The 92,453-nt window shown below is 66.0% G+C and carries 81 protein-coding genes, 1 tRNA gene and 2 pseudogenes; 44 read left to right on the plus strand and 40 right to left on the minus strand.

What is annotated here, in order from left to right; translation table 11 throughout:
* The 3 genes from A5724_RS30575 to A5724_RS30585 all read left to right on the plus strand — a co-directional run.
* Positions 1-4,266 (plus strand): amino acid adenylation domain-containing protein (locus A5724_RS30575; RefSeq protein ID WP_156752523.1); only part of this gene is annotated, 4,266 nt, incomplete at its 5' end.
* A 1-nt stretch (position 4,267) separates the two neighbouring features.
* A complete protein-coding gene (locus A5724_RS30580) occupies positions 4,268-5,971 on the plus strand; it encodes an ABC transporter ATP-binding protein (protein WP_067811404.1) in 1,704 nt (567 codons plus the stop codon).
* 12 nt (positions 5,972-5,983) lie between these two features.
* Complete coding sequence (locus tag A5724_RS30585) at positions 5,984-8,185, plus strand: MMPL family transporter (RefSeq protein ID WP_067811408.1); 2,202 nt, start codon at positions 5,984-5,986, stop codon at positions 8,183-8,185.
* Between the two features lie 4 nt (positions 8,186-8,189).
* On the opposite strand, the gene A5724_RS30590 is transcribed toward A5724_RS30585, so the two are convergent.
* Positions 8,190-9,164, minus strand: coding sequence for an aldo/keto reductase (locus A5724_RS30590; protein ID WP_067811412.1), 975 nt, complete (start codon positions 9,162-9,164; stop codon positions 8,190-8,192).
* 138 nt (positions 9,165-9,302) lie between these two features.
* Here A5724_RS30590 and A5724_RS30595 point away from each other — a divergent pair, with 138 nt between their 5' ends.
* Positions 9,303-9,878, plus strand: coding sequence for a hypothetical protein (locus tag A5724_RS30595; protein WP_156752524.1), 576 nt, complete (start codon positions 9,303-9,305; stop codon positions 9,876-9,878).
* Positions 9,879-9,944: 66 nt separating this feature from the next.
* Here A5724_RS30595 and A5724_RS30600 read toward each other — a convergent pair whose 3' ends face one another.
* The gene (locus A5724_RS30600; RefSeq protein WP_067811419.1) at positions 9,945-10,565 is read right to left on the minus strand and encodes an isochorismatase family cysteine hydrolase; all 621 of its coding nucleotides are present in this window, start codon (positions 10,563-10,565) and stop codon (positions 9,945-9,947) included.
* Between the two features lie 66 nt (positions 10,566-10,631).
* Between A5724_RS30600 and A5724_RS30605 the strand changes: the two genes are divergently transcribed.
* Positions 10,632-11,042: a hypothetical protein gene (locus A5724_RS30605; protein ID WP_067811422.1), complete on the plus strand. Its 411-nt coding sequence runs from the start codon at positions 10,632-10,634 to the stop codon at positions 11,040-11,042.
* A gap of 6 nt (positions 11,043-11,048) precedes the next feature.
* On the opposite strand, the gene A5724_RS30610 is transcribed toward A5724_RS30605, so the two are convergent.
* Positions 11,049-11,384: a hypothetical protein gene (locus tag A5724_RS30610; protein WP_067811632.1), complete on the minus strand. Its 336-nt coding sequence runs from the start codon at positions 11,382-11,384 to the stop codon at positions 11,049-11,051.
* A 146-nt stretch (positions 11,385-11,530) separates the two neighbouring features.
* On the opposite strand from A5724_RS30610, the gene A5724_RS30615 reads away from it, so the two are divergent.
* Entirely contained in the window at positions 11,531-13,252 is a 1,722-nt protein-coding gene (locus tag A5724_RS30615) for a hypothetical protein (RefSeq protein ID WP_067811426.1), read from the plus strand.
* 56 nt (positions 13,253-13,308) lie between these two features.
* Here A5724_RS30615 and A5724_RS34300 read toward each other — a convergent pair whose 3' ends face one another.
* From A5724_RS34300 to A5724_RS30640, 6 genes are all read right to left on the minus strand, one after another.
* The gene (locus tag A5724_RS34300; protein ID WP_197518849.1) at positions 13,309-13,479 is read right to left on the minus strand and encodes a hypothetical protein; all 171 of its coding nucleotides are present in this window, start codon (positions 13,477-13,479) and stop codon (positions 13,309-13,311) included.
* A 174-nt stretch (positions 13,480-13,653) separates the two neighbouring features.
* On the minus strand, positions 13,654-14,394 hold the full coding sequence (locus A5724_RS30620) for an SDR family NAD(P)-dependent oxidoreductase (protein ID WP_067811430.1): 741 nt from the start codon (positions 14,392-14,394) through the stop codon (positions 13,654-13,656).
* Positions 14,395-14,423: 29 nt separating this feature from the next.
* Positions 14,424-16,031, minus strand: a complete 1,608-nt coding sequence (locus tag A5724_RS30625; RefSeq protein WP_067811433.1) for an ABC transporter ATP-binding protein — start codon at positions 16,029-16,031, stop codon at positions 14,424-14,426.
* Positions 16,028-16,900 (minus strand): ABC transporter permease, encoded by an 873-nt coding sequence (locus A5724_RS30630; RefSeq protein ID WP_067811437.1) that lies wholly within the window; start codon positions 16,898-16,900, stop codon positions 16,028-16,030. Before A5724_RS30630 ends, A5724_RS30625 begins: the two co-directional genes overlap by 4 nt.
* Entirely contained in the window at positions 16,897-17,865 is a 969-nt protein-coding gene (locus A5724_RS30635; RefSeq protein ID WP_255397317.1) for an ABC transporter permease, read from the minus strand. Before A5724_RS30635 ends, A5724_RS30630 begins: the two co-directional genes overlap by 4 nt.
* Entirely contained in the window at positions 17,862-19,352 is a 1,491-nt protein-coding gene (locus A5724_RS30640) for an ABC transporter substrate-binding protein (RefSeq protein ID WP_067811445.1), read from the minus strand. The genes A5724_RS30635 and A5724_RS30640 overlap by 4 nt, the downstream gene beginning before the upstream one ends.
* Before the next feature lie 127 nt (positions 19,353-19,479).
* On the opposite strand from A5724_RS30640, the gene A5724_RS30645 reads away from it, so the two are divergent.
* Both A5724_RS30645 and A5724_RS30650 read left to right on the plus strand, forming a co-directional pair.
* Entirely contained in the window at positions 19,480-20,004 is a 525-nt protein-coding gene (locus A5724_RS30645) for a hypothetical protein (RefSeq protein WP_067811634.1), read from the plus strand.
* The gene (locus A5724_RS30650) at positions 20,001-21,083 is read left to right on the plus strand and encodes a DUF4185 domain-containing protein (RefSeq protein WP_067811449.1); all 1,083 of its coding nucleotides are present in this window, start codon (positions 20,001-20,003) and stop codon (positions 21,081-21,083) included. Before A5724_RS30645 ends, A5724_RS30650 begins: the two co-directional genes overlap by 4 nt.
* A gap of 3 nt (positions 21,084-21,086) precedes the next feature.
* On the opposite strand, the gene A5724_RS30655 is transcribed toward A5724_RS30650, so the two are convergent.
* Positions 21,087-21,830, minus strand: a complete 744-nt coding sequence (locus A5724_RS30655) for a 3-oxoacyl-ACP reductase family protein (protein WP_067811452.1) — start codon at positions 21,828-21,830, stop codon at positions 21,087-21,089.
* Positions 21,831-21,889: 59 nt separating this feature from the next.
* Between A5724_RS30655 and A5724_RS30660 the strand changes: the two genes are divergently transcribed.
* From A5724_RS30660 to A5724_RS30675, 4 genes are all read left to right on the plus strand, one after another.
* On the plus strand, positions 21,890-22,642 hold the full coding sequence (locus A5724_RS30660; RefSeq protein ID WP_067811455.1) for a potassium channel family protein: 753 nt from the start codon (positions 21,890-21,892) through the stop codon (positions 22,640-22,642).
* A complete protein-coding gene (locus A5724_RS30665) occupies positions 22,617-23,714 on the plus strand; it encodes a dihydrodipicolinate reductase (protein ID WP_197518856.1) in 1,098 nt (365 codons plus the stop codon). The genes A5724_RS30660 and A5724_RS30665 overlap by 26 nt, the downstream gene beginning before the upstream one ends.
* Before the next feature lie 94 nt (positions 23,715-23,808).
* Positions 23,809-25,512, plus strand: a complete 1,704-nt coding sequence (locus tag A5724_RS30670; protein WP_067811463.1) for an Hsp70 family protein — start codon at positions 23,809-23,811, stop codon at positions 25,510-25,512.
* A gap of 324 nt (positions 25,513-25,836) precedes the next feature.
* Positions 25,837-27,585: an acyl-CoA dehydrogenase family protein gene (locus A5724_RS30675; RefSeq protein ID WP_067811468.1), complete on the plus strand. Its 1,749-nt coding sequence runs from the start codon at positions 25,837-25,839 to the stop codon at positions 27,583-27,585.
* Between the two features lie 10 nt (positions 27,586-27,595).
* Here the strand turns inward: A5724_RS30675 and A5724_RS30680 are convergent.
* The 6 genes and pseudogenes from A5724_RS30680 to A5724_RS30705 form a co-directional block, all read right to left on the minus strand.
* Positions 27,596-28,116, minus strand: a pseudogene (locus A5724_RS30680) (DJ-1/PfpI family protein).
* 80 nt (positions 28,117-28,196) lie between these two features.
* Positions 28,197-28,886, minus strand: coding sequence for an alpha/beta hydrolase (locus A5724_RS30685; protein WP_067811472.1), 690 nt, complete (start codon positions 28,884-28,886; stop codon positions 28,197-28,199).
* Entirely contained in the window at positions 28,883-30,121 is a 1,239-nt protein-coding gene (locus A5724_RS30690; protein ID WP_067811475.1) for a glycosyltransferase, read from the minus strand. The genes A5724_RS30685 and A5724_RS30690 overlap by 4 nt, the downstream gene beginning before the upstream one ends.
* A gap of 32 nt (positions 30,122-30,153) precedes the next feature.
* Positions 30,154-31,806 carry an AMP-binding protein gene (locus A5724_RS30695; RefSeq protein WP_082965362.1) on the minus strand — a complete coding sequence of 551 codons (1,653 nt, stop codon included), beginning with the start codon at positions 31,804-31,806 and terminating at the stop codon, positions 30,154-30,156.
* Between the two features lie 4 nt (positions 31,807-31,810).
* Positions 31,811-32,221: a cupin domain-containing protein gene (locus A5724_RS30700; protein ID WP_067811482.1), complete on the minus strand. Its 411-nt coding sequence runs from the start codon at positions 32,219-32,221 to the stop codon at positions 31,811-31,813.
* Between the two features lie 75 nt (positions 32,222-32,296).
* Positions 32,297-33,730, minus strand: coding sequence for a PLP-dependent aminotransferase family protein (locus A5724_RS30705; RefSeq protein ID WP_232005027.1), 1,434 nt, complete (start codon positions 33,728-33,730; stop codon positions 32,297-32,299).
* 67 nt (positions 33,731-33,797) lie between these two features.
* On the opposite strand from A5724_RS30705, the gene A5724_RS30710 reads away from it, so the two are divergent.
* Positions 33,798-35,495: an acetolactate synthase large subunit gene (locus A5724_RS30710; RefSeq protein WP_067811639.1), complete on the plus strand. Its 1,698-nt coding sequence runs from the start codon at positions 33,798-33,800 to the stop codon at positions 35,493-35,495.
* Positions 35,496-35,541: 46 nt separating this feature from the next.
* The gene (locus tag A5724_RS30715; protein ID WP_067811486.1) at positions 35,542-36,504 is read left to right on the plus strand and encodes a GlxA family transcriptional regulator; all 963 of its coding nucleotides are present in this window, start codon (positions 35,542-35,544) and stop codon (positions 36,502-36,504) included.
* On the opposite strand, the gene A5724_RS30720 is transcribed toward A5724_RS30715, so the two are convergent.
* Positions 36,501-37,589, minus strand: a complete 1,089-nt coding sequence (locus A5724_RS30720; protein ID WP_067811490.1) for an SAM-dependent methyltransferase — start codon at positions 37,587-37,589, stop codon at positions 36,501-36,503. The genes A5724_RS30715 and A5724_RS30720 overlap by 4 nt on opposite strands.
* Positions 37,590-37,741: 152 nt before the next feature.
* Between A5724_RS30720 and A5724_RS30725 the strand changes: the two genes are divergently transcribed.
* Positions 37,742-38,476, plus strand: coding sequence for an SHOCT domain-containing protein (locus tag A5724_RS30725; RefSeq protein ID WP_067811493.1), 735 nt, complete (start codon positions 37,742-37,744; stop codon positions 38,474-38,476).
* A gap of 115 nt (positions 38,477-38,591) precedes the next feature.
* Positions 38,592-38,885: a DUF732 domain-containing protein gene (locus A5724_RS30730; RefSeq protein ID WP_197518850.1), complete on the plus strand. Its 294-nt coding sequence runs from the start codon at positions 38,592-38,594 to the stop codon at positions 38,883-38,885.
* Here A5724_RS30730 and A5724_RS30735 read toward each other — a convergent pair.
* Positions 38,882-39,511 (minus strand): MBL fold metallo-hydrolase, encoded by a 630-nt coding sequence (locus tag A5724_RS30735; RefSeq protein ID WP_067811500.1) that lies wholly within the window; start codon positions 39,509-39,511, stop codon positions 38,882-38,884. The two genes, A5724_RS30730 and A5724_RS30735, sit on opposite strands and share 4 nt — an antisense overlap.
* Positions 39,508-40,596, minus strand: a complete 1,089-nt coding sequence (locus A5724_RS30740; protein ID WP_067811504.1) for an S-(hydroxymethyl)mycothiol dehydrogenase — start codon at positions 40,594-40,596, stop codon at positions 39,508-39,510. The genes A5724_RS30735 and A5724_RS30740 overlap by 4 nt, the downstream gene beginning before the upstream one ends.
* A 46-nt stretch (positions 40,597-40,642) precedes the next feature.
* Between A5724_RS30740 and A5724_RS30745 the strand changes: the two genes are divergently transcribed.
* Together A5724_RS30745 and A5724_RS30750 are read left to right on the plus strand one after the other, a co-directional pair.
* Positions 40,643-41,401: a dioxygenase gene (locus A5724_RS30745; protein ID WP_067811508.1), complete on the plus strand. Its 759-nt coding sequence runs from the start codon at positions 40,643-40,645 to the stop codon at positions 41,399-41,401.
* Positions 41,402-41,427: 26 nt separating this feature from the next.
* On the plus strand, positions 41,428-42,510 hold the full coding sequence (locus A5724_RS30750; RefSeq protein ID WP_067811511.1) for a class I SAM-dependent methyltransferase: 1,083 nt from the start codon (positions 41,428-41,430) through the stop codon (positions 42,508-42,510).
* Positions 42,511-42,514: 4 nt separating this feature from the next.
* Here the strand turns inward: A5724_RS30750 and A5724_RS34305 are convergent, their stop codons facing one another.
* Positions 42,515-42,946, minus strand: coding sequence for a hypothetical protein (locus tag A5724_RS34305; protein ID WP_197518852.1), 432 nt, complete (start codon positions 42,944-42,946; stop codon positions 42,515-42,517).
* Positions 42,947-43,145: 199 nt separating this feature from the next.
* On the opposite strand from A5724_RS34305, the gene A5724_RS34310 reads away from it, so the two are divergent.
* The 4 genes from A5724_RS34310 to A5724_RS30775 all read left to right on the plus strand — a co-directional run bounded on the left by A5724_RS34310 (position 43,146) and on the right by A5724_RS30775 (position 46,636).
* Positions 43,146-43,541 carry a nuclear transport factor 2 family protein gene (locus tag A5724_RS34310; protein ID WP_067811518.1) on the plus strand — a complete coding sequence of 132 codons (396 nt, stop codon included), beginning with the start codon at positions 43,146-43,148 and terminating at the stop codon, positions 43,539-43,541.
* A 37-nt stretch (positions 43,542-43,578) separates the two neighbouring features.
* Positions 43,579-45,171 (plus strand): LuxR C-terminal-related transcriptional regulator, encoded by a 1,593-nt coding sequence (locus A5724_RS30765; RefSeq protein WP_197518853.1) that lies wholly within the window; start codon positions 43,579-43,581, stop codon positions 45,169-45,171.
* A gap of 10 nt (positions 45,172-45,181) precedes the next feature.
* Positions 45,182-46,006 carry a serine hydrolase gene (locus A5724_RS30770; RefSeq protein WP_067811528.1) on the plus strand — a complete coding sequence of 275 codons (825 nt, stop codon included), beginning with the start codon at positions 45,182-45,184 and terminating at the stop codon, positions 46,004-46,006.
* A gap of 117 nt (positions 46,007-46,123) precedes the next feature.
* A complete protein-coding gene (locus A5724_RS30775) occupies positions 46,124-46,636 on the plus strand; it encodes a DUF3145 domain-containing protein (RefSeq protein ID WP_067811642.1) in 513 nt (170 codons plus the stop codon).
* Here A5724_RS30775 and A5724_RS30780 read toward each other — a convergent pair.
* The gene (locus A5724_RS30780; protein ID WP_067811645.1) at positions 46,633-47,298 is read right to left on the minus strand and encodes a Crp/Fnr family transcriptional regulator; all 666 of its coding nucleotides are present in this window, start codon (positions 47,296-47,298) and stop codon (positions 46,633-46,635) included. The genes A5724_RS30775 and A5724_RS30780 overlap by 4 nt on opposite strands.
* A 491-nt stretch (positions 47,299-47,789) precedes the next feature.
* Entirely contained in the window at positions 47,790-48,479 is a 690-nt protein-coding gene (locus tag A5724_RS30785) for an alpha/beta hydrolase (protein WP_067811531.1), read from the minus strand.
* 261 nt (positions 48,480-48,740) lie between these two features.
* Here A5724_RS30785 and A5724_RS30790 point away from each other — a divergent pair, with 261 nt between their 5' ends.
* From A5724_RS30790 to A5724_RS30810, 5 genes and pseudogenes are all read left to right on the plus strand, one after another.
* Positions 48,741-49,379, plus strand: coding sequence for an HD domain-containing protein (locus A5724_RS30790; RefSeq protein WP_067811535.1), 639 nt, complete (start codon positions 48,741-48,743; stop codon positions 49,377-49,379).
* Between the two features lie 708 nt (positions 49,380-50,087).
* A complete protein-coding gene (locus tag A5724_RS30795) occupies positions 50,088-51,413 on the plus strand; it encodes a PLP-dependent aminotransferase family protein (protein ID WP_232005028.1) in 1,326 nt (441 codons plus the stop codon).
* 484 nt (positions 51,414-51,897) lie between these two features.
* Positions 51,898-53,535, plus strand: coding sequence for an AMP-binding protein (locus tag A5724_RS30800; RefSeq protein ID WP_197518854.1), 1,638 nt, complete (start codon positions 51,898-51,900; stop codon positions 53,533-53,535).
* Positions 53,536-54,007: 472 nt separating this feature from the next.
* Positions 54,008-57,514: pseudogene (gene car / locus A5724_RS30805) on the plus strand (carboxylic acid reductase); the annotation flags it as partial.
* A gap of 145 nt (positions 57,515-57,659) precedes the next feature.
* On the plus strand, positions 57,660-58,826 hold the full coding sequence (locus A5724_RS30810) for a GAF domain-containing sensor histidine kinase (protein ID WP_067811545.1): 1,167 nt from the start codon (positions 57,660-57,662) through the stop codon (positions 58,824-58,826).
* Positions 58,827-58,849: 23 nt separating this feature from the next.
* Here the strand turns inward: A5724_RS30810 and A5724_RS30815 are convergent, their stop codons facing one another.
* Together A5724_RS30815 and A5724_RS30820 are read right to left on the minus strand one after the other, a co-directional pair.
* Positions 58,850-59,749 carry a diacylglycerol kinase gene (locus A5724_RS30815; protein ID WP_067811549.1) on the minus strand — a complete coding sequence of 300 codons (900 nt, stop codon included), beginning with the start codon at positions 59,747-59,749 and terminating at the stop codon, positions 58,850-58,852.
* Positions 59,746-61,326, minus strand: a complete 1,581-nt coding sequence (locus A5724_RS30820; RefSeq protein WP_197518857.1) for an FAD-binding oxidoreductase — start codon at positions 61,324-61,326, stop codon at positions 59,746-59,748. Before A5724_RS30820 ends, A5724_RS30815 begins: the two co-directional genes overlap by 4 nt.
* Positions 61,327-61,385: 59 nt before the next feature.
* Between A5724_RS30820 and A5724_RS30825 the strand changes: the two genes are divergently transcribed.
* From A5724_RS30825 to A5724_RS30835, 3 genes are read left to right on the plus strand one after another with little or no spacing between them, the layout of a single operon-like run.
* Positions 61,386-61,970: a TetR/AcrR family transcriptional regulator gene (locus A5724_RS30825; RefSeq protein WP_067811567.1), complete on the plus strand. Its 585-nt coding sequence runs from the start codon at positions 61,386-61,388 to the stop codon at positions 61,968-61,970.
* On the plus strand, positions 61,967-63,505 hold the full coding sequence (locus tag A5724_RS30830; protein WP_067811570.1) for a glycerol-3-phosphate dehydrogenase/oxidase: 1,539 nt from the start codon (positions 61,967-61,969) through the stop codon (positions 63,503-63,505). The genes A5724_RS30825 and A5724_RS30830 overlap by 4 nt, the downstream gene beginning before the upstream one ends.
* 39 nt (positions 63,506-63,544) lie before the next feature.
* Entirely contained in the window at positions 63,545-65,371 is a 1,827-nt protein-coding gene (locus tag A5724_RS30835) for an amino acid permease (RefSeq protein ID WP_067811573.1), read from the plus strand.
* On the opposite strand, the gene A5724_RS30840 is transcribed toward A5724_RS30835, so the two are convergent.
* From A5724_RS30840 to A5724_RS30870, 7 genes are all read right to left on the minus strand, one after another.
* A complete protein-coding gene (locus tag A5724_RS30840; protein ID WP_067811575.1) occupies positions 65,368-66,450 on the minus strand; it encodes a VIT1/CCC1 family protein in 1,083 nt (360 codons plus the stop codon). The two genes, A5724_RS30835 and A5724_RS30840, sit on opposite strands and share 4 nt — an antisense overlap.
* An 87-nt stretch (positions 66,451-66,537) precedes the next feature.
* Positions 66,538-67,959 (minus strand): acyl-CoA carboxylase subunit beta, encoded by a 1,422-nt coding sequence (locus A5724_RS30845; protein WP_067811578.1) that lies wholly within the window; start codon positions 67,957-67,959, stop codon positions 66,538-66,540.
* A 17-nt stretch (positions 67,960-67,976) separates the two neighbouring features.
* Complete coding sequence (gene kasB / locus A5724_RS30850) at positions 67,977-69,239, minus strand: 3-oxoacyl-ACP synthase KasB (RefSeq protein WP_067811581.1); 1,263 nt, start codon at positions 69,237-69,239, stop codon at positions 67,977-67,979.
* Positions 69,240-69,263: 24 nt separating this feature from the next.
* Positions 69,264-70,514, minus strand: coding sequence for a 3-oxoacyl-ACP synthase KasA (kasA, locus tag A5724_RS30855; RefSeq protein WP_067811583.1), 1,251 nt, complete (start codon positions 70,512-70,514; stop codon positions 69,264-69,266).
* Positions 70,511-70,810 (minus strand): meromycolate extension acyl carrier protein AcpM, encoded by a 300-nt coding sequence (acpM, locus tag A5724_RS30860; RefSeq protein WP_015307814.1) that lies wholly within the window; start codon positions 70,808-70,810, stop codon positions 70,511-70,513. The genes kasA and acpM overlap by 4 nt, the downstream gene beginning before the upstream one ends.
* A gap of 73 nt (positions 70,811-70,883) precedes the next feature.
* Positions 70,884-71,807 (minus strand): ACP S-malonyltransferase, encoded by a 924-nt coding sequence (locus tag A5724_RS30865; RefSeq protein WP_082965365.1) that lies wholly within the window; start codon positions 71,805-71,807, stop codon positions 70,884-70,886.
* 136 nt (positions 71,808-71,943) lie between these two features.
* Positions 71,944-73,209: a CdaR family transcriptional regulator gene (locus A5724_RS30870; RefSeq protein WP_067811587.1), complete on the minus strand. Its 1,266-nt coding sequence runs from the start codon at positions 73,207-73,209 to the stop codon at positions 71,944-71,946.
* Between the two features lie 187 nt (positions 73,210-73,396).
* Between A5724_RS30870 and A5724_RS30875 the strand changes: the two genes are divergently transcribed.
* A complete protein-coding gene (locus A5724_RS30875; RefSeq protein ID WP_156752527.1) occupies positions 73,397-73,600 on the plus strand; it encodes a hypothetical protein in 204 nt (67 codons plus the stop codon).
* Positions 73,601-73,607: 7 nt separating this feature from the next.
* On the opposite strand, the gene aceE is transcribed toward A5724_RS30875, so the two are convergent.
* A complete protein-coding gene (aceE, locus tag A5724_RS30880; protein WP_067811591.1) occupies positions 73,608-76,397 on the minus strand; it encodes a pyruvate dehydrogenase (acetyl-transferring), homodimeric type in 2,790 nt (929 codons plus the stop codon).
* Between the two features lie 221 nt (positions 76,398-76,618).
* On the opposite strand from aceE, the gene A5724_RS30885 reads away from it, so the two are divergent.
* The 5 genes from A5724_RS30885 (at position 76,619) to A5724_RS30905 (ending at position 78,765) form a co-directional block, all read left to right on the plus strand.
* The gene (locus tag A5724_RS30885) at positions 76,619-77,122 is read left to right on the plus strand and encodes a hypothetical protein (protein ID WP_082965370.1); all 504 of its coding nucleotides are present in this window, start codon (positions 76,619-76,621) and stop codon (positions 77,120-77,122) included.
* Between the two features lie 104 nt (positions 77,123-77,226).
* Positions 77,227-77,652 carry a DUF3052 domain-containing protein gene (locus A5724_RS30890; RefSeq protein WP_067811650.1) on the plus strand — a complete coding sequence of 142 codons (426 nt, stop codon included), beginning with the start codon at positions 77,227-77,229 and terminating at the stop codon, positions 77,650-77,652.
* Positions 77,652-78,116, plus strand: a complete 465-nt coding sequence (locus A5724_RS30895) for a peroxiredoxin (RefSeq protein WP_067811594.1) — start codon at positions 77,652-77,654, stop codon at positions 78,114-78,116. The genes A5724_RS30890 and A5724_RS30895 overlap by 1 nt, the downstream gene beginning before the upstream one ends.
* A 45-nt stretch (positions 78,117-78,161) precedes the next feature.
* A tRNA-Val gene (locus A5724_RS30900) sits at positions 78,162-78,233 on the plus strand.
* A gap of 190 nt (positions 78,234-78,423) precedes the next feature.
* Positions 78,424-78,765, plus strand: a complete 342-nt coding sequence (locus A5724_RS30905) for a hypothetical protein (protein WP_067811596.1) — start codon at positions 78,424-78,426, stop codon at positions 78,763-78,765.
* A gap of 60 nt (positions 78,766-78,825) precedes the next feature.
* Here A5724_RS30905 and A5724_RS30910 read toward each other — a convergent pair whose 3' ends face one another.
* Positions 78,826-79,221 (minus strand): VOC family protein, encoded by a 396-nt coding sequence (locus tag A5724_RS30910; protein ID WP_067811599.1) that lies wholly within the window; start codon positions 79,219-79,221, stop codon positions 78,826-78,828.
* Positions 79,222-79,602: 381 nt separating this feature from the next.
* On the opposite strand from A5724_RS30910, the gene A5724_RS30915 reads away from it, so the two are divergent.
* Positions 79,603-81,063 carry a cellulase family glycosylhydrolase gene (locus A5724_RS30915; protein ID WP_067811601.1) on the plus strand — a complete coding sequence of 487 codons (1,461 nt, stop codon included), beginning with the start codon at positions 79,603-79,605 and terminating at the stop codon, positions 81,061-81,063.
* A gap of 27 nt (positions 81,064-81,090) precedes the next feature.
* Here the strand turns inward: A5724_RS30915 and A5724_RS30920 are convergent, their stop codons facing one another.
* Positions 81,091-81,918, minus strand: a complete 828-nt coding sequence (locus A5724_RS30920; RefSeq protein WP_067811603.1) for an oxygenase MpaB family protein — start codon at positions 81,916-81,918, stop codon at positions 81,091-81,093.
* 35 nt (positions 81,919-81,953) lie between these two features.
* Here A5724_RS30920 and A5724_RS30925 point away from each other — a divergent pair, with 35 nt between their 5' ends.
* Entirely contained in the window at positions 81,954-82,922 is a 969-nt protein-coding gene (locus tag A5724_RS30925) for a cobalamin biosynthesis protein (RefSeq protein WP_067811606.1), read from the plus strand.
* On the opposite strand, the gene A5724_RS30930 is transcribed toward A5724_RS30925, so the two are convergent.
* The 3 genes from A5724_RS30930 to A5724_RS30940 are packed head-to-tail and all read right to left on the minus strand — an operon-like array spanning position 82,876 to position 84,909.
* A complete protein-coding gene (locus A5724_RS30930) occupies positions 82,876-83,700 on the minus strand; it encodes an SURF1 family protein (RefSeq protein ID WP_067811608.1) in 825 nt (274 codons plus the stop codon). The genes A5724_RS30925 and A5724_RS30930 overlap by 47 nt on opposite strands.
* Positions 83,700-84,194 carry a low molecular weight protein-tyrosine-phosphatase gene (locus A5724_RS30935; RefSeq protein WP_067811611.1) on the minus strand — a complete coding sequence of 165 codons (495 nt, stop codon included), beginning with the start codon at positions 84,192-84,194 and terminating at the stop codon, positions 83,700-83,702. Before A5724_RS30935 ends, A5724_RS30930 begins: the two co-directional genes overlap by 1 nt.
* Entirely contained in the window at positions 84,187-84,909 is a 723-nt protein-coding gene (locus A5724_RS30940) for an HAD-IA family hydrolase (protein WP_082965367.1), read from the minus strand. Before A5724_RS30940 ends, A5724_RS30935 begins: the two co-directional genes overlap by 8 nt.
* On the opposite strand from A5724_RS30940, the gene cobC reads away from it, so the two are divergent.
* Genes cobC through A5724_RS30960 form a run of 4 tightly spaced genes read left to right on the plus strand, consistent with a single transcriptional unit; the run spans position 84,898 to position 88,863 of the window.
* Positions 84,898-85,920: an Rv2231c family pyridoxal phosphate-dependent protein CobC gene (cobC, locus tag A5724_RS30945; protein WP_067811616.1), complete on the plus strand. Its 1,023-nt coding sequence runs from the start codon at positions 84,898-84,900 to the stop codon at positions 85,918-85,920. The genes A5724_RS30940 and cobC overlap by 12 nt on opposite strands.
* Positions 85,917-87,044: a Nif3-like dinuclear metal center hexameric protein gene (locus tag A5724_RS30950; RefSeq protein WP_067811618.1), complete on the plus strand. Its 1,128-nt coding sequence runs from the start codon at positions 85,917-85,919 to the stop codon at positions 87,042-87,044. The genes cobC and A5724_RS30950 overlap by 4 nt, the downstream gene beginning before the upstream one ends.
* The gene (locus A5724_RS30955) at positions 87,041-87,778 is read left to right on the plus strand and encodes a zinc ribbon domain-containing protein (RefSeq protein ID WP_067811621.1); all 738 of its coding nucleotides are present in this window, start codon (positions 87,041-87,043) and stop codon (positions 87,776-87,778) included. Before A5724_RS30950 ends, A5724_RS30955 begins: the two co-directional genes overlap by 4 nt.
* Positions 87,775-88,863, plus strand: a complete 1,089-nt coding sequence (locus A5724_RS30960) for a bifunctional RNase H/acid phosphatase (protein ID WP_067811624.1) — start codon at positions 87,775-87,777, stop codon at positions 88,861-88,863. The genes A5724_RS30955 and A5724_RS30960 overlap by 4 nt, the downstream gene beginning before the upstream one ends.
* Here the strand turns inward: A5724_RS30960 and A5724_RS30965 are convergent, their stop codons facing one another.
* The gene (locus A5724_RS30965; RefSeq protein ID WP_067811626.1) at positions 88,864-89,442 is read right to left on the minus strand and encodes a helix-turn-helix domain-containing protein; all 579 of its coding nucleotides are present in this window, start codon (positions 89,440-89,442) and stop codon (positions 88,864-88,866) included.
* Positions 89,443-89,489: 47 nt separating this feature from the next.
* Between A5724_RS30965 and A5724_RS34045 the strand changes: the two genes are divergently transcribed.
* Both A5724_RS34045 and A5724_RS34050 read left to right on the plus strand, forming a co-directional pair.
* Positions 89,490-90,449, plus strand: coding sequence for an NAD(P)/FAD-dependent oxidoreductase (locus tag A5724_RS34045; protein ID WP_067811627.1), 960 nt, complete (start codon positions 89,490-89,492; stop codon positions 90,447-90,449).
* A complete protein-coding gene (locus tag A5724_RS34050) occupies positions 90,436-91,050 on the plus strand; it encodes a bifunctional 2-polyprenyl-6-hydroxyphenol methylase/3-demethylubiquinol 3-O-methyltransferase UbiG (protein ID WP_067811628.1) in 615 nt (204 codons plus the stop codon). The genes A5724_RS34045 and A5724_RS34050 overlap by 14 nt, the downstream gene beginning before the upstream one ends.
* Before the next feature lie 17 nt (positions 91,051-91,067).
* Here A5724_RS34050 and A5724_RS30980 read toward each other — a convergent pair whose 3' ends face one another.
* Together A5724_RS30980 and A5724_RS30985 are read right to left on the minus strand one after the other, a co-directional pair.
* Complete coding sequence (locus A5724_RS30980) at positions 91,068-91,784, minus strand: 2OG-Fe(II) oxygenase (RefSeq protein ID WP_067811629.1); 717 nt, start codon at positions 91,782-91,784, stop codon at positions 91,068-91,070.
* Positions 91,784-92,453 (minus strand): methylated-DNA--[protein]-cysteine S-methyltransferase (locus tag A5724_RS30985; protein ID WP_369830687.1); only part of this gene is annotated, 670 nt, incomplete at its 5' end. The genes A5724_RS30980 and A5724_RS30985, both read right to left, overlap by 1 nt.

Raw genomic sequence — 92,453 nt, forward strand, 5'->3', positions numbered from 1 at the left:
GCGCTTGATGTGCTGCGGCTTCGTGATGCGGTGCATGGGGTGGTGGGGCGGCATCCGAATCTGGTTGCGCGGTTCTGCGATCGGTTCGACGAGCCAGTCCAGGTGATTCCTGCCGATCCGGTCGCGGGTTGGCAGTATCTGGACCTCGACGATGATGACGTGGCTCAGCTGTGTGTTGACGAGCGTGCTGCGGTGTGTGCGTTGTCGGATTCGCCGGCGTTTCGGGCGCTGTTGATCCGCACCGGAGTGCATCGGTATCGCTTTGTGTTGACCAATCACCACATCGTGGTCGATGGGTGGTCGATGCCGATTGTGTTGCGGGAGATCTTCGCCGGCTACCACGGTCAACGGCTACCGGCTCCGCAGTCCTACCGCAGGTTCGTGTCGTGGCTGGCCGACCGCGACCTCGACACCGCGCACGCGGCATGGCACGACCAACTGGCCGGCTTCGACACCCCGACACTCGTCGGTCCGCCCGACCGGCTGGGCACAGGTCCCCGCGCCGCTGCGTCGTTCGTGGTGTCCGCATCCGGCGCACAAAAGCTCACCGAGCTCGCCCGCACCCACCACACCACCGTCAACGTCGTCCTGCAGGCTGCATGGGCGCAACTGCTGATGTCGCTGACCGGTCAACACGACCTCGCCTTCGGCGTTCCGGTCTCAGGCCGGCCGACGGAGTTGCCAGGCGCGGAGTCCATGGTGGGACTGTTCATCAACACGATTCCGGTGCGGGCCAGACTCACGCCGACCACCACCACCGCCGACCTGTTGCGCCAGTTGGAAATCGCTCGCAGCCACAACCTCGACCATCAACACACCGCGCTACGCGACATCCACCGCATCAGTGGTCACGACAGGCTTTTCGACACCCTGTTCGTCTACGAGAACTATCCCATCGACGCCGGTGCGCTGTCGGTCGACGGCGACCTGGCCATCACCGACATCACCACCCGCGACGCCACGCACTACCCGCTGGTGCTGCAGGCATCGCCCGGAACCGCAACGACCCTTCGTCTCGACTACCGCACGGATGTATTCGACGAGCAGACTATCCAGGCGTTGGGTCAACCGTTACTGCGGTTGTTGACCCAGATGGCCGACAATCCGCGGCGCGGACTGTCGTCGATCGATCTGCTCGATCCCGGCGAACACGCTCGACTCGCGACGTGGGGTGACCAAGCCACGCTGCGCCAATCCGCCCCTGCGGCAGTGTCCATTCCGGAGGCGCTGGCAGCGCAGGTTGCCCGCACCCCAGACGCGGTCGCGATCAACTGCGGTGCCGAGTCGATGACCTATCGCGAATTCGACGAGGCGTCGAACCGGTTGGCGCATCTGTTGACAGCACAGGGTGCCCGCGCGGGAGCCGTTGTGGCGCTGATGTTCACGCGCTCCATCGACGCGATCGTCGCGATGACCGCCGTGCTGAAGACCGGGGCCGCCTACCTGCCCGTCGATCCCGCGCTGCCCGACAAGCGGATCGGATTCCTGCTCGCCGATACGGCACCGGTGGTCGTGGTCACGACCGCCGCACTGGCCGGCCGGCTGGACGCACACGAAGTGCCGGTGATCGATTTCGAAGACGTTCGCAACAGCGACTATCCCTGCACAGCCCTGCCCACGCCTTCAACCGATGAAATCGCCTACCACATCTACACGTCCGGAACCTCCGGTGTGCCGAAAGGGGTGGCCGTCACCCACCGCAACGTGATCCACATGGTCGAATCGCTCGACACCTCGCTGCCGCGTGGCGGCGTGTGGGCGCAGTGCCACTCCTACGCGTTCGACGTCTCGGTGTGGGAGACGTGGGGTGCCCTGTTGCGCGGTGGCCGGCTGACGGTGGTGGGTGAGGACACGATGGCCTCACCCGACGACCTCCACGCGTTGTTGGTCGCCGAAGGTGTCACCGTGCTTGATCTGAGTCCCTCTGCGGCGGCGATGCTGTCGTCGCGCGGGCTGAAGTCGATGACATTGGTCGTCGGTGGCGAAACTTGCCCCGCCGCCCTCGTCGACCGGTGGGCGCACGACAGGACGATGATCAACGCGTACGGCCCGACCGAGACGACCGTGGACGCGGCCAGGAGCACTCCGCTCGCCGCCGGGTCGGGACTACCGCCGATCGGATCGCCGGTGCCAGGGTCGGCGTTGTTCGTGCTCGACGGATGGCTGCGGCCGGTGCCCCCCGGCGTGGTCGGGGAACTCTACATCGCCGGACACGGTGTGGCAGTGGGGTATTGGCGGCGCAGCGAATTGACGGCAGCACGGTTCGTGCCGTGTCCGTTCGGCGGCCCGGGCGAGCGCATGTACCGCACCGGCGATCTGGTGCGGTGGCGCCCGGATGGCCAACTGGAATACCACGGCCGCGCCGACGAGCAGGTCAAGATCCGCGGCTACCGCATCGAACTTCGCGAAGTCCAGTCGGCGCTCGTCGGACTCGACGGCGTCGAACAGGCGGTGGTGATCGCCCGCGAGGACCGCCCCGGCGACAACCGCCTGGTCGGATACGTCACCGGGAGCGCGGATCCCGCCGCCGCGCGTGCCGCGTTGGCCGAACACCTGCCACCCTATATGGTGCCCACCGCAGTGGTGGCCGTCGACACGTTGCCACTCACGGTCAACGGCAAACTCGACGTACGCGCCCTGCCTGCACCGGAATACCCGCACACCGACGACTACCGGGCGCCCACCAATGCAGTCGAAGAAGCGGTGGCCGACATCTACGCGCATGCGCTCGGCATCGACCGTGTCGGCATCGAGGACTCCTTCTTCGACCTCGGCGGCGACTCGATATCGGCGATGCGCGTCGTCGCCGCCATCAACGAGACCTTCGACGCCCACCTGAGCGTGCGCACGCTCATCGCAGTGCCCTCCGTGAGAGGCCTGAGCATGCGGGTCAGCGGGGCGGCCCACTCAGCGGACCCCGCGTCCGATCACCGCTTCGAGGCGGTGCACGGTCGCGGCGTCACCGAGATCCATGCCGCAGACTTGACTTTGGACAAGTTCATCGATGCCACCACGCTCGCCTGCGCCCCGACGCTGCCCGGCCCGAGTCCAGAGGTGCGCACGGTGTTGCTGACCGGAGCAACAGGTTTCCTCGGGCGCTACCTGACGCTGAAGTGGCTCGAGCAGATGGAGCTCGTCGGCGGCACACTGATCTGCCTGGTGCGCGCCTCTTCCGACGAAGACGCCCGACGTCGTCTCATCGACGCTTTCGACAGCGACCCGGAGCTGTTGCGGCGCTTCCGGGAACTGGCCGATGCGCACCTCGAAGTCGTCGCAGCCGACAAGGGCGAGGTCAATCTCGGTTTGGCGCAACACAGTTGGCGGCGACTGGCCGCCACCGTCGACCTGATCGTCGATTCTGCCGCCGTGGTCAACGGTGTGCTGCCGTACAGCGACCTGTTCGGGCCCAATGTAGTTGGCACCGCTGAACTGATCCGCCTCGCGCTCACGTCCAAGCTGAAGTCGTACAGCTACGTGTCGACTGCCGACGTCGGCGTCCAGATCGAACCGTCGGCGTTCACCGAAGACGCAGACATCCGCGTCATCAGTCCAACCCGCGTCATCGACGACGGGGTGGCGAACGGCTACGGCAACAGCAAGTGGGCCGCCGAGGTGCTGCTGCGCGAGGCCAACGACCTGTGCGGGCTGCCGATAACGGTGTTCCGGTGCGGAATGATCTTGGCCGACACCACATATGCCGGGCAGTTGAACGTGTCCGACACCTTCACCCGGATGGTGCTCAGTGTGCTGGCCACCGGCGTCGCACCTGCGTCGTTCTACCAACTCGGCACCGACGGGCACCGGCAGCGCGCGCACTTCGACGGACTGCCCGTGGACTTCGTCGCCGAAGCGATTGCCACGCTGGGTGCCCAGACGGTGGACGGCTTCCAAACGTTCCACGTGATGAACCCGCATGACGACGGCATCGGACTCGACGAATACGTCGACTGGTTGATCGAGGCCGGTTACCCCATCCGGCGCATCGAGGAGTTCGGGAACTGGTTGCAGCGCTTCGAAGCGGGCCTGCGTGCCCTGCCGGACCGGCAGCGCAGGCATTCGGTGCTGCAGATGCTGTTGCTACGCAACTCCGGTCGGGCGCGCCCGCTGCCGCCGACGCTCGGCTCCTTCGGCCCGACCGACCGATTCCGCGCCGCCGTGCGTGACGCCAAAATCGGTCCGGACAAGAACAATCCGGACATACCGCGGGTGTCCGCGCCCACCATCATCAAGTACGCCACCGACCTGCACCGCCTCGGATTGCTCTGACATGCTCACGCTGCTACGCCCGCACTGGTTGTCGCTGACGGTGAGCCTGCTTCTACTCGGTGCCGCGACCGCGCTCATCCTGATTCAGCCGCTGCTGGCCGGCCGCCTAGTCGAGCGCGCCACCACTGGCTCGGCCGATGCGGGCTCGGCCGTCGTACTGATCGTGATGCTCGTCGGCTACCTCGCGTTGGAGGCATCAGCGCACTTCCGGCTCGACCGCACCGGTGAAAAGATCGTGCTGTCGTTGCGTGACGACTTCACCAATCACGTTGTCCGGCTGCCCATCGGGCTGCTGGACCGCGCCCGCACCGGTGACCTGCTGGCCCGCGGAACCAGCGACGCAGGCTTGCTGCGCGATATGCCGCGCGCCGTCGGCGATGTGCTGTTCGGCTTGATGACGCTGCTCGGTGCGGGCATCGTCATGTTGTCGATCGACGCGGTCACCGTCGGTATCGCGGTGGCCATCCTGGTGCTCGCGTTCGTGGTGGGCAACCCGTTCCTGTCACTGATCCAACGCGCATCTTTGAATCGCCAAGTGGCCCTGGGCGATTACACGGCGGGGTTGGATCGGGCGCTCGGCGCGGCGCGCACAGTGAAACTGTTCGGCGCCGAGGACCGGGAGGCGCGTTCCATCAATGTGACCACGCGTGCCGCGTACCAAGCTGGCGTGCGCATCGCCTCCTCGACAGCCATCAACATCTCGATCATTCGCCTCGGCGTCACCGGCGCGTTCCTGGCGATCATGATCATCGACGGACGCCGCGTCGCCGACGGCACTCTCGGCGTCGGCCAGTTGGTCAGCCTGCTCGCCTTCGCCGTATACGCCATCTTCCCGATCACCGCCGCCTTCACCGCACTCGCCACGCTGCGCACCGCGGCGGGCGCCTATCAACACCTCACCACGACCCTGCGAGAACTCCCCGAGGGCGATCCGCCGACGCTGTCCGTCGCGGACGGGTCGGCGCGACGGACGGCCTGCGCACCGATGGTCGAATTCGATCAGGTGTCGTTCTCCTATGGCGACGCACCTGTGCTCGACGACGTGTCGTTCGCCCTGCGCCACGACCAGATCACCGCGCTCATCGGCCGATCCGGTGCGGGCAAGTCCACGATCCTGGGACTGTTGTGCCGCTTCTACGACCCGGACGCCGGAGCGCTGCGCTGGGAAGGGCAGGATTTCCGCGCCATCCCGCTTCGCGAGCTACGCAGCCGACTGGGCCTGCTCGAACAGGACGCCCCGGTGCTGCACGGCTCCATTCGCGACAATCTGTTGGTCGCAAATCCCGATGCCACCGAGGCCGATCTGTGGCTGGTGCTGAAACAGGCGAACATCGCCGACGAGATCGCTCGTCTACCAGACAAACTCGACACCGCCGTGCTCGAACGCGGGCGCGGACTCTCCGGTGGTCAACGTCAACGACTGGCCCTGGCGCGGGCCTTCCTGTCCCGCTCACAGCTGATACTGATGGACGAACCGACGGCGCATCTCGACCGCGCCAACGAGCACGACGTGATGGCCAACCTGCTGCAGGCACGTGGGCAGCGCAGCATCCTGGTCGTCGCGCACCGGCTCTCCACCGTCACCCACGCCGACCAGATCGTGGTGCTTGCGGACGGCCGGATCCAGGCCACCGGTACCCATTCCGAACTGATGGGCGTTAGCGTCTACCGCGAACTCATCGAACACGAACTCGCCAACGACTAGCGAGGCAACCACGTGCTGTCCGGAATCGCGCGGCTGGCGATCACCGCTCCGCGCCGGGTCATCGCGTTGGCCGCGTTCGTCATGATCGGTACCGCGATCTTCGGCGTTCCGGTGGCCAAGTCGCTGTCGGCAGGCGGGCAACTCGATCCCGGCGCGCAGTCGTCCCTGGCCTCGGCGCTGTTGTCCGAGAAGTTCGGCCAGGGTGACATGACCATGTTGATCACCGTCACGGCCGACGGCGGTGCGAGAAGCCGCCAAGCCACGGCGGTCGGCACCGATCTGGTTCGGCGGCTGAACGATTCGCCGGACGTCGAGCAGGTGCACTCCCCATGGACCGTCCCACGGGCGGCGGCATCGTCGCTCGTCAGCAAGGACGGCAAGACGGGATTGATCGTGGCCGCCATCACCGGTGGCGAAACCGGCGCACCGCTCAACGCCAAGCGTCTGACCGACGAGTTCATCGGTGACCGTGACGGCGTCCGTATCCGGGCGGGCGGTGACGCGACCGTCTACTGGCAGGTGAACGAGCAGACGCAGGAAGACCTGCTGTTCATGGAGTCCCTGGCGCTACCGCTGAGCTTCGTGGTGCTGGTGTGGGTGTTCGGCGGTCTGGTCGCCGCGGCGCTGCCCGTTGCAGTCGGTGTGTTCGCGATTCTGGGCGCCATGGCGTCGTTACGGGCCATCGCGATGGTCGCCCACGTGTCCATCTTCGCGTTGAATCTCGCCGTCGCGATGGGCCTGGCACTGGCCATCGACTACACGCTGTTGATCCTGAGCCGATACCGGGATGAGTTGGCAGCGGGGCAGACTCGTGACACGGCGCTGATCCGCACAATGGCCACGTCGGGGCGCACGGTGTTGTTCTCGGCCATGACCGTCGCGTTGGCGATGGCGACGATGGTGCTGTTCCCGCAGTACTTTCTGAAGTCCTTCGCCTACGCGGGCGTCGCGGTCGTCGCGTTCACCGCGGCCGCATCGACCATCGTCACGCCCGCTGCGATCGTCCTGTTGCACAGTCGACTCGACGCATTGGACGTGCGCCGGTTGATGCGCCGTTTCCGTAGACAGTCGGACCCGCACCCCGGTGGGTTCGGGCAGCGGTTCTGGTATCGGTGGACGAAGTCCGTCATGCGGCACGCCACGCCGATCGGTCTGGCGGTGATCGCGGTGCTGCTGCTGATCGGCACGCCGTTCACCGATGTCAAATGGGGCTTTCCCGACGACCGGGTGCTTCCACCCTCCGCGTCGGCGCGACAGGTCGGCGACCAGATCCGCAGCGACTTCCCCGACTACGGGGTGCCGAGCATCACCGTGGTGCTGCCGGACGCGGCCAGCCTGACGCGCGCCGAATTGAACCGTTACGCGGCAGCGTTGTCACGGGTACCCGACGTGTCGGTGTCGCCGCCGAGCGCAGTCGAAGACGGCGCCGCGTTCGTGACGGTCGGCAGTACCGTACCGCTGTATACCGCGGCATCGAGCGAGCAACTCGACCGACTGCACGCGGTGCCGACCCCTGCGGGCACGCCGGTGTTGTTCGCCGGTGTGGCACAAGCCAATCGCGACAGCATGCAGGCGATCGCCTCGCACCTGCCCCAGGTGCTTGCGATCATCGTCATCATCACGCTGGTGTTGGTCTTCCTGCTGACCGGAAGTGCGGTGCTGCCCTTCGAGGCCGTGCTGATGAACGTCTTGTCGCTCACCGCCGCGTTCGGCGCACTGGTCTGGGTCTTCCAGGAGGGGCACCTCGGTGGATTGGGCACCGCGGCGACCGGCACCCTGGGAGTACAACTGCCAGTGTTGTTGTTCTGCATCGCATTTGGCCTGTCGATGGACTACGAGGTCTTCCTGATCTCGCGGATCCGGGAATTCTGGCTGGCGTCGGACCGCGGGCCGACGGCCAACGACGAAAGCATCGCGCTCGGCCTGTCCCGCACCGGGCGGGTGATCACCGCCGCGGCGTTGATCATGGTGATCTCCTTCGCCGCGTTGATGGCCGCGCAGGTGTCGCTGATGCGGTTGTTCGGATTCGGGTTGACGGTGGCTGTCCTGGTCGACGCCACCCTGGTGCGATTGCTGCTGATGCCCGCGATGATGCACTGGCTCGGCGGGTTCAACTGGTGGGCGCCAAAACCATTGGCCCGTACGCACATCGGAGCCGCCGACGCGGATTGGCGCAGCGTCTGGCGTCGTGTGCTCTTCGGTCAGAGCGGTTAGCCGACTACCCGAGGCGGACCTTCTCACGTAGCCGCTCGACGAGGAATTGGCGGGTGGACACCGGCCGGAAGGCGCGGGCGGCGGCGGTCAATGCGTCGAGGGATGAGGGAGTCAGCTCGATGTCGGCTGCGGCCACGTTGAACTCGAGTTGCTCGACACTGGACGCGCCGGGAATCGCCACCACATTCGGCAGGCTGATCAGCCACGCCAGCGCGACCTGCGCCGGCTTGGCGCCGACGTCGGCCGCCACGTCACGAAGCGTCTGCAGCAGCGGTTCCACCCGGCGCAGGTTCTCGGTGCCGAACAGCGAGTTCATCGCCCGCGCACCGCCCGGCGGTCGGTTGTCGACCCCGTACTTGCCGCCGAGAAGACCCTGTGCCAGCGGACTGTATGCGATCACCACCCGGTTCTCCCGCTCGGCGAACGGCACCAGGTCGTCGAGGGCACCGGGTCGGGCCAGTGAGAAGTCCACCTGATTGCTGATCACCGGCCTGCCGAGCGCCGCGTCGGCCTTGCGCCACCGCTCGAGCGAGTAATTGGAGACGCCCGCGGCGCCGATCTCACCGCTGTCGAGCAGGCTGCGCATGCCCGGCATGAGCACCGAATCGGGCACCACCGGGTTGGGTTGATGAACCTGGTACAGCGGGATCCGGTCGACCCCTAGCCGCCGCGCGCTGGCCCGCGCCCGGTGTTTGATCACCGGTGGGAACGGCGCGACCGGGAAGATCTTGCTGGCCAACACAACCGAGGAACGCTGCTCGCCGAGTGCCTCACCGAGAATGCGCTCACTTCTGCCCATCCCGTAGATCTCGGCGGTGTCGAACAGCGTCACGCCCAGAGCCAACGCCCGCTGCACGATGTCCTTGGCGACGCCGGAGGCGTAACCGGCGCCGTAGCCCCACTCGGTCGAGCCGAACTGCCAGGTGCCCACGCCGATCCGACTGGTCCGTCCGATCCCGGCGACGTCGAGGTACTTCATCGCCCCACCGTACTTTCTCCGGAAATTCGAGTAGTGGACTACTCGTGCTGATACCGCCGAACGCAAGGAAGCTGATAGTTGCAGGCCGGGAGCGGCGGACGCGGGGGACGCCGCTCCCGGCCAAAACAAGGGGGAGTAATGAGCGTTGACATCGCACCAGAAGTGTCGGACCAACTGGCACGGCGGGCCAAGATCCGTGCGTTCCGGGCGGGGCGGTACATCCTGATCGTCGCCAGCGGCGACCTGCCGACTCCGGGCTACGACGCGGACATCGAGCCGAGCCCGCTGCGGATCTTCCCGCAGCAGTACAACCTGCTGCAGCGCAGGCGTCCCGGAATGTGGCCGCAGGTGCTCACGCCGTACACCTACGGTGAGTTGTTCGTGTACCCAGAAGATCAGTCGATGGTCACCGTCCATCACGCCGACGGGCAGGACGACGTCGAGATCGAGCCCGCCGGCCTGGATCTCGCGGCGTTCACCAACGCGGTGTCTTCGTCGCAGGAATCGATCGGGGCGGTCGACGAGGCCACCGGAACGTCGTCGCGGTTGAGCTTCGACGAGGCGTTCGCCGATGCACTGGCGAACCTGCCGGTCCATGAGCCGTCACATCCGGACGAGTTGACCAGCGTCAAGGTGACTGAAGTAGGCGCCCTGTTCGGGGGTATCGCCGGCTTCCGGCACCTGTACGTCAAGGTGCAAAGCACCACCGCGTGAGTTTCGGGGCCGCGAGCGGCGACGGGGGGAACGTCGCTCGCGGCCTTTCTCTGTCGCCAGAAAGTCTCACGAGATCGCTTGCACGATCTCGCGCGTCGTCACCACCGCAGTTGCATAGTTCGGGATGTTCACGTCGAGTGCGGCGTGCATCTCCTCGTCGGAGTAGTCCGCTGTCGCGTCTCTGACCATCGTTACTTCGTAGCCGAATTCGGCGGCGAATCGGACGGTCGCCTCCACACAGGTGTGCGCGATCAACCCGATGACGATCAACTTGTGGATGCCGTGCTTCTTCAACAGCACATCGAGATCTGTGTTCGCGAAACCGCTTGAACACCAATGCTCCTGGGCCACCACGTCGCCGGGATGCGGCTCGAACCCGGTGCGCAGTTCACCGCCCCAGGTGCCGTCCTCGAAAGTCCTTCGGTTCCACGCCGCCCGTTGAATCGGTGCGATGTACTTCCACGTCTCGTAATCGCCGGGACGATAGCGGTGGTGCAGTGCGTAGAACACCCGAATGCCCGCACTCCGTGCCGTGTTGAGCACCTCCAACATGTTGGGCACACAACCGACGGCCTCCGCCACCGCCTTCAACCGATCCCATACCTTCCCGCCCTCGGCGATGAAGTCGTTGTAGGGATCGATCACCACCAGGCCGGTGATGTCGTTCTCGTAGGTCACCTCGGCCATTTGTTCTCCCGCGATCGGCGATGTCGGCAAATAATGGTTCTACGCCATGACCGAACGGGAGGCAGCATGAACGTCACGGCCGGGATCGCAGCAGCCGCGGTGCTCGCCGGAACCGCGGTCGGGTTCGCGGCGCCTGCGCAGGCCGAAGATTTCAGCGGAACGTTCGTCCCGAACGGACCGGGCATGTCCTCCACGTGGGTGGTCACGTCATGCGGCCCGGACTGCGCCCGTGTGTCGGACAGCAGCGGATGGTCGGCCGACGCCCACCGGTGGGGCGACGTGTGGCGCTTCGTGGTCGACCTTCCGGACGGCACGAAGTGCAACAACGACGGGGTGTTGCCGGGAACGGTCACCTTCAAAGTCGATGCGCCCCGGAACGACGGCACTTTCCTGACCACCGATCCCGCGGTGGGATGTCAGTGGGGTCTTGCCCCGGGCTACTCACAGCCCGTCTACTTCACCCTGACCAGGATCTGATCTGGCTCAGAAGCCGATCCCGACACCGAAGCCGCCCCAGTAGTCGTCGTTCGGATTCGGGCACGAAACGTCGACGTAGACCACCGCCCATGTGTTCTCGGCAGGCGGGCTGTGGTTCGGATTGTGGATCGCGGTGACCTTGCAGCGGTCCAGCGGGACCGAAGGGGTGCCGCTGACCCAGTTGATCTGAACGTCGTAACCCTGCGCCTGAAGGTCGTCGACGGTGGCGCTGGCGTCTTCAGCACCTGCGACCGGCCATACCGGTTCCGCATTCGCGACGGGCGCAGCGCTGCCTGCCGCGAGCGCGAGCCCGGCTGCGAACATGCCGACCCTGATTGCCATGGCGGTCCTCCCGGTTTCCATGATGAACCGGGAGCTGTAACAGTTCCGGTGAACCGACGATGAACTAGCAGAGTCGTAGCAACTGCTGGACCAGGCCCAGCGTTGGGGGGAGTCGGCTGCGCATCGTTGAAGGAGTCGATGCACAGATGAGTGCACCGCTTGAAATCTGCGCTAAGCGAGGGGTTGTCGCCGTTCTGGCGTCGGGGATGGTGATCTCGCTCACCGCGCTCACTGGGGGAATCGCACCGGCATTCGCCAAGCCGGGCAACGATCAGATGGTCACCACCACCGCGCCGGCTCCGCAGCCGAAGGCGCCCGTCGTCGAAGAGGCGGAACCGCCTGCTCGGCAGGCACCACAGAAGGCGCCGGAGGTAGTTCCTGCGGCGCCGAGCGTCGAGGCGCCTGCGCCGCAGCGGACCCAGCAGGCAGTCGAACCAGTCGCGCCGGTCGAACCAGACGCGCCGGTCGAGCCGGTCGAGCCTGTGGCGCCGCCGGTAACGCAGACGACGTCCGCGCCGGTGGTCACCGCCGTCGAGCCTGCCTCGCCGACGAGGGCGGCGCCACCTGCATCGAAGGTCGAATCGCCGGCTCCGCGTGCTGTCACACCGCCGTCCTCGGAGGAGTCGCAGGAGCCCCAGGAGCCGCAAAAGCAGCGGGAGTCGCAGGAGCCGTCCACGGCAGCGTCGACGGAGGCTTCGAGAGAAGTCTCACCTGCGCCCGCCGTGATCAGCCCTGCGCCAGCGCTGGTGGCCCCGAGTTCAGCGATGGATGACGTGCCGACCAGCGCTTCGGTAGCCCCGAGCACCGAGGGCAAGAGCCCCGAGGGCAAGAGCACCGAGCGCAAGAGCGGCGAGCCGGAGGCGGGCGCCGCGGTGAAGAGCGGTGAACCCACCGTCTCGGTCACCCAGGCCGCCAAGGTCATCGAGACGGCCGAGCCTGCGACGCTGGATGCGCCGAAGGCCGACGTCGAGCTGGCCCGCAACGCCAAACCCATTGAGGTCAAAGCGGATCCGGCGCCGAAACAGGACGTCGACGAGATGGCGAAGTCGATCGGCCTCGACCTCGGTGTGAAGGGACCCTCGGGCGTCGAGGCGAGCGCCAACGCCAAGGTCGACAGGAGACTGGCCAGCAGCCGGGTCTTCGATCGTCCGATCCGGCAGTGGCGCCCGGACTGGGTGCAGTACGACGAGTACTACCGGCCGATCATCGTCAACCCGTATCACGAGCGGGTGCGGATCGTGTACGTCTACCAGAACGTGCCCCGCATCGTGTGGATCCCGCCGCTCGCGCGGGCCGTGCTCGAGGTGGCCCAGTTCGCGGCGTACAGCTTCACCGCTGTCGTCGACACCGCAGCCAACATCGTCAACGCCGCGGTGAACACCGCATTGAACGTCGCTGTCGGCACGTTCTTCGGCGGCGGCTACATCCCGGCGGTCGGGCTTCCGCTGCCGCCGCCTCCGCCGCCGGTGCTGCGTTACGACAACGTCCCGGTGTTCGTGAACTATTCGAACGCCAGGTATGAACCGTTCCGGGTGCGGCGCGTCATCGACGTCGGCGACGATCCGCAATTCGGCGAGCGCAAGGTGCTGCTCGACGGCGCGACCCCGGCATGGGGCGTCTGGACGCAGACCTCTACGGGGGAGCGGCAATTCGAGGTTCACCGGACCCAGCAGTTCCCGGGTCTCGATGCTCCGCAGGAAGCCCCGCTGCCGGGCGACTACCAGCTCAGGCTGGCGTCGGACGAGTCGCCGTCTGGCATGACCGGCCGGGACATCTTCCTGTACGCCGCTGCCGGGGTGACCGTGGCGCTCGGCTTCGGCGCCATCGGCCTGGCGCTGTTCCTGGGCCGCCGCCGGCCACAGCACTGAGTCCGCACAACGAAAGAGGGGCACCCGAAATGGGTGCCCCTCTTCGTATGTCAGTGTCAGTGGCTCTGGTGCACGCTCGTGTCGACGTGCGGCACGCTCACTTGCGGTTGAGTGATGTTGTTGACCCAACCGTTGTGGCCGATGTCGGCCTGGGCCGGACCGGCCAGCCCGAGCACTGCAGCAGCCAGACCGCTGGCGATCATGGTGGCAAACCCGAACTTCTTCATTTTCTCGTCCTTTTTCGATGCCTTCGCCGGGAGGTTGTTCTCACCGGTCTGATTGCTTGAACAGCGAGGTCAAGGGTTTAATTCCGCTGGCAGTAATTGACCGGCGGTTGGCAGGAATCGACCGCTCGAGGTGGTGACGGCCGTCACAGCAAACACGCGAAGTGCGCCAAACCGCTAGCCGGCGCCCTTGCCGTTGTCGACGCGATACACCGCGCCGTGGATGGCCGCGGCGTCGTCACTGGCCAGGAACGCGATCGTCTTGGCGACATCGACGGTTTCCATGAAGCCGCGGGGAGAGGCGATGCGCAGAATCAGGTTCCAGTCGGCGTTTTCCGGTGCCTGGAACTCCGTGGACTGTGCGGTCGGCATGCCGCCCGGGCACACCGCGTTGACACGCAACTTCTCCTTGGTGAACTCGACCGCGAGTGCGCGGGTCAGCCCGATCAGTCCGTGCTTGGCAGAGCAGTAGCCCGCCGAATACACCTCACCCTCGACGCCCGCGATCGACGACACGTTGACGATGTTGCCGCCCGTCTCCAGCAGGTGCGGAAGCGCGGCCCGGCACAGGTAGAAAGGTCCGTTCAGGTTCACCGCGAGGTCGCGATCCCACTCCTCGTCGGTCATGGTCGGCGTGTGCCGCATCTGATGAAAGCCGGCGATGTTGGCCAGGACGTCGAGCCTGCCGAATTGGGCGACGCAATCCGCGACCGCCTGCCTGCACGCGGCGGGGTCGGCGATGTCCACCGACGAGTACTTGCCGCCCGGCACCTGTTGGAACACCGTCGCCATCCGGTCGGCGGCGCGCGCGATACCGAACACCGACGCGCCGCGTTCGGCGAACAGTTGTGCGGTCACTGCACCCAGGCCCGCCGAGGCTCCGGTGACCAACGCGACCTTGCCGTCCAGTTGTGTCATGGCACGACCCTCTCACGAAGGCCGCGGGGTCAGACGGCGGCGCGCGGTCGCGCGGGCGGGACCGCGGCCAACAGCGCGCGGGTGTACTCATCCTTGGGATCGGCGAACAGTTGCGCAGCAGGCCGGTACTCCACGGCCTCCCCGTTGCGCATCACCAACACGTCGTGGCTCATCTGCTGGATGACAGCCAGATCGTGGCCGATGAACAGATACGTCAGCCCGAGTTCCTCCTGCAGGCGGGTGAGCAGGTCGAGGATGTGGGCCTGCACCGAAACGTCCAGCGAGGCAGTCGCTTCGTCGAGGATCAACAGTTCCGGCTCCGCCGCCAGCGCACGGGCGATGCTCACCCGTTGCCGCTGCCCGCCCGACAATTCGTGCGGATAACGCGAAGCGAACGCGGTTGGCAGGCCGACCAATTCGATCAGCTGCGCGACCCTGTCCCGCCGGGCGGCCGTGGCTGTCGCGATTCGGTGTACCCGCAGCGGTTCCTCGATCGCGTTCTGCACACGCATCCGCGGGTTCAGCGACGAGAACGGATCCTGGAACACCAGCCCGATCTTGCGCCGCAACGTCTTCTGCTGCTTGCCGCGCGCACCGAACACCTCGACGCCGTCCAACTGCGCGCTGCCACCGCTCGGTTGGACGAGCCCCGTCATCGCGGCCGCGACCGTGGACTTGCCCGAACCCGACTCGCCGACCAGACCCAGCGTCGTGCCGCGCCGCACCTCGAACGACAGGTGCTTGACCGCATGCACGGTCGACCTGCCGACCGGTGTGGTCACCGGGAATCGCACGTCGACCCCTTCGACCCTCAGCAGCGCCGGTGCGTCGTCCGGCGCGGGCGCAGGCTCGGCGGCGCCGACCAGCGGGCGGGCGTGCAGGAGTTCACGAGTGTAGTCGTGCCGCGGTCGGTCGAAAACATCGAGAATCGGCGCCTGCTCGACGATTTCGCCGTCGCGTAGCACCGTCACGTCGTCGGCGACCTGACCGATCACGCCGAGGTCGTGGCTGATCCACACCACCGCGGTGCCGAAATCGCGCTGCAGATCGCGCACCAACTCGACGATCTGCGCCTGCGTCGTCACATCCAGCGACGTGGTCGGCTCGTCGGCGATCAACAGTTCAGGATCGCACGCCAACGCGATGGCGACCATCACGCGCTGTCGCTGACCACCGGACAGTTGATGCGGGTACGCGTGCAGACGGGTCTGCGGATCCGGCAGGCCGACCGCCTCGAGCAGTTCCGACGCCCGGTTCTGCGCTTGCCGCCGTGTCATCTTGCGGTGTGTCTCGAGCGATTCTGTGATCTGGCGGTCCAATGTCAGCAACGGATTCAGCGACGTGCCAGGGTCTTGGAACACGAATCCGATCCGGCCGCCGTGCACGCTGCGCAGTAACCGCGCCGACGCGCCGACCAACTCCGTCTCGCCTGCCAGCTTGCTGCTGCCCTCGACCACCGCACCGGGGGTGTCGAGCAGGCCGGTCGCGGCGAGCGCGGTCATCGTCTTGCCCGAACCCGATTCGCCGACGATGCCCAGCGTCTGCTCGCGCTGCACCTCGAAGCCGACGCCGCGGACCACCCGGCGGTCGCCAATGCGCACCCGCAGATCGCGCACGCTCAGCACCGGATCAGTCACTGCTTGCCTCTCATTTCGATCATGCTGCGCTGCTTGGGATCCAGTACGTCCCGCAACCCGTCACCGACCAGGTTGAACGCCAGCACGATCACGAAGATCGCGGCGCCGGGGAACACCGCCATCCACCACGCCATCGTCACGAACCCCTGCGAGTCGAAGATCATCCGGCCCAGCGACGGTTGCGGCGGCTGGATGCCAAGGCCGAGGAACGACAGCGCAGCCTCCGACAGAATCGCGAAGGCCAGCGACAGCGAGGTCTGCACGATCAGCGGTCCTGCAATGTTCGGAATGACATGGCGGCCAAGGATGTACAGACTTCCGGTGCCCATCGCCCGAGACATCTGAACATACGGTTCGACGCGCACGCCGAGCGTGCTCGCGCGCGCCACCCGCGCGAAGATCGGCGTGTAGACGATGCCGATCGCCAGTATCGTCGTCGTGGTGCCAGGCCCGAGAATCGCGACGACGGCCAGCGCCAGCAGCAGGACCGGAAAAGCGAACATCACGTCGACGACCCGCATGAACACGGTGTCCACCCAGCCGCCCCGGTAGCCTGCGATGACGCCGACCGTGACGCCGACGACGACAGCGAACGCCACACTGACCACGGCCACCCGCATGGACGCCTGAATCGCCACCAGCACTCTGGACAACACGTCGCGGCCCAATTCGTCGGTGCCGAACCAATGTTGACCGCTCGGTGGCTGCAGCGCATTGGGGACGTCGACGTCGTTGACGCCGAACGGGACGATCCAATCGGCTGCCACCGCCACGAACATGACGACGGCGAGCACCGCCGCGCTGACGACGGTGACGGGGTTGCGCAACAACAGTCGCCACGATGCGACGCGTGAGGTAGCTGTCGTCATGCCAACCGGATCCTCGGATCGACCACCGCGTAGAGCATGTCCACCACGAGGTTGATGAGCAGGAACAGCGCGGCGATCAACAGCACCGCGCCCTGAATCACCGGATAGTCGCGGGCCGCGACGGCGTTGTACACCAACCGGCCCAGACCCGGCCAGGCGAACACCACCTCGACCACGATCACGCCGCCGAGGATCGTCGCAAGCTGAATTCCGGTGATCGTCAACACCGGAACGAGCGCGTTGCGCACGGTGTGCCGCAGCGTCACCACCCGCGGCGGCAATCCCTTCGACCTGGCGGTGCGCACGTAGCCCATCGACGCGACCTCGAGCACCGCGGATCGCACGTACCGTGTCATGATCGCCGCAGCCACCAAACCGACTGTCAGCCCCGGCAATACGATGTGGCGCAGCCAGCCGGCCGGGTCGTCGAACAGCGGTCGGTAGCCCGACGTCGGCAGCCAACCCAACGTCGTCGCGAACAGCGCGATGAGCAGGATGCCAAGCCAGAAGTCCGGGATGGACACGCCGAACTGGCTCGTGACGCGAACGATCGCGTCGGACACCCGGCCCTCGCGCAACGCAGACCAGATGCCGGCGGGCAGCGCGATGGCCAATGCGATCACGATGCCTACGAGGCCCAGCGATACGGTCGCGGGCAACCGTTCCAGCAGAGTGACGGTGACAGGGTCGCCGTTGCGGAAGCTGACGCCGAGGTCGCCGGTGAGAGCCGAACCGATGTAGCTGAAGAACTGCTCGACGATCGGGCGGTCCAGCCCGCTCGCCGACCGCAACGCGTTGTATGCCTCCGGGGTGTAGCGCGTGCCGAGCGCGATGCGGACCGGATCGCCGGGCACCAGATGGACGAGTGCGAACACCACCACGAGCACCCCCAGCAGGACCACGGCGGAGTACATCAGTCGTCGGGCAATGAAGCGGGTGACCGGGTGGGAGAGGACGTTTCTCACGCGGCGCCACCCGGTGCGAGGGTCGCCGTGCTGAACCGGACTGCGCCGTCTCGCCGCGCCTCGTAACCCGACAGTCGCTTCGTCCACGCCTGGATCACCGACGGGTTGTACAGGTACAGATAGCTGACCTGATCGGCGATGATCGTCGCCGCCTTGGCGTAGTCGCCTGCGCGCGCGTCGCGGTTGGTTTCGACGCGTCCGGCATCGAGCAGTCGGTCGACGTCCGGATTCGAGAACTTCTGCGCGTTGCTGCTGCCGTCGGTGTGGTGCTGTGCGTAGTAGAAGTCGTCGGGGTCGATGTTGCCCAACCATCCCATCATCAGCATGTCGAAGTGACCGTTGTTCTGTTCGTCGAGCCAGGTGGCGAAGTCGACCGTGCGAATGTTCACCGTGATGCCAAGCGGGGCAAGGTTATCCGCAATGATCTGCGCGGCAGTCACCGTCTCCGGGTATTCGGTGGTGACCAGCATGTCGAGGTTCTTCGGGCTGGCGCCCGCCTCGGCCAACAAGTTCTTGGCCTTGTCGATGTCGTGGCGGTAGGTGTCATAGGGCGTGTACCACGGGTTGCCCTTCGGGATCGCCAGTTGGTTGGCGACGGCCGTGCCGTAACTGGTCGCCTGCACGATGGCGTCGCGGTCGATGGCGTAGGCAATCGCCTGCCGGACGCGGACGTCGCTCCATGGCGAGCGGGTCTCGTTGAGCGCGAGATACCAGTAGTCGTTGCTCGGCGTCGCCGCCAGCGTGATCGAGTCGTCGTCCTTCAACGCCGCAACCCGTTGCGGCGGAATGGAGTCCGTCCAATCGACCTCGCCTGCCTGCAGCGCCGATAGCGCCGTTGAGGCTTCGGGGATGAATCGGAACGTGACACCCGAGATCTTCGGCGCCCCAGCCCAGTACGTCGGGTTCGCCTTCAGCGTGATCGAGTCACCGCTCTTCTGGCTCGCGAACTCGAACGGCCCGGTGCCTATCGGATGTGTGGCGATCCGGCCGCTCTCCACGTTGCGGCGCTGCACGATTGCCACCCCTTTGAAGCCGCCGAGGTTCGTCAGCAGGTTCGGGGTCGGGTGCTCGAGCGTGATTCGCACCGTCGCCGGGTCGAGCGCGCGGACATCGGTGACGGCGCTGAACTTGTCGGAGTTGGCCAGCTTCTCGTCGATGATGCGCCGATACGAGTACACCACGTCGTCGGCGGTGAATGGGCTGCCGTCGTGGAAGGTGACGCCGCGGCGCAGGTGGAAAGTCCACGCCAGTTGGTCCGGACTGACGTCCCACGACTCGGCGAGCGCGGGCCGCATCTCGAGGTTCGCGTCGGGGGCGACGAGGGTGTCGAATACGTTCTCGAGGACCTCGAACGAGAAGTAGGCGCTGGTCTTCTGCGGGTCCAGTTGATCGGGTTCACCCGCGATCGCCGCGACCAGGTTGCCGGACGAATCGTCGCCGAGGTCAACTCTGGAACCTGTCGAACAGCCGGTCACAGCGGCGACCATCCAGAGCACGACACATAGAGCGGTCAAAACCCGCACGCCGCTCTTTACCCCGGCGACGGGGGCGGCCAAACCCCGATCGCTAGGTAAACCGTGACTTTGCCGAGTGGTCACTGCGATACTCGACGACGTGAGAATCATCGGTGGGCTCGCTGCAGCTGTCCTGCTGTGTTCGGCCGCGCTTGGGCTGTCCGGGTACGCGCACGCTGACCAGGTGCTCCAGGGCATCTACGAGTACACGCCCGAACAGGGCGACAGCGGCACCTACGAGATCTGGCCATCGTGCGTTCCGGTGGTCGGCGACCTGCGTGAACCGCTGAACCTGCCGGTCGCCTGCCGGTTGCACATGTCCCCGCAGTCCGCTGCTCTGACCGGCGGCGACGCCACCCTGTCGGGCGGTGTCTGGCAGTGGACGACGCCCAAGAAGGAAGGCATGCAGTGCCCCGACGGTAGCTGGGCGCCCGTCGTGGAGACGCTGAAATTCGACGACCTGACCATGACAGGCACCCGCTCGATCAGTCACACCGACGTGTGCGGCCTGGCGCCGGGCATCATCAACATCCCGTTCAAGATGTCCTACAAGGGGCCGCTGCCCATCCCGAACGAGCAATACCCGCTGTACTGCGAGCCTGCCGGGCTGCGCATCTGCCAGTGACCGGGCGAGCGGTCCCGCTGCTCAATGGCAAGGTGGTCGACCTGACCGGCCCGGGCCTGACGTCGCAGTTCGGCGTCACGTGTACCGACCTGGGCGCTTCGGTGACAGCGCCCAACGGCAAGTTGGTGTCGGTGTTCGGCGACACTTTCTCGGGACGCAAGGTGGGACAGGGTGATTGGCGCTCGCCTGTGGTGCTGATCGGTACGGGCGACGCCGATCACGAGATCGTCTACGAGCGGGCCGGGGGAGAGGATCCGAACTACGCCCGCCAGTTGTGGCATTACGTCCACGACGACGTGGCCACTGGTTGGACCCGCGGCGGCATCAGCACCGTGATCCCGTCGGACCTGCTGACCGTCGGCGACTCAATGTTCCTGCACGCCATCGTCAATCGGGGATTCGGCAACGTGATCTGGACCGAGATCTGGCGCTCCGACGACAGCGGAGTTTCGTGGTGGCACATGGGCGAGGACGCGAAGTTCCCCGCCGATCTGCACGGCGGGCACGCGCAATGCTGGTCGTGGGATTACGAGCCCGACGACGGTTGGGTGTACGTGATGGCGACGGGGTTTCAACGCGACAAAGGCATCATCTTGATGCGTGTTCGGCCCGAACACATCGGCCAACGGTCGCGATACATCAGTTGGGGTTATGCCGACGACCGCTGGGCGTGGGGAACGCACGCCACTCCGATCACACCCGAGGGCGAGAAGTGGGGCGAGTTGACCTTTCGCCGGATGGCGCAAGGCAAATGGGTGCTCGGCGGATTCCTGGCGTCGAGATACGCGCTCGGATACCGCGTCGTCGACTCACCGGTGGCGAACATGCACACCACGGAACTGCAGATCCCGGTGACGGGTTCCTCGTGGCAGGACGAGGACCATGCCGGAAACCGGGTAGCGCAACTCTACGGCGGCTATGTGCTACCCGGTTCACGATTCGACATCAAGGGTGGCGTCGGGCTGGTGGTGTCGCAATGGCATACCGACAGCGGATGGCCTTACCGGGCAATGCAATTCAAGGCCGCGCTAAGAGACACCACCAAGACGGTGGAGCCACCGGACCCGATCAACCTGTGAGCCTCAGACGGTGAAGCCGCCGTCGACATTCCAGTTGGCGCCCGTCACGAACGACCCTTCCGGCCCGGCGAGGAAACGGACCACACCGGCGATATCGCTGGTGTTCCCGTAGCGGCCAAGTGATGTCATCGGCCGTGCCCAGTCGGCGAAGCCGCCGTCTTCGGGATTCATATCGGTGGCGATCGGTCCCGGTTGAACGTTGTTCACGGTGATCCCGCGCGGTCCCAGCTCGCGGGCAAGCCCCAGAGTGAGGCTCGCGACGGCACCCTTGGTCATCGCGTACGCCGACAGGCCCCCGACGGGCACTCGGTCGGCGTTGATGCTGCCGATGTTGATGATCCGGCCGCCGTCGCCGAGATGAGGCAGCGCATTTTGGGTGGCCACGAACACGGCGCGAATGTTGACAGCCACCAATCGGTCGAACTCTTCGAGCGGAAATGTCTCCGCCTCGCCGACGGCTGCCACGCCTGCGTTGTTGACCAGAATGTCCAGGCCACCGAGTTGTGCGACGGCGTCGTCGACCGACCGTGCGACCTGCTCGGCGTCGGAGCTGTCGGCCTGGATGGCGACCGCCTTGCCGCCCGCCTCGGCGACCTGCGCTGCGAGTTTCTCCGCCTGTTCGGCTGACGCGGAGTAGGTGAACGCGACGGCAGCACCGTCGGCGGCGAGCCTGCGTACGATTTCGGCCCCGATGCCGCGTGATCCGCCGGTGACCAGTGCCCGACGTCCTGCCAGTGATTCAGTCATGACTTCCTCAAGCCAAGTTGGGTCCCGAACATTCCCAGGTGTCATAGGGTCACCGGTTGATGACCGAGCAGACCCGACTCGAACGCTGGGATCAGCGCACTGACTTGCCGCTTGCCGGCGTGGCGCTGGTGTTCCTGGCGTTGTATTCGGTGAAGGTGTTGGTCCGGCCGCATGGCGCTGTCGACAAGGCGGTCGACATCGGACTGTTGGCCGTCTACTGCCTGTTCGTGGTCGACTACCTCGCGCGGTGGTATCTGGCGGAGCCTAGAGGCAGGTGGTTCCTCAGACATCTGTGGGAGTTGCCGGTGATCCTGCTGCCGTTCCTGCGCCCGCTGCGGTTGTTGAGCCTTGCCGTTGTGGTGAACGCGCTGCAGCGGGCGGTCGGCCAGACCATCCGAGGAAAGGTGTTGGTCTACACCGTGTGCGGCGCGGTGGTGATCGTCTATGCGGCGTCCCTGGCGATCCTCGATGTCGAGGGCACCCGACCGGAATCCGACATCCACAACCTCGGCGACGCGTTGTGGTGGGCCATCACCACGGTGACCACGGTCGGGTACGGTGACCTGTCACCGGCGACCTGGATGGGGAAGATCGTCGCGGTCGCGTTGATGATCGGCGGGATCGCCCTCGTCGGTTCGGTGACCGCGACGCTGGCGTCGTGGATCGTGCAGCGGGTGGCCGAAGAGGACACCGCCGAGGAAGTGGCGACGCGGGCGCAGATCGAAGAACTGCGCGACGAGATCCGCCGACTCTCGAAGTTGCTCACCGGCGATGACCCGCCCGCCTATGGTGAAGGCCGTGAAGCAATCTGACAAGAAGCGGGTCGTCGTCTGGGGCACCGGGTTCGTCGGCCGGATGGTGATCGCCGAGATCGTCAAGCATCCGGTGTTCGAACTGGTCGGAGTCGGGGTGAGCAACCCGGACAAGGTGGGCCGCGACGTCGGCGAGATCTGTTCTCTGCGGCAGCAATTGGGATTGGCGGCCACGGATGATGTCGACGCCCTGATCGCGCTGAAACCCGATGCGCTGGTGCACTACGGCCCCACCGCCGCGCACGCCGACGACAACATCGCGCTGATCACCCGCTTTTTGCGAGCCGGGATCGATGTGGTCTCGACGGCGATGACGCCGTGGGTGTGGCCGACCATGCATCTGAACCCGCCGAACTGGATCGAGCCCATCACCGAGGCGTGTGAACTGGGCGAGTCGTCCTGTTTCACCACCGGAATCGACCCGGGATTCGCCAACGACCTGTTCCCGATGACGTTGATGGGGTTGTGCTCCGAGGTGCGCAAGGTGCGGGCCTCTGAACTGCTCGACTACACCAACTATGAGGGTGACTACGAGTTCGAGATGGGCATCGGCAAGCCGCCCGAATACCGGCCGCTGCTGGAGAATCCCGACATCCTGGTATTCGCTTGGGGCGCAACGGTTCCGATGATCGCGCACGCCGCGGGCATCATGCTCGACGAGATCACCACGACATGGGACAAGTGGGTGACGCCGATCGAGCGCAAGTCGGCCAAGGGCATCATCGAACCCGGAAACGTTGCGGCCGTGCGGTTCACCATCAACGGCGTGTATCAGGGTGAGACCCGCATCCAGCTGGAGCACGTCAACAGGATCGGCGCTGACGCCGCCCCGGACTGGCCGTCGGGCACCGAGAACGACGTCTACCGCGTCGACATCGAGGGCACACCGAGCATCTTCCAGGAGACCGCGTTCCGCTTCACCGACGGCTCAGGGCGCGATGCCGCGGCGGCGGGTTGCCTTGCGACCGGTCTGCGGGCGCTGAACGCGGTGCCTGCCGTCAACGACCTGTCGCCGGGGTGGGTGACGGCCCTCGACCTGCCGCTGATCCCGGGTGTGGGGACCATCCGGTAGAAATCCGCAGTCGACTGACGTGACGATTTGCTAGTAACGATGGCGCGGTCGGTCAAGATGGACTACCGATAGGGTTTCATCGAGACGGAGTGACATGTCTGACGGGGTAGGGCTGTCGGTTGGCGCGACCAACCTGGCGGCCGTCGTAGTGGGCCGGACCGCGGTACGGCGGTCCCCGGTGGTGACCCTGTACCCCCATCGGCCGGCCGAAGTCGGCGTGCCCAGCGAAAACCCCAACCTCGCCGAGCGTGGGCTGATCATCACCGACTTCGTCGACCGCGTCGGCGACCCGGTGGGGATCGTCGCCGCCGACGGCTCGACCCACATGGCCGACCGGGTGCTCGCCGACGCGTTGCGGGCCATGCGTCGTACCGTCGGCCACCCAGGCGGCCCGGTCGCCGTCACCTATCCCGCGCACTGGCGCCCCGCCGCCGTCGACGCCTTGAGCACGGCGCTGGCGTCGGGATCGGAGCTCGCGCAGGCGGCGCTGGTATCCGACGCCTACGCTGCGCTCACCGCGTTGCAGGACGACCCCGGGCTGCCGACTCGCGGTGTGGTCGCGCTCTGCGACTTCGGCGGCACCGGTACCAGCATCACGCTCGCCGACGCCGCCAACGGTTTCGCGCCGATCGGCCCGACCGTGCGCCACACCGACTTCTCCGGCGACCTGATCGACCAGGCGCTGTTGACCCACGTCCTCGACGACTTGTCCGCGGCAGGCACCATTGTCCTGTCCGGCACGTCGGCGATCGGCTCGTTGAGCCGGCTGCGGGCCCAGTGCCGCGGCGCCAAGGAGCGGTTATCCACCGCAGCGGTCACCTCGTTGGTGGTCGAGTTGCCCGGCCACCACAGCGACGTCCGGCTGACCCGCAACGAACTCGACGAGGCGGTGCGCGGGTCGCTCGCCGAATTCGTCGCGATCTTGCGAGATGCCGTGGAGCGCAATGGTATTCGCGGCGCCGAGCTGGTCGCGGTCGCTACCGCCGGCGGCGGTGCGCGGATGCCGATCATCACCACCACGCTGTCCGAACACCTGCGCGTGCCCGTCGTCACCACCGCGCAGCCCGAGTTGACCGCCGCGATCGGCGGCGGCCTCAAGGCCTCCCGCGGGACCGTCGAGGAGGGCGCGACGTCGATGGCCGTCGCGCCGGGCGTCGCGGCCGCGGCCGCCGCGGCCACTGCGATGGCCCCCGAGGTCGGTGCCCAGGACGCACCACAGTCGAGCACCTTCGGCGCGCTGGCATGGTCGGACGCCGACGACGCGCCCGATGTCGCGCCCTCCGACTCCTACGATTACGACCTCCCCGCCGGGGCCGGGTACGCCGACGGGCCGCGACCGCAGATGCAGTTCGACCACGAGGCGTGGGAACAGCAACCGGAACCGCTGTCCTGGTACCGCAAACCCGCCCTGGTGCTGGTCGCCGGCGTGCTGGCGCTGTTGGCGGCGCTGACGGCCGCGGTGCTCTTCGTCATGCGCGACGAGTCGACACCAGCGCCGGCGTCGACCACCGGCCCCACCACCACAACCACACCGGCCCCGGCCACCACCGCCGCGCCACCACCTCCGGCCGCGCCTGCACCCGAGCCGCAAATCCAGGCACCGCGCACCCGCACTGTCCTCGAGCAGGCGCCGCCACCCCCGGTGACGGTGACCGAGGCGCCGCCGCCGACCACGGAGGCCCCGCCGCCGACGACTCAGCAGCCGCCGTGGAGCCCGCCGTACTCGACGGTTCCCGGGCTGCCATGGGTGCCTGCACCGCCGACGATTCCGGGCCTCCCGCCGCCGGCCAACCCCTAAAGCGTGTCCAACAACTGGGTTCGGTCCAGTCTGCGGAGTAGCAGTGCTATTTGACTGAGGTAGACGAAGTCTTCCACCGATGCGGCGGGCAGGATCGCCCACCGCGAGATGTCTCGGAATCAGGAAGCGGGCGACGCGCGCCCATGCGGTATCAGACACATCGGAGTGGTACCGGCGTCGATGCCACCCTCGTGTTGGTGAAACCAGCTCGGATGACGCGGGAACCGACGTTCAGACCGCACCTGCAGCCTGAACCGATGACGCCCGAGAAGGGCGGTGCCCAACACTCAACCGAGTTGTTCGACACGCTTTAGGCTCGCCTGCATGACCGATGGCTTGCTCTTCCATCCGAACACCTACGACCCCCAGCAGTTCGACGAGGAGACGCGCCGGTTGCTGCGCGCCACGATCGATTTCTTCGAAGGTCTCGGCAAGAAGCGCATCCTCGACGACGACCTCGCCGCGCAGTGGCCCGCTGATTTCATCGACTTCGTCAAGCGCGAGAAGCTGTTCGCGACGTTCCTGACGCCGTCGGAGTTCGCCGACGGAAATCCCGACAAACGTTGGGATGCCGCCCGCAACGCCGCGCTGTCGGAGATCCTCGGCTTCTACGGACTGACCTATTGGTACACGGAGCAGGTCACGATCCTGGGACTCGGACCGATCTGGCAGAGCGAGAACAAAGACGCCAAACTCAAGGCCGCCGACGACCTGGAGGCGGGCGACGTGATGGCGTTCGGGCTATCCGAGCGTGCGCACGGCGCCGACGTCTACAACACCGACATGGTGCTCACCCCGGCCAGCGAGGAGGACCGCGCCAACGGCATCCTCTACCGGGCGACGGGCGAGAAGTACTACATCGGCAACGGCAACATCGCCAGCATGGTGTCGGTGTTCGGCCGTCGAGACGACGTCGGTGAGGCGGATGCCGGGGAAGGGTATGTGTTCTTCGCCGCCGACAGCGGGCACGAGAACTACCACCTGCTCGACAATGTCGTGCACATGCAGATCTACGTCAGCACGTTCCGGCTGGAGAACTATCCGGTGCGCGAGCGGGACATTCTGCACACCGGCGTGGAAGCCTTTGCCGCAGCATTGAATACGGTCAACGTCGGCAAGTTCAACCTGTGCACCTGCACCATCGGCATGACCGAACACGCCTTCTACGAGGCGATCACGCATGCGCAGAATCGCATCCTGTACGGCCGTCCGGTCACCGACTTCACACATGTGCGCGCCAATTTCGTCGACGCGTACGCCCGTCTGGTCGCGATGAAGCTGTTCAGCCAGCGCGCCGTCGACTACTTCCGCAGCGCCAGCCTCGAGGACCGGCGCTATCTGCTGTTCAACCCGATGACCAAGGCCAAGGTCACCATGGAGGGTGAGACGGTCGTGCGGGCGTTGCACGACGTGATCGCGGCCAAGGGTTACGAGAAGAACACGATGTTCCGCGAGGTCTCCCAACTGATCGGCACACTCCCGCGACTGGAAGGCACCGTCCATGTGAACGTCGGATTGGTGCTGAAGTTCATGCCCAACTACATGTTCAACCCGGCCGAATATCCGGAGATCCCGACCCGCAACGACCCGGCCGACGACACCTTCTTCTGGAACCAGGGGCCGACGCGCGGCGCGGCGAAAGTGCGGTTCGCCGACTGGAAACCAGCGTATGAGAACCACGCCCGCATCCCGAACGTGACACGGTTCTACGAACAGGCCCAAGCGTTTTCGACGCTTCTCGCCACCGCCGCGCCCGATGCCGAACAGCAGCAGGATCTGGACTTCATGCTCAACGTCGGGCACCTGTTCTCGTTGATCGTCTACGGTCAGCTCATCCTGGAACAGGCGGTGCTGACCGGTCTGGACGACGACATGGTGGACCAGATCTTCGATTTCCAGATCCGCGACTTCAGCGCGTACGCCGTTGCGCTGCACGGCAAGCCGAGCTCCACGCAGGACCAGCAGGACTGGGCCGTCGCCGCGATCCGCAAACCAGTGCCCGATGCCGGACGCTTCGACCGGGTGTGGCAGCGCGTCAAGGCTTACGACGGCGCCTACGAGATGCGGGCCTGACGCACCCCCGTCACCGACTGCCGCGGCAACCGTCTCGCCCTTGCCGGTAGCCGAACAACTTCTCGACGCTGCGCGCCACCTGCGGTCCGTAGCTTCGCTGGAGCAGATACAGGGTCACCGTCGTCGACGACCCTGGCATCGACGACGCAGACGCCCGTCGCGTCCAAGACGTCCATGCCGAGGTGATGGGTGACCGCGTGCCTGCCCTCGAGCAGACCTGCCATCGCCAGTGCCAGCGACCCACCGCAGACGGTCGCCACCGTCACCTCCGGGTTGGCCATCGCCTTGCGCATCAACGGCACCGCGGCAGTCTCCCCGAATCGGGCAACCCGGCTTGGTCGGATCTAGTTGGGCTGTCGCGTTCAACACCATGCCGCGGGTGCCGCTGACCACAGGCCGCGGGCCTTCGGCGGAGACAAGTTCCACGTGCAGGGCGCCGCCTACCTCGTCGCTGCCCGCGGCGAGCACCTCGAACGGTGCGATGGCGTCGAGCGGGTCGAATCCGTCTAACAACACGATCTGTGCGTACACATGCTCATCGTCGGTGCGCCGCGCGTCACGCAACAGCGGTCAAACGGTCGTTGCTCGCCGAGATGTTGCCAGCCCGTCAGCTACTCCAAACATCCTCTGATGAGGCGTGCGAGAGCTTGCGGCTGAGACAGGAAAGGGAAGTGCGACGTCTCGATCCGCAACACGTCGTCGGCGCGTTTGGCCATCATCTCCTGCGCAGCGACTGGAATCACGTTGTCGTTCTCGCAAATGACATAGGTGCTCGGGATCCTCTTCCACGCGGTTTCGGTGACTTCCTGCTGCATTGCCGTGTAGCGCTGGTAGCCGAGTTGAGCGACCGCCTCTGTGGCCGTGCGGTTCTCGACGTCGTGGTAGAACACGGTCATCGGTGCCGTCACTTCGACGTAGCCGCCGATGCCGTCTCGGTGGTGCAGTCTTGTCCACGGCATCAACCGGCCACCGCTGGCAGACAGCAGCGACTCACCCACATCGAGTGGGAAGGCGGCGAGATACACCACGCGCTGGACGTTTTCGGTCTTCGCCAACGCCTGGGTCGTGGGCACACCGCCATAGGAATGGGCAACCACGACGACCGGGCCGTCAATCGCGGCGACCGCCTGCGCTATCACCGCCGCGTCGGCATACATGTCGCCGAGGGTCGCCGGATCATCACCGGTGCTCGTCAACGTCACAGTGCGTACTTGGACATCTGTCAGTTCGTTGACGAGCAGGTCGAAGTGGCTGGGCTTGTGCCAGGCGCCCGGCACCAGAAGCACAGTGGGACAGGTCATGAGGCGCCCTGCGTCGACATCAGCAGCCGTTGTTCGATCAAGTCGGCGCCACGGGCCGCTCCGCCAGTCGCGGCGTACCCGTCGGCAACACGCCGCGCACCGTCGGCCATCGTCATCGCCTCCAAAATCTTCGCGCGCATCCGGCGGACGGTGAGTTTCGTGGGCAGCAGTCGGGTGCCGCACTTCGCCACTTCCACGCGCCGGGCTACTTCGAATTGGTCGCGGCCGTAAGGCACCACGCATACCGGCACCCCATGAGCCAGGGACTTCTGGGTGACGCCCATGCCGCCGTGGGTGACCGCGCAGACGGCGTGGGCAAGCACCAGGCTGTGCGGGACGAACTCGCGCACAGTGGCATTCGGCGGTGGCGTGATGTCGTGCGGCGCCCCCGCCGGGAAGGTCGCCACGACATGGACGGGTTCGTCGGCCATCGCCGCCAGCGCGACGCGCGCCAGCTCGAAGTCCCCCTGATCCTCTGACGATGTCGATACCAGGACGATGGGGCGGTCTATTCGGGTCAGCCATGTCGGCGCGGTCGGCGGTGTCGGGTCATAGGAGCAGTCGCCGATGTACTGGATGGAGTCGTCGGGGTCCGGATGCGGGTAGTCGAACGGTGGGGCGGTGGCCACCAGAAGCAGCGGCGCCCGACGTGCGTAGTCGTCGGCCGATTTCAGCGGTGACAGATCGAGTCTGGCCCGAATGACGTTGTGCGATGCGGTCCACGAATCAGGTGCGCTGAATCTCGGACGAAGCAGCGCGTCCCGCAGACGACCGAGCGGACCGGGCCACGGCCGAAACCCGGGCCCCCATGGTGGTGCTCCGCGAGATCGCAGATACGGCACGAAGGGCCAGAAGGACAGCCAAGGCAGCCCGCTGGCCTCGGCCACTGCGGTGGCGCCCCAGCAGTTCGGGTCTACGATCAGCAGTTCCGGGTGGAACTCATGGATGGCTTCGGCCAGATCGAGGATCTCGTACTCGGCACGACGAACGAACGCGTCTCCTACCCGCGACAGCGACTCCTTCGGAGATGCGGCGCCCGCGTCACCGAGGCGGGTGACTTCGATGCGAGGATCGACCGGTTGCGTGTCGAAACCCATGTCACAACCGGTCTTCACGCCGGCGGCAAAAGTCCGCAGCGCGATCTCATGGCCCCGATCACTTAACTCCGTCAGCAGCACACTGATGGGGAAGAAATGACCCATCGCGGGGCTCTGATACGCGAGAACTCTTGCCATTCAATGTTTTCCTTGATCAGTGCGGTTAAACGTCAATCACGTAACGAGCCATGTCCCACCAGCCAGCGCCGCAGAAGTTCCTTGCGGACCTTGCCGTTACTGTTGCGCGGCAGGGATTGGACGTATTCCAGCCGGGTAGGCAGGTACCACTCGGTCATACCGAGGCCGGTCAGGTATCGGCGCAGTCCATCCAGGTCGATTGGTGGGGTGGTCGCGGGAACCAGGACAGCGCAGGGCGATTCAGCGCCGTCGTCGTTCCGATAGCCGACCAGCGCCACATCCTCGACTTGCGGGCTGGCCATCAGTTCGGATTCCACATCGGCGGGAATCAGGAATACGCCGCCGATTCGGTCGCTGATCCGGCCCAACAACCGGATCCCGCCGCGGCCATCGGATACGGCGAGATCGCCGGTGTCATACCAGCCGTCGTCGTGCGCGGCTGTGAGTGTGAACGCGTCGCTGTCGCGGCACACAGTCGCCAGGCACACCGTGGCGCCGCGGACGAACACCCGCTGGGGTTGCTCGTGCGATGCGACCGCGGTAGAGCGAAGCTGGACTTCTACGCCCGCGATAGGGCGGCCGTCACTGAAAGCGGCCCAGTCCGAAGGATCGCCGACGCGCGTCACGGTGCCCGTACCGATTTCGGTCGTTCCCCACCCGCTGAGCAGACGTGCTCCCAAAGCGGAGGGGACCGCAGTGATGAGCGGTTTGGGGATCGACGCGCCTACGCAGCGGACGGTGCGTAGAGCAGGCAGCGGCCTGGGGTTCTCCCTGATCGCCATGAGCACGTCGGAGACGAAGTTGGGCGCGGCCACCACCCCGGTGGTTGCACTGTCGGCGAGGACCTCCACGCCGCGCCGCCCGGACCATTCGTCGAGCAGAACGACGGATGCCCCTGCCGTCAATGCGGCCCTGGCGGTGTCCTGCCCAACGGTGTGCATCAGCGCATGAGGCGTGAATCGCACGTCGTCGCGACCGAAGTCGTGTACCTCGGTGATGCTGGATGCCGATGCATACAGCGTGTTCTCGGTGTGCAGGGCAACCTTCGGCACGCCGGACGTACCAGAGGTGCAGAGGAGCATGGCAACTCGATCGGGGTCTTCTTCCGCGTCGTCAAGGTTGATCGGATGTCCGCGTTCCCATGGCGTCTGCTCGACGAACGAACGAAAGTCGAGTTCGCCCGTCGCCGGTTCGCCGATGACTAGATGGTGTCGCAGTGCGGGCAGCGTCGGTGCCATCTCCCGCAACGCCGCGGCATGGTCGAATCCCGCCCACTCGGAGGTGGTTATGCACACTGAAGCACCGATGCGGTGCAGGATCCGCTTGAACTCCCGCGGGCGGATGCTCATCATGACCGGCGCCACCACCGCCTGCAGTCGCGCTGCCGCCAGCAGCAACACGTGCGCCTGCCACCAGTTCGGCAATTGATACGCGACCACCCGGCCCGGCCGTACTCCGAGCTCGTACAGCGCGCCGGCGAACCGCGTCACCCGCCCGGCCAATTCGGCGTAGGTGATCAACTCCGCTTCGCCCTTGGCGCGGTACGCATGGATGGCTATCCCGTGCGGCGTCTCGTCTCGCCATCTCCGCAGATCACCAATCTGTCCGGTATCCCGCCATATCCCAGAATCGCGGAACCGCCGCACGTTCTCCGCCGGAGGGCGAACCGTCACATCGACGGGCATCTCGTCACCGTGTGTGCTGACGGGCGCTGGGATGACGCAGTGAATCGCGGGACACGATCTCCTCCGGTTTCAGCAGGGTGATCATGTCGACTCCCGGCGCACAGATGCACACCGCGACGAACCGAGTCCAACCGGTCTGGTCGAGGTTCGTCATCTGATAGTGCACGACGTCGCCACCGGGCTCCCAAAAAGCCTCGCCTGCAACAATTTCCCTTGGCTCCTCACCTTCCAGCTCGAACAGCATCCTGCCTTCGAGCATGTATCCGAACACCGGCCCCGAGTGCCGGTGCGGCGGCGTCCCGGCATCCGCAGGCGGGAGTTCGACTAGCTGTGTCATAGCGTGTGAGCCCTCCGGGATGGACGGCGGGGTGACACACAGCAGATCCGTCTTCTTCAAGTTGCCTATGACCATCATGGTTTCAACGTTAGGTACGTCATCGCGCCTTTCAGGGGCCACTTCGAATGCTGGGGAAGGGGCCAGTTCGACCGGTCAATCGGGCAGCAGTTCGGTCAGCGCACCGAGGGCGGACGACCATGCACTCGGGGCGGGCGACGCGTATCCGACGACGAGTCCGTCACGTTCGCTGGAGCTGTCCGGATGCCGGAACCAATCAAGACCTTTCACGCCGAGCCGCCGCCACCCGGACCGACGACTCAACCCGCTCTCGCCGCCACTGGCGACCTCCAATATGACGTGTAGGCCCGCATCGGCTCCCGACGCGGTGCACGTAGGGGATTGGGCGATGGCAGCCATGAGTTGCGCACGGCGTTGGCGGTATTGTGCACGCATCGTGCGAAGGTGTCTGTCGTACGAACCGGACGCGATGAATTCGGCCATGGCCAACTGCTCGACAAAGCCGGAGTTCTCCTCTGTTTCGCCCTTCTGCCGGGCGACCGGTTCGACGAGTTGCTCGGGCAGCACCAGCCAGCCGAGCCGAAGTCCCGGCGCCAACGACTTGCTCACCGTCCCCATGTAGATGACATGGTCGGGATCGAGGCCTTGCAATGCGCCGACAGGCTCTCTGCCGTAACGAAATTCGCCGTCGTAATCATCTTCGATGATCAGCCCGCGGGTAGCGCGTGCCCAGTCGAGCACCGCGGCACGGCGCTCGCGGCTCAACGTGACGCCGAGCGGGAACTGGTGCGCCGGGGTCAGCAGCACACCGCCCGCATCCGGCATGTCATCGAGAGCCTTCACGTCAGCGCCAGCGGAGTCGACAGGCAACGGCGGGCAGTCGATCCCAGCTTGATTGAGCGTCGCTCGTTGGGTCGGCAGCCCGAACTCTTCGACGGCCACGGTTGAGATCCCTCGTTCTGCCATGGCACCGGCGACGAGACGGAGCCCCTCAGCCGCTCCCGAGCACACGACGATGGTGCACGGTCGCGCTCTGACGCCGCGCGCTCGAGCCAGGTATTGGGCGAGGGCGTGGCGCAACTCGGACCGGCCGAAAGGGTCGGCGTAGCCGAACGCGTCGACAGGTGCCACGTCCAACGCACGCTTGACCGCCCGACTCCACTCAGCGCGGGGGAACGACGACAGGTCGGGCTGACCGGGTCGCAGATCGTGGTCGAGCCTGCGGGGCGACCGTCGCCGGGGCGGGGTGGCGACGGACCCGACTATGTCGGCGGCTCGCTCGGACACCAGCGTGCTCGAGCCGTGCTGAGAGGTCAACCAGCCCTCGGTGACGAGGACGGCGTACGCTCGGGCCACCGTGTTCCGCCCGACACCGAGGTCGGTGGCCAGCGCGCGGCTCGACGGCAGCCTGGTGCCCGGTACGAGGCGCCCCGAGCGGATGGCGTCGCGAATGGCGTGCGTCACACTGTCTCGAACTCTGCGCCCATGGCGTTCGAGGTGAAGATCCAGACCGGCAGCCGACGTGCGCCATTCTGCGGCGCGCTGCACCTCAGCGATTCCGTCCGTCACCTCAAGCCTCTCTTCGACGACACTGTGAAAACGCCGTGAAGGGCCGGTCTTATTGCATGGCTTCTCGATGACTCGACAGGATGGGTACGTGACTACGGGTGCGGAGATCGTTGTGGACCGGCTGGCCGCTGGGGGAGTCGAGGTGTGTTTCGCCAACCCCGGGACGTCGGAGATGCATTTCGTCGCGGCGTTGGATTCCGCACCGCAGATGCGCGCCGTGTTGTGTCTGTTCGAGGGGGTGGCGGCGGGCGCGGCCGACGGCTACGCGCGCATCGCGGGCAAGCCCGCGGCCACCCTGCTGCACCTGGGGCCCGGGATGGCGAACGGGTTGGCCAACCTGCACAACGCCAGGCGAGCCCACAGCCCCATCGTCAACGTGGTGGGCGACCACGCCACCTATCACCAAAAGCTAGACGCGCCATTGCAATCCGACATCGACGCGCTCGGCCATTGGCTGACCGGCACGGTGCACCGACCCGCGTCGTCGAACGAAATCGGGCGAACCGTCGACGCGGCTGTTGCCGCGGCCAGTCTGGGACGCATCGCCACGTTGGTGTTGCCCGCCGACCTGTCATGGGGGGACGCGGAACCCGTTGCAGCAAGAGACACGCCACTGACTGCACGTGAGCGGGAGGTCGTGAGGCTTCTCTCACAGGGGTATACCGTTCGGGAAGTCGCGGAGAAGCTGACCGTGTCGGCCAGGACGGTGGAAGGTCATGTCTACCGGGTGATGGTGAAGCTGGGTCCATCTGATGGATGGAAGCCCGACGAGACGGACGACCAGTTCGCCGCCGCCGCTGATATCGCCCAATTGCTGAAGTCATCCGGCCAAAAGGCGGTCCTGCTGCTCGGCGGCGCCGCCACGGGTCCGGACGAATTACACGCTGCTGCAAGGATTTCCGCGACCACCGGGGCGCGGTTGCTCATCGAGACCTTTCCGGCCCGGCTAACCCGTGGCCGTGGTGTGCCGAACGTCACACGACTCGGTTATTTCGCCGAACTCGCACAGGAACAACTCAAGGGTGCACGGCATCTGATTCTTGTCGGGGCCCGGTCGCCGGTCACGTTCTTCGCCTATCCGAACCTGCCTGGCGACCTGGTCCCTGCGGGCGCGACGGTGCACAATCTCGGGGCAGGGCGACTCGCCGCGGTCGCCGAACTGCTTGGTGCCCAGGAGCTTCCGGACTCCACCGCCAGTCCGGGCCAGCTACCGACCGGACCGCTGCGAGCCGACAACTGGGCCGCGGTCGTCGCCGCACTGCTGCCCGAGGATGCCATCATCTCCGACGAGGCCAACACCAGCGGCCTGTTGCTGCCCGACGCCACCGCCGCCGCACCGAAGCATGACGTGCTCACACTCACGGGAGGCGCCATCGGCCAGGGCCTGCCGGTGGCCGTCGGCGCCGCCATCGCCGCGCCGCACCGCCCGGTCGTCGCTCTGCAGTCCGACGGCAGCGCGATGTACACGATCTCAGCGCTGTGGACCATGGCCCGCGAACAACTCGACATCACCGTCGTCATCCTCGACAACCGCGCATACGCCATCCTGCAGATCGAGTTGGCGCGGGTCGGTGCCTCGGCGGGCGGTCCGAAGGCGCGCTCGCTGCTCGATCTCTCTAATCCGAACCTCGACTTCGTCGCGATCGCCGAGGGCTTCGGGGTGCCCGCGAAGCGCGCCACCACCGCAGAGGAACTCGCCGAACATTTCAGCGCCGCGATCGCCGAACCCGGACCGCATCTGATCGACGCAGTGCTGGCCACATAGCACACGACCGCCACTATTTTGCCAGTGCGGCTGGTACCGTCGGTCTGTGCACACCGTCGCTGTACTGGCACTGCCCGACACGATCGCCTTCGACGTGAGCACCGCCGTGGAAACTTTCGGCCGAGTCCCGCTGCCGTCCGGCGAACCCGGCTACCGAGTCCTGGTGTGTGGCGTCGAACCGGTGGTCAGCGCCGGACCGATGCGGATCGGCACCGACTTCGGCCTCGACGCCGCGGCCGAGGCCGACACGATCGTCGTCCCCGGCCGCAACGATGTCACCGTCGCCACCCCCGACGAGGTGTTGGTCGCGCTGAAGAGCGCCTACGCCGACGGCACCCGTGTCGCGTCGATCTGTTCGGGCGCGTTCACCCTCGCCGAAGCCGGCCTGCTCGACGGCAGACGCGCCACCACCCACTGGATCGCGGCCGACTACTTCCGCGGCATGTTCCCCGCGGTCGAACTCGACCCCGACGTGCTCTACGTCGACGAGGGACAAGTGCTCACGTCGGCAGGCGCGTCAGCGGGACTGGACCTGTGCCTGCACATGATCGCCGGTGACTACGGAGCCGCGGTGGCCGCCGACGCCGCGCGTCTTGCTGTCGCACCTCTGCACCGCAGCGGCGGCCAGTCGCAATTCATCCTGCGAAACACGGCCCCTGCCAAGAACATTGCCGAGCGCACCGAACTCGACGACGTGCTGGCCTGGATCGAGCATGAGGCGCACCGCGACCTGTCGCTGCGCGATATCGCCGACCGGGCCGCGATGAGCATCCGCACCCTCAATCGCCGATTCCAGGCAGAGACCGGCCAGACACCCATGCAATGGGTCACCGGCGTGCGTATCCGCCATGCGCAGCAGCTACTGGAGAGCACCACATACGGCGTCGAAAAGATCGGCCGCGACGTCGGATTCACCTCGCCGGCCAATTTCCGTGAGCAGTTCCGCAGGCTCACCGGGGTGTCGCCGCAGAGCTACCGCAGCACGTTCCGGGACCGGATGGCGGGTTAGTGCGCTCTGGGCCTTTTCCAGAGCACGATCTGGGCCAGCGGGATCTGCATCTCTTCCGGCGCGGCTGCCAGCCGCGCGGCGACACCCGCCTGCAACCGGTCCATGAAGTCCGAACGTCGGGTGTCGAGGCGAGCGCCGTCGAGGGCGGAGGCGAGTGTCGGAAACACCGACGCGCGGGCGAACGCCGCCCACTGCACACCGAAAGCGGTTGCGTCGTGGTCGACTTGGTGCTGCGTCCAGAACCGATCCTCGGCGTTGAACACCTCGAGGTGCTCGACCTCGACGCGCTCGAAACGGCCCTTCGGCGCGAACGGAGACAGGAAATCACCGGCGCGACGCGAGACCAGCGGAATGCACATCCGGTGCACCTCGTCCTCGGTGACGACACCCTGCGCCACCAGATCGGCCAGTTCAGCGAGCACGGCGTCGAGCAGGGGACGGTGGCCGAATTCGCCGTCCTCGCCGATGGCCGTGGTCAGCACCACCACACGGCCGCCGGGGCACAACTCGCGCCCACGAAACGCGACGAACTCGTGCCAGTCGAACGCGGCCTGTTTGGCGTAGGCGGCCTTGACGCCCTCGTCGCTGCTGTAGGCCACTTGCAGGTGGTCGGGTACCGGAGCGGGCACCCGACCCAGCCACTGGATGGCCCACGACGACCAGCCCAGGTTCACGCTGTTCGACGGCAGGATCTGGGTGTAGAACGAGCGACCGATCGCCGAGGCGAAGGTGGCCGGGTCCTTCTTCAGATACGAGTCGGGGTCGTGCTCCAGCGTCTCGAACATGACCGTGAAGTCGTTGTCGGACACATCGGTATGTGCCACCAGGATCGAATGCTCCGGCCGGGTCCGCTTGCGCAGCACCGCGATTGCCGCGCAGATCGGCAGCAGCGAGTTGTGCCCGGTGGACGCGCCGTAGTCGGCGATGACCACGGGTTGCGGCGCCTTCGGAAGCGGGACGGCGCCGGCGGCCCGCTCGAAAAGCTTTATCGCTCCCGACAATCCGGCCGCCTGCAGCCGCGAACTGGCGGTATACGAGCCGCTGTCCATCGGCTCGGGCCGCACGACGATGCTGGATTCGGGCACCTTTAAACGGTAGCCTTCCAGCGCCTACGCCGGATACCGAATCCAGGAGGCCGCGCGGACCGACGAAGCCGCTCGACGCCGGTCTGCGCACGGGATTGATCACGTGGCTGATTGGTGCGGCAGCGCAAACCGCGCCGTGACAGACTTCGCGAATGGCCAACCGGACCGGACCGCGGATCGCGATCTTCTCCGCCGTACTCACCTTGGTCATCGGCGGCGTCGGCCTGATCGCCGCGCTGATCCTCAACGCGTTCGTGCTCGACGACTACGACGCGTACGGGGAAGTGCCTGTCCCGGGATCGACCAGTCTGCAACTGCCCGCCGGCGAAGTGACGGTCAGCTTCCACACCCAGGTGACGGGCAGCCCCTCGAGTGGGTTTCCGATCCCGGACCTGAAGTTCTCGATCACCCCGCCGCAGGGTATCGCGAAGCCGCAGGTCACCGAAAGTATCGGTGGCACAACGACAGTCAACAGCGAGACACGTGTCCGGGTGTGGCTGCTGCAGGTCGCACAGGAGGGCATCTACGACGTCGTCACCGACGGGAACGTCAACGGGTACATCAATCCGCAGCTGGCGTTCGGGCACGGCACCGCATACGGCTGGCTCACGTGGGTGTTCGGCGGGCTACTCGCCCTTGGCATCGTCGAACTGGCCGCGTCGCTGATCTGGTCGGCCCGTTCGGCGAAGGCGGCGCGACCGCTGACACCGGAGGTGCGTCTCGATGAGCCGACATGGGCGGGCGGCGCGGGGTCCGCATCGAGCTATGCGCCCAACGATCAGGGGATGCGCCTCGAGCGACTTCGGCAACTCGCCGCGCTGCGCGACTCGGGCGCGTTGACGCAGGACGAATTCGAAGCCGAGAAGCGCCGCGTCCTCGACTCCTGACGGCTATCCACCAAACGAAAAAGGTTCGCCGGAACTCGACCGTTTGGCTCTGAACCGCAGGTTCCGCGGCGAATCGTCTGTTGTAGGTAGATTGCCGGCAGTACTATCAGCGACCATGGTTCAGCGTCGAATCATCGGAGCGCCAGCAGGTGCAGCGGTGCTGGCGGCCCTGGCGATCGCAAGCGCCGCACCCGCCGCAGCGGACGAGGACCAATACCTCAAACTGCGCGACGTATACCCGACCTACAGCGCCGAACAATTGCTCGCCGAAGGCCAACGGGTGTGCGCCGTCGCCAGGCAGGGCGTCCCGTCACCGCAGGCCGTCGTCATGGTGACGAACGACCTGGGAATGTCGACCACGGCAGCCCTTGACATCGTCAGCGCAGCCGTCATGAACCTCAAGTGTTAGTGGCCGCGGGCCACCCATTCGTCGTAGTGCACGATTTCGTCGCCGATGGTGGTCGAGTCGCCGTGCCCGGTGTAGACGACGGTGTCGCCGGGTAGCTTGCCGAGCTTCTCCGAGATCGACGACAGAATGGTCGGGAAGTCGGAGTAGGACCGGCCCGTCGCACCGGGGCCGCCTTGGAACAGCGTATCGCCAGAGAACACCGCGTTCAGTTCGGGCGCATGCCAGCAGACCGAACCCGGTGAGTGCCCGGGGGTGTGGATGGCGCGCAGTTCGTGGCCGGCGACGCGCAGCGTCTCGCCGTCGGCGACGGTGCGGAAGTTCTTGTCGGGGTGCGTCATTCGCCACAGCACATCGTCGGCCGGATGCAGCAGCACCGGGGCGTCGAGCGCGTCGCCGAGTTGGGGCGCGACCGTGACATGGTCGTTGTGGCCGTGGGTACACACCACTGCCACCACATGCCTGCCGCCGACGGCCGCCACGATCGGGCCCGCGTCATGGGCGGCGTCGAACACCACCACCTCGTCGTCGTCGCCGACCAGCCAGATGTTGTTGTCGACTTCCCAACTGCCGCCGTCGAGTTCGAATGTGCCGTGCGTGACTACGCGTCCGATGGGTCCGCCGTTCACTTCATCACCACCACGCTGCGCAGCACCTCGCCTGCGTGCATCTTGTGGAACGCGTCTTCGACACCGTCGATGCCGATGCGCTCAGAGACGAACTTCTCCAACGGCAGCCTGCCCTGCAGGTACAGCGAAATCAGGGTGGGGAAGTCCCGTTCGGGTAGGCAGTCGCCGTACCACGACGACTTCAGCGATCCGCCGCGGGAGAAGAAGTCGATCAACGGCATCTCCAAAGTCATGTCCGGTGTCGGAACACCCACCAGCACAACGGTTCCCGCCAGATCGCGGGCGTAGAACGCCTGTTTCCAGGTTTCGGGGCGGCCCACCGCGTCGATCACCACATCGGCGCCGTTGCCGTCGGTCAGGTCCTGGATGGTGGCGACCGGATCGAGGTCACGCGCATTGATGGTGTGCGTCGCGCCGAAGCCGCGCGCCCAGTCCAGCTTCTTGTTGTCGGTGTCCACGGCGATGATCCGCTTGGCGCCGACCAGCGCCGCACCCGCGATCGCCGCGTCACCCACACCGCCGCAACCGATCACCGCGACGGTGTCGTCTCGCCCGACCGCACCGGTGTTGACCGCCGCGCCGAGACCGGCCATCACCCCACAGCCGAGCAGACCGGCAACCGCCGGATCGGCTTCGGGGTCGACCTTGGTGCACTGCAACTCGTGCACCAGCGTCTTGTCGGCGAACGCGCCGATCCCCAACGCGGGGGTGAGTTCGGTGCCGTCGGTCAGGGTCATCGGTTTGCTGGCGTTGAAGGTGTTGAAGCAGTACCACGGCCTGCCGCGTTTGCAAGCCCGGCATTCGCCGCACACCGCACGCCAGTTCAGGATCACGAAATCGCCTGGTTCGACATGGGTCACGCCTTCGCCGACCGCCTCGACGGTCCCGGCCGCCTCGTGTCCGAGCAGGAACGGGAAGTCGTCGTTGATGCCGCCCTCGCGATACGTCAGGTCGGTATGGCACACCCCGCAGGCGAGGATGTCGACTACCACATCACCTGGACCCGGGTCGGGGATGACCACATCCGCCAACTCGACCGGATCGCCCTTCTTACGTGAGATCACGCCGCGCACCGTCTGAGTCATGCGTACAACCTAATGCCAACAGTGCCAAGCTGAGTGTGTGACATCTATGTATCTGTCCCACGGCGCGCCACCGCTCGTCGACGACGAATTGTGGGTCGCACAGCTCGAGCAATGGGCGGCGCGGTTGCCGACGCCGTCGGCGATCCTCGTCGTCTCGGCGCACTGGGAAGCGGCGCCGCTCACCATCGGGTCGACCACCACCGAGACCCCGTTGACGTACGACTTCTGGGGTTTCCCACAGCACTACTACGACGTCACCTACGACGCGCCCGGTGCGCCCGACCTCGCCGCGCGCGTCGAGGCGCTGATGCCCGACGACGAGCCCGTCGCCCACGACAGCGATCGCAGGCTCGACCATGGCGCCTACGTGCCACTGACCGTCATGTATCCCGACGCCACGATCCCGGTGCTGCAGGTCTCGATGCCGACGCTCGACCCCCAACGCCTGTTGCACCTGGGTGAACGGCTGCGACCGCTGCGCGACGAAGGCGTGCTGATCATCGGCTCCGGGTTCACCACCCACGGCCTGCCCTTCCTGGACGACCCGTCACCCCGCGCCGTCCCGCCGGGCTGGTCGACCGAGTTCGACGCATGGGCCAGCGAGCGCTTCGCCGCGGGCGACCTCGACGCGCTGATCGATTTCCGGCACCGGGCGCCCGGAATGCCGTACGCCCATCCGACCATCGAGCACTTCTCGCCGTTGTTCGTCGCGCTCGGCGCGTCGAGCGATCCTGGCCAGACGCCGAGACAAGTCATCGACGGCTATTGGATGGGCCTGGCGAAACGCTCCATTGAACTCATTTGACCGCCTACGCCGTTAACAGGATTGAGATGAGCACATATACACACGCAGACGCAACTGCCCCAGAGACCACCGAGGAATTCGCCGAACGCATGGTCGGCGCGATCGACAGCGCCAGTCTGGCGATCCTGCTGTCGATCGGTCACCAGACCAAACTGTTCGACACGCTCGCCGAACTACCGCCCGCCACCAGCGCGCAGATCGCCGACGCCGCCGGCCTCAACGAACGCTATGTGCGGGAGTGGCTTGGCGGGGTGGCCACCTGCCGCGTCGTCGACTACGACCCCGTGGCGCAGACGTATTCGCTGCCGCGTCACCGCGCCGCCGTGCTGACGCGCGCCGCAGGACCCGACAACCTGTCCCGCGTCGCGCAGTTCGTCTCGATGCTCGGCGAGGTGGAACAGAAAGTCATCGACCGCTTCCACACCGGCGGCGGGTTGTCCTACAGCGAGTATCCGCGGTTCCACAAGGTGATGGCCGAGCAGAGCGGCGAGGTGTTCGACGCCGCCCTCGTCGACGCCATCCTGCCGATGGCCGAGGGGCTGCCAGAACGCCTGCGCGAGGGTGCCGATGTCGCCGATATCGGTTGCGGTAGTGGCCACGCCATCAACGTGATGGCCGCGGCGTTTCCGGCCAGCCGGTTCACCGGCATCGACTTCTCCGAGGAAGGGCTGTCGGTCGCGACCGCCGAGGCCAAGGCCCGCGGACTGTCCAACGCGACGTTCGTGCAAGCCGACGTCGCCAACCTCGATGTGGCCGAAGCCTACGACGCCATAACGGTTTTCGACGCCATCCACGATCAGGCGCAGCCTGCGCAGGTGTTGGCCAACATCTACCGGGCGCTGCGGCCGGGTGGGGTGCTGCTGATGGTCGACATCAAGGCGTCGAGCCGGCTCGAGGAGAACATCGGGGTGCCGATGAGGACCTACATGTACACCGTGTCGACCATGCACTGCATGAGTGTGTCGCTGGGTCTGGACGGGGCCGGGTTGGGCACGTGTTGGGGGCGTCAGCTGGCCACGTCGATGTTGGCCGACGCCGGATTCGACAACGTCGCGGTCAACGAGATCGAGACGGACCCGGTCAACTTCTACTACGTCGCACGCAAGTGACGGGTCACGGGCGCAGCATCGGCGCTTCGGCGGCGTGGCGGCCCCGCAGTTCCTCGTCCCAGTCGCCGCTGCAGTAGACGGTCAGCTCGGAGATCCGGCCGTCGCTGACCGTACAGAGGATCATCTTGCGGCCGGTGATCTCCCTCTCGCCGTCGTGCACTCGCTCCGTGAGCTCGGCGACAAATCCGGTCGCGGTGGGCACAGTGCGGACTACGGTGACGTCGTCCATGCCGTTGGGCGCGTAGCTGTTGTACCACTCGGCGAAGGCCTCGATGCCTTGCAGCTGGAACCGCCACAGCGGCGGGTTCCCATCAAGAAATACGTCGTCGGTCAGGAGGTCTCCCACCTCGGCGGTACGGAACATCTCGGCGAGTGCCGCACTGAGATGCTCGGCTGCGCTGATGTCGGTCACGGTTGGGCTCTGGATGCTCGTCATGTCAACTCCCTTATTCGTAAGTCCGACGCTAGGCAGAGTGCCGCAGCGGCACATCGAGCGAATATCCGATTTGGAGCGCGCTGCCAAATCCACAGAATTGCCGATGCGTGCCTTGCGGTTTCCATGGTTTGCCCGATGTGTGTGTCAGGCAGACCTCGTACCGTACGGATCGAAACCGCTTGAGCAGAGGGAGGAACCGATGAGCGAGCACCCCAACGTGACAACAGTGAATCGGATGACGGAGGCCATCGTGGCGGAGGACCGCGAGACGCTTGCGTCGTTGTTCACCGCCGACTTCAAGTACCACCTTCGCGGACCGTTCGCCACCGCTGGCGACCATCTCGGCGTGGCGGGCATCCTCGGCGCGATCCGCCCGGTCTTCGACGCGACCGGCGGGGACGTCAAGCTCGAGCAACAGTTCTGCGTCGGCCTCGACGGCTGGGCAGCCGAGTGGGAGCATGCTGTGCTCGGCCGCCGCGGCAAGACACTCGAGTCGGACAACGCGTTCGTCTACCGATTCGTCGGCGGTCGGATCGCTGAGATGTGGATGTTCCTGGGCGCCGACCCCGACGCTGCCGCCACGTTCTTCGGTTAACGCTCCCGGCGGCTGGTGCGTCCACCACACTGGAGGGGTGGGTGGGCCTGGCCAGAGCCGCGGCATGGCATGGGACGAGGAATACCGGCGACTTGCCACGCTCGATGTCGAGCAAGGACTCGACGTCGACGATCTCGACCGACTGGCGACCGCCGCATATATGACCGGGCGCGACGACGTGAGCTTCGAGCTCTGGGGCCGGGGACATCACCGCTGCCTCGAGACAAGCGACATGGCCCGAGCGGTCCACCTTGGGGTGCGGCTGGCCCAAGCCCTCGCCTTCAAAGGTGATATCGCCCGCAGCTGTGGGTGGGTCGACCGGTCACAACGTCTGCTGGACGAGGCCAATCTCGACTGCGTCGAGCGCGGTTTTCTTGAACACGCGGCGGGTATGTGCCGGATCTTCGCCGACGGCGACATCGCGGCGGCCAACGCCGCGTTCGGGCGGGCAGCTAAGACAGGCGAGCGATTCCGCGACCGAGAACTGCTCACACTCGCTCGTATGGGCGCGGGCAGGTGTCTGATCTACCTCGGAGAGATCGCCGGAGGCCTGGCGCTTCTCGACGAGGCCATGGTGTCGGTTGAGGCCTGCGAAATCCCGCCGATGGCCGTAGGCGACGCGTACTGCACAGTGATCGACGCCTGCTACGAGCTGTTCGACCTTCGCCGCTGCGAGCAGTGGACGGACTCGTTCACACGGTGGTGTGCGGCTCAGGGCGGGCTCGTCCTTTACCGGGGGCACTGCCTGCTGCATCGCGCCGAGCTGCTGATGCTGCACGGTTACTGGTCCGACGCCGTCACCGCCGCGCAGGAGGCGTGTGCCCGGCTCGCCGAGCCGATCAACCCTCTGACGCTCGGGGGTGCCCACTATGTCGAGGGCGAATTGCACCGGCTGCGTGGCGAATTCGCGATGGCCGAGCAGGCATATGAGCGCGCCAACGCGCTCGGATGCCAACCACAGCCAGGCATGGCGTTGCTGCGACTCGCGCAAGGCCGCAGCGACGTCGCCGCCGCGCAATTGCGACGACGGCTCGCCGAGGCGGACCAACCCATCGACCGTGCCCGCGTCCTGTGTGCGGCCGCTGAGATCCTGATCGCAGCCGAGGACGTCGAAGGCGCTAGGGCGGCGGCCGACGAATTGACCTTGCTCGCAACCGAACTCGGCTCGTCGCTCTTGCGGGCGCACGCCGCACTGGCGACCGGTGCCGTTCTCCTCGCGGCATCAGATGTGACCACGGCACTGGGTGCGCTGCGCCGCGCCGCCAGTGATTGGATCGAGATGCGCATCCCCCATGAGGAGGCGCGCACCCGCCTGCTAATCGCCGACGCGTGCGACGCGCTGGCAGACCTCGACACCGCCGCGATGGAACGGCGCGCAGCGCGGTCGACGCTTGCGGCGCTCGGAGGGGACGTAGTCCCAGAACGCCAACTGGCACCAGGTCTGACCACTCGCGAGGCGGAGGTGTTGACACTCGTCGCCCGCGGAAAGACCAACCGTGTGGTCGCCGCCGAGCTCTGCATCAGCGAGAAGACCGTCGCCAGTCACCTCAACCACATCTTCACCAAACTCGGGCTGTCTTCACGGTCAGCGGCGACCGCCTACGCGTACGAGCACAACCTCGTGTCATAGGCTCGCGTCGATGAGCGCCCTCGATGCGATAGCCGACTGGCCCGTCGAAACCGCCGCCGCTGCCGTCGTCACCCCCTCCGGCGTGGCAGCACAGCACGGCGACACGGGACGACGATTCGCGCTGGCGTCGGTGACCAAACCGCTCGTAGCCCGCGCCGCACAGGTCGCCCTCGAAGAGGGGGTGGTCGAACTCGACGACGAAGCCGGGCCTGCGGGCTCGACGGTGCGGCACCTGCTCGCCCACGCTGCGGGGTATGCGATGACCTCGGCGGAGCTGATCGCCAAGCCGGGCCAGCGCCGGGTGTACTCCAACTACGGCTTCCAGGTGCTCGCCGAGACCATCGAGCAGGCGTCGGGCATCGAGTTCGGCCAGTACCTGACCGAGGCGGTGTTCCAACCGCTCGGCATGACCGACTCCGTGCTGGAGGGAGGCGCCCAGGCGGCCGGCTACGGGGCTACGTCGACGATTGCCGACCTGGCGGCGTTCGCGGCCGACCTGCTGCGCCCGGCGACAGTGTCACCGCAGATGCACACCGAGGCCACCGAGGTGCAATTTGCGGGCTTGGCCGGCGTGCTGCCGGGCTTCGGGTCGCAACGGCCCAACGACTGGGGGCTGGGCTTCGAGATCAGAGACGGCAAGTCGCCACATTGGACCGGATCGTCCAATTCGGGGCGCACGTACGGGCATTTTGGCCAGTCAGGCACGTTCTTGTGGGTGGATCCTCAGGCCGATGTTGCGCTCGTGGTGCTGACCGACCGCAAATTCGGCGACTGGACATACCCGCTGTGGCCAGCGATCTCTGACGAAGTCCTGAGAGAATTTCGCGCAGACTAGCGCAACACATGCCTCACAAGGCACAATAGACACGCACGACACAGCGTTAGCTCTAAGTCATTCGGTTCTGCCAGGTCGTTGGGGAAGACGTCCCTCGCGGAACCGAAGGAGCAGCTGATGCGTGCAGCGAACCAATTCGCCGACGCGGCGACAGGTGTGGTGTACATCCATGCCTCACCCGCGGCGGTATGCCCGCATGTCGAGTGGGCGCTTTCGTCGACCCTTCAGGCAAGGGCGAATCTCAAGTGGACCCCGCAACCGGCGATGCCGGGGCAGTTACGTGCGGTCACGAACTGGATCGGGCCGGTCGGCACGGGCGCGCAGTTGGCCAACGCGCTGCGGTCGTGGTCGGTGCTGCGGTTCGAGGTGACCGAGGACCCGAGCGCCGGCGTCGACGGGCACCGCTGGTGCCACACCCCGCAGCTGGGGTTGTGGAGCGGTCCGATGAGTGCCAACGGCGACGTGATGGTCGGCGAGATGCGGTTGCGCGCGTTGATGGCCTCCGGCGCCGACGTGTTGGCCGCCGAACTCGATTCGGTGCTCGGCACCGCGTGGGACGAGGCGCTGGAGCCTTACCGCGATGGCGGCGACGGCGCCGAGGTCAGCTGGCTCAGCCGGGGAGTCGGCTAGCGCGCCTGCGTCGCCAGGCAATCGCAATCGAAGATCACGACGCTCTCGACCTCCAAGCGAATCCAACCGCGGTGGGCGAAATCGGCGAGAGCTTTGTTGACCGACTCGCGTGACGCGCCGACCATCTGCGCGATCTCTTCCTGCGTCAGATCATGCGTCACGCGTACCGCCCCGCTTTCTTGCGTACCGAAGCGCTGCGCCAATTGCAGCAGTTGCTTGGCGACCCGGCCGGGCACGTCGGTGAAGATCATGTCGGCGAGATAGTTGTTGGTGCGACGCAGTCGGCGGGCCAGGACTCGCAGCAACTGCTCGGCGATCTCGGGGCGCTCGGCGATCCACGCGCGCAGCGCATCGCGGTCCATCGACGCCGCCCGCACCTCGGTGATGGTGGTGGCGCTCGATGTGCGCGGGCCCGGGTCGAAGATGGACAGTTCGCCGAACATGTCGGACGGTCCCATGATGGCGAGCATATTCTCGCGGCCGTTCGGGGACCGGCGGCTGATCTTGACCTTCCCCGAGATGATGATGAACAGGCGATCGCCTGGGTCTCCTTCCGCGAATACCGTGTGCCCGCATGGGAAATCGACGGGCTCCAGTTGCGTTGTCAGCGCGGGTACGGCGCTGGGCTCGAGCCTGTGGAATATTCCGGCCCTGGACAGCATCTTGTCTACAAAGACTCGGTCGGCATGCGGTTCGGCCCGCTCTCGCCGCCGGTAATGCCACACATTGTCGGGTCCGCGGCGCGGCATCTGATCCGTGTTGATCGCTTTCGGGTCAGCAGTCATTCGAGTTCTCCGAATTGTGTGGGCAAGGCATGGTCGTCACGTCCGTCGGCCGCGACGTCGCACTAGCCACAATTGCGGGTTGGGATCCCAGTAGCGCCACCGCTGGCGCCCATCCATGCCTCCGGCCACCTGGAACTTCGGCAGTGGCGGGAGCCGGAGCCGTCAGCGGCTCCACCAGGCCTGCGAAAGATGAAAAGCCATGCCAGGAAGATAGTATCGCGGTACTCCAATGGTAATTTCTTCCAACCTGCATGGTCTCGTTGAGCAGCAGACTGCCTGTGTCGAAGCATTCTCAGGCGTGAGTGCTGGTGCCAAGCAATGTGTTTCGATGTGTCAGCGGGGTTGGATTGGGCACGATAGGTGCCGGATCAGACGGCGGCGGCGTTGAGGATCAGCTCGAGTACCTGGACGGGCCTGGTGGCGAATGAGGCGTGACTAGTGTCGAGCTCGATGGTTTCGCGGGCGTGAATACGCTCAGCCATCATCCGCTGAGTCTGCGGTGGGATCATTCGGTCTTGGGTCGAGACCTGGTACCAGCTTGGTTTGGTGTTCCACGCCGGCTCCCGGGTGAGATCCCGAAAGCACCGACGTGCGAGCGGCCTCTGGGTTGTTGCCATGATCAGCGACTCCGTGTCGTCGAGGTCGTGGCAGAAGGCGTCATGAAACGTGTCTTGGCGGTGCCACAGGAATTCGTCGTCGAAGGCCGCGCTGATACTCGCTGAGCCAGGCGCGGGGTCGCTACCGGAAAGAATGCTGGTCAAGCTTTCGCCCTGCGCAGGTGCGAAGGCAGCGAGGTAGACCAGTCCTACCACGTTGGGTGCTCGACCTGCGCCGGTGATCACCGCGCCACCGTAGGAGTGGCCGACCAGCAGGGTGGGACCTCCCATCCATTCCGCCAATTTTCGGGTGTTCGCGATGTCGTCGGACAGCGACGTGAGCGGATTCTGCACTGCCATCACTCGATGACCCGCTTCGCACAGCCCCGGAATTATGTGCCGCCAGTGCGAACCGTCGGCGAACGCACCGTGCACGAGAACGATGTTGAGCTTGTCCGTCATGATGCACTTCCTCGAATGAGTACGGAATGCCTCCGAATGGAGATGACCCGTGATGGACCATTGTGCCGATCGCTCGCCCGCGACTCAGCGCCAACACGTCTTTCGTTGGTCGGCACGAAGTTTGTGCGATCAAGCTCGCAGGGGCTTCCCCCGTCCGCATTTAAGGGATTCCTGGCCGGAGGAAGGCGGCGCGGAACCCATGGTGGCCGCCAGCATGGTTGTCAGACACAGGCCAACCACGCAAGCAGAAAGCGAGAAGCCATGTCAGAAATCATTGCGGGCGTTGAGGTCCCCGAGACCGCGGCGATCGCAGAATCCACTCGTCTGGTCCAGGAGACGATCAGTCCGCTGCTCTACCACCACTCCCGCCGAGTTTTCTTCTTCGCCCAGATCCACGCTGAACGGCTCGGGGTGGAGCCAAATCCCGAATTGCTCTACCTGGCCGCAATGTTCCACGACACCGGTCTGGTGCGGCCTTTTTCCGTTGCCGAACAGCGTTTTGAGGTCGACGGTGCAGATCACGGGCGCAAGTTCTTGCTCGAACGCGGTTTTCCGCCCGCGGCCGCCGAAACCGTGTGGACGGCTATCGCGCTGCACACAACACCAGGCATTCCGGGGCGAATGGGCCCGGAGATCGCCGCCATCCATTGGGGTGTGATGACCGACGTGCTCGGTTTGGGCCTTGACGATCTCAACGCCGACGAGGTGAATGAAATCCTCGCTGTCCACCCGAGGGGTGATTTCAAGAACGAATTTCTCCGGGCCTACTTCGACGGGTTCAAAAACCGCCCTGAGACGACCAACGGAACGGTCAACTCCGACGTCGTTGAGCACTTCATCCCCGGCTATCGGCGCATCACCACCGTCGAGCGCATGCTCGGCGCGCCTTGGCCGAGCTGACCACGAAAAGGCATCGGCGACATCGCAATGACCATCGCAATGAAACATGTGGGTCGCTTCACAGCGAGGCGTCGACTGGGACGGGGTGCCTCATGCCGGGTTGAATTGACGATTGCCGATCGCGTGATTGTCACAACGACTGCGATCGTGCTGATCGCCGTGTCACTAGTGTTGGCCACGCCGGCTGCGGCAACGACACCCCGCGGCGCTAGTGGTCCCGGTGATCACCTTGCGACAAGCGCCATCCGGGAGCACGAACGTGTAGGCGGCTCGTCACGTCGGTGGAGGCGTGACAACGTGGGGACAGTAGCGACCGATCACTCTGTTGACGAGCCCCGGGCCGCCGCAGGGCAGCGCAATGCCAACCTCGGTGCGTGGCTTCCTGGCCGTGATAAGTGCAAGAGGCGCAGGGGGCTTCGCATGCTGCCGCTGTGGTGCACCGACCCTGCCGCCGGGTGGATTGGCAGTACTACCTATCGGACGCAGAATGATCCGGGTAACCCAAGCGGCATCTCGACATCAGCAACTACCATGCTGCCTCGTAGTGCAATTCGGTACGCACGGCCGCGGCCGTGATTTCTCAGTATCGCTTCATCCAAGGCGGCGACCATGAGCTCTGGGGGGCACTCAACACGGCGAACACAAAGTTCGGTCGCCGGACTGGACATCCACCTGGATCGCCCCCGCGGCAGGGTACGCGACGGTGTCATGGAAGCTATTCGTAGCGCGATACGTTCCGGGCGACTGCTACCGGGCACTCGGTTGCCTTCAAGCCGCGCACTGGCTGCCGATCTCGGAATCGCGAGAAACACCGTCGCGCGCGCGTACGCTGAACTCATCGCCGAGGGTTGGTTGACATCACAACATGGCTCGAGCACTTTCGTTTCGTTACGTGCGGCCGAATTCGTCGGGGCGTCGGCAGCACCACCAAGCGGACCCGCACACCGTAGGCTAGACCACGACTTACGGCCCGGCCATCCGGACCTGTCGTCCTTTCCACGCGCTGAGTGGAGTCGGGCGGTCAAGCGCGCGTTGACATCGGCACCATTCGAGGCGTTCGGCTACGCCGACCCGCATGGCCGGCCCGAGCTCCGCCGCGCCCTTGCCCAATATCTCGCTCGCACGCGCGGAGTTCAGGCTCGACCGTGCAACATCGTGGTGACCAGCGGAGCCGCCGAAGGCCTGAGTCTCATCGCCGGTGCGCTGGCGGACGCCAAGGTTGCCGCCGTTGCCGTCGAGGAGTTCGGCCTGCCCTCACAGCGGGAGTCGCTGACGAGAGCGGGATTACGTTGTCCGCCAGTGGCAGTGGACGCCCATGGCGCTGAAATCGGGGCTCTTGACGACATGACAGAGGTGGGTGGCGTCTTGCTCACACCTGCGCACCAGTTCCCCCTCGGCGGGTCCTTGCATCCCGACCGCCGCGTAGCGGTCATCGATTGGGCCCGACGAACCAATAGCGTGATCATTGAAGACGACTACGACGGGGAATTCCGCTACGACACAAACCCCGTCGGTGCGCTGCACGGCGGCGGTCCCGAGCATGTCATCTACATGGGGACGGCTAGCAAGTCACTGGCGCCGGGCCTTCGTCTCGGCTGGTTGGTGTTGCCAGAACCACTCGTCGAGGCGGTGGTGCGGCAGAAGGGCGAAACCGAAGCGACATGCGGCTTCGTCGAACAGTTGGCCATGGCCGAATTCATCACGTCAGGCTCGTATGACAGACACATTCGCACCATGCGCGCCAAGTATCGACGCCGACGCGACGAACTTGTCGCCGCGGTCACCCAGTCATCGCCGACAACGACGGTGAGAGGGACGGCCGCAGGTCTGCATGTGGTGCTCGAGTTTCCCAGTGGCGACGAGAATGCGCTGGTTCGACAGCGTCCGTGGCGGCGGTTGGGGGTGGAGCTTCTCGACTACTACCGTCATTCCGAAATCGGCACCGCACGTGAAGGTTTCGTAATTGGCTATGCCTCTCCCTCCCCAAGTGCATGGTCAGCGGCATTGGCAGCCTTGATCGAGCTGTTGTCCTGACCAGTCCGTCAACTGGCCCATCCATGTCGCGGCCGAATGGCCCATTATGTGCGCGTTACCGCCGTTAGCGTTGAATCATGTTGATCACAGAAACCCCCAAGATCACCGATCCTTCAGTCACGTTGCCCGAGATCCCTCATGAGGAGTTCTTTGAGGAAGAACTCATGGGCAATGCGCTGGAGCTTCTTGGATTCTGTCTGTGCAGGCAGCTTGCAATCTTCCGCCTGCTGCTTGGGGCTGGGGATCAGCGCCCACTACCGGATCACCACTTCGCTGCTCGTGGGTGCGATGTTCGTGGTCTGGCGTGCGTGAACCATTGGCCAAAGGGCACTGCACCACTCCCGGATAGCCGAGTTCCACTGAGCCAGTTCGGACATCGGGTGGCGAGTCAGCCATTGAACCAATTGAGTATCGCGACAATCGTCGGTCACACCATTAAGCGATCCCATCAGGAGAAGATATGTCGCCTTTTACGATTCGCCCCTTGGACTCGACGGTGCGCCAGTACCGCAACGCTGGGGTGTGGCGTGATTACGGGTCGATCAGTGATCTGCGCCGATGGCGCGACCAAACACCGAAGCGCTTGGCAGTCAGCGCATTTCGTGCCTCCGATGCGCCGGTAAAGCTCAGCTATCACGCTTATGCACATCTCGTCGAGCGCTTTGCGGGCGCACTGTACGAACTGGGCGTGCGGCGCGGCCACGTGGTTGCGATCCAGCTGCCGAACTGGTGGCAGGCGCTGGTGCTGTTCCAGGCCATCGCACGGCTGGGTGCGGTGCAAGCGCCCTGTATGACCACGATCCGACCCCGTGAGATGGAGCGAATGCTCCACCGGCTGGAAGCCAGCGTCTGCATCACCGTGGACCGGTGGGCGGGTTTCGAGCACGCCGAAGCGTTGCGGGAGATGGCTTCCCGACTGCCGAGGTTGCGTCACCGGGTTGTCCTCGGGCGGGCCACGAAGGGGGATATCGAATTCACCTCGTTCTTCGAAGAGACTCTGTGGGAGCAGCGCCACCCCGTGGCGCTGGACGATGTCAGGGAGGATCCCGACGCTGTTTCGGCAGTGTTTTTCACTTCGGGAACCACAGGAGAGCCCAAAGCCGCGCTGCACACCGAAAACACGCTGTCCACAACCACCGTCGCCGTCTGCGAGATCATGGACATCCAGTCCTCGGACGTGTTGTTCAGCCCGCACGCCCTGATGCACATGGCGGCGCAGATGTCGGCCAGATCAGCCTTGCAGACCGGCGCCTCGATCGTCCTGCTCGACTCCTGGTCGGGGCCACGGGGGCTGGAGGTGATGGCCGAGAGCGGCACCACGCGACTGGCGATAGTCGCACCAATCTTCGTCAATGACTTGATCACAACGCTCGGGGACCGGCCCGGTTCGCAAGTTCTTCCGGCCCTGCGCACGGTCGCCACCGGCGCCACGACTATCCCGGCACCACTGGCCGCAGCAGTCGCGGAGACGTTCGGCCTACCGCTGCAGACCACTTGGGCGATGACAGAGACCGGTGTGGCGACGATGACCCGGAGCCACGACCCGCCGGACTGGGCCGCCCACAGCGATGGTAGACCGGTGCTGTCAGTGGAACTGGACCTGCGATCCGACGGCGAGATCAGCCGCGAGCGACCCGGTGAACTATTCGTGCGAAGCGGGGGCGTATGTGTAGCGACAGTGGGACGTGACACCGGCACTGTGGTGGTCATCGCCGAGCATGACGACGGCTGGTATGCCACAGGCGACTTGGCGGTGCCCGATGGGCGCGGAGGGATTCGGCTGATGGGCCGCGTCGGCGACAGGATTGGCGGGGTATTCATGATTCCGGTGGCCGACGTCGAATCTGAGTTGCTGCGACATTCCGGCGTTCGGGACGTGGCGCTGGTCGGCTATCCGGACGGGCAGGGAGGTGAGCTGGCCTGTGCGGTCGTCGTTCCCACCGGGACACCTCCGGTCACTCTGGACGAACTTCGTCGGCATCTCGACGGCCTAGGCATGACGGATTGGTATCTGCCCAGCCGGCTCGAGTGTGTCGACACTCTTCCTCGCAACGGCACCGGAAAGGTCCGCAAGGAGTTGCTGCGACGCTGGCTGAGGGGCGAAGCCGACCTCACCGACTGATACCATCCCGTTTCGTGAGGCGACACCCTTAAGGGCTCAGGCGTGCGCGACTGCCCGGCCCTGGCGGCGCTCGTAGCGACCCAACCCGTGCCGCCCTAACTTGAACCGGCCTTGATTACAGTGCACGGCAACAGTATTCACGGACATATTCGTGTGGCTGATGCAGCCTCCCGCCAGAGCGGACGCAGTCGATAACTGCACAGGCGTATTCGGTTAGTCCGGGCAGAGAACCGTAAACCTTCTACCACAACACATCCGGCGACGAACACTGCTTACGGTGGTGAAACCGGCCCCAATGAATCAAGGACGATTGGCCCCCCAATATGCAGCTTCCAGACCAATAATTGGGTAACACGCAGCATTAGGTCTGCGTGTTCTGTTGGGTCCGTCTGTGGCCCAACAGATTCAGAGATCGCGGCGAAGGTCTAATCCACCGACGTAGCGTACTTCCTATGATAACCGAGGACCGTGGATGTCGAGTGATACCCGTGAACAGCGGCTCCTGTGCCGCATTTCGCACCTGTATGCCACTGACCAGCAGTTCGCCGATGCCCGGCCGAACGATTCGATTACGCGTGCGATCGAATCGCCCGAGCTGGGGCTGTCCCAGATAGTTCGGGCCGTGCTCGACGGCTACGCGGACCGCCCCGCGCTAGGCGAGCGCGCCGTCGAGTTCGTCACCGACCCCGCGACGGGTCGCACCTCGGTGTCGCTGCTCCCCCGCTTCGACACCATCACCTATCGCGAGTTGTCCGACCGCGTTGATGCTGTCGCTGCCGCGCTGACGCACAGCCCGGTTCAACCGGGTGACCGCGTCGCGATCCTTGGGTTCACGAGCATCGACTACACCATCATCGACATGGCGCTGCCACGTCTCGGTGCGATAGCCGTGCCCCTGCAGACGAGTGCACCGGTCGCCCAACTGCGACCCATCACCGCCGAGACCGAACCGGCGGTCATCGCGTCGAGCGTTGAATTCGTCGACGACGCAGTCGAACTCATCTTGACCGGCCATTGCGCATCGCGGTTGGTCGTCTTCGACTACCACGCTGAGGTGGACGATCACCGCGATGTCCTGGCTGCCGCGACCACGCGGCTTGCCCAAAGTCCTGTTGTCGTCGAGACGTTGGCCGAGGTGCTGACCCGCGGCGATTCGTTGCAGACGCCACCGGCGTTTGAGTTCGGCGACGACACATTGGCGATGCTGATCTACACCTCCGGCAGCACCGGCACGCCGAAGGGCGCCATGTGCACCGCGAAGGCGCTCGCCAACTCGTGGCGCCGGTCCAGCGGGACGGTCTGGAATACCGGTGGCGCGACCCCGACCATCACGTTGAATTTCATGCCGATGAGTCACGTGATGGGGCGCAGCATTTTGTACGCCACGCTAGGGTCCGGTGGCACTGCGTATTTCGTTGCCGAAAGCGATCTTTCGACGTTCTTCGAGGATCTGGCGCTGGTCCGGCCCACACGGTTGAGCTTTGTTCCGCGGATTTGGGACATGCTTCTCCAGAAGTACCAGAACGAGGTCGAGCGGCGAACCGCCGATGGTGCAGACCGCTGGGCGGTGGAGGCCGACGTGCTGGCCGACATGCGCAGGACCCTGCTCGGTGGCCGGTTCATCTCAGCGGCAACCGGGTCGGCGCCGATCTCTGCGGAGATGAAGACGTTCGTCGAAACACTGCTGGACCTTCACTTGTCCGATGGTTATGGCTCCACCGAGGCGGGCCCGGTTCTGACCGACGGTCGGGTGCAGCGGCCGCCGGTGATCGACTACAAGCTGGTCGATGTGCCGGATCTTGGCTACTTCAGTACCGACCGTCCGTATCCGCGTGGCGAGTTGTTGCTCAAGTCCGAGGCGATGTTCCCCGGTTACTATCGGCGGCCCGAGGTCACCGCCGAGGTGTTCGACGACGACGGCTACTACCGGACCGGCGACATCGTCGCCGAGTTGGGTGCTGACCGGTTGGAGTATGTGGACCGGCGCAACAATGTGCTCAAGCTGTCTCAGGGCGAGTTCGTCACGGTGGCGAAGCTGGAGGCGGTGTTCGGTGACAGCCCGCTGGTGCGCCAGATTTTCGTCTACGGCAACAGTGCGCGGTCGTATCTGCTGGCGGTGATCGTGCCCACCCCCGAGGCGCTGGCACGCTGGTCCGAAGACGAACTCAAACCGCTGATCAGCGAATCGCTGCAGGAGGTCGCGAAGGCCGCGAACCTGCAGTCCTATGAGATTCCGCGCGACTTCATCATCGAGACAACACCGTTCACGCTGGAGAACGGGCTGTTGACCGGTATCCGCAAGCTCGCGCGGCCCAAGGTCACGCAGCACTACCGCGATCGGCTCGAACAGCTCTACACCGACCTGGCCGACAGCCAGGCCAACGAACTACGCCAGTTGCGCCGCCACGGCGCCGATCGTCCGGTGCTCGAGACCATCAGCCGGGCGGCAGGCGCGCTGCTGGGTGCGGCGGCAACCGACCTACAGCCCGACGCGCACTTCACCGATCTGGGCGGAGATTCGCTGTCGGCGTTGACCTTCGCCACCCTGCTGCACGAGATCTTCGACATCGAGGTGCCCGTCGGCGTGATCGTCAGCCCCGCCACCGACCTGGCCGCGCTGGCGGCCTACATCGCGGCCCAACGCCAACCCGGCAGCAAACGGCCGACATTCGCCTCGGTGCACGGCCGGAACGCCACCGAGGTACACGCCAGTGACCTGACGCTGGATAAGTTCCTCGACGCCAAGACCCTGGCCGCCGCACCGTCGCTGCCCGCGCCCAGCAGCGAGGTGCGCACCGTACTGCTCACCGGCGCCACCGGATTCCTGGGCCGCTACCTGGCGCTGGAATGGCTGCAACGGATGGACCTGGTCGACGGCACGGTGATCGCCCTGGTCCGCGGCAAAGACGACGCCGCCGCCCGGGCCCGGCTAGACCAAACGTTCGACAGCGGTGACGCCGAACTGCTGCGCCACTACCAGCAGTTGGCGGCCGATCACCTCGAGGTGATCGCCGGCGACAAGGGGGAAGCCAACCTCGGCCTGGACCAGGCGACCTGGCAGCGGCTGGCAGACACCGTCGATTTGATCGTCGACCCCGCCGCGTTGGTCAACCACGTGCTGCCCTACAGCCAGCTGTTCGGCCCGAACGCCCTGGGCACCGCCGAACTGATCCGCATCGCGCTGAGCACCAAGCACAAGCCCTACATCTACGTCTCGACCATCGGTGTGGGTGCGGGCATCGAACCCGGCCAGTTCACCGAGGACGGCGACGTGCGCCTCTACAGCGCCACCCGCAAAGTCGACGACAGCTACGCCAACGGCTACGCCAACAGCAAATGGGCCGGTGAGGTACTGCTGCGCGAGGCCAACGACCTGTGCGGCCTTCCCGTCTCGGTGTTCCGCTGCGACATGATCCTCGCCGACACCACCTATGCCGGCCAGCTCAACGTGCCCGACATGTTCACCCGGCTGATGCTGAGCCTGGTGGCCACCGGGATCGCACCCGACTCCTTCTACGAACTCGACGCCAACGGCAACCGGCAACCGGCGCACTACGACGGCCTGCCGGTGGAATTCATCGCCGAGGCCATCTCCACACTAGGGACCCACCTGGGCGAAGGGTTCCAGACCTATCACGTGATGAACCCCTACGACGACGGCATCGGGCTCGACGAATACGTCGACTGGCTCATCGACGCCGGATTCGCTGTACGCCGCGTCGGCGACTACGCCGGCTGGCTGCACCGCTTCCACACCGCGATGCGCGCCCTGCCCGAACACCAGCGCCAAGCCTCACTGCTACCGCTGCTGCACAACTATCAGCATCCCCAACCACCGATCCACGGATCCATCGCCCCAACCGACCGATTCCGCACCGCCGTGCAAGAGGCGAAAATCGGCCCCGACAAAGACATCCCACACGTAACGCGGGACATCATCATCAAATACATCACCGACCTACAACTACTCGGCCTGGTGTCACTGCTCGACGTCAACGAAAGTGCCGGCTCGAGGACGATGAGTGCCATCAACCGCACAGCCTCGCGGGATTCGACCGCCTCACGGCCAGAGGGAAACGGAACGGCGTGCGCTCCAAGAGAAAATTACCTATGACGGTGCGGCGATGACCATCGCCGACTGCGATCGACTGCGTGAACTCGCGGCGACCGAGGCCTCGTTGCGGCGCATTGCAATGCTCGTCGCCAACGGCGCACCCCCAGAAACGGTGTTCGGCGCCGTCACCAAGGAAGCCCTTCGCCGATTCGGCTCCGGCACCGCCCGGATGATTCGCTACGAGATAGACGGAACCGCAACAATCTTGGCCAACGAAGGTACAGTCGGTCCACACGTCAACGTCGGTCAAGTGTGGAAGAACTTTCCCGAAGCCGGCCTGACGGCGACCATCCGGCGCACCGGCGCACCGGCCCGGGTCGACGACTACCGCGATATACCGGGCGGGAAACCGTACGTCGACGAAGGACTGCGCTGCGCCGTCGGTATGCCCATCACTGTCAACGGTCGACTCTGGGGCATGATCGCCGTCGGATCCGCAGAGGGCCCATTGCCGTCGTGCACCGAGCTCCGCATGATGGAATTCACCGATCTCCTTTCGACCGCCATCGCCACGGCTCACCATCGCGCGGAGCTGATCGCATCGCGCGCACGAGTCGTCTCCTCCACAGACGAAGCCCGCAGGCGGATCACTCGCGATCTGCACGACGGCGCGCAGCAACGTCTCGTAGCACTGGCTCTGCGACTGCGGACCGCAGCAGAGTCGTGTACCGATCTCCAAGCTGCTCGCGACAGTCTGCACGCCGCCGTAACCGACGCCGTTGAGATCAACAATCAACTACGGGAAGTCACCCAGGGGATACACCCTGCGATTTTGTCCGAAGCCGGACTGGGCCCGGCCCTGCGAGCACTCGGACGGCGATCCGCCATCCCGGCGGATGTCTGGGTTTCCTTCACCGACCGATTGCCGCCATCGATCGAAGTCGCTGCGTACTATGTGGTTTCGGAGATGCTCACGAACGCTGCGAAGCACGCCGGGGCGACTGCGGTTCAAATCCGCGCCCACCTCTATGCCGACCAGCTACACGTGTCGGTCCGAGACGACGGAATCGGCGGGGCGAATTCGGCAGGCTCCGGCATCATCGGTCTTCGCGACCGCGTGGACGCTCTGGGCGGAACCTTGGAAGTCACAAGCGCGCCGGGCCAAGGAACCGTCGGCATTTGTCAGCTGCCGACGGTGCCCCCACCGGGACCACCGTGCGCATGTTTCACCCACTGAGGGGTCCACGCTGCGAGGGCCGGCTAGTGCCCAACAGGTGGCGATCGCAGAATTTTCAGCGCACCGGGCACGGCTGACACCTCAACCGGCAGCGGGCACACGTATTCGCCGTCGGCGTAGGCGTTGATGCCGGGGGAGTCGACGGTGGTGGTACGGGCCCGCGTGGTGCGCACCTCGTCGAGGTCGACGTGCGTGCCCTTGAACACGGTGGGGAACAGACGAATCAACTTCGTGCGCGACGCCGACGCCACCATCGTTACGTCGAGTTGGCCGTCGGTCGGGTCGGCGTTCGGACAGATCAGCATGCCGCCGCCATAGCTGCGGGTGTTGCCGAAAGCCGCGAGCGTCAACTCGGTCTCGAGTTCGCGTCCGTCGAACGACAACCGGAACGGCAACAACCGCAACTTGGACAGCTCGGCCACCATCGCCAGGTTGTAGCGCATCCGGCCGTGCGGCCACCGCATCCGGTTGGTGCGGTCGGTGACAAGCGAGTCGAAGCCCGCGGCCATCACGGTGCCGAACCATCTTTCGGTGCCGTCGGCGCCGACGATCCGGCCCAGGTCCACGGTGCTGATGATGCCGTCGACGATGACGTCAGCCGCGGCCTCGGGATCCCTTGTGGCAATACCGAATTCGCGGGCATGGTCATTCCCGGTACCCGCCGGAATGATGCCGAGCGGTATCCCACTTCGGGCCAGCACTTGCAGAGCCAGGGAGATGATGCCGTCGCCACCGACCACCACGAGCGCGTCCATGCCGCGCTCGAGCGCTCCTTCGACCAGGCGGCGGGCGTGTTCGGCGTCGGTGCCCGCGATCGCGACGACGTCGACGCCGCGTCGATGCAACTGCTTGACCGCGCGTTCGGCGGCATGCGGTGCGCTGCCGTGTCCCGATGCCGGATTGGTCAGGACGGTGACTCTCACGGAAACAGCTTGCCGGGGTTGAGGATTCCCGCCGGGTCGAGCGTGGCCTTGACGGCGCGCAACACCGCGACGCCGAGGTCGCCGACCTCGTCGCGCATCCACGGCCGGTGATCGGCGCCGACCGCGTGGTGGTGCGTGATCGTGCCGCCGGTGCGCACCATCGCATCGGACGCGGCGGCCTTCGCCTTGCGCCACTGTTCGATCGGATTGCCGCGCTGTCCGGCGACCACGGTGAAGTAGAGCGAAGCCCCGGTCGGATACACATGCGAAATGTGGCACAGCACAAGGGCGGGCGTGCCGGATTCGGCCAGCGACGTCGTCAGCGCCTCAGTCACCGCGGCCTTGAGCGCGGGCACGTTCGACCAATTGGTCGCGGTCTCCAGCGTTTCGCACAGCGCGCCGGCCGACAACAGCGAGTCGCGCAGATACGGAGCGTTGAACCGGCCGTGCTCCCATGCCCGCGCGGGCGCCTCACCGAGCGACGTGCCGCCCGTCGCCGAGAGTATGGCGCGGGTCTCGGCATGCCTGCTCTCGGTGTGGGCCGCCGAACCCTCGAACACCGTGATCGCCAGGCAGCCGCCGGTGATGCTGTCTTCCCCGATGCTCTCGGTGGTCGCGAGGTTGACGCCGGTTTCGGCCTCGTCCGACAGCCGGATCACCGTCGGCCCGGTGCCGGTCTGCACGACGGCGCGCAGCGCGTCGGCCCCTGTCGCGAAGTCCGGGAACGACCACGCCTCGTATCGCGTCGTCTCCGGCACCGGATGTACCCGCACCCGCACCCGGGTGATGACTCCGAACACCCCTTCGGAGCCGATCATCAGCTGCCGCAGGTCGGGCCCCGCCGCGGACTCCGGCGCACGGCCCAGGTCGAGGACGCCGGCAGGGGTGACCGTGCGCAGGCCGCGGACCATGTCGTTGAAGCGGCCGTAGCCCGCGGAATCCTGGCCCGAGGAGCGGGTGGCGGCGAACCCGCCGATGGTCGCGAACTGAAAACTCTGCGGGAAGTGGCCCAGCGAGTAGCCGCGCTCGCCGAGCAGTCGCTCGGCCTCCGGCCCAGTGACCCCCGCACCCAACTCCGCTTCGCCGGAAATCTCGTCGAGCGAATGCAACTGGTTCAGCCGCCGCAGGTCCAGCGAGATGACGGCCTTGAAGTCGCCCCGGATCGGGTCGAGGCCGCCGACCACGCTGGTGCCCCCGCCGAACGGGACGATCGCGATGCTGCGGTCCGCGCAGAACCGCAGGATGCCCGCCACCTCGTCGTCGCACCCGGGGAGCAGCACCGCGTCGGGCGCGTCCTGCACCCCGGAATCCTTGCGGCGCAACAGATCCAGCGTCGACTTGCCACCTGCCCGTAGCAGTCGGGCGTCGTCGTCGACGCCGCAGTAGTCGGCGCCGACAATCGCCGCCAGGCCGTCGACGTCGGCTGGTGACAGCGCCGACGGCCGCAACCGCACCTGTTCTGCCTCCAGGTCGGCCACCGCAGACCCGTCCACGCCGAGGGCCTGCTTGAGGAGTGCGCGTATGCCCTCGGATAGCGGTTTCGCCTGCGCGGGATCGCCCCATGCGTTCCACTTCATAGGAGGTAGCAGCGCGCTCTGTTGGTCATCCGGGCGGATCATGCGTTACAGTATTACACATGGTGTCAATCAGTAACGACTCCTCGTCGTCCGCGAGGGGTGACCGCATCCTCGAGGCGGCGGCGTATTGCGTGGTCGCCTACGGCCTGGAGCGGGTGACGCTCGCTGAGATCGCCCGTCGCGCCCGGGTCAGCAGGCCGACGGTCTACCGGCGCTGGCCCGACATCCGCTCCGTGCTGGCGGCCCTGCTGACCACCCGCATCGTCGCGGCGTTGGACGCCGTGCCGAGTCGCGGGGTCGGCCGCGCCGCGGTGGTGGAGCGCGTCGTCGGCGTGGGCGTCCGCCTGCGCGGGGACGAGGTGGTGATGGCGGTCTTCCGCAAGGCGCCCGACCTGACGATGGTCTATCTGACCGAGCGACTGGGCACCAGTCAGCAGATTCTTATCGACGCGCTGGCCGCCGACATCAAGCTCGCGCAGGAAGAGGGCAGCGTGCGACCCGGCGAACCGCGTCAGCTCGCGGCGATGTGCCTGCTGGTCGCGCGCTCGACCATTCAATCCGGCGCCATCGTCGCGCCGATCCTCGACGCCGACGCGCTCGACGTCGAACTCGCGCACTGTCTGGACGGGTACCTGAGACCATGACCGGTTCCACCGCACTCAACGAGGGCCGCCGCGCTGCCGACCTGGCCTTTATCGCCGAGGGTGCGCCGCTCGACGTGATCGTGATCGGTGGCGGCATCACCGGCACCGGGATCGCGCTGGACGCCGCCACCCGCGGTCTGCGCGTCGCGCTGGTGGAAAAGCACGATCTGGCGTTCGGCACCAGCCGGTGGAGTTCCAAGCTGGTGCACGGCGGCCTGCGCTATCTTGCGACGGGCAACGTCGGCATCGCGCGCCGCAGCGCCGTCGAACGCGGAATCCTGATGACGCGAAACGCGCCGCACCTTGTCAGGGCGATGCCGCAGCTGGTCCCGCTGTTGCCCGAAATGCACACGGCGTCAAGGGCTTTAGTGCGATTCGGGTTCGCGGCAGGCGACGGGCTGCGCAAGCTGGCTGGCACGCCGTCGTCGACGTTGCCGCGCTCGCGCCGGATCGGCGCGGCCAAGGCGATCGAACTGGCGCCCACTGTGCGCAGAGACGGGCTCAGCGGTGGTCTGCTGGCTTACGACGGCCAACTCATCGACGATGCCAGGCTCGTCACCGCGGTGGCGCGCACGGCGGCGCAGCACGGCGCGCGCATCCTGACGCGGGTGGCCGCGTCGAACGCAACGGGCACGTCGATGACGTTGACCGACCAGCGCTCGGGCGACTCGTTCGACGTCACCGCTCGTGCGGTCGTCAACGCCAGCGGTGTGTGGGCGGGCGAGGTCGACCCATCGATCCGGCTGCGACCCAGTCGCGGCACACATCTGGTGTTCGACGCCGCGGCATTCGGCAATCCCGTTGCGGCGCTGACCATTCCCATTCCTGGCGAGATCAACAGGTTCGTGTTCGCGATGCCCGAGCAGCTCGGCCGGGCGTACCTCGGGCTGACCGACGAGGACGCGCCAGGCCCGATTCCCGACGTGCCTGAACCGACGCACGACGAGATCACCTTCCTGCTGGACACCGTCAACACCGCACTCGAAGCCGCCCTCGGGCCAGCCGATGTCATCGGTGCATACGCCGGCCTGCGACCGCTTATCGACACCGGTCACGGCCGCACCGCCGACGTCTCGCGCGAACACGCCGTCGTCGAGTCGCCCTCGGGTGTGATCAGCGTGATCGGCGGCAAGCTCACCGAATACCGGTTCATGGCCGAAGACGTCCTCGACCGTGCGGTCGCGTTGCGGGCTCTGCCCACGACGCCGTGCCGGACCCGCAATCTGCCACTGGTGGGCGCCCCGGCGAATCCCGTTGCCACGCTGCGGTCCCCGACCGACCTGCCGGGCTCGCTGGTCGCTCGCTACGGCGCGGAAGCGCCGAACGTGATAGCTGCGGCCTCCTGTGAACGGCCGACCGAGCAGGTGGCCGAGGGTATCGACGTCACCCGTGCGGAATTCGAGTACGCGATCACGCACGAAGGCGCGATGACCGTCGACGACATCCTGGATCGGCGCACCCGCATCGGGCTCGTGGCGTCGGACCGCGCCCGTGCCGCGGCGGCTGCTGAAGAATTGCTGGCCCAACAGGCATAACCCCGTCGGCTATTGGGCAACCACTTATCCATGGAACGAATGACGGAGGCCACAGCCGCTGGTCCAACGCTGAAGAAAGCCCTCAACCAACGCCAACTGCGGATGATCGCGATCGGCGGCGTGATCGGGGCTGGGCTGTTCGTCGGGTCTGGCGTCGTCATCGCGGACACCGGGCCCGGCGCATTCATCACCTACGCGCTGGCCGGTGTTCTGATCATCATGGTCATGCGGATGCTGGCCGAGATGGCGGTGGCCCATCCGTCGACCGGATCGTTCGCCGACTACTCACGCGATGCGCTCGGCCATTGGGCGGGTTTCTCGGTCGGCTGGCTGTACTGGTACTTCTGGGTGATCGTCGTCGGATTCGAGGCGATCGCCGGCGCGAAAATCGTGCAGTACTGGATCGATGTCCCACTGTGGCTGATCGCGTTGGTCTTCATGATCCTGATGACCACGACCAACCTTTTCTCCGTGAAGAGCTACGGCGAGTTCGAGTTCTGGTTCGCCGGCATCAAAGTGGCCGCAATCCTCGTTTTCATCGCTGTCGGAGCACTTTTCGTCCTCGGTCTGTGGCCGAACAAGTCAGCCGACGTCTCCAATCTGACGGCGCATGGCGGGTTCATGCCGATGGGCTTCGGCGCGATCACCGTCGGCATCGTGACGGTGATCTTCTCGATGGTCGGTGCCGAGATCGTCACCATCGCCGCTGCAGAATCGTCGGACCCGGAACGCGCCGTCGCCAAGGCGGCCAACTCGGTGATCATGCGCATCCTGATCTTCTATGTCGGCGCCACGTTGCTGCTCGTCATGATCCTGCCCTGGAACGACCAAGGCCTCGCCGGCTCGCCGTTCGTCGCCGCGTTCACCAAGATGGGAATTCCCTACGCCGACCACATCATGAACGCGGTGGTGTTGACCGCCGTGCTGAGCTGCCTGAATTCGGGGATGTACACGGCTTCGCGCATGTTGTTCGTCCTGGCGGCCCGGCGCGAGGCACCGGCCCAACTGGTGCGGGTCACCCGGCGCGGGGTGCCTGCGATCGCAATTCTGGCCTCGTCGGTGGTGGGTTTTCTCTGCGTCATCGCCGCGGCGGTATCGCCGGACACGATCTTCGCGTTCCTGCTGAACTCCAGCGGGGCCATCATCCTGTTCGTCTATCTGCTCATCGCGATCTCGCAGATCGTGCTGCGGTACCGCGCATCGGACGCAGGGCTGAAGGTCAAGATGTGGCTGTTCCCGGTGCTGTCGATCGTCACTGCCCTGGCGATTCTGGCGATTCTGGTGCAGATGTTCCTCGATCAGGCGCTCCGTTCGCAGTTGGTGTTGAGCCTGCTGTCGTGGGCGGTGGTCCTGGTGCTGTACTTCACCAACAAGTGGTTCATCAACCGGAAGCCGGAGGCGGAGCAAGCCATTGGCACAAAGCCACACCGGGTCCTCGTGCTGGCCAATGAAACCGCTAATTCCACGGAGCTGCTCGACGAGTTGCGGCGTATCGGCGCGGACAAGGACGCCACCTACTTCGTTCAGGTGCCCCTCAGTCCAATCGAGACGGGGACGGCGGCCACCCACGGCCCGCTCGACGTGTGGGAGGCCACGAAGCAGGCGGCGCAAGCCCGGCTCGACCACACGCTGGCCACGCTGCGCGCCGAGAACCTCGAAGCCGAGGGCGCACTGGGTGATCAACGACCGCTTCGCGCCCTCGCGGAGGCGGTCGAGGCATTTCACCCGGATCAGATCGTGATTGCGACGCTGCCGCCCGAGTTTTCGGTCTGGCACCGCTTCGATGTCGTGGAGCGCGCCCGCGCCGAGCACCACATACCGGTGACCCACGTGGTCGCCACGCCCGTATCCGCGGGACGCACCTAGCCGGCGCCAGTGCCGAAGACCAAGCCCAACAAGTAGGTGACAGCGGCAGCCCCGTAGCCGATCATGAGCTGTCGCAGCGCCCTGCGCACCGGGGGACCACCTGACAGCAGGCCGACGATGACTCCCGTGGCCAGCAGAGCGATTCCGACCAGAACGGCCGCCACCACCACTGCAACGTAACCTTCAAGACCGAACAGGTACGGCAACACGGGGATCAACGCCCCTGACGCGAAGAAGCTGAAGCTGGAAACCGCCGCGCGAAGCCCGGTGCCGACGGCTTCATGGCTGTCGGCGTCTGGCGCGCCGAGCCGGCTTTGACCACCGCCTGCCGGAAGGCCGGCCAGCACTCGGGCAGCGCGATTGGTCGCGTCCTCCTCGCTCATCCCGCGGGCGCGGTAGACGAGCGCCAGCTCGTTGGCGTTGACGTCCAACTGCGGCAGCGCCGCACCGGCTTCCGGGCTGGGTGTGGAGGCCTCCAGCAGTTCGCGCTGCGAGGTCACCGAAACGTATTCACCGGCACCCATCGACAGCGCGCCCGCGAGCAGCCCGGCGAGGCCCGTGATGAGCACCGTGTGGTTGGACACGCCCGCCGCGCTGATGCCCAGGACCAGAGCCAGGTTGCTGACCAGTCCGTCGTTGGCGCCGAATACCGCCGCGCGGAAACTGCCCGACAGCTGATTGCGGCCGCGGGTCGCCAACGCGCGCACCACCTCCAGATGGATGCGCTCGTCGGCGGCCATGGTGGCCGTTGCGTCGGCGTCCGTGTCGTAGGTCGAGCGTGCCTCGGCCCGCTGGGCAAGGGCCAGCACGAATACCGAACCGAAGTGCCGCGCCAGAAATCCGAGCAGGCGGGTGCGCATATCAGCGCGCCGTGGCTTCCCGACGTCGTCGCCGAGCAGGTTGAGCCAGTGTTGTTCGTGGCGGCGCTCGGCCTCGGCCAGGCTGAGCAGGATGGTGCGCTCTTCACCCGTTCTGCGTAGCGCCAGACCGCGATAGACGTCGGCTTCGGCGCGTTCGTTGGCCAGGTGTTGTCGCCAGCGACGCAGATCGGACGGTCGCGGCCGGCCTTCTGTCTCCATCAGTCGATCATTCCCGTTTGGTGACGACAAGACGCAAAATGCCCCGACACGCCGGGCGTGCGGGGCATATGCGACTGCTCGCCGCGATTACAGCGGGATGTTCTTGTGCCTGCCGCGGCGCTGCGGCGCCTCGGCAAGCGCCTGGGTCAGCTTGCTGCGGGTGTGCGACGGGTCGATCTTCTCGTCGACGACACCGATCTCGATGGCGGAATCCACACCACCAGCGATCTTTTCGTGCTCGGCCGCGAGTTGCTCGTGCAGCGCCTCACGCTCGTCGTCGGGTGCGGCCGCCAGCTTCTTCTTGTGCAGAATGCCGACTGCGGCCTTGGCACCCATCACGGCGACCTCGGCGTCCGGCCACGCGAACACCTTGGTGGCGTTCAGCGACCGCGAGTTCATCGCGATGTAGGCACCGCCGTAGATCTTGCGGGTCACCAGCGTGACCCTTGGAACGGTGCACTCACCGAAGGCGTGCAGCAGCTTCGCGCCGCGGCGCACCACGCCGCCCCATTCCTGGTCGACGCCGGGCAGGTAGCCCGGCACGTCGACGATGACGACCAGCGGGATGCCGAACGCATCGCAGAGGCGCACGAAACGTGCTGCCTTCTCGGCGCTTTCGGAGTTCAAGCAGCCGCCGAGGCGCAGCGGGTTGTTGGCGATCACGCCGACGGTGCGACCGGACAACCGGCCCAGGCCCACCACGATCGACGGCGCCCACTTGGCCTGGAACTCCTCGAACGGCGTGTCGAGATCCAACAGAGCCTCGACGATCGGGTGTACGTCGTAGGCGCGTCGCGCTGAATCCGGCAGCAGTGCATGCAGGTCGGTGTCGCCCGACTCAGCCTTGGTGCGGTCGAAATGGCCCTGCTGGCAGAACAATTGGACGAGGCGCCGACCACGGTCGTAGGCATCCAACTCGTTGTCGGCGACGATGTGGCACACGCCGGACTTCTTGTGGTGGGTGTCCGGGCCGCCGAGTGACGCCATGTCGACGTCCTCGCCGGTGACGCTGCGAACGATGTCGGGTCCGGTGACGAACACCCGGCCCTCGGGCGCCATCACGACGACGTCGGTCAGCGCGGGTCCGTAGGCGGCGCCGCCCGCAGCGAAGCCGACCACCACCGAGATCTGCGGGATGTAGCCCGACGCGCGAATCATGGCCTCGAACATCAAGCCGACCGCGTGCAGCGCCCTGACACCCTCAGCCAGTCGCGCACCACCGGAGTGCCAGATACCCACGATGGGGCTCTGCTCCTCGATCGCGGTGTCGTAGGCGTCGACGATGTGCCTGCAGCCTTCAACACCCATGGCGCCGCCCATGACGGTGCCGTCGGTGCAGAAGGCGATGGTGCGCACGCCGTTGACGGTGCCTGCCGCGGCCAGCACGCCGGAGCGGTCCCGCTCGTGCAGCAGTTCGACGCTGTTGTCGTCGAAGAACGTGCTCAAGCGCAACAGCGGATCGCGGGGATCCAACGATTCGCTGGTTGCCTCCGGGGCCATGGTCGTCATCGAGGTCTCCTGGTTTCTCAGTACTTCCCGAAGGCGAGCGCCACGTTGTGCCCACCGAATCCAAACGAGTTGTTCACTGCGTATTGATAATTGCCGGGTCGCGGTCCGCCGTGTACGACGTCCAGGTCGATCTCCGGGTCGAGATTCTTCAAGTTCAGCGTCGGGGGGATGACCCCGTTGCGCAGCGCTAGAACGGTCAGGATGGATTCGACCGCACCGACCGCGCCGACCGAGTGGCCGAGGGCCGACTTCGGTGCGTACACGGCGGGCCTGTGGCCGCCCATCGCATTGTTGATCGCCTTCGATTCGGCCACGTCGCCGACCGAGGTTCCGGTCGCGTGTGCATTGACGTGGTCGATGTCCGTGGGCTGCAGGCCCGCGAGCTGGATGGCACGCGACATCGCGTGACCCGCCTGCTCACCATTGGGATCGGGGGCCACCATGTGGTACCCATCCGAGGTGACGCTGGCGCCCATCAGCCGCGCGAGGATGTTCGCACCGCGCGCCTTGGCGTGTTCCTCGGTCTCGATCACCATCAACGCTCCGGCCTCGCCGAACACGAACCCGTTGCGGTCCCTGTCGAACGGACGGCATGCGCCCGCAGGGTCGTCGTTGGTGGTGGACAACACGATTCGCATCTGAGCGAATCCCGCGATCGGCACGGCCTCGATCTTCGATTCCACGCCACCGCAGATCGCGATGTCCGCCTCGCCGAGCACGATCTGCTGCCACGCGTGGGCGATGCCCTCCGAACCGGACGCACACGCCGAAACCGGCGTGATGACACCGGCTTTGGCGGTACGCTCCAGGCCGACGGCGGCCGCGGGGGAGTTCGGCATGTACTTCTGCACCGCGAGCGGCGACACCGCCTTCATGCCCTTCGCCCGCATGTCGTCGTAGGCGAAGACCAACTCCTCGGCCGAACCCAGGCCGGTGCCGATGGACACCATCAACCGGCGGGAATCGACTTCTGGCGCACCAGCGTTCTGCCAGACCCGCCGCCCGAGGACGGTGGACATCTTCTGTAGGTACGACAGCCGCCGCAACTCCACGCGGGAGAGCTCGGAGTCGAAGTCCTCGAGAAGATGGCCACCGATTCGGACGGGCAGGTTGTACTGCTCGACGAACGGATCCTCGAGTTTGCGGATACCGCTTTGCCCGTCGAGCAGCTTCTGCCACGTGCCATCAGCGTCGGTTGCCAGGGCGGTCGTCATCGCGATACCGGTGACGACCACGTTGGGGAAACCGTTCCCCGTCGTTAGCTGAGTGCGTCCTGCCATTACAGCTCCGAAGCTTCCTCTCGCTTAGTAACGACCAAACGCCAGAGCGACATTGTGACCGCCGAATCCGAACGAGTTGTTGATGGCGTACTGGTATTCGCCATACCGAGGCTCGCCCGCAACGACATCGAGATCGATCTCGGGATCGGGGGTCTCGTAGTTCAACGTCGGCGGGATCACCCCGTCGCGCAAGCTCAGGACCGTCAGGACCGATTCCAGCGCACCGACCGCTCCGATGGAGTGACCGAGCGCCGACTTCGGCGCGTACACCGCGGCGTGCTCCACACCGGCGACCCGGATGGCGTTCGCCTCGGCCGTGTCCCCGATCGGGGTCGCGGTCGCGTGTGCGTTGACGTGGCTGATGTCCTTGGCGTCCAGCCCCGCCGTCTCGATCGCACGTTTCATCGCGTGTCCGGCGCGCACACCGTCGGCGGCCGGAGCCACCATGTGGAACGCGTCGGACGTGATGCCCGCACCCATCAGCCTTGCCAGCGGCTTGGCGCCGCGAGCCTTGGCGTGTTCCTCGGTCTCGATGACCATCATGGCGCCGGCCTCACCGAAGACGAACCCGTCGCGGTTCTTGTCGAACGGACGCGACGCGCCCTCGGGATCGTCGTTGCGTGTCGACATGGCACGCATCATCGAGAACGTCGCGATGGGCAGCGCCTCGATGCCGCCCTCGACGCCGCCGACAACGGCGAAATCGGCGTCACCCATGACGATCTGACGCCAACCGTGCGCGATGGCCTCCGAACCCGACGAGCAGGCCGACACCGGGGTGATGACACCGGCGCGGGCACCGAGTTGGAGCCCGACCACCGCTGCCGCCCCGTTGGGCATGATCATCTGAACGGCGAGCGGTGACACCTTGCGGGGCCCGCCCTCGTTCATCGCGTCGTAGGTTTCGACGATCTTCTCGCCGCCACCCAGACCGGTGCCGAGGACGACCGCGAAGCGGTCCGGGTCGACCTCGGGACTGCCCGCGGTCTCCCAGAGTTGACCCGCGAGCAGCTTGGCCATCCGCTGGACGTACGACATCCGCCGCATGTCCAACCGACCCATGTGATCGTCGACGGGATCCTTCAGGTGGCCGCCGATGCGAACCGGCAGATCCCACTTCGTGACGAACTCGTCCTCGAGGACGTGGATGCCGCTCTCACCGGCCAACAAGCCCTTCCACGTGCTCTCGATATCCCCAGAGATCGAGGTGGTTGCCGTAACGGCGGTCACCACAACACTGGGGAAACCGCCGTTAGCAGTGGAAGGCTTGGTCACTTGGTCTCCGCGATCTGCGCCCGGATGGCCGCCGCGGCCTCGGGGTTCTCTTCCTCGAGCTTCTGGATGTAGGCGACGACGTCACCGACGGTGCGCAGGCCCGCGAGGTCCTCGTCCGGAATCTTCACGCCGTACTTGTCCTCGGTCTGCACGGCGATCTCGACCATCGACAGCGAGTCGATGTCCAGGTCGTCGACGAAGCTCTTCTCAGGGGTGACCTCAGACGGCTCGATGCCGGTGACCTCTTCGATGATCTCGGCGATGCCGGCGATGATTTCTTCCTGGGTGGTGGCCACAATGGCTCCTTCTAATTGGTTGATACTGCTCGAAATTCGGACTGGGTCGATCTTTATGTGGTTGTAACCTGGCTCAGAGCTCGACGAGCCCGTCCAGATCAGCGGGAGACTTGACGGCGTGCGTCGGCACCCCCCGAAGTTCGCGTTTGGCGATTCCGGCCAAGGTCCCCGCGGGCGGGAACTCGACGATCGCCGACACATTGTTCTTACGCATGGTCTCGGTGCATAAATCCCACCGCACCGGACGAGTCAGCTGGTTCACCAACTTCGTCATCGCGTCTGTGGCCGAAGTGACCGGCTGGCCGTCGGCATTCGAGAGGAGTGTCGCGTTCGGCTCTGCGGTCGTTACGCCCTCGGCCGCCGCGCGGTAGCCGTCGGTGGCCGACGCCATGTAGTGGGTGTGGAAAGCGCCTGCGGTGGCCAGCTGACGGACCCGAGCCTTGGCTGGCGGATCTTCGGCGAGCTTGTCGAGTGCGGACAGCGCGCCCGCGGCCACGATCTGGCCTGCCGCGTTGCGGTTGGCGGGAACCAGGTCGAGCGCCTCGAGCCGGGCCAGCACCTCGGCTTCGTCGCCGCCGAGCACCGCAGACATTCCGGTGGGCTCCAGCGCGCAGGCCTTGGCCATCTCCGAACCGCGGGTGGCGGCCAGCTTGACGGCGTCATCGGCGGAGATGACGCCGGCGATCGCGTACGCCGCGATCTCGCCGACCGAGTGGCCTGCGACGATGACGTCCCTGTCGGCGAACAGTCCGCGCCGGGTGAGTTCTTCATGGGCCAGCAGCGTCGCGGCCACCACCAACGGCTGGGTCACCGCGGTATCGGTGATCTCCTCGGCGGTGGCGGTGGTGCCAAGACCGGCGAGGTCAAGGCCGCTGATCTCGGACCAGGCGGCGAGACGCTCGGCAGCGCCGGGCAGCTCGAGCCACGCGGTGAGCATGCCGGGGGTCTGGGAGCCCTGTCCGGGCGCAAGCAACGCGAGCGCAGTTTTTTGAGGCACGAATTAAGAAAACACTGTGAAGACGGTTTCGGACGGTGTAAGAGATTATGAACCTCGTCTTATGTTTTTGTAGGTCCTCCACAAAACGGCATGTGATGCGACTCCATCGATACCCGTCCGCAACCTTCGCCTTCGTTCACTGGACTGCGACGCGTGCCTTTCGGGCCTCGGTTGGCGCGTTTGCCGTGCTGGGATGGTACGCATGACGGCCCAATCGTCCCACTGTGGCGGCCACCCGCAGCACATAAGCGTCGCGAGGAAGGGTGGGATCGCGGCCCGTGAAATCGGCGATGCGTTTGAGCCGGTAGCGGACGGTATTTGGATGAACGAACAATTTGCGGGCACAGGCTTCGATGGCCCCGCCCGAGTCCAGATACGCGTCGAGCGTGTCGGTCAGCGCGGGGCCCGCGTCGGCGAGCGGCCTCATCACCTCGGTTTCCAGGGCCGCGATCGCGGTCACGTCGCCTAGCAGAGCCCGTTCCGGCAGCAACTCACGCGCCGACACCGGCCGTGGTGCGCCGCTCCAGCCTGCGACGGCATTCATCCCGGCGATCGCCTCGGTTGCGCTGATGTGAGCGGCCCCGAGGGTGGGCGCCGTCGGCCCGATCACCACTGGCCCGTCGGCGAAGACGCCGAGTAATTCTGCGAGGAACTTCTCCGTGGGCGCGAGCACGCCGGAGACGATGGCCACCAGCCAGGTCCCATGCACGTCCGACAGCGCGGCGCGGCCGTTGCGCTCGACGACATCGTGGACGTCGTCGCTGGTGAGGTCGATCCGGTCGGGTTGGGGTAACCCGACGATCACTGTGGCGGGTGCGGTCGCGTCCCAGTTCAGAGCGGCCGCCTGGGACTGCAACTCCGGTCCGGTGTCCCCGCGGACCACGGCGTCGACGACGTTGGCCTCCATCCGGGTGTCCCATGCGCCGCGTGCCTCGGCCTGGTCGGCGTATGCGGTGGCGGCGGCGAACGCCAAATCGCGGCTGTAACGCAGGATTCCGGCCGTCAGCGCGGTCAACTGTTCCTCCGAGCGCGCCAGCAGCGGCACGACTTCCTCGAAGAACTCCATCGTGATGCGCACCATCTCGACCGACTGGCGCAGCGCGATGCGCCGGCGCAGATCCTGGGGCACCACCTCGAAGGCCTGCGCGGTGTAGCTGACGTTGCTCTGCGGATTGCGCATCCACTCGACGAAGTTGACCACCGCGGCCTGCACCACCAATTGCACGCTCGCGCGCTGCGAGGCCTCCAGGTCCGCGAAGAACGGCAGCCGTTCCTCCATCGCGCGTACCGCTTCGGTGGCCAGCCGGCCCGAGTACTGCTTCAGCCGACGCAGCACCGACTCGGGCACGGTCTGCAATACCTCGAGCGTCGACCTCGGCGGGATGAACCGGTTGTCGGGCATCCCCAAAGGCTACGCGACTCTTCTGGAGGAAACCTCCAACGCTGTTCGCGCCCGTTCGCGCCCAGGCCGCGCCGAGACTACGGTTTCTGAGGCAAAGGCGCCGTTTGCCGTCATTTTCCGTAGTTTCGCGGCGCCGAGGGAACCGCGAGCCGCTCGCGCGCACCTAATCAATGTGGACGATCTCATAGTGGGCAGCGAAGCCCTGGCCGCGCGGCTGGTTACACGGCAGATGCTGCGCACCCGATTCGTGAAGCTGCATCACAACGCCGACGACATCGAACGGCTGGAATTCCTGGCCGACCAAGGCTGGATCATCGTGCGCGTCAGCTCACGACAGCTGCGATGCGACCGGCCCGGGATCGTGCGGCGCGTACGGAGGGCGCACTGGTGAGCCGCGGTCAGGCGCTGCCGGTGTCCTTATAGGACACGCCGGCGGCCATCACGTCGTCGATCTTGTACTTGCGCGCCGCCTCGATAGCCACCGAATCGTCGATGTTGCCGTCGCGGGCCAGGCCCTCGAGCACCCCGACGACCACCGATTCGGCGTCGGTGTTGAAGTACCTGCGCGCCGCTGGGCGGGTGTCGGAGAAGCCGAAGCCGTCGGCGCCGAGGGTGATGTAGGTGCCCGGCACCCACGGCCTGATCTGCTCGGGCACCGCGCGCATCCAGTCGGACACCGCCACCACCGGACCCGCCGCGTCGGCCAACGCGGTCGTGACGAACGGGGTGCCTGCGGGCCGCTCGGGGTGGCGCAGCTTTTCCTTCTCTATCTGCACACCGTCGCGGTTGAGCTCACCCCAACTGGTCACCGACCACACGTCGGCGGCGACGTCCCACTCCTCGGCGAGCAGATCGGCCGCTCGCAGCGCCTCGGGCATCGCCACGCCTGAAGCCAGGATCTGCGCGACGTGGGTGCGCGCCTCGGGTGCTTTGCGGTAGCGGTAGATGCCGCGCAGCAGCGCCTCGATGTCGAGCCCCTCTGGCTCGGCGGGCTGGACGTAGGGCTCGTTGTAGATGGTGATGTAGAAGTAGACGTTCTCCGCGTTCTCGCCGTACATCCGGTGCAGGCCGCTCTCGACGATGTAGGCGATCTCGTAGGCGAACGCCGGGTCGTAGGCCACCACCGCCGGATTGGTCGACGCCAGCAGCAGTGAATGCCCGTCGGCGTGCTGCAGACCTTCTCCGGTCAGCGTCGTGCGTCCGGCCGTGGCGCCCAACACGAATCCGCGTGCCATCTGGTCGGCCGCGGCCCACAGGCCGTCGCCGGTGCGTTGGAACCCGAACATCGAATAGAAGATGTAGACCGGGATCATCGGCTCGTTGTGTGTCGCGTAGGACGTGCCGGCTGCGGTGAACGACGCCGTCGAGCCGGCCTCGTTGATGCCCTCGTGCAGGATCTGGCCGACTTCACTTTCCTTGTACGCCAACATCAATTCGGCGTCCACACTGGTGTAGAGCTGGCCGTTGCGGTTGTAGATCTTCAGGCTCGGGAACCACGAGTCCATCCCGAACGTGCGGGCTTCGTCGGGGATGATGGGCACGATACGTGGCCTAATCTCCTTGTCCCGCAACAACTCTTTGAAGGTCCGTACCATCGCCATGGTGGTGGCGACCTCCTGGGTGCCCGAGCCCTTCTTCAGCGCCTTGTAGGTGTCGCGGCCCGGCAGCGTCAGCGCCTTCGACTTGGTGCGACGCTCGGGCAGGAACCCGCCCAACGCCCGACGGCGTTCGAGCATGTAGCGGATCTCGGGCGCCTCGGGACCGGGGTGGTAGTACGGCGGCAGGTACGGGTTCTTCTCGATTTCCTCGTCGCTGACCGGAATGCGGATGGCGTCGCGGAAGAACTTGAGGTCTTCTATCGCAAGCTTTTTCATCTGGTGGGTCGCGTTGCGGCCCTGGAAGTGGGCGCCCAGCGAGTAGCCCTTGATGGTTTTGGCCAGGATCACGGTCGGCTGACCCTTGTGCTCGGTGGCCGCCCGGTAGGCCGCATACACCTTTCGGTAGTCGTGCCCACCGCGCTTGAGGTTCCAGATCTCGCTATCCGACATCTTCTCGACCAACGCCTTGGTGCGCGGGTCGCGGCCGAAGAAGTGGTCGCGGACGTAGGCGCCGTCGTTGGCCTTGTAGGTCTGGTAGTCGCCGTCGGGGGTGGTGTTCATCAAGTTGACCAACGCGCCGTCGCGGTCGGCGTGCAGCAGCGCATCCCACTCACGGCCCCACACCACCTTGATGACGTTCCAGCCGGCGCCGCGGAAAAAGGACTCCAGCTCCTGGATGATCTTGCCGTTGCCGCGCACCGGGCCGTCCAGGCGCTGCAGATTGCAGTTGATCACGAAGGTCAGGTTGTCCAGTGCCTCGTTGGCGGCCACCTGGATCTGGCCGCGGCTCTCCGGCTCGTCCATCTCGCCGTCGCCGAGGAACGCCCACACGTGTTGGTCGGAGGTGTCCTTGATGCCGCGGTCGTGCAGATAGTGGTTGAACCGGGCCTGGAAGATCGCGTTGATCGGGCCCAAGCCCATCGACACGGTGGGGAACTCCCAGAAGTCGGGCATCAGCCGCGGATGGGGGTACGACGGCAGCCCGCCGCCGGGATGACTGTGCTCCTGGCGGAAACCATCCAGTTGGTCGGCAGTTAGCCGGCCTTCGAGGAATGCGCGGGCGTAGACGCCGGGGGAGGCGTGGCCCTGAATGAAAATCTGGTCGCCGCCGCCGGGGTGCGACTTGCCGCGGAAGAAGTGGTTGAAGCCGACCTCGTACAGTGCCGCCGACGACGCGTACGTCGAAATGTGGCCTCCCACACCGACTCCCGGCCGCTGCGCGCGATGCACCATGATCGCCGCGTTCCACCGGATCCACGCCCGGTACCGCCGCTCGACGTCCTCATCGCCGGGGAACCACGGCTCGAGTTCGGTCGGAATGGTGTTCACATAGTCGGTGGATGTCAGCGCTGGAATGGCAACCCGCTGTTCGCGGGAGCGTTCCAGCAACCGCAACATCAGGTAGCGCGCCCGAGCGGGACCCGACCGCTCCAGCAACTCGTCGAACGATTCCAGCCATTCGCCGGTCTCCTCGGGATCGATATCCGGGAGGTATGACGCGACCCCTTCGCGAATGATCCGAACCCGGTCGGGTTCGGCTGTGGTGCTGGAGTTTTGAGCCAGGTCCTGGCGCACGAACTCGGTGGTCAACTTCCGCTCCTTGTCAGGCGGTGTGGGTGCTACGCGATCGGCGTAGCTGCCTCTATCTTTGTCCCATCGTGCCCCACTTGCACTGCCGGGGGTGTGGAGTGGAATGAACCCGCGATCCCGGGTTCAAACCGGTAACGTCTGCACCCGTGCTGATCGCTGGGCTGTCCCGCAACCGGCTGCGAATTGCTGCCCTGGTGATCGGCATTCTGGCGGTCATCGCGATGGTCATTGTCGGCTGCACCAGCGTCACCCGGGGATCTGCGCAGATTGACCGCGCCGATGCCCCGGTGTATCGGGCGTCGGTCTCGGCTTCCATCGAGGAGTCGGCGTCCAGTTCAAGCGCCCGCGAGTCCGAGCGGCAGGCGTCGCTCACCACGCAGGCGATCCACACCTCGTGTGAGGCGCTGAGTTCGTCGAGCGTGGACGCGATCACCGCGGTGAACAACTACGTCGACGCCTTCAACCGCAATGCCGCCGACGCCACCGCCAAGGCGCAACCGGCCGTCGATGCGCTCAACCACAGCGCCGACGTCGTTGCGGGCAGCGTGTCGGACACGCTGGCCCCCAATCTGCGCGATGCGCTCAACGCGTGGGTCGATGCGGCAAGGGGCCTCGCGGCGGCGATTGCGGGCAATTACGGGCCCGACGAGTTCAACGCGGCGATCACCAAGCTCAACGACACGAAAACCACCGCGCTCAACCTTTGCGACGCGGCATATCGATGAACCTGCCGCCAGTGGTCAATGTTTGGGCCCCGGCGTGCGACGATAGGGCTTGATACATCGCCGGGCGCAACGTGCGCTTCGAACTGGCTGAAGGAGGACCGACCGTGGTCGCGGCGGATGACGCCCCGAACTACGCCCGCAGACTGGGCATCCAGAAAGATCAGGTTGTGCAGGAGTTGGGCTGGGACTCCGACGTCGACGACGACATCCGGGCCGACATCGAAGAGGCGTGCGGTGGTGAGCTGCTCGACGAGGACGCCGACGAGGTCATCGACGTGGTCCTGTTGTGGTGGCGCGACGGCGACGGCGACCTCGTCGACAACCTGATGGACGCGATCACCCCGCTCGCCGACGACGGCGTCATCTGGGTGGTCACCCCGAAGACGGGCAAGCCCGGCCATGTTCAACCGGCCGAGATCGCCGAATCGGCGCCGACGGCCGGCCTGATGCAAACATCGTCGGCCAACCTCGGCGACTGGATTGCGAGCAGGCTGGTGCAGCCGAAGTCGAAAGCGGCCGGGCGGCGCTGATGGTCGAAGTCGGTAGCGACGCGCCCGACTTCACGCTCAAGGACCAGAACGGCCGGTCCGTCAGCTTGAGTAGCTTCCGTGGCGAGAAGGACGTGCTGCTGGTGTTCTTTCCGCTTGCGTTCACCTCGATCTGCCAGGGCGAGCTCGATGAGATTCGCGATCACCTGTCGGACTACGAGAACGACGAGACGGCCACACTGGCAATCTCGGTGGGTCCGCCGCCCACGCACAAGATCTGGGCAACGCAGAGCAGCTTCACTTTTCCGGTGCTGTCAGATTTCTGGCCGCACGGCGCGACGGCGCAGTCCTACGGCGTGTTCAACGACGTCACCGGCTTCGCCAACCGCGGCACATTCGTAGTGGACCGCTCGGGCGTCGTACGGTTCGCGGAGATGAAGCAGCCGGGGGAGCCGCGTGATCAGGGGGTGTGGAAGGCCGCGCTGACGGCGCTGCGGCCACGCTGATCGATTTCCACCTGCAGGTCACCGACCTGTAGCCTGCCCGGCAAGGGGCGCGTAGCTCAGTGGTAGAGCTCTGGTTTTACACACCAGCGGTCGGCGGTTCGATACCGTCCGCGCCCACTCATTCGAGACCTCTTTGCGTGAGCAAAATACTTGTGATAGCCGCGTCGGTGCGTTTGGCGTCGTGAAGTTCGGGAGACTGTCTAAGTCGCTGGTAACCGCAAAAGCTATGCAAAACCTCTATGTTCTGGCTACACTGCGTTAGCTGGCAGAAACCGCCCGGCCCATTCACGACCACCGAGGGGAAGTAATGAAGAAGACTTTGATCGTAGCCGGGCTAATCGGTGCCGCAGCGGTGTTGACCGCCGCGCCCGCCGGGGCTGACACGCCCAGCAGCTCGGTGAGTTGCTCGCCGATGCCGCTGTGCCAGATCCAGGGCCCGATGTCGGAGTTCCAGCAGAGCGTCACCGATTACGTCACCAAGGGTCCGGTGATCTTCGCGGGAAGCGTTGCCGACTTCACCATGAACGGGCCGCAGACGTTCCAGGGCAGCGTCAAGAAGTTCGTGACGGAGGGCCCCAAGACGTTCCAGCGGACGTTGATGAACCCGGGTAGCGAGAAGTACAACCCGGATCCCAACGCTGAGGACTAGATCAGCACCGGACAGACGTCAACGCCAGGGCTTTCGGGCCCTGGCGTTCTCGTCTGTCGGTTATGACGGCGGCGCGAAGAATTCCAGCGCGTTGCCGTCCGGATCGCGGAAGCTGAGGCCGGATCCGTAGTGCTCGTCGACGATTCCACTGTGCTCAACGCCGAGAGAGTTGAGCCGCTCGACCCAGCCCTCCAATTCGGCACGATCGGCGCAACCGAACCCGACGTGGTCAAGTCCTACCCGAAACTCGCTGAACCGTCCGCCTTCGGCTCCGCGGTCATGCTGGTGGATGCCGAACAGCGTGCCGTTGTCGAATGCCCACACCTGATGCCGGAAGCCGGCGTCGGTGTGTTCGTCGAGCAACGGGTCAGTCCCAATAAGGGATCGGTACCAGGGACCGCTCACGTCGAGATCGCTCACTGTGAGCGCGACGTGGTTGAGTGCCGGGAAGGCCATGGGGACTCCTCACTGCTCGTTTCGTGATCTGTTCCATTGAACGTGACGGTTTGCCTTTTCGGAACGCAACCATGATCGCAGCTATCCAGCAAATGCAATCCCGCATGTTCTGCCGACTGGCTAGTTGCCGCAACTAAGCAATCCCCGCCTTTGCCAGAATTTGCTAATTGACGCTGGAGCAGGTTCTGAAACGCGCGGATGTCGACACGTACTTGCAGGTCCAACGCGAAAACTTCTTGCGTTGAGGATTAATGAGGGCGGTTGCTGGGAATCGATGAGATGTATCGATGAACTCGGTGCGGGGACCGGGTAGGGAATGGATCACGAAATGGGGATACTGTGTGGCAAAGTAAGAGACAGGGCCGGATATGTCGGCCTGTCGTGAAGATCAGTGTTGCAGTGACGGCCTCGGCGTTGTTGTCGGCTGGGGCAGCGAGTCTGTTGACGGCCGGGGGATCCGGCCCGGTGATGTTGCCATACGCCACGGTGGCGGCGATCAACACAGACAACACAACCGTCGGGTTCGCCGACTCCGACATCATCGGCATGTCGCAGGCGGACATCGATCGGACTCTGGACGAGATGCAGGCCATGGGCGTGCAGAACGTCCGGATCCTGATTCCATGGAACGGAATCGAATTGGCGGACGATTTCTTCTACTGGAACAAGGTCGACGCCCTGGTGAACTCCGCCTATGAGCGCGATATGGGCATCCTGGGCGTGCTGAACTCCACGCCCGCATGGGCGACCGAGCCCGGCCAGCCGGCGCCCGCCAGCCCGCCCGCCGACACCGCGGAATACGCCGAATTCGTTGGTGCAGTGGCGGAACGGTACGCCGGGAAGGTCTCTGCGTACGAGGTGTGGAACGAGCCCAACGCGACGACTTTCTGGTATCCATCACCGGATCCCGCCGGGTACACCGAGTTGTTGCAGGCGGCCTACCCGGCGATCAAGGAGGCCGATCCGGACGCCACCGTCATCGGCGGCGTGGTCGGCTGGGTGACCGACTATCCGGGCCTGGCGATCAGCCCGGCGAAATATGTCCAGGGCATGTATGACGCTGGGGCACAAGGGTATTTCGACGCGCTGTCGTATCACCCCTACCAGTACCAGGTCGCGTTCAGCCAGGGCAAGCCCTATGGCCCCGCAGCGCCGATCAACCAGTTGGACCTCATGCACCAGGAAATGGTGGCCAACGGCGACGGGGACAAGCTGATCTGGGCGACCGAATATGGTCAGCCGACATCGGAAGGTGGCGAGGCAAAACAGGCGCAGTTCATCTCGAACTTCCTGAACACCTGGAGCAGTTTCGACTACACTGGCCCGTCGTTCATCTACACCACGCGTGACCGTGCCACCGGTAGCACCGATGATCAGGACACGCTCGGCGTTCTGCGCACCGACTGGTCTCGTAAGCCCGTAGCCGATGTCATCGAGCAATGGACGGCGACGCATCCGCAGTCGTCACCGAGCACCGTGACCTTGACCGCCACGACGGACACCTCGGAGGCGACCAACGTCTCGACGGCCTCGAGGACCACGACGTTGGCGCCGGTGGCCGCGACCGAGATCCCGCAAAGCACGATGACGCCGTCCACCGGGACGACCGAAACATCAACGGCGCCAACGGCTACCGCCACCGCGGAGCCGACAGCGGAGCCGACGGCAGAGCCGACTGCTGAGCCGACATCGACGCGCTCGACGTCGACCGATGACAGGACGGACGACACGACCGGTACGGCCAATACGTCCGATACGTCGAGCACGTCCAGCACTTCTGGGTCTACGTCCAGCAGCACGAGCGACAGCGACTCGGCGAGCGATAGCGACTCCACTGGGTAACCCGCGAGGACGGACTCGGAAGGCGGGTCAGATGACTCGCCTTCCGAGGCGTGCTCGGGCCCGCATGTTGCGCAAGTAGAGCTCATAGGTGAACAACCAGAAGTCGCGCGGGATGACACGGTCGGCGACGCGCAAGCCGAACAGCAGCAGCTCGAACAACCGCTGTTGGTCCCGGGACCATTTCAACTGCATGTGCGCACGGAACTCCGGTGGCAGAAACCCGGTCGTCGCAAAAAGATTCAGCGGCCCGATCAACTGCCGAAGCGGTGTCGGCAGAAACGCCGTCGCCGCCACCCCGTACAGGTGCTCGCGCACCGGCGGGTCAATGCGAAGCTCCTCGAGCGAGCGCTTCCAGTACTCGTCGAACGCGGCCCGATCAGGCGGCCACATGTCTTCGCGGACCTGCAACGTGGTGCCCAGCTTCCTGGCGTCCCGATACACCACATCGGCGGACTCGTCGTCCAGTGGGCCGTACAGAAACTCGTGCTGATCGATGTAATACCGGTACAGACAGGCCGCCACCCACAGTTGTAGCCGCGGGTCAAACGCGTTGTATCGCACCGGACTCGTGGCCCGCGACCGGATCATGGTGTGCACCTTGTCGATTTCCCGACGCACGAGCGCACGGTCCGCGGCGGTGCCAACGGTCGCCGCCGCGAGGTAGTAGCCGGTGGTGCGGGACCGCTTCAGCGGATGCCTGTAGACGTTGCCGCTGTCGACCGGACTCTCCAGCACGCCGTACCCGACTCCCGGCGAGGCCAATTGCATGATGACATTCGCCGCAGGCAGCAGCACCGCGGCGGGGTTCAGCAGGTCGGCCACCCGGGTCGGGCGCCGGGGCGGGCCCAGCCTCATGAGATCGAGTAGACCACTTGTGAGACGCTCCCGGAGTGTTTGTGCAGGCGTGTCAGGCGCGCGTTGCGGGGATCGCCGCCGGCTATCTCGCTGATGTGCTGTTCGGTGACCCGCGTCGCGGCCATCCGGTGGCGCTGTTCGGTGGCGCGGCAGCGGGTTTGGAACAGCGCACCTACGCCGATTCCCGCCTCGCCGGGGCGATGCACGTGGGGGTGCTGCTCGGCGCGCTGGGTGCGCTCGGTGTGGCTGTCGAGCGTGGCGCCCGCCGCGAGGGAGCGGTGTGGACCGCAGCGGCGACGGCGGCCGCCACGTTCGTCGCGCTCGGCGGAACGTCGTTGGGTCGTACCGGACACCAGATGGCCGCCCTGCTCGGCAGCGGCGACGTCGAAGCCGCCCGGCGGCTACTGCCGTCGCTGTGCGGACGTGACCCCGCGGCCCTGGATTCGGCCGGGTTGGCGCGCGCGGCCCTGGAATCTGTCGCCGAGAACACCTCCGATGCCCATGTGGCCCCCGTGTTGTGGGCCGCGCTCGGCGGTATCCCCGCGGTGCTCGTCTACCGCGGCGCGAACACACTCGACGCGATGATCGGCAACAAATCGCCCAGATACGCCCGATTCGGTTGGGCCGCAGCACGTTTCGACGATGCGGCGAATTACCTCGCATCCCGTGTGACAGGCGTGTTGGTGACGCTGGGCGCCCCGCTGGTCGGCGGGTCCTCCACCGCGGCGCTGCGGGCCTGGCGCCGCGACGCGGCACGCCACCCCAGCCCCAACGCGGGCGTGGTGGAGGCGTCGTTCGCGGGTGCGTTGGGGGTGCGACTCGGCGGGCCCACGCAGTACGCCCACGAGCTGGAGATCAGGCCGACGCTCGGCGACGGCAGGCCGCCCGAGGTCGCCGATCTCGCGCGTGCGGTGCGGTTGTCGCGCATCGTGCAGGCCGCCGCCACGGCGGCCGGTCTCAGCGCCGCCTGCCGTATCGGTCGGCGAGTTTCTGCTCGACGGTGAGCGGGGCGTCGCTGTGGGCGGTCGACGCGGCGGTCTTTTCCCGCCGGCGCTGCTGCACCTCGGCGTAGACGAAGTAGCCCACCAAGATCGGGGCGATGATGCCGAACGCTATCCACTGGATGCCGTACGACAGGAACGGACCCGCGTCGAGTTGCGGCAACGCGATGACGCCGAGCCCGCCGGGCTGGTTCTCGACCAGTTGGAGATACGACCCGGTCAGCGGCGTTCGGACCAGCTCGGAGATTTGTGCGGTGTTGATCGAATACACCTGCTGTGCGCCGTTTTCGCGGAACGGATCCTTGCCTTGCACCGTCGGCTCCGAATCCCGCAGTCGCGCGGTGATCGTCACGGTTCCGGTCGGCGCGGCCGTGATTGGTGGCGCGTTGGAACCCTGCTCGGGTTTGACGTATCCGCGGTCGACCAGCACCACCGGCCCGCCGTCGACGGCGAACGGAGTGAGCACCTCGAACGCGGGATCACCTTCGATCACGCGAAGCCGGGCCAGCACCTGCTGATCGGACAGATAGTGTCCCGTCGCCGTCACCCGGCGCCACTCGGCATCCGGTGCTGACGAGTCCTGTTGCGGCAGATACGTTTTCAGCGGCAGCGGGTCGGCCGTCAGCGACTGGGAGATTTGCTTGTTCTCCCGCGACGTCTTGGTGTTCTTGCCCAGCTGCCATGGCGCGAGGACGGTGAAACACAGATACGCGAACGCGATCACCACGACGAACAGCGCCAGCCACGCCGGCCGCAGGAGAAAGCTCCACCGCTTGACCATCAGCTTGCGATTCCCCGACTCGCCAACTGCTCGTCCACCCAACTGTGCAGCCCCGGCAGCGCAGCCTCGATCACTGTGAACGTGTCTTCGAAATCGTCATGCGTTCCGTAGTAGGGATCTTCGACGTCGAGGGGGTGCGCTCCAGACCGCGGATCGAACGACCGCAGCATCCGGATCCTGCTGGCAGGCACGCCCATTTCCTGCAGCATGCGGAGATGGTTGCGGCCGAGCGCGATGACCAGATCCGCCGACAGGTGGTCGTCGTCGATCTGCGCGGCCCGGTGTGCCGTGGGATAGCCGTGTTCGCGAAGCACGTGTGACGCGCGCCGGTCGGCGGGATCGCCGACATGCCAACTGCCGGTGCCCGCGCTGGTGACGCGGACCGCGTCGGAGAGACCCCGTTGCCGGATCTGGTGAGCGAACATCTTCTCCGCCATCGGCGACCGGCAGATGTTGCCGGAGCAGATGAATGTGATGTGCAGCGGCTCAGACACCCAACACCTCACGGAGATCATCGACCGTCGAGACGTGCGCCAGCGCGCTCACGGCGTCGCGACCCTCGAAGTCCGTCCTGCCGTAGCCCCAGCCGACCACTACCGTCTCGATGCCGTGTTCGGCCGCCCCCTCCACGTCGTGGGACCGGTCGCCGACCATCAGCACACGGTCGGGCAGCGGATGCAGCTGGGCGAGGGCGTGCGCGACGACGTCGGACTTGGTGGCGCGGGATCCGTCGACGCTGGCGCCCGCAATGACCTCGAAGTGCCCGTCGAGACCGAAGTGCGCCAGAATGCGCTGCGCCGTCGGCTCCGCCTTCGAGGTGGCCACCGCCAACCGCACCCCGGCCGCGCGCAGATCCGCCAGTAGGGGGGCAATCCCATCGAAGAGCCGGTTCATAGCCCAGCCCCGGGTGCTGTAGTCCGCCCGGTAGGCGGCGATCGCGGCGTCGGTATGGTCGCCGAGCCCCATCTCGCGCAGGGTGTGATGCATCGGTGGGCCGACGACGCGGCTGGCCAGATCGCCGTCGGGCACCACAGCGCCGACCGCACCGAGCGCGTGCTTGAAGCTGGACACGATGCCCTGCGCCGAGTCGGTCAAGGTGCCGTCGAGGTCGAACAGCACCAACTGCGGGCGCGTCGCGACGGTACCGGGCAGGGTTTCTGTCACGACTCCATTGTCGCCGACGTCTAATGTCGTGCTGTGGCCAGTCATCCTCGTGCCGCTGCGCGCTACCACGGCGACCAGGCTGCAATGCCCGGCATGCTGGATTTTGCCGTCAACGTGCGCGCCACCGAGCCGCCGTCGTGGCTGGTCGACAGGCTGTCCGCGCGACTGACCGACCTCGGCCGGTATCCGAGCGCGGCCGACGAGCGCCGCGCTGTGCACGCCGTGGCCGCCAGGCACGGCCGCATCGCCGACGAGGTGGCGCTGCTCGCCGGGGCGGCCGAAGCCTTCGCGATGCTGGCCAACCTTCGGCCGCGGCTCGCCGCGTTGATCGCGCCCTCCTTCACAGAGCCCGAGGCGGCGCTGGCCGACGCCGGTGTCCCTGTCAAGCATGTGGTGCTACGCCCGCCGTTCGGCCTGGCCGGTGCCCGGGTGCCGGACGCAGCCGACCTGGTGGTCGTCGGCAACCCGACGAACCCGACCGGCGTCCTGCACTCCCGCGACCAGATCCTGTCGTTACGCAGGCCGGGCCGCATCGTCGTGGTGGACGAGGCGTTCATGGACGCGATTCCAGGTGAGCCCGGGTCGCTGGCGGGCGAGTCACTTCCCGACGTGGTGGTGTTGCGCAGCCTGACCAAGACCTGGTCGGTGGCCGGGTTGCGGGTCGGCTACGCGGTCGGGCCCCGCGAGGTCCTCGACAAGATGACCGCGCGGCGGCCGCACTGGCCGATCGGGACGCTTCAACTCGAGGCGATCGCGGCCTGCAACACACCGGAGGCGGTCGCCGAGGCCAAGCGCGGTGCGCACCGACTGAGCGCACTGCGCGCCGCAATGGTCGACGCCCTGAGTAGCATCGGCCTGGATGTCATCGACGGCAGCGCCCCATTCGTACTGTTCACCGTCCCGGACGCGCAACTGATGCGAAAGATACTGGACGGCAAGGGAATCGCTGTGCGGCGGTGTGACACGTTCGTCGGCTTGGACGGTGAATACCTGCGGGCCGCCGTGCGCCCGCACTGGCCGGTCCTCGTCGACGCGATAGCGGAGTCGTTGCGATGAGCGTCGCGCTGTCCGAGATCATCGGCGTCCTCGACGAGGCCTATCCGCCGCGGTTGGCGCAGGCTTGGGATTCAGTGGGTCTGGTCTGCGGCGACCCGTCCGAAACCGTCGAAACCGTCACCGTTGCGGTCGACGCCACCGCTGCCGTCGTCGCCGAGGTACCCGATAGCGGATTGCTGCTAGCGCACCACCCGCTGTTGTTGCGCGGGGTCGACACCGTCGCTGCCAGCACCGCCAAGGGCGCGCTGCTGCACCAGATGATCCGAACCGGGCGAGCGTTGTTCACCGCTCACACCAACGCCGATTCGGCGACGCCTGGCGTGTCCGATGCGCTGGCAGGCGCGTTGGGGCTGACCGTCGAAGAGGTCCTGGAGCCGATCTCGGTGGCCGGTGACATGGACAAGTGGGTGGTCTACGTGCCCGCGAACGACGCCGAAGCGGTGCGTGAGGCGATGTTCGTCGCGGGCGCGGGCCGCATCGGCGACTATTCGCACTGCAGTTGGAGTGTGCCTGGCACCGGGCAATTCCTGGCGCACGAGGGCGCGTCGCCTGCAATCGGCAGCGTGGGCAGCGTCGAGAAGGTGGCCGAGGACAGGGTGGAGATGGTCGCGCCGACCCGGTTGCGCGCACATGTGCTCACCGCGTTGCGGTCTACGCATCCGTACGAGGAGCCGGCGTTCGACATCTTCACGCTGGCCGCGGTCCCCGGCGATGTCGGGTTGGGACGCATCGGCACGTTGCCCCGGCCGCAACCGTTGTCCGCGTTCGTTTCCCGCGTGCATGACGCGCTCCCAGGCACCTCGTGGGGCGTGCGGGCCTCCGGCGACTCGGCGGCCATGGTGTCGCGGGTGGCGGTGTGCGGGGGAGCGGGTGACTCGCTGCTCGACAGGGTCGCAGGCGCAGACGTGCAGGCCTATGTCACCGCCGATCTGCGCCACCATCCCGCCGACGAGCACAGGCGGGCGTCCGACGTCGCGTTGGTGGACGTCGCGCACTGGGCCAGTGAGTACCCCTGGTGCACACAGGCGGCCGAACTGCTGCGCAACCGTTTCGGTGACGCGCTGCCGGTGCGGGTGTCGACGGTGCGCACCGATCCGTGGAACGTCGAGAGAAACGGAACATGAAAGCAGAAGTAGTGCAACAACGCTCGTTGCTGGAGCTGGCCGAACTCGACGCCGAGCTGAGCCGCATCGCGCACCGGGCCAAGAACCTGCCCGCCCAACAGCAGCTCGAGGAGGCGCAGTCGACGCATCGTGAGGCCAACGACCGCCTCGCCGCGGTGCAGATCGCACTGGAAGACCTCGACGGCCAGGTGGCCAAGTTCGAGTCGGAGATCGACTCCGTCCGGCAGCGCGAGGACCGCGACCGGTCGCTGCTGTCGGGGGGCACCGTCGACGCCAAACAGCTGACAGACTTACAGCACGAACTCGAGACTCTGGAGCGGCGTCAGGCCAGCCTCGAGGATTCGCTGCTCGAGGTGATGGAGCGTCGCGAGGAATTGCAGAGTCAGCAAGCCGACGAGCTTGCTCGGATCGACGAGTTGCAGACCAAGCTCGCCGAGGCGCAGCAGGCGTGCGATGAGGCACGCGGGGAAATAGACCAGCTCAAACACCAATCCCTCTCTCGGCGGGACGAATTGGTGGCGGCGCTGAACGCCGATCTGGTCGGGTTGTACGAGCGTCAGCGTGCGCGCGGTGGCGCAGGCGCCGGCGTGCTGCAAGGCCGTCGCTGCGGCGCGTGCCGGATCGAGATCGACCGCGGGGAGCTGGCCCGCATCTCAGCCGCCGCCGACGACGAGGTGCTGCGTTGTCCCGAGTGCGGCGCAATCCTGTTGCGAGTCAAGGGAGCAGGCGCGTGAAGGTGATCGTCGAGGCCGACGGTGGCTCGCGCGGAAACCCGGGGCCCGCAGGCTACGGATCGGTCGTGTGGACGGCCGACCGCACCGCGGTGCTTGCTGAGAGTAAGCAGGCGATCGGGCGGGCCACCAACAACGTCGCCGAATATCGCGGGCTGATCGCGGGCCTGGAGGAAGCGGCGAAACTCGGCGCTACCGAGGTCGAGGTCTCGATGGACTCGAAGCTTGTGGTGGAACAGATGTCGGGCCGGTGGAAGGTAAAGCACCCCGACATCGAACCGCTGCATCAGCAGGCGAAGGCACTGGCGGCGCGGTTCGACCGGATCGGCTACACCTGGATCCCGCGCGCCAGGAACGCCCACGCCGATCGGCTGGCCAACGAGGCGATGGACGCGGCGGCCGAACTCGAGAAGGTCGTCGCAGAGCCGAAGCAACCGCAACCCGTGGCGTCGTCCCCCGGTTGGACCGGTGCGCGCGGCGCGCCGACCCGCTTGCTGCTGCTGCGCCACGGGCAGACGGAACTATCAAGGGAGCGGCGGTATTCCGGCCGCGGCAACCCTGCGCTGACCGACGTCGGACGCCAGCAGGCGGAGGCGGCCGCACAATTTCTCGCGCGAACTGGCGGCATCGATGCCGTCATCTCCTCGCCGTTGCAGCGGGCGTACGACACGGCGGCGACGGCGGCCAAGGCGCTCGGCCTCGACGTCGCGGTCGACCATGACCTGATCGAAACGGACTTCGGGGCGTGGGAAGGGTTGACATTCGCTGAGGCGGCCGAGCGCGACCCCGACCAACACCGGCGCTGGCTGCGCGATACCGGCGTCGCCCCTCCTGACGGCGAGAGCTTCGACAGCGTCGCCGAGCGCGTGCGACGCGCGCAGGCGCGAATCATCAACGAGCACGGCCGCGCAACCGTATTGGTGGTTTCGCATGTGACGCCGATCAAGACGCTGCTGCGGACGGCACTCGACGCGGGCCCCGGCATTCTCTACCGGTTACACCTCGACCTCGCCTCGCTGTCCATCGCGGAGTTCTATCCGGACGGCGTGGCCTCGGTGCGGTTGGTCAACCAAACGGCCTACCTGTAGTCAGCTGTGCAGGTGCAGCCGTTCTCCATGCACCCCGAACAGTGTGATCGCCTCGACGGGTCCGTCGACGGTGCCGAACCAATGCGGGGTCCACGTCGAAAACTCAACGGCCTCACCGGGTTTGATGATGAAGTCCTTGTCGCCGAGGATCAGCCGCAGGAGGCCCGACAGCACGTACATCCAGTCCTGGCCTTCGTGTACCGGCAGTTCCGCGGGAGGCGTGCGCCGCCGAGCACTGATGCGGATCTTGTACGCATGCAAGCCACCCGCGGGACCGGCGCGGTGTAGCGGCCAATATGTCACGTCGTGGTGGGTATGCGAACCGGCCCTGACGCGTGGGTCCTCGGTCTCCGGCGCGCGCAGCAGTTCGTCAGTGCTGATCGAGAGCGCGGCGGCCAACCGCGGCAGATGGTCGAGCGCGAGGCGACGTTTGCCGGACTCCAACCGGCTCAGAGTCGATACGTCGATGTTCGAGCTGCTGGCCACCTCCTCGAGGGTCAGTCCGCGCTGGGTGCGCAGTTGCCTGAGCCGTTGTCGGACCCGCAGGTCGACGTCCTCCCTCGGGCTTTTTGCCTCCATGGCAAGTGAGTTTGATTGATCCGCGTGGATTTGGGCAAGCTCGAAGCATGGACTCGAAATGGGATTGCGTCGTCGTGGGCGGCGGTGCGGCAGGCTTGAGCGCAGGAATGGTGCTCGGCCGGGCCAGGCGGCGGACACTGCTGATCGACGCCGGTCGGCAGAGCAATTTGGCGGCACATGGCGTTGGAGGTCTCCTGGGGCACGATGGCCGCTCGCCGGCAGAACTGTACGAGATCGGCCGCCGGGAACTCGCTGAGTATTCAAGCGTCGACGTGCGGACCGGCGAGGTGGTCTCCGGCGAGCGGGTCGGCGACCTCTTCGAGCTGAAGCTGTCCGACGGATCCCGTGAGCAGGCGCACCGGGTGGTGCTCGCGACCGGCATGGAGTACCGGCCGCCGGTAGTGAAGGGGCTGGAGGAGTTTTGGGGCAGGTCGGTGTTTCACTGCCCTTTTTGCGACGGATGGGAGTTACGTGATCAGCCTCTTGCGGTACTGGCCCGTGGCGAGAAGGCGATCCATTCTGCGCTGTTGTTGCGCGGCTGGACCGACGATCTGATTCTGTTGACGGACGGCGAGGCGGATCTCGGTGACGACGACCGGGACCGGCTGACGTCCGCAGGGGTCAAAATGGACGAGCGGTCGGTGGCCGAACTCACCGGACGGCAGGGGCAACTCGAGGCGGTGCAGTTCACCGACGGCGGTCGGCTGGAATGTCGTGGCCTGCTCGCCGCTACCACGCTGCATCAGCGCTCGCGATTGGCTGAGCAGCTCGGAGCGGAGCCGGGGGAGGCGACGCCGTTCGGCGAGACACCGGTGAAGGTCGATGGTCTATGTCGTACCTCTGCGCCAGGGGTTTTCGCGGCCGGTGACCTCAGTACACAATTGCCACCCTCGGTTGCCTCGGCCATCGCGGCCGGCTCGCTGGCCGGTATGTCGGTGGTGCAGAGCCTGCTGGCCGACCAATGCGGACTGCCCGTCCCGGATTGGAGCGAACATGTCGACGCCTGACGCAAAAGAACACTGGGAGCAGCGGTATGCCGAGCGCGACCAGCGATGGAGCGGTCGGGTCAATGTCCGTCTGGCGGAAATCGTTTCCGCGTTTCAGCCGGGCCATGCGCTGGATCTCGGCTGCGGCGAGGGCGCCGACGCATGGTGGCTAGCGGAGCGCGGTTGGACCGTCGTCGCGGTCGACATTTCGGACACCGCGTTGCAGCGTGCTGCCGCGGGCGCCGAGGAACGCGGGGTGAGCGATCGGATCCGCTTCGAGCAGCACGACCTGTCGGAGAGCTTTCCCAACGGTGAGTTCGACCTGGTCTCCGCGCAATTCCTGCATTCGATGATCCCGTTTGACCGGCCGAAGGTGTTGCGGCGCGCCGCTTCTGCGGTGCGCTCCGGCGGGGCGTTGCTGATCGTCGACCATGCGGGGCCACCGCCCTGGGCATCAGAACTCGACCATCACCACCACGACTTCCCCAGCGCCGAGGAGGTCATCGAAGGGCTGGAACTAGGCGACGAGTGGGACCGGGAACGTGTCGATGCGGTCGAGCGGGAAGTCGCCGGACAGACCGCGGCGTGGACTGACAACGTGATCGTGCTGCGGCGAGGCTGAGCGCGCTCACGCAGATCTCACGCGGCATCGTGGAAGACGAGTCCGAGTGTGAACCGCTCGCCCGAGCGGACGGTCGAAACACCGTGTCGCACGGGGGATGCCGACCAGCCGCGGGATGATTCGACGGGACGCTCACGGGTGGTGAAGACGAACCCGTGACCGAACGGCAGCAACGCCGCGGTGCCGCGCGACTGCGCACGCGGACGTTGTTCGACGAGCAGGAACTCACCGCCAGTGTGGTCGACGCCGGGTTCGCTGAGGTTGATCACCACTTGCAGCGGAAAGACCAAGTCGCCGTACAGGTCTCGGTGCAGGGCGTTCCAGTCGCCCTTCCCGTACTTGAGCAGGATCGCGGTAGACTTCGTTTGGCCGGCGTCGTGGCACATGTCCAGCCACTCCTCGAGCGTGTCCGGCCAGGGAGCGTTGCGGCCGAGCTTGGTCCACCAGTCCCGCGCGATCGGCAGTAGGCGGGGATAGAGCGCCTGCTTGAGCGCCCCAATGGGTTGTGGATAAGGCTGCTGGAAGTACCTGTATTCGCCCTCGCCGAACCGGTATCTGCGCATGTCGATCGTCGCTCGGAACAAATGGTCGTCGGGGTAACACGCTCGGATCTTCCGAGCCTCGGCCTTGGTGAGCAGCCTGGGTAATAATGCGCCCCCAAAGTCGTTGAGCTCAGCGGTGATTGCTTCCCAGTCGGCGGACTCGACCCGCCGCTGCCATAGCGTCGAAGTCATCAGAACAACCGCGCCTCCTTCACCGCGCTCGGTTCCTCCAATTCCAGCAGAAGTTGCTTCCGTTTCAGTCCGCCCGCATATCCGGTCAGCCGACCGTTTTTGCCCACCACACGATGGCACGGAATCACGATGCTCAGCGGGTTGTGGCCGACCGTCTGCCCGACCTCGCGGGCGGTGATGCCGTCGCCGATTACGGCCGCGAGTTCGCCGTAGGTGATGGTCTCGCCGTACGGGATCGTGGTCAGCAGATGCCAGATGCGCTGCTGGGTTTCGTCGCCGTGCAGGCGGGTCGGAAGTGTGAATCCGCGACGGCGGCCTGCGAGGTAGTCGCGCAGTTGGGTCTTTGCCTTGGCGAGTAGGTCGTCGGCGTCCGCATCGACCTCGGGCCCACCGCGTCGTCGGCGGGCCGATACCAGTGGTGCCGGAAGTACAGGCCGGTCAGCGCGTCGTCCTGGGCGACGAGGGTCAATTCGCCGAGCGGGCTTTCGATAACCGCGTGTCGGGTGTTCATACCCAGTAGACGCTGGTGGGGGAGCATGCGTGAGATCTGTCGTAGCGCTGTGGCAGTATCGAACATGTGTTCGAGGGGTTGGGGGATGGGGAGCTCGTCGATGTGATGGGTGAGTCGACGCGCGATGAGTCGACGGCGATTGCGCAGCGCTTGGCGGC

The sequence above is a fragment of the Mycobacterium sp. ACS1612 genome (genome assembly GCF_001667505.1).
GTDB lineage: Bacteria > Actinomycetota > Actinomycetes > Mycobacteriales > Mycobacteriaceae > Mycobacterium.

Excerpts from the sequence above, each read along its gene's own strand:
- A5724_RS30580 (WP_067811404.1), top strand. The coding sequence starts at position 4,268 with ATGCTCACGCTGCTACGCCCGCACTGGTTGTCGCTGACGGTGAGCCTG.
- A5724_RS30590 (WP_067811412.1), bottom strand. The coding sequence starts at position 9,164 with ATGAAGTACCTCGACGTCGCCGGGATCGGACGGACCAGTCGGATCGGC.
- A5724_RS30595 (WP_156752524.1), top strand. The coding sequence starts at position 9,303 with ATGAGCGTTGACATCGCACCAGAAGTGTCGGACCAACTGGCACGGCGG.
- A5724_RS30600 (WP_067811419.1), bottom strand. The coding sequence starts at position 10,565 with ATGGCCGAGGTGACCTACGAGAACGACATCACCGGCCTGGTGGTGATC.
- A5724_RS30605 (WP_067811422.1), top strand. The coding sequence starts at position 10,632 with ATGAACGTCACGGCCGGGATCGCAGCAGCCGCGGTGCTCGCCGGAACC.
- A5724_RS30610 (WP_067811632.1), bottom strand. The coding sequence starts at position 11,384 with ATGGCAATCAGGGTCGGCATGTTCGCAGCCGGGCTCGCGCTCGCGGCA.
- A5724_RS30615 (WP_067811426.1), top strand. The coding sequence starts at position 11,531 with ATGAGTGCACCGCTTGAAATCTGCGCTAAGCGAGGGGTTGTCGCCGTT.
- A5724_RS34300 (WP_197518849.1), bottom strand. The coding sequence starts at position 13,479 with ATGAAGAAGTTCGGGTTTGCCACCATGATCGCCAGCGGTCTGGCTGCT.
- A5724_RS30620 (WP_067811430.1), bottom strand. The coding sequence starts at position 14,394 with ATGACACAACTGGACGGCAAGGTCGCGTTGGTCACCGGAGCCTCGGCG.
- A5724_RS30630 (WP_067811437.1), bottom strand. The coding sequence starts at position 16,900 with ATGACGACAGCTACCTCACGCGTCGCATCGTGGCGACTGTTGTTGCGC.
- A5724_RS30640 (WP_067811445.1), bottom strand. The coding sequence starts at position 19,352 with ATGGTCGCCGCTGTGACCGGCTGTTCGACAGGTTCCAGAGTTGACCTC.
- A5724_RS30655 (WP_067811452.1), bottom strand. The coding sequence starts at position 21,830 with ATGACTGAATCACTGGCAGGACGTCGGGCACTGGTCACCGGCGGATCA.
- A5724_RS30660 (WP_067811455.1), top strand. The coding sequence starts at position 21,890 with ATGACCGAGCAGACCCGACTCGAACGCTGGGATCAGCGCACTGACTTG.
- A5724_RS30665 (WP_197518856.1), top strand. The coding sequence starts at position 22,617 with ATGGTGAAGGCCGTGAAGCAATCTGACAAGAAGCGGGTCGTCGTCTGG.
- A5724_RS30670 (WP_067811463.1), top strand. The coding sequence starts at position 23,809 with ATGTCTGACGGGGTAGGGCTGTCGGTTGGCGCGACCAACCTGGCGGCC.
- A5724_RS30675 (WP_067811468.1), top strand. The coding sequence starts at position 25,837 with ATGACCGATGGCTTGCTCTTCCATCCGAACACCTACGACCCCCAGCAG.
- A5724_RS30685 (WP_067811472.1), bottom strand. The coding sequence starts at position 28,886 with ATGACCTGTCCCACTGTGCTTCTGGTGCCGGGCGCCTGGCACAAGCCC.
- A5724_RS30690 (WP_067811475.1), bottom strand. The coding sequence starts at position 30,121 with ATGGCAAGAGTTCTCGCGTATCAGAGCCCCGCGATGGGTCATTTCTTC.
- A5724_RS30695 (WP_082965362.1), bottom strand. The coding sequence starts at position 31,806 with ATGCCCGTCGATGTGACGGTTCGCCCTCCGGCGGAGAACGTGCGGCGG.
- A5724_RS30700 (WP_067811482.1), bottom strand. The coding sequence starts at position 32,221 with ATGATGGTCATAGGCAACTTGAAGAAGACGGATCTGCTGTGTGTCACC.
- A5724_RS30710 (WP_067811639.1), top strand. The coding sequence starts at position 33,798 with ATGACTCGACAGGATGGGTACGTGACTACGGGTGCGGAGATCGTTGTG.
- A5724_RS30725 (WP_067811493.1), top strand. The coding sequence starts at position 37,742 with ATGGCCAACCGGACCGGACCGCGGATCGCGATCTTCTCCGCCGTACTC.
- A5724_RS30730 (WP_197518850.1), top strand. The coding sequence starts at position 38,592 with ATGGTTCAGCGTCGAATCATCGGAGCGCCAGCAGGTGCAGCGGTGCTG.
- A5724_RS30740 (WP_067811504.1), bottom strand. The coding sequence starts at position 40,596 with ATGACTCAGACGGTGCGCGGCGTGATCTCACGTAAGAAGGGCGATCCG.
- A5724_RS30745 (WP_067811508.1), top strand. The coding sequence starts at position 40,643 with ATGTATCTGTCCCACGGCGCGCCACCGCTCGTCGACGACGAATTGTGG.
- A5724_RS30750 (WP_067811511.1), top strand. The coding sequence starts at position 41,428 with ATGAGCACATATACACACGCAGACGCAACTGCCCCAGAGACCACCGAG.
- A5724_RS34305 (WP_197518852.1), bottom strand. The coding sequence starts at position 42,946 with ATGACGAGCATCCAGAGCCCAACCGTGACCGACATCAGCGCAGCCGAG.
- A5724_RS34310 (WP_067811518.1), top strand. The coding sequence starts at position 43,146 with ATGAGCGAGCACCCCAACGTGACAACAGTGAATCGGATGACGGAGGCC.
- A5724_RS30770 (WP_067811528.1), top strand. The coding sequence starts at position 45,182 with ATGAGCGCCCTCGATGCGATAGCCGACTGGCCCGTCGAAACCGCCGCC.
- A5724_RS30775 (WP_067811642.1), top strand. The coding sequence starts at position 46,124 with ATGCGTGCAGCGAACCAATTCGCCGACGCGGCGACAGGTGTGGTGTAC.
- A5724_RS30780 (WP_067811645.1), bottom strand. The coding sequence starts at position 47,298 with ATGCTGTCCAGGGCCGGAATATTCCACAGGCTCGAGCCCAGCGCCGTA.
- A5724_RS30785 (WP_067811531.1), bottom strand. The coding sequence starts at position 48,479 with ATGACGGACAAGCTCAACATCGTTCTCGTGCACGGTGCGTTCGCCGAC.
- A5724_RS30790 (WP_067811535.1), top strand. The coding sequence starts at position 48,741 with ATGTCAGAAATCATTGCGGGCGTTGAGGTCCCCGAGACCGCGGCGATC.
- A5724_RS30795 (WP_232005028.1), top strand. The coding sequence starts at position 50,088 with ATGGAAGCTATTCGTAGCGCGATACGTTCCGGGCGACTGCTACCGGGC.
- A5724_RS30810 (WP_067811545.1), top strand. The coding sequence starts at position 57,660 with ATGACCATCGCCGACTGCGATCGACTGCGTGAACTCGCGGCGACCGAG.
- A5724_RS30820 (WP_197518857.1), bottom strand. The coding sequence starts at position 61,326 with ATGAAGTGGAACGCATGGGGCGATCCCGCGCAGGCGAAACCGCTATCC.
- A5724_RS30825 (WP_067811567.1), top strand. The coding sequence starts at position 61,386 with ATGGTGTCAATCAGTAACGACTCCTCGTCGTCCGCGAGGGGTGACCGC.
- A5724_RS30830 (WP_067811570.1), top strand. The coding sequence starts at position 61,967 with ATGACCGGTTCCACCGCACTCAACGAGGGCCGCCGCGCTGCCGACCTG.
- A5724_RS30835 (WP_067811573.1), top strand. The coding sequence starts at position 63,545 with ATGACGGAGGCCACAGCCGCTGGTCCAACGCTGAAGAAAGCCCTCAAC.
- A5724_RS30840 (WP_067811575.1), bottom strand. The coding sequence starts at position 66,450 with ATGGAGACAGAAGGCCGGCCGCGACCGTCCGATCTGCGTCGCTGGCGA.
- A5724_RS30845 (WP_067811578.1), bottom strand. The coding sequence starts at position 67,959 with ATGACGACCATGGCCCCGGAGGCAACCAGCGAATCGTTGGATCCCCGC.
- kasB (WP_067811581.1), bottom strand. The coding sequence starts at position 69,239 with ATGGCAGGACGCACTCAGCTAACGACGGGGAACGGTTTCCCCAACGTG.
- A5724_RS30870 (WP_067811587.1), bottom strand. The coding sequence starts at position 73,209 with ATGCCCGACAACCGGTTCATCCCGCCGAGGTCGACGCTCGAGGTATTG.
- A5724_RS30885 (WP_082965370.1), top strand. The coding sequence starts at position 76,619 with ATGGTCATTGTCGGCTGCACCAGCGTCACCCGGGGATCTGCGCAGATT.
- A5724_RS30895 (WP_067811594.1), top strand. The coding sequence starts at position 77,652 with ATGGTCGAAGTCGGTAGCGACGCGCCCGACTTCACGCTCAAGGACCAG.
- A5724_RS30905 (WP_067811596.1), top strand. The coding sequence starts at position 78,424 with ATGAAGAAGACTTTGATCGTAGCCGGGCTAATCGGTGCCGCAGCGGTG.
- A5724_RS30910 (WP_067811599.1), bottom strand. The coding sequence starts at position 79,221 with ATGGCCTTCCCGGCACTCAACCACGTCGCGCTCACAGTGAGCGATCTC.
- A5724_RS30920 (WP_067811603.1), bottom strand. The coding sequence starts at position 81,918 with ATGAGGCTGGGCCCGCCCCGGCGCCCGACCCGGGTGGCCGACCTGCTG.
- A5724_RS30930 (WP_067811608.1), bottom strand. The coding sequence starts at position 83,700 with ATGGTCAAGCGGTGGAGCTTTCTCCTGCGGCCGGCGTGGCTGGCGCTG.
- A5724_RS30940 (WP_082965367.1), bottom strand. The coding sequence starts at position 84,909 with ATGACTGGCCACAGCACGACATTAGACGTCGGCGACAATGGAGTCGTG.
- A5724_RS30950 (WP_067811618.1), top strand. The coding sequence starts at position 85,917 with ATGAGCGTCGCGCTGTCCGAGATCATCGGCGTCCTCGACGAGGCCTAT.
- A5724_RS30955 (WP_067811621.1), top strand. The coding sequence starts at position 87,041 with ATGAAAGCAGAAGTAGTGCAACAACGCTCGTTGCTGGAGCTGGCCGAA.
- A5724_RS30965 (WP_067811626.1), bottom strand. The coding sequence starts at position 89,442 with ATGGAGGCAAAAAGCCCGAGGGAGGACGTCGACCTGCGGGTCCGACAA.
- A5724_RS34045 (WP_067811627.1), top strand. The coding sequence starts at position 89,490 with ATGGACTCGAAATGGGATTGCGTCGTCGTGGGCGGCGGTGCGGCAGGC.
- A5724_RS34050 (WP_067811628.1), top strand. The coding sequence starts at position 90,436 with ATGTCGACGCCTGACGCAAAAGAACACTGGGAGCAGCGGTATGCCGAG.
- A5724_RS30980 (WP_067811629.1), bottom strand. The coding sequence starts at position 91,784 with ATGACTTCGACGCTATGGCAGCGGCGGGTCGAGTCCGCCGACTGGGAA.